The 103,056-nt window shown below is 60.6% G+C and carries 105 protein-coding genes, 1 tRNA gene and 1 riboswitch; of the genes, 39 read left to right on the top strand and 67 right to left on the bottom strand.

Annotation, left to right across the window (positions count from 1 at the left end):
- Both ACESYO_RS07310 and ACESYO_RS07315 read left to right on the top strand, forming a co-directional pair.
- The coding region (locus ACESYO_RS07310) for a hypothetical protein (protein WP_373211230.1) at positions 1-224 on the top strand (224 nt) is incomplete at its 5' end.
- Positions 225-329: 105 nt separating this feature from the next.
- Positions 330-406, top strand: a tRNA-Arg gene (locus ACESYO_RS07315).
- A gap of 70 nt (positions 407-476) precedes the next feature.
- On the opposite strand, the gene ACESYO_RS07320 is transcribed toward ACESYO_RS07315, so the two are convergent.
- Complete coding sequence (locus ACESYO_RS07320) at positions 477-1,286, bottom strand: hypothetical protein (protein WP_373211232.1); 810 nt, start codon at positions 1,284-1,286, stop codon at positions 477-479.
- An 80-nt stretch (positions 1,287-1,366) separates the two neighbouring features.
- On the bottom strand, positions 1,367-1,963 hold the full coding sequence (locus tag ACESYO_RS07325) for a sugar O-acetyltransferase (RefSeq protein ID WP_283128992.1): 597 nt from the start codon (positions 1,961-1,963) through the stop codon (positions 1,367-1,369).
- 172 nt (positions 1,964-2,135) lie between these two features.
- Between ACESYO_RS07325 and ACESYO_RS07330 the strand changes: the two genes are divergently transcribed.
- From ACESYO_RS07330 to ACESYO_RS07355, 6 genes are all read left to right on the top strand, one after another.
- On the top strand, positions 2,136-2,483 hold the full coding sequence (locus ACESYO_RS07330) for a NusG domain II-containing protein (protein ID WP_058963536.1): 348 nt from the start codon (positions 2,136-2,138) through the stop codon (positions 2,481-2,483).
- Between the two features lie 174 nt (positions 2,484-2,657).
- Positions 2,658-4,427 carry a Na/Pi cotransporter family protein gene (locus ACESYO_RS07335; RefSeq protein WP_373209728.1) on the top strand — a complete coding sequence of 590 codons (1,770 nt, stop codon included), beginning with the start codon at positions 2,658-2,660 and terminating at the stop codon, positions 4,425-4,427.
- A gap of 203 nt (positions 4,428-4,630) precedes the next feature.
- Entirely contained in the window at positions 4,631-4,843 is a 213-nt protein-coding gene (locus tag ACESYO_RS07340) for a FeoA family protein (protein WP_058963534.1), read from the top strand.
- Between the two features lie 81 nt (positions 4,844-4,924).
- Positions 4,925-5,158, top strand: a complete 234-nt coding sequence (locus tag ACESYO_RS07345) for a FeoA family protein (protein WP_443983744.1) — start codon at positions 4,925-4,927, stop codon at positions 5,156-5,158.
- A 90-nt stretch (positions 5,159-5,248) separates the two neighbouring features.
- The gene (gene feoB / locus ACESYO_RS07350) at positions 5,249-7,435 is read left to right on the top strand and encodes a ferrous iron transport protein B (protein WP_373209727.1); all 2,187 of its coding nucleotides are present in this window, start codon (positions 5,249-5,251) and stop codon (positions 7,433-7,435) included.
- Positions 7,436-7,590: 155 nt separating this feature from the next.
- On the top strand, positions 7,591-7,974 hold the full coding sequence (locus ACESYO_RS07355) for a heavy-metal-associated domain-containing protein (RefSeq protein ID WP_283128988.1): 384 nt from the start codon (positions 7,591-7,593) through the stop codon (positions 7,972-7,974).
- Here ACESYO_RS07355 and ACESYO_RS07360 read toward each other — a convergent pair.
- The 6 genes from ACESYO_RS07360 to ACESYO_RS07385 all read right to left on the bottom strand — a co-directional run bounded on the left by ACESYO_RS07360 (position 7,956) and on the right by ACESYO_RS07385 (position 16,119).
- Positions 7,956-8,078: a hypothetical protein gene (locus ACESYO_RS07360; RefSeq protein WP_346672063.1), complete on the bottom strand. Its 123-nt coding sequence runs from the start codon at positions 8,076-8,078 to the stop codon at positions 7,956-7,958. The genes ACESYO_RS07355 and ACESYO_RS07360 overlap by 19 nt on opposite strands.
- A gap of 92 nt (positions 8,079-8,170) precedes the next feature.
- Positions 8,171-9,088 (bottom strand): SufB/SufD family protein, encoded by a 918-nt coding sequence (locus ACESYO_RS07365; RefSeq protein WP_373209726.1) that lies wholly within the window; start codon positions 9,086-9,088, stop codon positions 8,171-8,173.
- Positions 9,085-9,813 (bottom strand): ABC transporter ATP-binding protein, encoded by a 729-nt coding sequence (locus ACESYO_RS07370; RefSeq protein ID WP_058963529.1) that lies wholly within the window; start codon positions 9,811-9,813, stop codon positions 9,085-9,087. Before ACESYO_RS07370 ends, ACESYO_RS07365 begins: the two co-directional genes overlap by 4 nt.
- A 65-nt stretch (positions 9,814-9,878) precedes the next feature.
- Entirely contained in the window at positions 9,879-10,922 is a 1,044-nt protein-coding gene (locus tag ACESYO_RS07375) for a zinc dependent phospholipase C family protein (RefSeq protein WP_373209725.1), read from the bottom strand.
- A gap of 166 nt (positions 10,923-11,088) precedes the next feature.
- Complete coding sequence (gene mfd, locus ACESYO_RS07380; RefSeq protein ID WP_373209724.1) at positions 11,089-14,562, bottom strand: transcription-repair coupling factor; 3,474 nt, start codon at positions 14,560-14,562, stop codon at positions 11,089-11,091.
- 195 nt (positions 14,563-14,757) lie between these two features.
- Positions 14,758-16,119, bottom strand: coding sequence for an MFS transporter (locus tag ACESYO_RS07385; RefSeq protein ID WP_058963526.1), 1,362 nt, complete (start codon positions 16,117-16,119; stop codon positions 14,758-14,760).
- A gap of 234 nt (positions 16,120-16,353) precedes the next feature.
- Between ACESYO_RS07385 and ACESYO_RS07390 the strand changes: the two genes are divergently transcribed.
- The 4 genes from ACESYO_RS07390 to ACESYO_RS07405 are packed head-to-tail and all read left to right on the top strand — an operon-like array spanning position 16,354 to position 19,441.
- Positions 16,354-17,229, top strand: coding sequence for a VanW family protein (locus tag ACESYO_RS07390; RefSeq protein WP_373209723.1), 876 nt, complete (start codon positions 16,354-16,356; stop codon positions 17,227-17,229).
- The gene (locus ACESYO_RS07395; RefSeq protein WP_373209722.1) at positions 17,226-18,725 is read left to right on the top strand and encodes an AMP-binding protein; all 1,500 of its coding nucleotides are present in this window, start codon (positions 17,226-17,228) and stop codon (positions 18,723-18,725) included. Before ACESYO_RS07390 ends, ACESYO_RS07395 begins: the two co-directional genes overlap by 4 nt.
- A gap of 22 nt (positions 18,726-18,747) precedes the next feature.
- Positions 18,748-18,981: a hypothetical protein gene (locus ACESYO_RS07400; protein ID WP_346672057.1), complete on the top strand. Its 234-nt coding sequence runs from the start codon at positions 18,748-18,750 to the stop codon at positions 18,979-18,981.
- A gap of 34 nt (positions 18,982-19,015) precedes the next feature.
- On the top strand, positions 19,016-19,441 hold the full coding sequence (locus ACESYO_RS07405; protein ID WP_283128890.1) for a GtrA family protein: 426 nt from the start codon (positions 19,016-19,018) through the stop codon (positions 19,439-19,441).
- Between the two features lie 70 nt (positions 19,442-19,511).
- Here the strand turns inward: ACESYO_RS07405 and ACESYO_RS07410 are convergent, their stop codons facing one another.
- From ACESYO_RS07410 to ACESYO_RS07430, 5 genes are all read right to left on the bottom strand, one after another.
- Entirely contained in the window at positions 19,512-20,474 is a 963-nt protein-coding gene (locus tag ACESYO_RS07410) for a hypothetical protein (protein WP_373209721.1), read from the bottom strand.
- 14 nt (positions 20,475-20,488) lie between these two features.
- On the bottom strand, positions 20,489-21,058 hold the full coding sequence (locus tag ACESYO_RS07415; protein WP_058963520.1) for a hypothetical protein: 570 nt from the start codon (positions 21,056-21,058) through the stop codon (positions 20,489-20,491).
- Positions 21,059-21,089: 31 nt separating this feature from the next.
- Complete coding sequence (locus ACESYO_RS07420; protein ID WP_373209720.1) at positions 21,090-21,671, bottom strand: anti-sigma factor; 582 nt, start codon at positions 21,669-21,671, stop codon at positions 21,090-21,092.
- Entirely contained in the window at positions 21,668-22,189 is a 522-nt protein-coding gene (locus ACESYO_RS07425; RefSeq protein WP_373209719.1) for an RNA polymerase sigma factor, read from the bottom strand. The genes ACESYO_RS07420 and ACESYO_RS07425 overlap by 4 nt, the downstream gene beginning before the upstream one ends.
- A 163-nt stretch (positions 22,190-22,352) precedes the next feature.
- Positions 22,353-23,240, bottom strand: coding sequence for a DUF368 domain-containing protein (locus ACESYO_RS07430; protein ID WP_283128887.1), 888 nt, complete (start codon positions 23,238-23,240; stop codon positions 22,353-22,355).
- Positions 23,241-23,549: 309 nt separating this feature from the next.
- Here ACESYO_RS07430 and ACESYO_RS07435 point away from each other — a divergent pair, with 309 nt between their 5' ends.
- The 5 genes from ACESYO_RS07435 (at position 23,550) to ACESYO_RS07455 (ending at position 28,736) form a co-directional block, all read left to right on the top strand.
- The gene (locus ACESYO_RS07435) at positions 23,550-24,389 is read left to right on the top strand and encodes a cell division protein FtsQ (RefSeq protein WP_373209718.1); all 840 of its coding nucleotides are present in this window, start codon (positions 23,550-23,552) and stop codon (positions 24,387-24,389) included.
- Positions 24,390-24,391: 2 nt separating this feature from the next.
- Positions 24,392-26,089 (top strand): ABC transporter ATP-binding protein, encoded by a 1,698-nt coding sequence (locus ACESYO_RS07440; RefSeq protein ID WP_373209717.1) that lies wholly within the window; start codon positions 24,392-24,394, stop codon positions 26,087-26,089.
- Positions 26,090-26,092: 3 nt separating this feature from the next.
- Positions 26,093-26,920, top strand: a complete 828-nt coding sequence (locus tag ACESYO_RS07445; RefSeq protein ID WP_346672054.1) for an energy-coupling factor transporter transmembrane component T family protein — start codon at positions 26,093-26,095, stop codon at positions 26,918-26,920.
- 35 nt (positions 26,921-26,955) lie between these two features.
- The gene (locus tag ACESYO_RS07450; RefSeq protein ID WP_373209716.1) at positions 26,956-27,756 is read left to right on the top strand and encodes a PHP-associated domain-containing protein; all 801 of its coding nucleotides are present in this window, start codon (positions 26,956-26,958) and stop codon (positions 27,754-27,756) included.
- Positions 27,757-27,911: 155 nt separating this feature from the next.
- Positions 27,912-28,736: a MurR/RpiR family transcriptional regulator gene (locus ACESYO_RS07455; protein ID WP_373209715.1), complete on the top strand. Its 825-nt coding sequence runs from the start codon at positions 27,912-27,914 to the stop codon at positions 28,734-28,736.
- Between the two features lie 67 nt (positions 28,737-28,803).
- Here the strand turns inward: ACESYO_RS07455 and ACESYO_RS07460 are convergent, their stop codons facing one another.
- The 7 genes from ACESYO_RS07460 to ACESYO_RS07490 all read right to left on the bottom strand — a co-directional run bounded on the left by ACESYO_RS07460 (position 28,804) and on the right by ACESYO_RS07490 (position 33,317).
- Positions 28,804-29,559 carry an exodeoxyribonuclease III gene (locus ACESYO_RS07460; protein ID WP_373209714.1) on the bottom strand — a complete coding sequence of 252 codons (756 nt, stop codon included), beginning with the start codon at positions 29,557-29,559 and terminating at the stop codon, positions 28,804-28,806.
- 64 nt (positions 29,560-29,623) lie between these two features.
- Positions 29,624-30,196 (bottom strand): CPBP family intramembrane glutamic endopeptidase, encoded by a 573-nt coding sequence (locus tag ACESYO_RS07465; RefSeq protein WP_373211234.1) that lies wholly within the window; start codon positions 30,194-30,196, stop codon positions 29,624-29,626.
- Entirely contained in the window at positions 30,196-30,537 is a 342-nt protein-coding gene (locus ACESYO_RS07470; protein WP_373209712.1) for a hypothetical protein, read from the bottom strand. The genes ACESYO_RS07465 and ACESYO_RS07470 overlap by 1 nt, the downstream gene beginning before the upstream one ends.
- Positions 30,538-30,680: 143 nt before the next feature.
- Positions 30,681-31,361, bottom strand: a complete 681-nt coding sequence (locus ACESYO_RS07475; RefSeq protein ID WP_058963510.1) for a hypothetical protein — start codon at positions 31,359-31,361, stop codon at positions 30,681-30,683.
- A gap of 19 nt (positions 31,362-31,380) precedes the next feature.
- Complete coding sequence (locus tag ACESYO_RS07480) at positions 31,381-32,028, bottom strand: hypothetical protein (protein WP_373209711.1); 648 nt, start codon at positions 32,026-32,028, stop codon at positions 31,381-31,383.
- A complete protein-coding gene (locus ACESYO_RS07485; RefSeq protein WP_373209710.1) occupies positions 32,021-32,917 on the bottom strand; it encodes an ATP-binding cassette domain-containing protein in 897 nt (298 codons plus the stop codon). Before ACESYO_RS07485 ends, ACESYO_RS07480 begins: the two co-directional genes overlap by 8 nt.
- A gap of 25 nt (positions 32,918-32,942) precedes the next feature.
- A complete protein-coding gene (locus tag ACESYO_RS07490) occupies positions 32,943-33,317 on the bottom strand; it encodes a GntR family transcriptional regulator (protein WP_058963507.1) in 375 nt (124 codons plus the stop codon).
- A 167-nt stretch (positions 33,318-33,484) separates the two neighbouring features.
- On the opposite strand from ACESYO_RS07490, the gene mutY reads away from it, so the two are divergent.
- Entirely contained in the window at positions 33,485-34,537 is a 1,053-nt protein-coding gene (gene mutY / locus ACESYO_RS07495; RefSeq protein ID WP_283128879.1) for an A/G-specific adenine glycosylase, read from the top strand.
- Between the two features lie 129 nt (positions 34,538-34,666).
- The gene (locus tag ACESYO_RS07500; protein WP_283128880.1) at positions 34,667-34,879 is read left to right on the top strand and encodes a phosphatase; all 213 of its coding nucleotides are present in this window, start codon (positions 34,667-34,669) and stop codon (positions 34,877-34,879) included.
- Between the two features lie 68 nt (positions 34,880-34,947).
- Here the strand turns inward: ACESYO_RS07500 and ACESYO_RS07505 are convergent, their stop codons facing one another.
- Positions 34,948-35,967 (bottom strand): alpha-hydroxy-acid oxidizing protein, encoded by a 1,020-nt coding sequence (locus ACESYO_RS07505; RefSeq protein ID WP_373209709.1) that lies wholly within the window; start codon positions 35,965-35,967, stop codon positions 34,948-34,950.
- A gap of 174 nt (positions 35,968-36,141) precedes the next feature.
- Here ACESYO_RS07505 and ACESYO_RS07510 point away from each other — a divergent pair, with 174 nt between their 5' ends.
- From ACESYO_RS07510 to ACESYO_RS07520, 3 genes are read left to right on the top strand one after another with little or no spacing between them, the layout of a single operon-like run.
- Positions 36,142-37,395, top strand: coding sequence for a murein hydrolase activator EnvC family protein (locus ACESYO_RS07510; protein ID WP_373209708.1), 1,254 nt, complete (start codon positions 36,142-36,144; stop codon positions 37,393-37,395).
- A gap of 49 nt (positions 37,396-37,444) precedes the next feature.
- Positions 37,445-38,983 carry a M23 family metallopeptidase gene (locus ACESYO_RS07515; RefSeq protein WP_373209707.1) on the top strand — a complete coding sequence of 513 codons (1,539 nt, stop codon included), beginning with the start codon at positions 37,445-37,447 and terminating at the stop codon, positions 38,981-38,983.
- A 32-nt stretch (positions 38,984-39,015) separates the two neighbouring features.
- Positions 39,016-39,564: a biotin transporter BioY gene (locus ACESYO_RS07520; protein WP_373209706.1), complete on the top strand. Its 549-nt coding sequence runs from the start codon at positions 39,016-39,018 to the stop codon at positions 39,562-39,564.
- Between the two features lie 60 nt (positions 39,565-39,624).
- Here ACESYO_RS07520 and ACESYO_RS07525 read toward each other — a convergent pair whose 3' ends face one another.
- The 3 genes from ACESYO_RS07525 to ACESYO_RS07535 form a co-directional block, all read right to left on the bottom strand.
- Positions 39,625-41,640: an AAA family ATPase gene (locus tag ACESYO_RS07525; protein WP_373209705.1), complete on the bottom strand. Its 2,016-nt coding sequence runs from the start codon at positions 41,638-41,640 to the stop codon at positions 39,625-39,627.
- 122 nt (positions 41,641-41,762) lie between these two features.
- Positions 41,763-43,358: a peptide chain release factor 3 gene (locus ACESYO_RS07530; protein ID WP_346672186.1), complete on the bottom strand. Its 1,596-nt coding sequence runs from the start codon at positions 43,356-43,358 to the stop codon at positions 41,763-41,765.
- 145 nt (positions 43,359-43,503) lie between these two features.
- Entirely contained in the window at positions 43,504-44,367 is an 864-nt protein-coding gene (locus tag ACESYO_RS07535) for a GNAT family N-acetyltransferase (protein WP_373211236.1), read from the bottom strand.
- A gap of 237 nt (positions 44,368-44,604) precedes the next feature.
- Between ACESYO_RS07535 and ACESYO_RS07540 the strand changes: the two genes are divergently transcribed.
- Positions 44,605-45,930, top strand: a complete 1,326-nt coding sequence (locus tag ACESYO_RS07540; protein WP_283128421.1) for a S1C family serine protease — start codon at positions 44,605-44,607, stop codon at positions 45,928-45,930.
- Positions 45,931-46,142: 212 nt separating this feature from the next.
- A complete protein-coding gene (locus tag ACESYO_RS07545) occupies positions 46,143-47,054 on the top strand; it encodes a serine O-acetyltransferase (protein WP_058963497.1) in 912 nt (303 codons plus the stop codon).
- A gap of 58 nt (positions 47,055-47,112) precedes the next feature.
- Here ACESYO_RS07545 and ACESYO_RS07550 read toward each other — a convergent pair whose 3' ends face one another.
- On the bottom strand, positions 47,113-48,198 hold the full coding sequence (locus ACESYO_RS07550; protein WP_373209704.1) for a GGDEF domain-containing protein: 1,086 nt from the start codon (positions 48,196-48,198) through the stop codon (positions 47,113-47,115).
- Between the two features lie 215 nt (positions 48,199-48,413).
- Between ACESYO_RS07550 and tnpA the strand changes: the two genes are divergently transcribed.
- The gene (tnpA, locus tag ACESYO_RS07555) at positions 48,414-48,920 is read left to right on the top strand and encodes an IS200/IS605 family transposase (RefSeq protein ID WP_087181272.1); all 507 of its coding nucleotides are present in this window, start codon (positions 48,414-48,416) and stop codon (positions 48,918-48,920) included.
- A gap of 215 nt (positions 48,921-49,135) precedes the next feature.
- On the opposite strand, the gene ACESYO_RS07560 is transcribed toward tnpA, so the two are convergent.
- Positions 49,136-49,795, bottom strand: coding sequence for a metallophosphoesterase (locus ACESYO_RS07560; protein ID WP_242868324.1), 660 nt, complete (start codon positions 49,793-49,795; stop codon positions 49,136-49,138).
- A 221-nt stretch (positions 49,796-50,016) separates the two neighbouring features.
- Between ACESYO_RS07560 and ACESYO_RS07565 the strand changes: the two genes are divergently transcribed.
- The 3 genes from ACESYO_RS07565 to ACESYO_RS07575 all read left to right on the top strand — a co-directional run bounded on the left by ACESYO_RS07565 (position 50,017) and on the right by ACESYO_RS07575 (position 53,404).
- Positions 50,017-51,387, top strand: coding sequence for a D-alanyl-D-alanine carboxypeptidase family protein (locus tag ACESYO_RS07565; RefSeq protein ID WP_373209703.1), 1,371 nt, complete (start codon positions 50,017-50,019; stop codon positions 51,385-51,387).
- Positions 51,388-51,487: 100 nt separating this feature from the next.
- The gene (locus tag ACESYO_RS07570) at positions 51,488-52,954 is read left to right on the top strand and encodes a nicotinate phosphoribosyltransferase (RefSeq protein WP_317408249.1); all 1,467 of its coding nucleotides are present in this window, start codon (positions 51,488-51,490) and stop codon (positions 52,952-52,954) included.
- 57 nt (positions 52,955-53,011) lie between these two features.
- Complete coding sequence (locus ACESYO_RS07575; protein ID WP_373209702.1) at positions 53,012-53,404, top strand: putative ABC transporter permease; 393 nt, start codon at positions 53,012-53,014, stop codon at positions 53,402-53,404.
- Positions 53,405-53,499: 95 nt separating this feature from the next.
- On the opposite strand, the gene ACESYO_RS07580 is transcribed toward ACESYO_RS07575, so the two are convergent.
- The 9 genes from ACESYO_RS07580 to rpmG form a co-directional block, all read right to left on the bottom strand.
- Entirely contained in the window at positions 53,500-55,191 is a 1,692-nt protein-coding gene (locus ACESYO_RS07580) for an alpha-glucosidase (protein ID WP_373209701.1), read from the bottom strand.
- 106 nt (positions 55,192-55,297) lie between these two features.
- The gene (gene glmS, locus ACESYO_RS07585) at positions 55,298-57,118 is read right to left on the bottom strand and encodes a glutamine--fructose-6-phosphate transaminase (isomerizing) (RefSeq protein ID WP_346671783.1); all 1,821 of its coding nucleotides are present in this window, start codon (positions 57,116-57,118) and stop codon (positions 55,298-55,300) included.
- A gap of 241 nt (positions 57,119-57,359) precedes the next feature.
- The gene (rplL, locus tag ACESYO_RS07590; protein ID WP_058963490.1) at positions 57,360-57,734 is read right to left on the bottom strand and encodes a 50S ribosomal protein L7/L12; all 375 of its coding nucleotides are present in this window, start codon (positions 57,732-57,734) and stop codon (positions 57,360-57,362) included.
- A 90-nt stretch (positions 57,735-57,824) separates the two neighbouring features.
- Positions 57,825-58,337, bottom strand: a complete 513-nt coding sequence (rplJ, locus tag ACESYO_RS07595; protein ID WP_058963489.1) for a 50S ribosomal protein L10 — start codon at positions 58,335-58,337, stop codon at positions 57,825-57,827.
- A gap of 304 nt (positions 58,338-58,641) precedes the next feature.
- The gene (rplA, locus tag ACESYO_RS07600; RefSeq protein ID WP_087181889.1) at positions 58,642-59,337 is read right to left on the bottom strand and encodes a 50S ribosomal protein L1; all 696 of its coding nucleotides are present in this window, start codon (positions 59,335-59,337) and stop codon (positions 58,642-58,644) included.
- 61 nt (positions 59,338-59,398) lie between these two features.
- Positions 59,399-59,824, bottom strand: a complete 426-nt coding sequence (gene rplK, locus ACESYO_RS07605; RefSeq protein ID WP_058963487.1) for a 50S ribosomal protein L11 — start codon at positions 59,822-59,824, stop codon at positions 59,399-59,401.
- Positions 59,825-59,954: 130 nt separating this feature from the next.
- Positions 59,955-60,476 carry a transcription termination/antitermination protein NusG gene (gene nusG, locus ACESYO_RS07610; protein WP_276871797.1) on the bottom strand — a complete coding sequence of 174 codons (522 nt, stop codon included), beginning with the start codon at positions 60,474-60,476 and terminating at the stop codon, positions 59,955-59,957.
- Positions 60,477-60,513: 37 nt separating this feature from the next.
- Entirely contained in the window at positions 60,514-60,765 is a 252-nt protein-coding gene (gene secE, locus ACESYO_RS07615) for a preprotein translocase subunit SecE (RefSeq protein WP_276871798.1), read from the bottom strand.
- A 17-nt stretch (positions 60,766-60,782) separates the two neighbouring features.
- On the bottom strand, positions 60,783-60,932 hold the full coding sequence (gene rpmG, locus ACESYO_RS07620; RefSeq protein ID WP_058963484.1) for a 50S ribosomal protein L33: 150 nt from the start codon (positions 60,930-60,932) through the stop codon (positions 60,783-60,785).
- Between the two features lie 311 nt (positions 60,933-61,243).
- On the opposite strand from rpmG, the gene ACESYO_RS07625 reads away from it, so the two are divergent.
- The 6 genes from ACESYO_RS07625 to ACESYO_RS07650 all read left to right on the top strand — a co-directional run bounded on the left by ACESYO_RS07625 (position 61,244) and on the right by ACESYO_RS07650 (position 67,133).
- Entirely contained in the window at positions 61,244-62,323 is a 1,080-nt protein-coding gene (locus tag ACESYO_RS07625; RefSeq protein WP_373209700.1) for a D-alanine--D-alanine ligase family protein, read from the top strand.
- Complete coding sequence (murI, locus tag ACESYO_RS07630) at positions 62,316-63,128, top strand: glutamate racemase (protein WP_346672607.1); 813 nt, start codon at positions 62,316-62,318, stop codon at positions 63,126-63,128. Before ACESYO_RS07625 ends, murI begins: the two co-directional genes overlap by 8 nt.
- Positions 63,129-63,154: 26 nt before the next feature.
- On the top strand, positions 63,155-63,598 hold the full coding sequence (locus tag ACESYO_RS07635; RefSeq protein ID WP_058963481.1) for a DUF1934 domain-containing protein: 444 nt from the start codon (positions 63,155-63,157) through the stop codon (positions 63,596-63,598).
- Between the two features lie 56 nt (positions 63,599-63,654).
- On the top strand, positions 63,655-65,445 hold the full coding sequence (argS, locus tag ACESYO_RS07640) for an arginine--tRNA ligase (RefSeq protein WP_373209699.1): 1,791 nt from the start codon (positions 63,655-63,657) through the stop codon (positions 65,443-65,445).
- Positions 65,446-65,575: 130 nt separating this feature from the next.
- Positions 65,576-65,983, top strand: a complete 408-nt coding sequence (locus ACESYO_RS07645; protein ID WP_283128411.1) for a hypothetical protein — start codon at positions 65,576-65,578, stop codon at positions 65,981-65,983.
- A 196-nt stretch (positions 65,984-66,179) separates the two neighbouring features.
- Entirely contained in the window at positions 66,180-67,133 is a 954-nt protein-coding gene (locus tag ACESYO_RS07650; RefSeq protein ID WP_058963479.1) for an L-lactate dehydrogenase, read from the top strand.
- A 103-nt stretch (positions 67,134-67,236) separates the two neighbouring features.
- Here ACESYO_RS07650 and ACESYO_RS07655 read toward each other — a convergent pair whose 3' ends face one another.
- The 29 genes from ACESYO_RS07655 to ACESYO_RS07795 form a co-directional block, all read right to left on the bottom strand.
- Positions 67,237-68,415: a DEAD/DEAH box helicase gene (locus tag ACESYO_RS07655; RefSeq protein WP_373209698.1), complete on the bottom strand. Its 1,179-nt coding sequence runs from the start codon at positions 68,413-68,415 to the stop codon at positions 67,237-67,239.
- 134 nt (positions 68,416-68,549) lie between these two features.
- Entirely contained in the window at positions 68,550-69,371 is an 822-nt protein-coding gene (locus tag ACESYO_RS07660) for an MATE family efflux transporter (protein ID WP_373209697.1), read from the bottom strand.
- Positions 69,253-69,906, bottom strand: a complete 654-nt coding sequence (locus ACESYO_RS07665; RefSeq protein ID WP_197410499.1) for an MATE family efflux transporter — start codon at positions 69,904-69,906, stop codon at positions 69,253-69,255. The genes ACESYO_RS07660 and ACESYO_RS07665 overlap by 119 nt, the downstream gene beginning before the upstream one ends.
- Before the next feature lie 72 nt (positions 69,907-69,978).
- On the bottom strand, positions 69,979-70,425 hold the full coding sequence (locus tag ACESYO_RS07670) for a MarR family winged helix-turn-helix transcriptional regulator (RefSeq protein ID WP_058963477.1): 447 nt from the start codon (positions 70,423-70,425) through the stop codon (positions 69,979-69,981).
- A 143-nt stretch (positions 70,426-70,568) separates the two neighbouring features.
- Complete coding sequence (gene ftsH, locus ACESYO_RS07675; RefSeq protein WP_373209696.1) at positions 70,569-72,464, bottom strand: ATP-dependent zinc metalloprotease FtsH; 1,896 nt, start codon at positions 72,462-72,464, stop codon at positions 70,569-70,571.
- A gap of 105 nt (positions 72,465-72,569) precedes the next feature.
- Positions 72,570-73,055 (bottom strand): hypothetical protein, encoded by a 486-nt coding sequence (locus ACESYO_RS07680; RefSeq protein WP_373209695.1) that lies wholly within the window; start codon positions 73,053-73,055, stop codon positions 72,570-72,572.
- Positions 73,048-73,746 carry a hypothetical protein gene (locus ACESYO_RS07685; RefSeq protein ID WP_373209694.1) on the bottom strand — a complete coding sequence of 233 codons (699 nt, stop codon included), beginning with the start codon at positions 73,744-73,746 and terminating at the stop codon, positions 73,048-73,050. Before ACESYO_RS07685 ends, ACESYO_RS07680 begins: the two co-directional genes overlap by 8 nt.
- A 155-nt stretch (positions 73,747-73,901) precedes the next feature.
- Entirely contained in the window at positions 73,902-77,108 is a 3,207-nt protein-coding gene (carB, locus tag ACESYO_RS07690; RefSeq protein WP_058963473.1) for a carbamoyl-phosphate synthase large subunit, read from the bottom strand.
- Between the two features lie 3 nt (positions 77,109-77,111).
- Positions 77,112-78,203 carry a carbamoyl phosphate synthase small subunit gene (locus ACESYO_RS07695; RefSeq protein ID WP_317407966.1) on the bottom strand — a complete coding sequence of 364 codons (1,092 nt, stop codon included), beginning with the start codon at positions 78,201-78,203 and terminating at the stop codon, positions 77,112-77,114.
- 112 nt (positions 78,204-78,315) lie between these two features.
- Positions 78,316-78,909 carry an orotate phosphoribosyltransferase gene (gene pyrE / locus ACESYO_RS07700; protein ID WP_283129216.1) on the bottom strand — a complete coding sequence of 198 codons (594 nt, stop codon included), beginning with the start codon at positions 78,907-78,909 and terminating at the stop codon, positions 78,316-78,318.
- Positions 78,910-79,230: 321 nt separating this feature from the next.
- On the bottom strand, positions 79,231-80,142 hold the full coding sequence (locus tag ACESYO_RS07705) for a dihydroorotate dehydrogenase (protein ID WP_373209693.1): 912 nt from the start codon (positions 80,140-80,142) through the stop codon (positions 79,231-79,233).
- A complete protein-coding gene (locus tag ACESYO_RS07710; protein WP_373209692.1) occupies positions 80,139-80,906 on the bottom strand; it encodes a dihydroorotate dehydrogenase electron transfer subunit in 768 nt (255 codons plus the stop codon). The genes ACESYO_RS07705 and ACESYO_RS07710 overlap by 4 nt, the downstream gene beginning before the upstream one ends.
- A complete protein-coding gene (pyrF, locus tag ACESYO_RS07715; protein ID WP_373209691.1) occupies positions 80,887-81,753 on the bottom strand; it encodes an orotidine-5'-phosphate decarboxylase in 867 nt (288 codons plus the stop codon). The genes ACESYO_RS07710 and pyrF overlap by 20 nt, the downstream gene beginning before the upstream one ends.
- Before the next feature lie 121 nt (positions 81,754-81,874).
- Entirely contained in the window at positions 81,875-83,047 is a 1,173-nt protein-coding gene (locus ACESYO_RS07720; RefSeq protein WP_373209690.1) for a dihydroorotase, read from the bottom strand.
- A gap of 277 nt (positions 83,048-83,324) precedes the next feature.
- Positions 83,325-84,704, bottom strand: a complete 1,380-nt coding sequence (locus tag ACESYO_RS07725) for an MATE family efflux transporter (RefSeq protein ID WP_373209689.1) — start codon at positions 84,702-84,704, stop codon at positions 83,325-83,327.
- On the bottom strand, positions 84,697-85,143 hold the full coding sequence (locus tag ACESYO_RS07730; protein WP_082669527.1) for a MarR family winged helix-turn-helix transcriptional regulator: 447 nt from the start codon (positions 85,141-85,143) through the stop codon (positions 84,697-84,699). The genes ACESYO_RS07725 and ACESYO_RS07730 overlap by 8 nt, the downstream gene beginning before the upstream one ends.
- A gap of 139 nt (positions 85,144-85,282) precedes the next feature.
- Complete coding sequence (locus tag ACESYO_RS07735) at positions 85,283-86,464, bottom strand: MFS transporter (RefSeq protein ID WP_373209688.1); 1,182 nt, start codon at positions 86,462-86,464, stop codon at positions 85,283-85,285.
- A complete protein-coding gene (locus ACESYO_RS07740) occupies positions 86,451-87,476 on the bottom strand; it encodes an ROK family transcriptional regulator (RefSeq protein WP_373209687.1) in 1,026 nt (341 codons plus the stop codon). Before ACESYO_RS07740 ends, ACESYO_RS07735 begins: the two co-directional genes overlap by 14 nt.
- A 134-nt stretch (positions 87,477-87,610) precedes the next feature.
- Positions 87,611-88,861 (bottom strand): metallophosphoesterase, encoded by a 1,251-nt coding sequence (locus ACESYO_RS07745; protein WP_373209686.1) that lies wholly within the window; start codon positions 88,859-88,861, stop codon positions 87,611-87,613.
- A gap of 98 nt (positions 88,862-88,959) precedes the next feature.
- Entirely contained in the window at positions 88,960-89,367 is a 408-nt protein-coding gene (atpC, locus tag ACESYO_RS07750; RefSeq protein ID WP_373209730.1) for an ATP synthase F1 subunit epsilon, read from the bottom strand.
- Between the two features lie 2 nt (positions 89,368-89,369).
- Positions 89,370-90,767 carry a F0F1 ATP synthase subunit beta gene (atpD, locus tag ACESYO_RS07755; protein ID WP_373209685.1) on the bottom strand — a complete coding sequence of 466 codons (1,398 nt, stop codon included), beginning with the start codon at positions 90,765-90,767 and terminating at the stop codon, positions 89,370-89,372.
- A 33-nt stretch (positions 90,768-90,800) separates the two neighbouring features.
- Positions 90,801-91,652: an ATP synthase F1 subunit gamma gene (atpG, locus tag ACESYO_RS07760; protein ID WP_283128964.1), complete on the bottom strand. Its 852-nt coding sequence runs from the start codon at positions 91,650-91,652 to the stop codon at positions 90,801-90,803.
- 13 nt (positions 91,653-91,665) lie between these two features.
- Entirely contained in the window at positions 91,666-93,180 is a 1,515-nt protein-coding gene (atpA, locus tag ACESYO_RS07765) for a F0F1 ATP synthase subunit alpha (protein WP_373209684.1), read from the bottom strand.
- 16 nt (positions 93,181-93,196) lie between these two features.
- Complete coding sequence (gene atpH, locus ACESYO_RS07770; RefSeq protein WP_373209683.1) at positions 93,197-93,733, bottom strand: ATP synthase F1 subunit delta; 537 nt, start codon at positions 93,731-93,733, stop codon at positions 93,197-93,199.
- Entirely contained in the window at positions 93,730-94,236 is a 507-nt protein-coding gene (gene atpF / locus ACESYO_RS07775) for a F0F1 ATP synthase subunit B (RefSeq protein ID WP_242868316.1), read from the bottom strand. Before atpF ends, atpH begins: the two co-directional genes overlap by 4 nt.
- A 36-nt stretch (positions 94,237-94,272) precedes the next feature.
- On the bottom strand, positions 94,273-94,539 hold the full coding sequence (atpE, locus tag ACESYO_RS07780; RefSeq protein WP_058963458.1) for an ATP synthase F0 subunit C: 267 nt from the start codon (positions 94,537-94,539) through the stop codon (positions 94,273-94,275).
- A 125-nt stretch (positions 94,540-94,664) separates the two neighbouring features.
- Complete coding sequence (locus tag ACESYO_RS07785) at positions 94,665-95,429, bottom strand: F0F1 ATP synthase subunit A (protein WP_283128965.1); 765 nt, start codon at positions 95,427-95,429, stop codon at positions 94,665-94,667.
- Positions 95,426-95,860 (bottom strand): ATP synthase subunit I, encoded by a 435-nt coding sequence (locus ACESYO_RS07790; RefSeq protein WP_346671724.1) that lies wholly within the window; start codon positions 95,858-95,860, stop codon positions 95,426-95,428. Before ACESYO_RS07790 ends, ACESYO_RS07785 begins: the two co-directional genes overlap by 4 nt.
- A 21-nt stretch (positions 95,861-95,881) precedes the next feature.
- Positions 95,882-96,139, bottom strand: a complete 258-nt coding sequence (locus ACESYO_RS07795) for an AtpZ/AtpI family protein (RefSeq protein ID WP_373209682.1) — start codon at positions 96,137-96,139, stop codon at positions 95,882-95,884.
- Between the two features lie 238 nt (positions 96,140-96,377).
- On the opposite strand from ACESYO_RS07795, the gene ACESYO_RS07800 reads away from it, so the two are divergent.
- From ACESYO_RS07800 to ACESYO_RS07820, 5 genes are all read left to right on the top strand, one after another.
- Complete coding sequence (locus ACESYO_RS07800) at positions 96,378-97,325, top strand: glycosyltransferase family 2 protein (RefSeq protein WP_373209681.1); 948 nt, start codon at positions 96,378-96,380, stop codon at positions 97,323-97,325.
- Positions 97,326-97,378: 53 nt separating this feature from the next.
- Positions 97,379-97,572, top strand: a riboswitch (cobalamin riboswitch).
- 227 nt (positions 97,573-97,799) lie between these two features.
- On the top strand, positions 97,800-98,792 hold the full coding sequence (locus ACESYO_RS07805; protein WP_373209680.1) for an ABC transporter substrate-binding protein: 993 nt from the start codon (positions 97,800-97,802) through the stop codon (positions 98,790-98,792).
- On the top strand, positions 98,789-99,823 hold the full coding sequence (locus ACESYO_RS07810; protein ID WP_373209679.1) for a FecCD family ABC transporter permease: 1,035 nt from the start codon (positions 98,789-98,791) through the stop codon (positions 99,821-99,823). Before ACESYO_RS07805 ends, ACESYO_RS07810 begins: the two co-directional genes overlap by 4 nt.
- Positions 99,823-100,578 (top strand): ABC transporter ATP-binding protein, encoded by a 756-nt coding sequence (locus ACESYO_RS07815; protein WP_283128971.1) that lies wholly within the window; start codon positions 99,823-99,825, stop codon positions 100,576-100,578. The genes ACESYO_RS07810 and ACESYO_RS07815 overlap by 1 nt, the downstream gene beginning before the upstream one ends.
- 6 nt (positions 100,579-100,584) lie before the next feature.
- The gene (locus ACESYO_RS07820; RefSeq protein WP_373209678.1) at positions 100,585-101,103 is read left to right on the top strand and encodes an ATP:cob(I)alamin adenosyltransferase; all 519 of its coding nucleotides are present in this window, start codon (positions 100,585-100,587) and stop codon (positions 101,101-101,103) included.
- 74 nt (positions 101,104-101,177) lie between these two features.
- Here ACESYO_RS07820 and ACESYO_RS07825 read toward each other — a convergent pair whose 3' ends face one another.
- The 3 genes from ACESYO_RS07825 to ACESYO_RS07835 all read right to left on the bottom strand — a co-directional run.
- The gene (locus tag ACESYO_RS07825; RefSeq protein WP_276871886.1) at positions 101,178-101,861 is read right to left on the bottom strand and encodes a hypothetical protein; all 684 of its coding nucleotides are present in this window, start codon (positions 101,859-101,861) and stop codon (positions 101,178-101,180) included.
- A gap of 16 nt (positions 101,862-101,877) precedes the next feature.
- Positions 101,878-102,618 carry a DUF5058 family protein gene (locus tag ACESYO_RS07830; RefSeq protein ID WP_373209677.1) on the bottom strand — a complete coding sequence of 247 codons (741 nt, stop codon included), beginning with the start codon at positions 102,616-102,618 and terminating at the stop codon, positions 101,878-101,880.
- Positions 102,619-102,853: 235 nt separating this feature from the next.
- Positions 102,854-103,056 (bottom strand): hypothetical protein (locus ACESYO_RS07835; RefSeq protein ID WP_373209676.1); only part of this gene is annotated, 203 nt, incomplete at its 5' end.

Genomic DNA, 103,056 nt, shown 5'->3' on the forward strand with positions numbered 1-103,056 from the left:
ATCAAGTTCTTTTTGTCAAGCACTTTTTTGAAATATTTTTTATCAGCTTTTCAGCGGCTCGCTGTCTCTCGCGACAGTTTGATTATAATACCACACAAGGAAACACATGTCAACAGCTTTTTTCAATTTTATTTCTGTTTTTTGGGGGCAACGGCTTTTCCGCCCTTATATTTTCCACCCTTATAATTGTATTTATATATAAGGCGCGTCTTTTTTCGATATAACCCGTCAATTCCCAAATCCCCGCAAAAAACTTTTTATCTTTTTTGAGAAAAAGCCTTTTCAAAGTCTTTAAAATATGATAAGATAATTTCTGCACCAATTAATGTGCGCTCGTGGCGCAGCTGGATAGCGCGTTAGACTCCGACTCTAAAGGCCGTGGGTTCGAATCCCGCCGGGCGCACCAAAAGCCGCTGTATTTCCTTGGAAATACAGCGGCTTTTTATTTTCTCCTGACGGCCCGACTTCGATACAGGCTATATCTCCTGAATCCACTTATAAGTCACCCGTTCCTGCAAAAACATTCTCAATTCCTCCAAAGAACCACTGCACAGATCTTTCGTTTGCAGCACCACCGCTCTCTGCCCGCACACCGGTACCAGCAGCTCCTCGGTTTCCCCCACAAACAGGAATTCATCATAAACAAAGCACTGGGCTCCCGTTTCGGTGCCATCGCTCAAAACCATTCCTTCGTCGCTGAAGATCACCCGCATTCGCTCCATATCTGCAACCGTTCGACGTTGACGGATCAGCTCTCGTGCCTGACGGTCAAAAGCAGACTCCTTCCGGTGTGTCTGTTTTGCGGCCAAAGCCCAGAGCGCAACCGCAAGGCAAAGAATTCCCGGTATCAGTAACGCCTTCAAATGTGTGTACTCCAGAAACGCTCCCAGGCAAAGGAAAATGCCCATTGCCAGATTCAGCCCGCCCAACAGCTTCCGCTTTCTGCTCCGCATGGCAATGCACCCCAGGAAAAACCCCAACACGCTCAGCACAAGCGGTGCTGCCAGCTCTGATGGATCCATTACAGAGGGAACCATCAAAAACAGGCTCAGCCCCCATAACACTATTCCCCACATGCCTTCCCGCCGCCGACGCTTTTCCAGTATCTCGGGGTCCGCTTTGGGAATCCGATTCAGCCGATCCGTAAATTCCCACAACACCGGAAGCTTCTGGCGGGAGGAAAAATCCGCGCAATACCGCAGCACCCGGCTCAGCTGAGGGGCCAGTCGGTCATCGATTGTGGTAACTTCAAATACAAATTCGGGCTCCATTTCGCGTTCCTCCATCGGCAGCAGCCGGTATTTTGGCTCAGTATACCATGGTATCCTTTGCATTCCATGAAGGATTTTTAAATTTTCCCCAAAAATCAGAAAGCCATCTGCTCCGGCGGAATCCGATCTGCTTCGGTGACGGGGCGGATTACACGGCAGGGCACCCCTGCGGCCACCACGCCCGCCGGGATATCTCTGGTAACCACGCTCCCCGCCCCAATCACAGAACCTTTTCCGATGGTTACTCCGCCGCAAACCACCGCATTGGCTCCGATCCAAACATCTTCTTCCAGTGTAATCGGTCTGGATGTTCCGATTCCCTCGGCCCGCTGTTCCGGATCCAGAGCATGGCCGGCACAGGCCAGGCACACTCCGGGCGCAATGAATGCCCCGGCGCCGATGTGTACCGGAGATGTGTCCAGAATCACACAATTATAGTTGATCACCGCCAGACCATGCGTGTGAATATTGAATCCATAGTCGCAACGAAATGCCGGCTCAATAAAGGTGAGCGGGTGGCAGGTGCCCAGCAATTGCTTTAACAGTTCCGAACGGGTCTGCTGATCCGGTGCAGACTGGTTGTATTCCCAGCACAGCCGTCGGGCCTTTTCTTTCCATTCCCCCGGAATTGCCCGGTTCTGCCCCACATATCCCTGACTGCTTTTCAGGCAATCCATTATCCTGTTATCCATCTTTGCAATCCTTTCTGCTGCGTTTATTACGTTTTCTCTATCATATCACCCGCACGCGCTTTCGCCAAATTCACGTTTCAGACTTTTCGGCTCGTGCGTTTTTTGTTATACTGAGTATATCTGCCCATCCGGCAGGCCAATTTTAACAACTGACGAGAGGAGCTTTACTCCCATGCGTTCCAAAAAAATCTGGATCAACGTGATTTTCGCGGTGGTACTGCTGGCTGCCGCCGGTATCCTGTTCTGGATGAACAGCGGCCGCAGCACCGGCGGCGTGGCCGAACTCACCTACGGGGACGATAACACCGTAATGGAGATTCCCCTGAACAAGGACGCTCAATACGACATCGATACCGGCTATTACACCATCCATCTGAAGGTGGAGGACGGTCGGATCGCCTTTGTGGATTCCCCCTGCCCGGATCACAAGTGTGAAGGCTTCGGGTGGCTGAGCCGGGAGGATGACTGGGCCGCCTGCCTGCCTGCCCGTGCCACACTGATCGTACTAAGCGAAAGCTGAGTGCCCCCTCTTTGCCCGCGGGCAAAGGGGGGTATTTTTATAAAAACAGCTTTTTCCACCCTGTTTTTGTAAAATCAAGGTAGAATATTTCGCGCTTTTCAGACCGAAAACGGCAAAAAAATGGTATAATGATTCAGGTATGCACATATCACAAAATTCAGGAGACTGCATTTTATGACCATTTTTAATGTGATCAATCTGGCCGGCGGCATCGCGCTGTTTCTTTACGGCATGTCCATCATGGGCGCCGGCCTGGAAAAACTGGCTGGCGGCAAGCTGGAAGGTGTTCTGCAGCGGCTCACCCGTTCGGTGCCCCGGGCAGTGCTGCTGGGCGCGGTGATTACCGGCCTGATTCAGTCCTCGGCCGGCACAACCGTAATCTGCGTGGGTCTGGTGAACTCCGGCATCTTCACGCTGCCTCAGGCCATCGGCGTGATCATGGGTGCCAACATCGGCACCACCGTCACCGGCCAGCTGATTCGTCTCTCGGACATTTCCGGCGGCGGCTGGCTGCTCACCATGCTCAAGCCCAGCACCTTCAGCCCGCTGGTGGCCTTTGCGGGCGCAATTCTGTTCGTGTTCTTCAAGGCCCCCAAAAAGCGCAACATCGGCCAGATCATGATGGGCTTCGGCATCCTGTTTACCGGCATGTTCACCATGGAAGCCGCAGTGGCCCCCTTAAAGGACAGCCCCTTCTTTGTGCAGCTGTTTTCCAGCCTGCAGAACCCCATTCTGGGTGTGCTGGCAGGCGCGCTGGTCACCGTGGCCATTCAGTCCTCCTCGGCCAGCGTGGGCATTCTGCAGGCGCTGTCCACCACCGGCGCCATTACCTGGGGCAGCGCCATCCCCATCATCCTGGGCCAGAACATCGGCACCTGCTCCACCCCGCTGATCGCCTCCATCGGCGCATCCACCGGGGCCAAGCGCAGTGCCATCGTGCACCTTTATTTCAACGTAATCGGCACCACGGTCTTTCTGGTGGGCATTTATGGCCTGAAGGCCGTTGGCCTGTTCCCTTTCTGGGATCAGGTGATGAACAAGGGCGACATTGCCAACTTCCACACCCTGTTCAATGTGCTGGTTACCCTGATGTTCATGCCCTTCACCCGGGCACTGGCCTGGCTGGCGGAAAAAACCGTGCCCGAGCGTGCAGAGGATGCGCAGGATCTCTCGCTGCCCGTGCTGGACGAGCGTCTGTTCACCAGCCCCGCCGTAGCCCTGCAGCAGGCCCGGGCCGCAGTGGAAAAGATGGCCAGCCGTGCCTCCACCAACTTCTGCAAGGCATTTGGTCAGCTGGAGCATTACAACGATGAGGTAACCCAGAACATTCAGACCCGTGAAGATCTTCTGGACAAGATGGAGGTGTCCATCTCGGATTATCTGGTGAAGATCGGTGACCGGGAGCTGACCGAAAACGAAAACCGGCAGATCACCGAGCTGCTGAAGCTGATCGGTGAATACGAGCGCATCGGCGACTATTCCATCAACATTCTGGAATGTGCCCAGCGGGTGCAGGATCGGGAACTGCATTTTTCCTCCGCCGCAAAGCAGGAGCTGGAGCTGCTGTATCAGGCCGTAAAGGAAATCCTGCAGCTGACGGCCGGTGCCTTTTCCGGCGCGGATCTGGCCAAGGCCGAACAGGTGGAGCCCCTGGAAGAAACGGTGGATCAGATCTGCCTTGCCATGCGGGAGCGGCATATCCTGCGGCTGAAGTCCGGCCGGTGCGAACTGGAGGCCGGTATTGTGTTCCTGGATATTGTCACCAATGCGGAGCGTGTGTCCGACCACTGCTCCAACATTGCCGGCCGACTGGTGGGCAATGAGCTGGATGTGGACGCCCACGCCCGCAAGCAGGCACTGCACGCCGGCAGCAGCCCGGAATACAACCGTATTCTGGAAGATTACCGGCAGAAATATCTGGCTCTGCTGCCTCAGATGAGCTGAATTATTTGCACTTTCAACACGCAACCGCCCTTTGCTTTCGGCATGGGGCGGTTTTTGTTTTGCAGTCTTTTAAAATTTTTTACGACAATCTATTGACAAAGGTGTTAGTCAGTGCTAACCTTGTATTGCAGTTAGATGTTACTAACCATTGCAGCGATGCTGCGCCCGCACCCGGGCACAGCGCGCAAAAGAAAGGATGCGTTATGATGCCCATTTCCATGGCGGCGGTCGGTCAGTCCTATGTGATTCGGCGGCTCAGCGGTAATTCCGAGGTTCGGGCCCACCTGCGGGCTCTCGGCTTCCACGAAGGGGTCAGCGTTACGCTGGTCAACCAGCTGCAGGGCGATGTGATTGTCCATGTAAAAGATGCCCGCATCGCCATCAATCAGGAGCAGGCCCTGCATATCTATGTGTAAGCGGAGGCAGGCCCTGCGCCCGCTTTCCGTTGGCAACAGGCCGGTCGCCCCGGTGGCCGGAGCTTAGAGGAGGAGAAATTGATCATGACTTTACAGGATGCAAAAGTCGGCACCCGTGTGACCGTGCGCCGCATCAACGGCGAAGGCGCCTACAAGCGCCGCATCATGGACATGGGCATCACCAAAGGCAGCGAGATCCACATTCGCAAGGTGGCCCCCCTGGGCGACCCGGTGGAAATTACCGTACGCGGATATGAGCTGTCGCTGCGCAAGGCGGACGCCGCCTGCGTGGACGTGGAGCCGGTAACCGCATAAGCGGCACGGCTGTTTTTTTCGCCCATTGGTTAGTTTTGACTAATCATAGTTTGCTTGCGTAAACCAACACTGGAGGAGGAATTCACAGCTATGGCAATCACCATTGCACTGGCCGGCAACCCGAACTGTGGCAAAACCACCATGTTCAACGCGTTGACCGGCGCGAATCAATATGTGGGCAACTGGCCCGGCGTTACCGTGGAGAAAAAGACCGGCAAACTGAAAACCGGCAAAAAGGGCGAGGTGGTCGATGTGACCGACCTGCCCGGCGTTTACTCGCTTTCCCCCTACACACTGGAAGAGGTGGTTACCCGGGATTACATTCTGAATGACCGCCCGGACGCGATCATCGATCTGGTGGACGCCACCAACATCGAGCGCAACCTCTACCTGACCGGCCAGCTGATCGAGACCGGCATCCCGGTGGTGGTGGCGCTGAACATGAGCGACCTTGTGAAGAAAAACGGCATTCACATTGACGTGGCCGACCTCTCGCTGCGGCTGGGCTGCCCCATCGTGGAGACCAGCGCCTTAAAAGGCACCGGCCTGAAGGAAGTGGTGGCCGAGGCTGTAAAGCTGGCAAAAAGCCGCCAGATCAAGCGGCCCGGGGCTGTTTTTGAAAAGGCCATCGAGGAAAAGATCGCAGAGGTTTGCGCCAATCTGCCTGCAGGCGTTCCGGATCAGGAGCAGCGGTGGTACGCCATCAAGCTGCTGGAGCAGGATTCCAAGGTGCTGGAACAGCTGCATCTGGGCGAGGACAACGCCTACAAGCCCCTGTCTGATGCCATTGCCAAAGAATACGACGACGATGTGGAGGCGGTGATCACCGATCAGCGCTACCGCCACATTCAGGGTCTGGTGCACGCCACCGTGAAAAAGCCTGCCGGTCAGATGAGTCTTTCGGACCGAATCGACCGGGTGGTGACCAACCGGGTGCTGGGCCTGCCCATCTTCCTTGTGATCATGTGGGTGGTATACTACATTTCGGTGTCCACCGTGGGCACCTGGGTCACCGACTGGACCAACGACACCTTCGTGGGCGGCATCCAGGGCATGGTGGGCGATCTGCTGGCCAGCGCGGGCGTGAGCGATGTGCTCACCAGCCTGGTGGTGGACGGCATCATCGGCGGCGTGGGCGCCGTGCTGGGCTTTGCACCCCAGATGGCCATTCTGTTCCTTTTCCTCTCCATTCTGGAGGACTGCGGATACATGGTGCGCATCGCCTTTGTGATGGATCGGATCTTCCGCCACTTCGGCCTTTCCGGCAAGAGCTTCATTCCTCTGATGATCTCCTCCGGCTGCGGCGTGCCCGGCATCATGGCCTCCAAGACCATTGAGCAGGACAACGACCGCCGCCTGACCATTATGACCACCACCTTTGTTCCCTGCGGCGCGAAGCTGCCGGTCATCGCCCTGCTCAGCGCGGTGATGGCGGGTCAGGCCACCGGCAGCAAGCTGCTGGCGGCAAACCTGGGCCCCGTGATGTATGTGATCGGCATCGGCGCGGTGCTGGTGTCGGCCATCATGCTCAAAAAGACCAAACCCTTCTCCGGCAAGCCCGCCCCCTTTGTAATGGAGCTGCCCGCCTACCACATGCCCAGTGCCAAAACCGTGCTGATGCACGTGTGGGAACGGCTGCGGGGTTACCTGATTAAAGCCGGCACCATTCTGTTCCTGGCCTGCGTGGTCATGTGGTTCCTCTCCAGCTTTGGCTTTGAGAACGGCGCCTTCGGTCTGGTGGAGGATACCTCCGCTTCCCTGCTGGCTGTGGTAGGCAGCGCCATCGCGGTGCTGTTCGCCCCTCTGGGCTTCGGCCAGTGGCAGCCTGTGGCTTCCTCCATCTCCGGCTTCACCGCCAAGGAGGCCATCGTCTCCACCATGGGCGTGCTGGCCAACGTATCCGAGGATCTGGTGGAGGATACCGGCGCGGTAGCCGCCGCGGTGGGCACCTGGTTCCCCTGTGCAGCCGCCGGCTTCTCCTTCCTGGTATTCAACCTACTGAACAGCCCCTGCCTGGCGGCCATTGCCACCATGGCCAAGGAAATGCAGGACCGCAAGTGGTTCTGGTTCGCCATTCTCTATCAGAACATCTTCGCCTACGCGGTGGCGCTGATCGTGTATCAGCTGGGTGGTCTGGCCACCGGTCAGGTTGCCGTGAACCCCTGGACCTTCATCGCCTTCGCAGTGCTGGCGGTGATCCTGTTCCTGCTGTTCCGTCCGGATCCCTACAAGGCCAACCGGGTCTATGCAAGACGTTCGGTGGAGGCCGCTGCGTAAGCCATGGGTGAACCATCTGTTTCCATGTTCTATGTGCTGGCCGCGTTTCTGGCGCTTTACTTTGCGGCCATGGGCCTGTTCCGCCTGGCGGAATGGCTGAAAAAACGCTTCAAAAAATAAGCCGCACGCGCCGCGGCAGAAAGAGGGTTTCCATTATGACATTTGCAGATCTGATTGTAATCCTGATCGTTGCGGTGCTGCTGGTGCTGGCTGTTCTGGCCACAAAGAAACATTTTGGCGGCAAGGGCGGCTGCTGCGGCTGTTCCGGTGGCTGCGCCGGCTGTTCCGGCAGCTGCAGTGCATCTTCGGCTGCCGGCCATACGCCCACCCCGAAGGATGCAAAAACCTTTTCGGTTCAGGGCATGCAGTGTGACAACTGCCGTCGGGCGGTGGAGCAGGCACTGATTGCGGTGCCCGGTGTGACTATGGTAAACGTGGACCGGCAATCCGGCCGCGCTTCCGTAACCACCGACGGAACCGTTACCGACGCCCAGCTGGCCGGAGCAGTGAAGGCTGCCGGTTATTCCGCCGAACTGTAATTCGCTTTTTTCGCTGATCTCTTCCAATCTTCTTTTTCAAACACAGCAAAGCCGCCCGGGAAATTCATCCCGGGCGGCTTTGCTGTTTCGGATCTGTTTTCCACAACCGAAGCCCTCCCCTGTGGAAAACTCTGCCAGAACTTTCGGCAGCAAAAAATGCGCCGGGGCATCCCCCGGCGCATTTTGATCAAACAGATTATTTCAGGAAGCCCTGAATGATCTTTTCCTCAGCTTCCTCGCTGGTCAGGCCCAGCGTGCGCAGCTTCAGCAGCTGCTCGCCGGCAATCTTGCCGATGGCGGCCTCGTGGATCAGCTGAGCATCCACATGATTGGCCTCCAGACCGGGCTGAGCCAGCACCTTGCCGTTTTCCGCCAGAATGGCGTCACACTCGGAGTGGCCGGTGCAGGGGGCGTTGCCCTTGATGGTGGAGTAGAACTCCTGACGGGAATTGCCCCGGGCCACGCTGCGGCTCACCAGATCGCAGGCACCGCCCTCGCCCTCCATGCGCACCACAAAATCGGTGCGGGCAAACTCGTCGCCGTCGGTCATGATGCGCTCGCGCACCACCAGACGGGCGTCCTTCTGCAACACCGCGCGGGTCTTGCGGGTAGTGCTGGTCACGCCGCCCAGCTGCACGGTGTCCATTTCCAGGCTGGCGCCCTCGGCCAGCTCGATGTCGGTCACCGGATCAATACGCTTTTCGCCGGTGCCGTTGCCGGTGGCGATGTGCTTTTCCAGATACAGCACCCGTGCGTACTTCTCCAGAAAGAAGCGGTGGATGCCGTTGTGGCGGGCCTGCTCCTCGCCCTCGCTGTGCACGCCGCAGCCAGCCTGCACGATCACGTCGGCGCCCTCGCCGATGTAGAAGTCGTTGTAGACCAGATCGTCCACACCGGCATGAGTCACGCAGGCGGGGATGTACACGGTCTCACCCTTGGTGCCGGGCTTGACCCGGATCACGATGCCGGGCGCACCTTCCTTGTTCTCAATGGAGATATTCTCGGTGGACTGGCGGCCAGCACACTGGCTGTCCTCCCGGATGTTAAAGGCGCTCTTTCCGTCGATGGGGTTGGCGGAGATCAGGCGCAGCAGTTCGTCGGTGATCTGGTTCATACGATCGCACTCTCCTTTTCCAGCGGGCAGCGCACCGCGTGTTCATTGGCCAGCAGCTGAGGCAGAATCTCCTGCCGGGGGCCGTGCTGGCGCACCTTGCCGTCTGCAATGACGACAATCTCGTCCGCAATGGACAGAATCCGCTCCTGATGGCTGATCACCAGCAGGGTGCCGGTGCTCTTGGCACGCAGCTCCTCGAAGGTCTCCACCAGGCGGGCGAAGCTCCACAGGTCGATGCCGGCTTCCGGCTCGTCGAAGATGGACAGCTTTGCCTTGCGGGCCAGCACGCTGGCAATCTCGATGCGCTTGATCTCGCCACCGGACAGGCTGGCGTTCAGCTCGCGGTCGATGTATTCGCTGGCACACAGGCCAACCTTGCCCATCAGCGCGCACAGCTCACCCTCGTTCAGCTCCTTGCCGGCAGCCAGCTCCAGCATATCCCGCACGGTGAGCCCCTTGAAGCGCACCGGCTGCTGGAAGGCATAAGCCAGGCCCTTTTTGGCCCGCTGGGTCACGTCCATATCAGTGATGTCCTCGCCGTCAAAAATGATGCGGCCACCGCTCAGGGTCTCCACACCGGCGATCAGCTTGGCCAGACTGGTCTTGCCGCCGCCGTTGGGGCCGGTGACCACCACCAGCTTGCCCTCGCCCAGCTCCAGGTCGATGTCCTTGATGATGCTCTCGCCGCCCGGAATGCTCCAGGCCAGATGCTCCAGTTTCAGCATAGCATTCTTCCTCACTTTATTTTCAAACCTTCTGCCCGCACGCCGTGGCGGGCCGTACAATTTCATTAACCTACACTATTATCGTCCAGTTCACCGGAAATGTCAATATCCTCCCAGCGGGGCTGCTGCTGCTCGACCTCTGTCTCCACAGCCGGTTCGGCTTCCGGCTGCTCCGCGGGTGCTGGTTCCTGCTGCCGGGCCGGGGCGCTTCGCGCATCCTCCAGACCGGACAGATAACTGCGGGAGCCGATGACCTCCATGGCCCGTTCCAGCCGCAGCTTGCCCTGCCAGTAGCCCTGCGCCGCCAGCATATAGGCTGCACCGGTGCGCTCGGCCTGATCCAGCAGGCCGGCCAGGTCCGTCTGCTGCTCCTCGCCGGTGAAGGGATGCTCCCAGACCTCCGGCAGCGGCTTTTCGCCCTTGCGGGTGCCCGCAAGGCGGGCGGGGGTGATGTGGCCGGTGATGAAGCCCCGGCCGCCGAACAGCGGCTCCACCAGCCAGAACAGCGCGTATTTCACACGCAGCCGGCTCACGAAATGGCCCCGGAGCATCCGGGTGTGGGCGAAGCTGTCCTTCAATGCCTGCCGGCTCACGGTCAGCCCCAGCGCCGCCTGAATGCCGGCCTGCAAAAGCTCGACCGCGCCATCCAGCGCCTGCCCGTTCAGGGCGGGGGTATTGTCGTTCACCGGCACCGCGCTTTTTCCGGTATCCTTCTGATGGAGAAAGCTGTCCAGCGCGATCTCAAAATAGCCGTGGCCGCCGGGTCGGCCATAAGCCGCGCCCGGTTTGGTGATCATCACCACATAAGGGTGCAACGCGCAGTCCGCCGCGTAGTGGCACAAAAAGCCCAACGCATAGCTCTGCTGCTCCGGAGTCTTTGCGTTTTCCAGCAAAGACTGCAAAAACGCACCGGTGTTTTCGTCGTGCAGCCGGTCGCCGATTTTGGGCAGATCCTCGCCCCGGCGGGCGCTTTTGCGCCAGACCCGGTAGCAGAACAGCATGTCCGGCCCGTTTGCGCCGCAGTCGAAGGCCGCGCCGTCGGCGGGGGTGATGCCCGCCAGCCGCGCCGCCGCCCGGGCGGTTCGGATGTGAGTATAGCCTTCCGGCATGGAATTCAATCTTCCTTTCAGCCCCCGGCCTTTTCGGCAGGCAGAGGGCGGTAAAATCGCTGAAAAAAAGGGTATGCGAAAATGATTACGCATACCCTTTTATATTACACGATATTGGCCGATTTCTCAATTCTTTTTGCTTTTCGGGCGGCATTTGGGTGCAAATTTATGCCTTTTTCTCCTCGCCGTCCGTCTCCTGAACCGGCCCCAGGGCGCTGAGCGCCTGTTTGAGCAGCTCCAGCGGCTTTTCGCCGGGGGCCACCCGCACCGCCAGATAGGGCTTGGCACTGCTGTTCACGGTGATGCGCCCGGGCAGCGCAGCTACCGCCAGCTTCACCCGCTGGGCGTTCAGTGTGTCGGAATAAAGGATCAGCGCGTCCCGCTTCTGGCCGATCTCGTAGATGCCGGCCCGGGCGGCGCTCACCCGCACCAGCGAGATGTCCACCAGACCCGCCACACTGTCCGGCACGTCGCCGTAACGGTCGATCAGCTCGTCCAGCACATCCTGCGCGTCCTCTTCGGTCTCGATGGCCGCAATGCGCTTGTAGGCCTCGATGCGGCCCGCCGCCTCGGCAATGTAGCGCTCGGGAATGTAGGCATCCACCGTGATGTCGATCAGGCATTCGCTCTTGTCCGGCTGCAGCTCCTCGCCCTTGGCCATGGCGATGGCGTTGTTCAGGATCTTCACATACAGATCGTAGCCCACTGCTTCCATGTGGCCGTGCTGGCTCTGGCCCAGAAGGCTGCCCGCGCCCCGGATCTGCAAATCCCGCATGGCAATGCGGAAGCCGGAACCGAAGCTGGTGAACTCCCGGATGGCGGAAAGCCGCTTGGCCGCCACATCGGTGAGCACCCGGTCCCGCCGGAAGGTGAAGTAGGCGTAGGCCTTGCGGCCGGAACGGCCCACCCGGCCCCGGATCTGATACAGCTGGGCAAGGCCCATCTTGTCCGCGTCCTCAATGATGAGGGTGTTGCAGTTGCGCACGTCCACGCCGGTCTCGATCAGGGTGGTGCAGACCAGAATGTCGACCTCGCCGTCCAGCAGCTGCTGCCATACCTTGGACAGCTGCTCCTCGGTCATCTTGCCGTGGGCGGTGGCAATGCGGGCCCCGGGCACCATCTGGCCCACCATGCCGGCGCAGGCGTCGATGCTGTCCACCCGGTTGTGCAGGTAGTAGACCTGCCCGCCCCGGGCCAGCTCCTTTTTGATGGCCTCGGCCACAATGTTGGCGTCGTATTCCATCACATAGGTCTCGATGGGCTGGCGCTCCACCGGGGGTTCCTCAATGGTGCTCATATCCCGGATGCCGCTCATGGCCATGTTCAGGGTACGGGGAATGGGCGTGGCAGACAGGGTGAGCATATCCACCCCGATGAAGGCTTCCTTCAGCTTTTCCTTGTGCTTGACGCCGAACCGCTGCTCCTCGTCGATGATCACAAGGCCCAGGTCATTGAATTTCACGTCGTTGCTCAGCAGCCGGTGGGTGCCCACCACCACGTCCACGGTGCCCTCCTTCAGGCCCCGCAGCGTCTCCTTCTGCTGGGTGGGGGTACGGAACCGGCTGAGCAGCCCGGCCTTCACCGGGAAGGCCTCCATCCGGGCCAGCAGACCGTTGTAATGCTGCCAGGCCAGCAGAGTGGTGGGGGCCAGAATGGCGCACTGCTTGCCGCCCATGATGCACTTGAAGGCCGCCCGCAGGGCCACCTCGGTTTTGCCCACGCCCACGTCGCCGCAGAGCAGCCGATCCATAGGCCAGGGCTTTTCCATGTCCTTTTTGATCTCGGCGGCGGCAGTGAGCTGGTCGCCGGTCTCGTCGTACTCAAAGCGAGTCTCAAAGTCCCGCTGCCAGTCGCTGTCCTCCGGGAAGGCGAAGCCCTTGGCCTGTCGCCGCTTGGCATACAGCTCGATCAGCTCCTGAGCCATCTCGGCGGCGGCGGTCTTGACCCGGCGGCGGGTCTTGGCCCACTCGGTGCCGCCCAGCTTGGCCAGCTTCACCTTGTCGGAATCGCCGGGGGCGGTGTAGCGGCTGAGCAGGTCCAGCTGGGTGACCGGCACATACAGAGTGTCGCCCTTATCGTAGCTGATCTTCAGATAATCCTTCACCACACCCTGCACTTCCAGCCGCTGGATACCGGTATACATGCCGATGCCGTGGTTCTGGTGCACCACATAATCGCCGGGCTTGATGTCGGTCAGGCTGGAAAGGGCGTCCTTGTTTTTCTTTTTGGCGGGCTTTTTGCCGCTGTCGGCGCTGCCCGCCTTGCGGCTGGTGAAAAGGGCGTATTTGGCAAAGGGAAACTCCGCACCGCCGGTCAGGTGCCCCGGGCGCACCGCGACCACACCCGGCCCCGGCAGCACATCCTTTGCAGCGGTGGCGGCAAAGCCCTTGGCCGCCAGATCCTTTGCAAGCGCGGCGGCGGCGCGAGGCGTGCCCGCCAGCAGCTCCACCACATAGCCCTGCCTGGTCAGCGGCTCCAGATCCTCGGCCAGCGAGGCCACCTCGCCGCTGAAGGGCGGATGAGCATGGGCCGGGGCGTTCACGATGTCCTTCAGCTTTATCTCCGGCATGGTGCGGGCAAAATTCTCGCAGCACAGGCTGGGCATGCTGTCCACCGCATGCATCAGATCCGGCAGATCCTGATACAGCACATCCAGCCCGGGGCAGAGCAGCCCTTCCTCAAACAGGCCCTTCATCTCCTCGGTGCGGCGGAACTGGGTGGCCTTGTGAGCCTCCCGGATGGCGCTGGGCTCCTCCAGCACCAGAATCGCATTGTCGAAGTAATCCAGCAGGGTGGCGGGCTTGGGGTAGCGGATGCCCAGATACTTGTCCAGCGCCTCGGGCACAAGGCCCGCGTCCAGCTGGGCAAGATCCGCTTCCATGGCCTTTTCCATGGCGCTGGCCCGCCGGCCCTTCTGGGCGGCAAGGGCACTGCGCAGGGCGGCGGCAGTCTCGGCCGCATCGCCGAACAGCACCTCACGGGCGGGCGAGATGTACACCTTTTCCAGCGCGTCATCCCGCCGCTGGCTCAGAATATCGAAGCTGTTCAGGGTGTCGATCTCATCGCCCCAGAACTCCGCCCGGGCGGGGGCCCTGGAGTCCGGCGGGAACACGTCCACAATACCGCCCCGCACGCTGAACTGGCCGGGGCCCTCCACCTGGCTGCGCCGGTGGTAGCCCGCCGCCAGCAGCCGGGCGGCCAGCTCCTTCACCGGAATGGTCATGCCCGGCTTCAAGGTCAGGGTATTGGCACAGAACTCGGCCTTGGGTACGGTGTATTGCAGCAGGGCCTCGGCGGGCACGCACACCGCCCGCAGACGGCCACCCACCAGATCGCCCAGCACCGCAAGGCGCCGGTACTCGTATTCTCTGCCCGCACCCTCAATGGGCCGGAGCAGAAAGTCCCGGGGCGGGAACACGGCGGCGGGCAGGCCCAGCGCCTCCAGATCCTGGGCAAAACGGGTGGCCTCCGCCTCGCCGGGGGTCACCACCAGAAGGCTCTGGCCATTCTCTTCCGCCAGCTCCCGCAGAAGCCGGGCATGGGCCACCGGGGGCATGCCGAACAGGGCCGCCGCGCCGGGGGTCTGCAGCGCCGTTTGCAGGCGCTTGTATTCCGCTGTATGCTTGAAAATCTCGAACATGGAAGTTCCTTTCTGTGCTGTTTCGGGCAGCACCATTTGCCCCGATCCGCCCCGCCGGGGGGCATACAGACCGGGGATGCTGCGCGGGCAAGGCGCCCGATTTGAATCTCTATCTAGATTATAAAAGAAAACCGCCGCCGGGGCCAGTCGTTTTTTGCCCCGGGGCGGTTTTCTTTTTGTATTTTCTTTCCGGTTTTACTTTTTCCCGTTCAGGTAGCGGGGCAGCACGAAGAAATACAGCCCGCCGCCCACGAAGAAGATCAACAGCAGGCTCAAGATGCCCCAGGGTGCGGCCGCGGTGTCCACCTGAGCCAGCACATCGGCGCTGGCGGTGGCACGGGTCAGGCCCATCTTGTTCAGGGCCACGTTCGAAGCGATGGCGCTGCTCCAGCCCACCAGAGCCGGGCCCATGATGGCGCTGAACTTGCCGAAGATATCGTAGAAGCCGAAGAACTCGCCGCTGCGCTTTTTGTCCGGGATCATCTTGCCGAACATGCTGCGGCTCAGCGCCTGAATGCCGCCCTGGCTGGTGGCCACCATGATGGCCATCACCCAGAACTGCCAGACCTCCCGCAGGAAGAAGCCGAAGATGGTCACACCCACATACACGCAGATGCCCACGCCCACCATGGTGCGGGCGCCGAACTTCTCGCTGGCCTTGATGTACAGCAGGCAGAAGGGCAGGCCCAGCACCTGCACCAGCAGCAGCGCCAGCAGCATGCTGGTGGAATCCAGGCCCAGGGTATCGCCGTAGCTGGTGGACATGTGGATGATGGTGTTCACGCCGTCGATGTAGAAGAAGTAGGCGATCAGATACACGAACATGGCCTTGTGATGGAAGATCTCCTTCACGGTACCGGCCAGGCCCCGCAGTGCGTGGCCCACCGCGCCTTTGGTCTTTTCGTTGTAGCTCTTCTGCTCCACGTTTTTCAGCAGAGGGATGCTGAACACCAGCCACCACACGGCGGTCAGGCCGAAGGCAAAGGACAGGCAGAACAGCATCTTGTCGCTGCCCAGCACCAGATTCAGAATCAGGAAGGTCAGCAGCGGGATGGTGGAGCCGCCGATGTAACCCATGCCGTAGCCCATGGTGGACACCTTGTCCATCCGGTCCTCGGTGGTTACGTCATTCAAAAAGCTGTCGTAGTAAAGATTCGCACCGGCGAAGCCGATGGTGGACAGGATGTACAGCGCCAGCACTGCCATGCCCACCTTTTCCGCCATGCCCGGCTCCATGAAGTCCATCATGGGGGTGGCGGCCATCAGCGCGCAGGATACAACGCCCACCAGCATGAAGCCCACAAACAGCTTTTTGCGCATGCCCTTGAAGTCGCCGAACACACCCAGCACCGGGGCCAGCAGCGCCACGATGGCCATGGCCGCGCTAGTGGCGTAGCCCCAGGTGCTCATACCGGAGGCAGAGTCCGCCATGTAACCCGCAACCGTATTGTAGAAGATGGGCAGGATGGTGACCACGATCACCGAGTGGGCGCTGTTGGCCCAGTCGTACATCATCCAGCTCTTTTCTTCTTTTGTATATCCTTTGAGCAGTTTCATTCCTTCTCACCTTTCCACCGGGCCGAAAACAGCGCCGGCAACTGTTCAAATTTTTGAAATAATCCATGTTCAGTGTAGCACGGGCAGGCGCAAAGTACAACCAAAAAGCATTTTACAAATGCGTTTATTTTTTAACAACGCATTCCGGTCTGTTTGACATTACTGCCGGGATATTGTATCGTAAACTTATTCCTTTTCCCCGCAGAACCCGCACAGCAAGGAGGGCGAAGCGCCATGGCGCGGCGAAAACTGTTTTGTGAATACGGCCCGGTATGCTACTGGATCTCTCTGCGCAAGGAGCGGCTTTTGCGCCGTGTGCGAGATCTGGCGGGCCGCCAGCGGTTTGCCTCCACCCGCCAGACTGAGCCTCTGCCTGCTTTGGTGAAAGGCCACTGCTCGGTGATCCGCCGCCGGCTGGCCGGAGTGGATCCCCGGCTGCAGGAGGGCAAGGCCCGCAACCTGGAGCTGGCCGCCGCGCAGGTGAACGGGCTGATCATCGCCCCCGGCGAAACCTTCTCCTTCTGGCGCACGGTGGGCAACGCCACCCGCCGCAGGGGCTATCAGGAAGGGCTGACCATCTCCGGCGGGCAGCTGGGCCGGGGCATCGGGGGCGGGCTGTGCCAGCTGGCAAACCTGATCCACTGGCTGGTACTGAACAGCCCCCTCACCGTAACTGAGCTGCACCATCATTCCGATGCCCTTTTCCCGGACGAGCGGCGCACCGTGCCCTTCGGCACCGGAACCTCGGTGTTTTACAACAATGTGGATTACCGCTTTCGCAACGATAGCGATCAGCCGGTGCAGCTGCTGGTCTGGCTGCGGGAGGACGAGCTCTGCGGCGAGCTGCGCTGCCTGCGCCCCTTCCCCTGCCGCTACCGACTGGTGGAGGAAAACAGCCACTACGCCCGCCTGGACGACGGCTACTACCGGCTGAGCCAGGTCTACAAGCTCACCATTGACCGGGCCAGCGGCCGGACACTGCGCCGGGAGCTGATTCTGGACAATCACTCCCGGGTACTGTTCGACCCGGCCCTGATTCCGCCGGAAGAGCTGCGCAGGGAGGACGGCGGCCAATGGTGCCCTGACCCGCAAAAGGAGAATGCTGTGTGAACAATCGGATTTGTTTGAATGATCTTGTGGAACGCTGTGCCAAAAGCCCCCATCTGCCCGCCTACGAAAGCGGCGGATGGGGGCTTAGCTACGGCCAGCTGCTCACCCGTGCCCGGGTTCTGGCCGCGGCGCTGGAGCAGCTCTGGCCGGGCGAAGGCCCCATCCTGCTTTACGGCCACAAGCAGCCCGCCCTGCCGGTGGGCATGCTGGCCTGCCTGCTGGCGGGCCGGGCATACGTTCCCTGCGACGAGGGCTGGCCTGCCGCCCGGGTGGAAACCGTGTTCCGCCAGGCGGGGGCCGCCGCCCTGCTGTTTGCCGACGAAGCCCCCGCTCCCTGGCCGGAAGAGCTGCCGACCGCGCCCCTCTGGCCCATGTGCGAGCCGGGCATTATTGAGCCACTGGCTGCGCCCCGCCCCTGCAGCCCGGAACAGACCGCCTACATTCTGTTTTCCTCCGGCAGCACCGGCCATCCCAAGGGAATTCCGGTGCCCCGGCGGGCGCTGGCGAACTTTGCCCGCTGGATCACCGCCCGGCCCGCGCTGACCCTCGCCCCCGGCGAGACGGTGGTAGGGCAGGCAGGCTTTTCCTTCGATCTCTCACTGGCAGATCTGACCCTTGCCTTCTGCGGGCAGGGACGGCTGGTGAGCCTTTCCCGTGAAGAACTGGCCGACCCGGCGTTGCTGTTCCGGCAGCTTTCGGCCAGCGGCGCGGCGGTGCTGGTGTGCACCCCCACCTTTCTGGAGCTGTGCCTGTGCGACAAAAGCTTCTCCCCGGCGCTGATGCCGAAGCTGCGGGCGGTGTTCTGCTGCGGCGAGGTGCTGCCGCGGCCTGCGGCGGAGAAATTCCTGTCCCGTTTCCCCGGCGCAGCCCTGCTGAACGCCTACGGCCCCACCGAGGCCGCCTGCGCGGTGTGTGCGGTGAACGCGGCCGACGCGCTGGCCACCTTTGCCGACGGCCCTCTTCCGGTGGGTCTTGTGGAGCAGTCTGCGGTGGAAATCGCAGCGCTTGGCCCAAAGGGAGAACTCCTTGCCGAAGGGGAGCCCGGCGAGCTGGCCCTGCGGGGCGAGAGCGTGTTTTCCGGCTACCTGCCCGGCAGCGGCGACGCCCGGTTTTCCGGCGGCTGGTACCGCACCGGCGACAGCGGCTTTGTGAAGGGCGGCCATGTGTGGTGCACCGGTCGGCTGGACGACCAGCTGAAATACTGCGGCTGGCGCATCGAGCCCGGCGAGGTGGAAGCCGCACTACACGCTCTGCCCGGTGTGGAGCGGGCGGCGGTGCTGCCCCAGCGCTCACCGGACGGCCGGGTGCGTCGGCTCTGCGCCTTTTTGCAGGCAGCCCAAAGCGCCCGCCTGCCGGAAGAGGAAGTTCGCCGTCTGCTGGCTCAGCGCCTGCCCGCCTACATGCTGCCCGGCCGGCTGTTCTGGCTGGACGAGCTGCCGGTGACCGAAAACGGCAAGTGCGACCGGGCGCAGCTGGCCCGGGAATTTCTGCTGTGATCGCCGAAAGGAGACATTTTCAATGCAACTGACCGACGACATGATCCTGAGCCTGATCGCCAACGCCTGCGGCACGCCCCGGGCGCTGGAGGAAGGTGTGGATCTGATCGAAAGCGGGCTGATGGATTCTCTTGCCCGCATCACCCTGTTCGAGGGGCTGGAGGATCTGGGTGTGGAGCTCTCCCCCACACAGCTTGCCCCCGATGCACTGCGCAGCGCCCCCGCCATTCTGGCCGCGGTGCACGCGGCGCTGTAGCCCCACTGTTTTTGTCTGAATGGAGTAAGGTTTCATGTGTTCTTCCAATTCTGAGCCCCCGGCCGCAAAACGCGGCTGGCGAACCTTTGTGCCCTTTGCTGCCTCCTCGCTGGTTTCCTCCGGGGTGGATCTTGGGGCGTTCTGGCTGCTGTGCTGCGCATTGCGGCCCTATCTGCCGGAGGCAGTCTACATCACCGCCGCCACCATTGTGGCACGGGTGCTTTCCAGCCTGATGAACTATCTGATCAACTATTTCTTCGTCTTTCAGAGCCGTGCGGCGCACCAGCGCAGCGCCACGCTCTATACCATTCTCACCATTCTGAAAACGCTGGCCAGCGCATTTTTCGTCTCGCTGCTGGTGGGCCTTGTTCCCGGTCTTCCCGAGCTGGGCGCCAAGATTCCGGTGGATGTGGCTCTCTTCGTGATCAATTATCTTGTGCAGAACGCCTTTGTCTACTGATATTCAAAAAAGCCCCGCAGAGTATGCGTCATTACGCAGCTCTGCGGGGCTTTTGCGTATTGAATTTTTCTCAGCCGTTCTCCATGGCGGTCACTTCCGCGCTGGTCTCACCGGCTTGTTCCATGGTGATCTCTGTGGAATCAGCTTCCGGCTGAGGCTCCTGCAGGTCGGTATTCTCCTGTTCGGCCAGATGCTCCGTCAGCTCATCCTCATCCCACCAGGTGTAACTGTCGTCCTCCCAGTAGCGCACCATGTGGGTCACCTGAACCGCCAGCTCCTGAGCACTGGCGTTCATCTGGAATGGGCCGCCGATCTGCAGCTCCCACTGATCGTCGCCATTCTCCGAATGGAAGTCCACCTGATCCACGCCCAGCTCCCGCAGGGCGGGCAGCATCTGCGCGCAGGCCTCGGCAAAGGCATTTTCATCCGCATAGATTCCGGCCAGTGTCAGATTCACCCGCACCAGATCCTCGGTTTTCAGATCCGCCAGCGTCATTTCCCTGTCGAACTCCATCCGGTTCAGGTCCACATAGCTGTAACCATCCAGCACGATTCCGTCAGGCAGCTTCTCATTCAGCTGCTCCTCCAGCTCCTGCTCCAGCCGCCGCTCAGTGTACTCCCGATCCGGCCCGTAATAGCGCAGCAGAATGGGCAGGGTGGCCGCGCCCATGCTGGCGCAGATGAGCACAAAGCAGACAAACATGCTCAGCAGATCGTATTTCAGCTGGGCGTCACCCTTACGGGCATTGGCCCACAGTACCTCTACACCCAGAGCCACCAGCACCAGCGGAGCCAGCTTTGCCACGGTGAACAGCGGGAAATCCGGCAGAATCATGCTTGCGGCAATGCAGCCGCCGGTAAGGATCAGCGCAATGCCCAGCGTGAAAAAGCCCACCCGGCGCACCTTCGGCCGCTCCTGGTGCATCTTCTGCGCCCGCCGGGGCTGCGGTGCGCCCTGCGGCCGGTCTGCCTGCATTTCCGGCTGTGCGGTTTCTTCCATGGGGTTCATCGGTTCAAAATCGGTATTGTTCATTGCCTGTTCCTCCCTCATTCACCCTTGTATTCGGTGAAATCGTCCTCCAGATCCTGCGGCAGCTCGCCGCCCTTTTTCGGTCCGGAGCCCCGGATCAGCCGAACGCCCGCATACACAAAGATCACCGACACCGCCAGCGTGGGCAGATTGTTGATGAGGGAACGCACCGCGTTCACCACCGGGTTGTCGTAACCGAAGATGTCGGCCAGATCCCACACCCAGGGATAGATGAAGTTGGAGTAAAGGCCCCAGACGCCCAGCAGCACCAGGCCCCAGCCCACCAGATTGTGGCGCTGCATGGCCAGCCGGGCAAGGCCTTTCAGTTCGTCCAGATTGAACTGGTACTCGTCCGGCGGGCAGATGCCCATCTTCAGCTGGCTGCGCAGATTCAGCGAATCGAAGAAGCTGTACATATACACCACGGCGGCGAACACCGCGATGGGGCCGAACAGCCCCGCTCCCAAAGCGATGAGCAGCACAAAGGCGGTCACCTGAGAAAGGCCCCGTTTCATGTATCCCTGATACATCTGACCCGCGCCCGGGATAAAGGAAAAGCAGAAGGTCAAAAATCCATTTTTGATCATATTGTCGCACGCTCCCATTCAGTCGTTTTGATCAGTTGTCCTGCCGGTTGATCAGCTGGCTCAGCCACTGGCCCAGCCCGCCGTTCTCTGTATCGTCCGGCTCATCCGGCCCGGCTTCTTCCGGATCATCCAGCTGGTGCACGTTTGCCGGCCGGTGCTCCGGGCCAAGGCCGTTGTCTGGCCGGGCCGGTTCGCCCCCGTCGGCCACACCGATGCGCTCCAGCAATTGGCCCAGCGGGCCAGGCTCCTGCTCCTGTGCGGTCTGCTCCAGCGCGGGAGGCTGGATGGCCAGCGCCTCCATGGCTCCGCCAAACACACCGCTGTACCACAGGCCCGCAGTGATCACCACCGCGGCGGCCGCCGCTGCATACCGGTTCCAGGCGCTCTTCACGGCCCGGCGGCGCAGCCTGCGCATCACCGGCAGAGTTACGTCCTGCTCCGGCTCCTCCAGCACATCCCCGGTAAGCAGAGCGGTATATCGCGTCAGGCACTCGTCGCAGAAGCTCAGATGCTCCGCGGCTTCCAGCCGCTGCAATTCATCCAGCGTACCGTCGATGAGGGCCTGCAGTCCCTCGTCGCTCAGATGGCCGTTTTGTAAAAACAGTTCCGTCATTGCGCCTGTCTCCTTTCTGTGATCTGCTGCTGCAGCAGGCGTTTTGCCCGATACAGCTGGGTATGTACCGTTTTGGGCGGGCGGCGCAGAGCGCGGGCGATCTCTTCCACGCTGCGCTCCTGCAGAAAATACATCACCGACACCTGGTAATAGGGCTCCCGCAGGTCCTTTACCATCTGGCGGATCGCCTGGGCCTCGGCCTCGCTCACCGTCAGATCCTCCGGCCCGGGGGGTGCCGCGCCCACCGCCGCCGTTTCCGGCATGGCCTCGTCGCCGGGGGTCATCACCCGCCGGTTCCAGGCGCTCTTCAAATGGTCGCGGGCTTTGTTGGTCGCGATACGGGCCAGCCAGGGCCTGTAATGTTCGGGCGGGCAGTCATCCATGTGAGAAAAGGCTGCAACAAATGTATCCTGGGTCAGGTCCTCCGCCAGCTGATGATCCCGTACCAGCTGGTAGCACACGGTATAGACCAGCTTTTGATACTGCTCCACCAGTGCGCTGAACTGTGCATTGGTCACTCGGCTGAACGCCCCCTTCCCTTACTTGTTTGCCCCTTCGCCGAATACAACGAACCTGGAAGGAGGTTTTCTTCACAAATTGAAAGATTTTTTTGCCTTGGGCAATCCCGCACAAAAAAACGAGCAGGCGGCGCGCCGCTTGCTCGTTTTTTCAAAGGATGAATCAGGCCTCTTCCTTGCTGCCCATCAGCCAGGTGACCCAGGCGCCCAGGGCCGCCAGCACCAGGCCAACCACCAGCTCCACCACCGAGAAGCCGCTCAGAGCGTCGGCAGAATAGAGGATGGCAAAGGGAGAGGAGACGATCAGGCCGATGATGGCCGCGAAAGTCTGGCTGGGGAATCGCTGGAACAGATACTCAATCACCTTGGCGATCAGGAAGATGCCCAGCACAACACCCACACCGAAGGGGGCCAGCAGCAGGCAGTTGTTGATCACGCCGCCGATGTCCATGTCCTTGAGCATGGTTACGGTGCCAGTGACCAGCGCCAGAATGGTGCTGTAATAGCCCAGCACCATCAGCACCATGCTGCCGGACACACCGGGAATTACCATGGTGGCGCTGGCGATCAGGCCCAGCAGGAACAGCACCACAATGGTGCCGGGGTTCAGGGTCAGGGTCTTGACCGCACCCTCGGAGCCCTGCAGCAGAGGCAGGCCCACGCCGATGGCCAGCAGCACCAGGAAGCTGATCACTTCGCCCGCACCGATGCGGCCGCCGGGCTTTTTGGCCACGTTGCGGGTCAGGTTCATCCACAGGATGGGCAGGCCGCCCAGAATCAGGCCCACAAAGGTCAGGCAGGTAGCCAGCACATGGGCCTCCAGCAGGTACTCCAGCAAAAAGCCGAAGCCCACAATGCCGATGCCCATGCCGATGCCCAGAGGGATCAGCAGCTTCATGCTCTCCTTAAAATGCTTGAACAGGCCGGTCACCGCGCTGATCAGCTTGTCGTAGATGCCCATGGACACCGCCATGGTGCCGCCGGACACGCCGGGAATGATGTTTGCGATACCGATCACGATACCGCGCAGGATATCCAGTAAAGCTTTCATAATAAACCGCGTTTCCTTTCTTTTGGATCAGAGGTTTCTCTCGTTCTCATTCAGACCCCTTGCTTTGGGCCTGACCTTTTTACTATACCGTATCCCGCTGCTGCATGCAACCCAAAAACAGCGTTTTCCCTTCTCCTTCCCACCGTTTTGTGGGCAAATGCCCGCAATTTTGTCCAGAAAGAAAATTAACTTGCATTTAACATTTATTTGCAGGAAAAACTTACATTTTCTCTGGTACACTGATGATGCACCCGAAATGCCGGGTGCGGACTGCTTTGAGAACGAGAAGAAAACGGGAGGAATCCATTCATGAACGCATCGCAAAAAACGACTGCCACCCAGTCGCAGAAACTGATGATTTTTGTTTTGACCATGTCGCTCTACGGCCTGGCCACCCTGTTTACCGAGCTGATCCCCAAGTTCCAGATCGGTCTGGTGGAATTCTCGGTGGAATATTTTCTGTTCATCCCCCTCACCCTGGCCATGCTGTTCGACCCGCTGAGCGCGGCGCTGGGCGCTTCCACCGGTGAGCTGGTATTCAGTGAGATCATGCTGGGCCAGTTCGGCGGCCTGGGCGAGCTGGAGAAGTTCATCACCGTTGCCATCGGCGTTTACATCGCCGGCCGTCTGGTGAAGGATCCCCGCAACAAGCTGGCGGTGGGCGCGGCCGCCTTTGCGGGCACCGGCCTGCAGCTGTTCATGGGCGCTGTGGTGGACGTGCTGAAGGTGCAGTTCGCCGTGGAGGATTTTGAGGCCGTGGCCGGCCTGCCCGAAAGCGTATTTGCCACCGAGGGCTTCGCCTTCCTGAACGATTTCCTGTTCAGCGGCATTCTGTTCTGCATGCTGCCCACTCTGTATCTGGTTCCCCGCCTGTACGGCAAGATCGAGCCCCTGCTGGGCATGGCTCCCCGCACTGCGGGCGCAGAAGGCGGCGTAAACCTTCGGGTCGCGGGCATCTGCGTGCTGGGCTTCGTGGTGGCTGTTCTGGCTGAGCTGGCCGCCACCGCCGGCATGGCCCTGATCGACTGGGAGGCCAGCTGGGCTGAAAGCGGCACCGCAATGGCCGCCGGCATGGTGGTTGCCGCCGCGCTGGCTGTGATTGTGCTGGTTGCCCTGAAGAAAAACAGCGAAAGGAACGTGGCTGGCTGATCATGAACGCAGTGGAGATCCAACACCTGACCTACACCTACCCCGGGGCGGAAAAGCCCACCCTGAACAACCTTTCCCTCACTGTGGAGCAGGGCGACTTTCTGGCCATTGTGGGCAACAACGGCTGCGGCAAAAGCACCCTGTGCAAGGTGCTCAACGGCCTGATCCCCCATTTCATCACCGGCCGGTTTGAAGGCCTTGTCACCGTGGACGGGCAGGACACCCTGAGTGCCGATGTGGGTGAGCTTGCCCGGAAGGTGGGCTATGTTTATCAGGATTTCGAAAACCAGATCGTTCGCCCCACCGTGTTGGACGACGCCTCCTATTCCTGCCTGAACTACGCCTTCCCCGATTACAAGGATCGGGGAAGGCGCGCTCTGGCCCAGTGCGGGCTGGAGGGGCGCGAGGAGGAATATGTGTGGCAGCTGTCCGGCGGGCAGACCCATCTGCTGGCGCTGGCGGGCGCGGTGTCGCTGCAGCCGGGCATCCTGATTCTGGATGAGCCCATCGCCCAGCTGGATCCCATGCACGCCGACCGCATTTATGAGGTGCTGAGGGATCTGAACCAGAACCACGGCAAGACCATCATCGTGATTGAGCATCACACCGAATACATTGCCGATTACTGCAAAAACGTTCTGCTGTTGAAGGACGGTCAGGTGCAGTGGAAGCTGCCCACCGAAAAGGCCCTTCAGCGGGTGGATGAGCTGGAACACTGCAACATCTTTCCGCCGCAGGTAACCCAGGCGGGCCGACTGCTGCAAAAGCGGGGTCTGCTGGCAGAGGACGCGCCCCTGCCCACCACCGTGGACACCGGAGTCGACTGTTTTTCCGCCTTGCCCTTCCGGCTGCCCGCTCCAGCACCCGCATCTGTGGTGCCGGATGCTCCGCAGGCCGTGGAGTTTGAGAACATCCAGCTGCGTTACCGCTCGGTGAAGGGCGAAGCCCGCACCATTTTTGACGGGCTGAATCTGACCATCCGCCAGGGCGAGCGGGTGGCGCTGATCGGCTCCAACGGAGCGGGCAAGTCCACCCTGATGAAGCTGATGGTGGGCCTGCTGCGCCCCGCCGAGGGCCAGGTAAGCCTGCTGGGCCAGCCGGTGGGCGACCGCCGGGCCGAGGAGCTGGGGCGTTTGATCTCACTGATCTACCAGAACCCGGAGGAAATGTTCATCAAGGACTCCATCCGGGCCGACATCGCCTATGCCATGCAGGTGCGGGGCGTGCCGGACTGGCAGACCCGCTGTGAGGAGCTGCTGGCCCGGTTCCGGCTCACCGAGCTTGCCGACCGGGACGGACGGCTGCTCTCCGGCGGCCAGATGCGCCGGGCCAGCCTTGCCATCGGCGTGGCGCTGAACCCGGCCATTCTGCTGCTGGACGAACCCACCGCCAATCTGGACATCGCCACCCGCCGGGAGATTCTGGGCGTGCTGGAGGAGATGAAGGACGTGATCCACACGGCGGTCATCGCCACCCACGACATGCAGCTGGTCTGCCAGTGGGCGGATCGAATCATCGTGTTGTATCAAGGCCAGGTGATTGCCGACGGCCCCCGGGACGAAATCTTTGCCCGGCAGGACGTGATCGACCGGGTGGGCATCCGCCCGCCGGAAATCTTCGCCATGGCCCGCCGGCTGGACCCTGCCGCCCGCTGCTACACCGTGAACGACTTTGTGAACGCCTTCGAGGAGGCCGAATAAACCATGCTGAACAAACTTTCGGAAAATATCCTGGACAAATTCTCCATGGATTTTCTGCGCAATCAGGTGCTGAAAAACGCCTACGGAAACGACGATACCCCCATCGCCGCACTGGACCCCCGGGTTCTGCTGGTGTGGTACCTGTTTTTTGGTCTGGTGCCCTGGTTTGTGAACGATCTGCCCTTTCTGCTGGGCTGCTTTGTGCTGGTGACCATCACCACCCTGCTGGCGAAGGTGGCCGGGCTGGTGCTGTTCCTGTTCGGTCTGGGCGTTTTCTCCCAGACCGGTTACCTGTTTCTGGTCACGCTGCTGTTCGGCGGCAACGCCTCCGCCGTGGCCCCGCTGCTGGTGCTCACCCTGAAGGTGGCCACCATCTCGCTGGCATCCATCACGGTGTTTTCCGGCCTGGACCCGGACCGGCTGAGCAACGGCCTGATGTGGTTCGGCTGCCCCGAGCGGCTCAGCTTTTCCATCTCCTACGCCTACCGGATGCTGCCCATGCTCATGGAGGAATTCCAGAACGTGCTGCTCTCGTTCCGGCTGCGGGGCAACCCGCCCGCCCACGAGACCATCTGGGGTAAAATCCGGTATCTTGCCTACCAGATCAAGGTGGTGATCTGGGCCTTCTACCCGCTGATGCTCAATACCGCCAAGCGCTCCCGCACCACGGTGGAGGCGCTGGAGCTGCGGGGCTATCGCTACGCCGCCGTAAACAAAGAGGTGAAAAAGATCAAGCTTTCCACCCTTCAAATCCGCTACGACGACTGGCTGTTTCTGGCGATTTCCGCTTTGTGGGTCTGCCTCACGGTATTTGTCTCCACCCTGCTGTGAGCATTCGATCCGCCGTTTGAAAAAAGGAAGTGTTTTTGTTGCTGTTTGATTTCCACACCCACGGCAAGCTGGCCAAAAAGCTGCCGTTTTCCACCGCCTACACCGACTGGCTGTTCGGTGAGGCCCGCCGGGCCGGGCTGGACGGCCTGTGCCTGACCGAGCATTTCAACACCCTGCAATTTGAGGATCTGTATGGTTATCTGGCTTCGGTGAGCCAGCGCACCGGCGACTGCCTTGTGCTGGAAAACGGCCTGCGGGTCTTTCCCGGCATGGAAACCGACGTGGCCGAGTGCGGCCATATTCTGAGCATCGGGCCCATGGAGACCATTCTGGAGCTGAATCGCCGCCTTGCCCCCCACAAGGAGCGGGGGCACTTCCCTCCTCTGGCCCAACTGCTGGATCTGTTTGAGGAATACCCGGTGCTGGTGGGCTGCGGCCATCCCTACCGGGCGCCGGGCCATGTGCCGGAGCAGCCTATGGAGCAGCTGCGCCGCTTTGCATTTCTGGACATGAACGGCAAGGACATGGCCATGGACCCGGAACGCACCCGTGCGCTGACCACCCAGCTGGGCAAAGCACTGGGTATTCCGGTGGTCTCCGGCAGCGATACCCATCAGGCAGTACAGTACGGCTGCATCGCCACCCGCTTTGAGCGGGAGTTCACCACCGTGGAGCAGCTGCGTCAGGAAATGAACGCCGGCCGCTACTCCATCGAGCTCAGCGAACAGGCCCCCTTCCTGGTGCGCACTGCCGGTCTGCTCAAGCGTTCGCTCAAGGAGATTCACGCGCTGGGCGGCGACTATGTGGAGGTTCTCACCAGCCAGGCTCCCGTATAAAAAAGCCCTCTTCCCCCGTGCCGGGTTTTCACGCCCGGTGCGGGGCTTTTTTACACGCCTTTTCTGGACAGGCCCCGCCCGCCGGGGGTATAATGCAACCAGCGGCCCCTTTCGCCGCATTTTTCTGTATATCAATCGAACGGGGATTCAATGCCATGGAACTGCGCCTTCCCATTCCGCCGGAACAGCTTACCCGGGCGGAACGCTCCATTCTGGATTTCATCAACACCAATACCGACGCCTTTCTGTTTCTGTCCATCGGGCAGCTGGCGGAACGGCTGGGCCTTTCCGAGGCCACCCTTTCCCGCTTTGCCCGCCATGTGGGCTGCCGGGATTTCAAAGCCCTGAAAACGCTGGTTCTGGAACAGGCTGCCGCCGGGCCGGCGGTAAAGCTGGCCGCCACCCTGCAGCGGTCCGGCCGCTTTTCGCCCCGGGACTGGCTGGCCAGCCAGCAGGCCTGTCTGGAAACCACCGCCGCCCAGCTGGACGAAGCGGAATTTGACCGGGCGGTGGCCGCCCTTGCCGGTGCAGGCCGGATCTACATCCACGGCAAAAACGCCTCGGCCAGTCTTGCCCGGCTGCTGCACTTCCGGCTGCGCCGTCTGGGGCTGGACGCCCGGCTGCTGCCCACCTCCGGCTCCGAGCTGCTGGAGGGTCTGGCAGGTGCGAAAAAAGGCGATGTGGCGGTGCTGTTCAGCTTTTCCAAACTCAGCCGGGAGGGCCGCATCCTGCTGGAGCAGGGGCGCGCCGCAGGCTACACCACCCTGGCCTTTGTGAGCCGCACCTGCCTGCCGCCGGATCAGGCGGCGGACATCAATCTGTTCGCCTATCGGGGGCCGGAAAAGGAATACCACTCCATGGCCGCCCCCGCCGCACTGGTGGACGGGTTGCTGGTGGCCCTGACCCAGGAACTGGGCCCCCGCGGCGCAGCCGCGCTGGAACGGCTGCAAAAGCTGAAAAAGCAGTATTATCCCGGATAACAGAAAACACCCGGCGGGAAGCAGGCAGGCTCCGCGCCGGGTGTTTTTGTTTTGTGAATTTGAAGGATCACAGATCAAGGATCAGGCCCACCGGGCAGTGGTCGCTGCCCTCGATGTCCGCATAGATCAGGCTGTCCTTCACCTTGTCCATCAGCCGGTTGGACACAATGAAATAGTCAATGCGCCACCCCGCGTTATTCTTGCGGGCGTTGAAGCGGTAGCTCCACCAGCTGTACGCGCCGGTTTTGTCCGGATAGAGAGCGCGGAAGCTGTCCGAAAAGCCGCTGGCCAGAAGGTTGGTCATCTTTTCCCGCTCCTGATCGGAAAAGCCCGCGTTGCCCCGGTTGGACTTGGGGTTCTTCAGGTCGATCTCGTTGTGGGCCACATTCAGATCGCCGCAGTAGATCACCGGCTTTTCCCTGTCCAGCTCCATCAGGTAGGCGCGCAGATCGTCCTCCCACTGCATCCGGTAGTCGATGCGGGCCAGCCCCTCCTGGGCGTTGGGGGTGTAAACGTTCACCAGATAAAACTCCGGGTATTCCAGCGTGATGGCCCGGCCCTCGTGGCTGTGCTCCTCCGGCCCGATGCCGTAGCGCACACTCAGCGGCGGCTGCTTGCAGTAGCAGGCGGTGCCGGAATAGCCCTTTTTCTTGGCACTGTAAAAATACTCGGTGTAGCCCTCCGGCTCAAATTCCGCCTGCCCGGGCTGGCACTTGGTCTCCTGCAGGCAGAAGATGTCCGCATCCAGCGCGGCAAAACTCTCGGCAAAGCCCTTTTTCAGCACCGCCCGCAGGCCGTTCACGTTCCAGCTGATGAATTTCATCGCAAGCCCTCCAAAACAGTAACTTTTCCTGATTATACCGAATTTTCCTGCAGTGTGCAAGGGGTCAGGTTCCGCCAAACAGATTGATCACGCACATGGCCACAAAGGCCACAATCCACAGCAGCATGCCCGGGTTGAGCAGCGCCGCCCGCACCGGGTGCTGGGGCAGGCCGGTTGCCGGGCGCACGAACATCCGGCGGCGGAAGTCCCAGAACTGCACAAAGCCCCAGCCCGCCAGCGCCAGAATTCCCGCTCCCAGCAGGGTGTTGATCACCGCGCCCTCGCCCACACCGGTGAGCACACAGCTGCTGAAGAAATTGATGAACAGATGGATCAGCATGCCGTAGAATACGCTGCCGGTGCGGCAGACCAGATACCCCAGCCAGCAGCCCAGCACAAAGGCATAGAAGAACTGCTCCAGATTGCCGTGGAAGCTGCCGAAGAAAAAGGCGGAAAGCAGGACGTAGGGCAACTGACCGAACCGGATCAGCTTGCGGTACAGATACCCCCGGAACACCAGCTCCTCGCCCACCGCCGGCACCAGACTGACCAGAATCAGCGCAGCCCAGGGCGACATCTCTTCCACCGTGCTGTTCAGGCTGTTTCCCTGCAGGCCGGTCAGGGTGCGCAGCAGCATCAGGGCCAATTGGTAACCAGGCTGGCCGCCATACATCCGGCATAGCCCACCGCCGCCGCCCGGGCAAAGGTGAAGGGGCTTAGCGCCCGCTTGGGCCGCAGCGGCATTGCTTCGTTGTTTGGCAGAAAATGGCCCACGGCCAGCAGCACCGGCAGCCCCAGACCATAAATACTTATATCATTCAGGAGCATCAGCAGATCGGTGGTCACCCGGTTCGTGGTCCACACCGCCGCCATGGTCATCAGGCTGCACCCGATCAGGCTGACCAGCGTCATGCCGGTGAATCCCAGCCCCAGCAGACCCACCGCTACGGCAAATTCGTTATGTTTTTTCTGCGGCATGTAACCGCCTCCTTTGCTGCGGAGCTGCTTTTTCCCTGCGCTCCACTTGGAATAACCCCAGTGTACCATACCATCCGCCCAAACGCCAGAGCGGGATGCACCAAAATCCGGTGCATCCCGCTCTTTTCATCAATTTTTCCTGTTTACAGCTCCCGCACCGTCCAGCGCAGCAGCCGCCGCACCGACCATGCCGTCCAGCCCAGCAGCAGCACCGCCGCAAGGGCCAGCACCGCCCACAGAGCGGCCGGGCTGGTTTTATACAATTTGATCAGCGAATTGGGCGAAAAGCAGATCAGCAACCACAATACCCAGACGATCCAGAAGCCTCTGGAGCCAAGGGTATTCACCGTGGCCGCCACGCACATGCCCAGCAGCACCGGAGCAAGCAGGATCAGCAGCCAGACCGGCACGGGCAGCATCGCCAGACCGTCCATGTCCAGCACAATGCCCCGGGGCGCATAGGCCAGCCGGTAGATCAGATGGCTCACTCCGTCCAGCACAAAAAGCAGCACAGCGCTTGCCAGCGCACCGCCCAGATGCCAGCCGGCGCAGCGCAGCACCTGCTGGCGGCGGGCTCCGCCCAGGGCCACCCCCAGCGTGAACGCCCGGTTCAACCGCTGAAAACCGGTGAACGCGCTTACAAAAGCCAGCAGGATCAGGCAGATCATGGCGGAAAAAATCACCGTGGTTTTTTCGCCGGTCACCGCCAGCGCCACCGCCGTGACGGTCTCGATCAGCAGCCAGAACACGGCCACCGCAGCCAGCTGCCAGTCCAGCCCGCTGCCGTAGAGCAGCCACTGGTTTTTCCATCGGTCCTTCTTCATTGTGTGTCCGCTCCTTTCCTCACAGCAGATTCACCTGAGCGGTGCGGCACTGGCGATACAGCCCGAAGCTGGCCACCCCGCCCACCGCAAGGCTCACGCCGCAGATAACCCACAGGATGGTATCCATACCGAAGAACGAGAAAATTATATGGGCAACCATGGCAGCCATGTATCCCAGATACAGCACGATCACCAGCCCCCAGCCGAAAATCCGCCAGCCGGTTTTCTGCACCAGCGACAGCCAGCTGCCCATGGCCCCCATGGCCCACAGCAGCAGAAACAGCGCCAGCCCGGAAAGTCCCCGTGCCGGCAGAGTCAGCGAAAGCCCGGTTTCCTCCGGCGTAAAAACCGACGCGCCCCAGTCCAGCAACGCCTGCATGGGCAGGCAGACCAGTGCCTGCGCCGCAATGGCCAGCTCCATGGTGCTCCAAAGACTTTTGCGCACCGCGCCCATGGCGAGACCGATGTTCACCAGACTGCGCACCAGCGAGGAACTGAGGATCGGGCTTATGATAAAGAACATCATGATGCCGCCCCGGAGATAGTTGGCGAACAGGGATTCCGGCCCGAAGAGCGCCGTGCTCACCAGGCAGAACACCACAAACCCGAAAAGCACGCCCAATCCAGTGGCGGAGTACCGCCAGAAGGCTTTGATGTTGTTAACCATCCTGCACCTCCCCGTGGCCGCACAGGGCCACAAACACCTTTTGCAGGTTCAGCGGGGTCACATCCACATCCCGGCCGCTTACCGCCTGTGCCAGCTCATTTTCGCCGCAGCGCACCGTCACCGCCTTGTGGCGGCCCATCCGCTCGGTGGAGAGCACCGTCAGGCCCTGCGCGGCAGCATCCACTTCATCCTCCCGGCCGCTGATCAGGTGGAACTGGGCCACCAGCTCCTCGGTGGGAGCCTTTTCCACAATGCGGCCTTCGTCCAGAATGATGACCTCCTCAAACACGGCGGCTGCTTCTTCAATAATATGGGTGGATACCACAAAGGTGCGCCCGGTCTCGGCGTAGTCCTCCAGCAGCAGCTTGTAGAACAGCTCCCGGGCCACCACATCCAGACCGGCCACCGGCTCATCCAGCAGGGTGATCGGTGCCCGGCTGGCCAGCGCCACCACGATGGTGACCATGCTCAGCATACCCTTGGACAGCTTGTTGATCCGCTTGTTCTCCTCCAGCCCGAACCGCTGCGCCAGCCGATGGGCGTAGGCGTCATCCCAGTTTTTGTAGTAGATCGAGGCAATGCGGAAATAATCCTTCACCTTCAAACCCGCGGCCACGCTGTTCGGCGCGCCGGAAAACTCCCGGGAAAAGCACAGCTGCTGCAGCGCCGCCGGGTTTTCCCACACGGGCTGGCCGCCGCAGGTGATCTGGCCGCCGTCCGCCGCCAGCTGGGCGGTGAGCAGGGCCAGCAGAGTGGTCTTGCCTGCGCCGTTGCGGCCAATCAGACCGTAGATGCGGCCCGGCTCAATGGTCAGCTCCAGATTTTTCAGCACTTCCTTGGTTCCAAAACGCTTATTCAGGCCCACGGCCTTCAATGCCATCTGTTCCATACTCGCTTTCCTCCCCGGCCCTTCTTTACTGGGCCTCGCTGTAAGCCCGGCGGATCATGCCGGCCAGTTCCTCCTCGCCCAGGCCCAGGCTTTTCGCCTCTCTGGCCAGGGCGGTCACATACTGCTGGTAAAAGGCGGCCCGGCGCTTTTTTTGCACCAGCGCCACCGCTCCATCGGCCACAAACATGCCGATGCCCCGTTTTTTATACAGCACTCCGTCGTCCACCAGCAGGTTGATGCCCTTGGCCGCCGTGGCCGGGTTGATGCTGTACTGCCGTGCCAGCTCGTTGGTGCTGGGCACCTGCTCGCCCTCCTGATAGATGCCCCGCAGGATGCTGTCCTCCAGCATTTTTGCAATCTGCAGATAGATGGAACTTTGATCATTCAGGGTTCCATTCACAGCCTCGGCCTCCTTTCCGCCTTCTTGTTCATTGGTTCATTACTTGTGTAACTAACTATATCACCTGTGGGATATTTTGTCAAGCGCGCCCGGCCTCAAAACAGTTTCGCAAACGGCACTCGGCGTGGTATACTACCCAGAGACCATCCAAAAGGAGAACAACGCCAATGCCCACCCTTTCCCCCATCGCGCCGGATCTGCTGGCCTGGTTTTCAAAGAACGCCCGCACCCTGCCCTTCCGGCAGGACCCCACCCCCTACCACATCTGGGTCAGCGAGATTATGCTGCAACAGACGCGGGTGGCCGCCGCGCTGGAATACTACGACCGCTGGATGAAGGCCCTGCCCACCATCCGGGATCTGGCGGAATGCGACGAGGAAAAGCTGCACAAGCTGTGGGAGGGCCTTGGGTATTACAGCCGGGTGCGCAACCTGCAAAAGGCCGCCCGCATTGTGTGCGAGGAGTACGGCGGCCAGCTGCCCGCCGACCACAAAAAGCTGCTGGCGCTGCCCGGCATCGGCGACTACACCGCCGGGGCCATCGGCTCCATTGCCTTCCATCTGCCGGTGCCCGCGGTGGACGGCAACGTGCTGCGGGTGTTCAGCCGCCTGTACAACGATGACCGGGACATCGCCGACCCAAAAACCAAAAAGGCCTACACCCAGTGGGTGATGGAGCACCAGCCGCCGGATGCTCCCGGCCCCTACAACGAAGCCCTGATGGAGCTGGGGGCACTGGTCTGCCTGCCCAACGGCGAGCCGCTGTGTGATCTCTGCCCGCTGGCTCATCTGTGCCGGGCCCGGCAGGCCGGCACCCAGAACACCCTGCCGGTGAAAAAGGCCGCCAAAGCCCGGCGAATCCAGCCGGTGACTGTACTGCTGGTGAAAAGCGAGGCGGGCTGGCTGCTCCAGCGCCGCCCGGACTCCGGCCTGCTGGCCGGGCTGTGGCAGCCGGCGCTGTTTGAAGAGTCCCTTCCCTGGGCCGAGGCTGCCGCCCGGCTGGAAGCTCTGGGCATTCCTGTGCGGCAGGGCAGCGCCCTCAAGCCCGCCAAGCACATTTTCAGCCACATCGAATGGCGCATGAACGGCTGGCAGGCCGAAGCCGATGCCTGCCCTCTGCCCCCGGGCTATGTGTGGGCAGACCGGGCGGCGCTGACGCAGCAGTACACCCTGCCCGGCGCCTTCAAGGCCTACCGGCCGCTGCTGGAGGAAACGGTCTGACCCGCCGATTTTCGGCCATGTTCACAAAATCGTATTGTATTCCAACGCCCGGCGGGATATAATAAACCTATATTCAACGAATTCCGGCCCGGGCCGTTTTGCCCGGCCATTATCAAGGAGGAATTGATTATGAAGCATTCTACCTTTGTTGCCGTTCTGCTGTTCCTTGCCAGCGCCGTGGGTGCGCTGACTGCTGCCTGGCTGTACATCCGCCGCCGGGAAAAGGAGCTGGACGAATACGAGCAGCTGCTGTTCAGCGAGGACTTTGACGACGAGCCCGCCAGCGCCGAAGCGGACGTGGACGCCGCCGACGAAGTTCAGGAGCCCGTGGACGAGGCCTGATTCAACCCAATTCACAAAAATGCCGCCGGGGAAATTCCCCGGCGGCATTTTTTCGTTTGTTTTCCGGCTTACTCCTGCCAGAGCAGTTCCGGTCCAATCTCGGCCAGGCTGTGCACACCGCACATGGCCATGGTATCCTGCAATTCGCTTTTCAGCTTGTTGGTGAGCAGCGCCACGCCCTCGGCCCCACCGCCGTATACGGCGGTCACATAGGGGCGGGCCAGCAGCACCGCATCCGCGCCCAGCGCCAGCGCCCGAAACACATCCAGCCCGCTGCGGATGCCGCCGTCCACCAGAACCATCATGCGGCCCTTCACCGCTTTTGCAATGGCGGGCAGCACCTGTGCCGTGGCGGGCACACCGTCCTGCACGCGGCCGCCGTGGTTGGAAACCACAATGCCCGCGGCCCCGGCTTCCAGCGCCTTCTCGGCGCCCTTTACCGTCATGATCCCCTTCAGAATAAAGGGCACGCCCGCGTAATCGATAATCTCCCGAAGCTCCTCCACAGTCTTGGGGCCGGCGGGCGGGTTCAGCCCCTTCAAAAAGGGCAGGCCGGCGGCGTCAATATCCATGGCGAACACCTTCGCGCCCGCGGCCTTGGCCTCATCCAGCTTGGCAAACAGGGTCTGGCAATCCCAGGGCTTTACGGTGGGCACGCCCCGGCCCCCGGCTGCGCCAATGGCAGCGGCAGCAACGCGGAACACCTCCGGGTCGGTGCCGTCACCGGTGAAAGCGGCAATGCCCGCTTCGGCGCAGGCGGGAACCAGAATCCGGTTGTATTCCTCGTCGGTGAACTTGTCGCCGTAGTGCAGCTTCACCGCACCCACCGGCGCAGCCAGCACCGGCAGCTCACAGGTCTGGCCGAAGAAGTCGAACCGGGTGTCCACAGGCTTATTGTCGCAGATGGTACCCATATTCACGCAGATCTTCTGCCAAGCCGCATAGTTGGCGGCGGCCACGGTGCCGGTGCCCTTCGCGCCGGGGCCGGGCATGGTTGCGCCGCAGGCCCTGCCGTTGCACACCGGGCACACCTTGCAGTAAGGGCCGCTGCAGGTGCGGGCAGCGGCGAGCATTTCCTGATAGGTCATGGTTTCATTCCTCCCTTTGCTGCTTTTGATTCTAGCCCCGCTGTGCACACTGTGTCAAGCGGTGCGTTCCCGGTATCATTTTTTACTGTGCATCGCCTGCAAATATGGTATAATGGTAAATATTATGGGGAGTTGTGCCCCATTTTACCGACTGCCTGAAAAGGAGGCCGCTGGATGAAACGATTGTTCCTGTGGCTGCTCATGGTCGTTCTGTTCACCGGGGCGATTGTTGGAGGCAGCCTCGCCTTTTTGTATTACCACATCACCGAAGAAGACCTGCCCGAAAAGGCCATCACCCTGGCCGGTCAGACGCTGGACGAACCGGTGGGCTACCAGTGGACGGTGCCCATTCTGGGTGGAATGGTCTGGCGGGAGCTGGATCTGAGCCCCGGCTCCGCCATCCAGACACTGGACGAGCCCATTACCACCGCCAGCGCCGAACTGGTACTGGCCGAGGGCATGACCGAAAGCGCCACCACCCTGCTGCTGCAAAGCAGCGAGGGCGAAACCCTGTTCGAGGGCGGAGCCGGCCAGTGGAAGGACTACACCTTCCCGCAGGATGGCGTGTACCTGCTCACCATCCGTGCCGGCTGTGAGGACACCGGCCAGCGCCCGGGCAAAGCCTACGGCTGGTATCAGTATCAGTGCCGCTTCACCGTAAGTGCCGCGGCCAGCGTCACCCTTTCCAGCGAATCGGTGCGCCAGGGCGACACGGCCGCCATCTATGTGGGTGGCCTTCTGGGTCAGCAGTCCGACCCGCCGGTGGCCGACACCGACCTGGGCCAGGTCTGGTTTGCACCGGTAAGCGGCGGCTGGATCGGCTACCTGGGCATCCCCTACAACGCCCCCGGCGGTGACCACACCATCACGGTGGAGGTGGGCGGCGAAGCCCTGACCGCCACCCTCACAGTGGGGGCCAGCCAGTACACCACCACGACCTTGAGCGGCGGCGACGCCACTGCCGAGGCCAATGCCCAGTTCCGGAATAAAATCTACGGCTTTTACACCCAGGGCACCAATGAAAAGCTGTGGACCGGGCGGTTCTCGCCTCCGGTGCAGGGCAACATATTCCAGCCCTACGGCGCATATCTTATTGCAGCCGACGGCTCCCGGGCGGGACAAGCCGCCAATCTTACCTATGTGACCACACCGGGCTACGAGGTCATCGCCCCGGCCCCCGGCAAGGTGCTGCTGGCCGAAAACCTGCTGCTCACCGGGAACACGCTGGTGATCGACCACGGCTGCGGTGTGAAGAGCTATCTGTATCACCTGCAGGATCTGAATGTTTCCGTGGGTTCCATTGTGGCGCAGGATCAGGTGATCGGTCACGCGGAAAACACCCTGATCTGGGAGGTCCGGGTGGGCAACAAGAGTGTGGACCCTGCCAAGCTGACGCAAACCACAGGCGGGCTGTTCTTCCAGCCCTGAATCCGCCGCGCACTGCGCGGCCCAAAACCTTTGATGTGAGGTGGAATCATTGAACAAAGACACAAAGCAGCCGGCGGACGGCGCTCTTCAGCCCGACGAACAGGAAACCGGCGAGCAGCAGACCGCCAATTCCCCTGCCGTGCAGGAGGAATCCTCCGCCCGGCCGGAAGGCACGGAAGCCGACGCAGGCGAAGCGGACGGTTCGGACGAGGACGAATACGAAGAAGAGCTGTATGAGGAGGAAGACTGGGAGGACGAGGACGAGGATGCCCCCCTCAGCCTTGGCGCACGCCTGTTCAGCGCCTCCACCTCCCTTTTGCGGTGGATCGTGCTGGTGGCGGTGCTGCTGGCTCTGATTCTGGGCGGCACCTTCTTCAGCATGTACCGGAGCGTGAGCCTGAATAGCCTGCCCCAGTATGATGTGAGCTGGGCGGGCCAGACGCTGGAAGCCGCCGGCTACGACTGGTCGGTTCCGGTGATGGGCTTTCTGCACCGGGATTTTTCCAAAAAGCCGGGCAGCAGCTGGCAGGATCTGGAGCCGGTGAGCGAGAGCCACCCGTCGCTGGAGCTGCCGGAATACACCACCGCCCTTCTGACCATTGAAAACGAGGCGGGTGAAACCCTGTTTGAGGGCGACACAACTGCCTACAACGAGTTTCATTTCAGCGAGAACGGCGCCTATTCCGTCACCCTCACGGTCACCTCGCCGGAAACCACCGGCGCCGCGCAGGGCTCCTACACCTATCAGTTCAACTTCCAGCTGGAGGCCCAGCCCCGGCTGGTGCTCTCTGCCACCGGCGTGGCCCAGGGCAGCGTGATCGGCGTTCGGCTGGAGGGCGTTCTGGGCGACATGGTTCCCTCGCTGACCACCGAGCTGGCCGAGCTTCCCTTCACCCTGTATCAGGGCGAGTGGGTGGCCTTTGTGCCGGTGGACTACAACCAGATGGCCGGCAGCTACGACATCAGCGCCACTGTGAACGGCCAGACCGTTACCGAAACCGTGCAGGTCTACGGGCGGCAGCGCCGTGAACTGGACACCTACACCATCGACGGCACCTCTGCCATTCCCTATGTGGGCGCACTGCCCAGCAACATGGATTTTCTGTGGGGGATCAATGACCCGGACATCTACTGGGACGGCCCCTTTATCCAGCCGGTGCAGGGCAAGATCCTGCGGGATTACGCGGTACTGGAATACACCGACCGTCTGGATCCCACCGATCCGCTGAACGCGGCCATCCCGCTGGATCAGATCGCGGCCTACAACGCCAACATCGCCCCCCGGCGCAGCATTAACGTGACGCTGGAGACCACCTCCGGCAGCGCTGTGGTAGCTCCCGCCGCCGGCCGGGTGGTTTACGCCCAGACCAATGGCAGCCTGGGCCGTGTGGTGGTGATCGAGCACGGCTGCGGTGTGAAGAGCCTGTTCTATCTGCTGGGCCGCCGGGATGTGGACGAGGGCGACTTCGTGACCCAGGGCCAGCAGATCGGCACCACCCAGGGCCATGTGATCTGCGAAATGCGCGTGGGCGATATTCCGGTGAATCCCTGGGATGCCTGGCGCGGAGCCGGCGGACTGTTCTTCTGATCCGCCAATTATGACCAAGGAGCCTGTATTTTATGACCAAGACGCAAACCCTTACCCGCACCGCCATGGGCGCAGTGATCATTGCGCTGTGCGCCTGGATCAGCATTCCGGCCGCAGTGCCTTTTACCCTGCAGACCTTCGGCATCTTTCTGGTGCTGGCAGTGCTGGGGGCCCGTCAGGGCAGTGTGGCAGTCATTGTTTACATCCTGCTGGGTCTTGTGGGCCTGCCGGTGTTTGCCGGATTTTCCGGCGGGCCGGGGGCGCTGCTGGGCCCCACCGGCGGCTACATTGTGGGCTTTGCCCTCATCGGCCCCGTCTGCCTGCCGGCAGACAGGCTGCCCCTGCCGGAGCTGGCCCGCTGTCTTGCAGGGAATCTGGCCGGACTTGCCGTCTGTTATGGCTTCGGCACCTTCTGGTTCATCCGGGTGTCGGCTATGAACGGCAGCGCATACAGCCTGCCGGCCGTGTTGGGCATGTGTGTGATTCCCTTCATCCTGCCGGACTGCATCAAGCTGGCGCTGGCCCTGACGGTGGGCCGGCGGCTGGCACGGGCGCTGCGGCCTGTGGGCACCACCTGCTGATCGGCTTTCACAAAACCAGAAGAAGGCCTGCTGCGAATGCAGCAGGCCTTCTTTTTTGTTTTATTCAATTTCGTCCAGCGCAAAATCCCCCAGCGTCAGCTCGTCCAGCGCGGCCTGGGACTCGGCAGCCAGCCGGCGGCTCTGGTTCAGAATCGCCCGCTCCAGCAGATTGCGGGCCATGCGGCCGTTGCCGTTTTCAGCGGCGTTCTCCGCCTGTGCCCGGGTGAAGTATTCTGTGATCGGTTCCCGGCAGCCCTCGGCCATCCGGTAACCCCTGCCCTTTGCACTCAGCTCCAGAATCCGCCACAGCTCCTCGCCGGTGTAATCCGGGAATTCAATCCGGTTGGGAAAGCGGGAAGCAAGGCCGCTGTTGGCGGTCAGAAACTGCTCCATCTCTCTGGAGTAGCCCGCAAGGATCACCACCAGATCATCCCGATGATCCTCCATGCCCTTCACCAGCGTGTCGATGGCCTCCAGCCCGAAGCTGTCGTCCTTTCCCCGGTAGAGAGAGTAGGCCTCGTCGATGAATAACACTCCCCCCAGCGCCGAGCGGATCACCTGATTGGTCAGCGGCGCAGTGTGGCCCACATAACGGCCCACCAGATCCGCCCGGCTCACCTCCACCAGCTGGCCGCCCCGCAGCGCGCCGATGGCCTTCAGATACTTGCCCACCAGCCGGGCAATGGTGGTCTTGCCGGTGCCCGGATTGCCTGCAAAGATCATGTGCATGGAAACCGACCCGGTTTTCATGCCTGCCTGGGCCCGGCGCTGATTGGCCTGCACACTGTCCTTCAGGCGCAGCACGTAGTCCTTCACCTCGGCAAGGCCCACAATGTTTTCCAGTTCCCGGTCCACCTCATCCAGCATGCCGGTGTATTCCTGCCGCAGCAGGCCCAGCAGATCCACCGGCTGACCGCCGGCCACCGCCGCCAGCACCCGGCCCTCCGGCGCGCTGAGGGCAACAGCCGCACCCGCCACCGGCTCCTCTTCCAGCTTGTATTCCGCCAGCGCCCTGAAGCACCGGTCAAAAAATTCCCCGATGGGCGCTGCCCCCCGGCCGGGGCTTGCCTGCCGCCGGGCCAGCGCCAGAAATTCTTCATTTGCCGTAACGGTCAGCTTCAACTGCCGGGCCGCGTGTTCGATCAGCTGCTCCAGCCCCCGGGCGGCGATTTCCTCCAGCTCCTCCTCGGTGAAGGGCCGGGTGGCGCACACGTCGCTCAGTGCGTTCACCACGCCCGCGCCCATCCGGTCCGCCATCTTCTCCGGCCCCTTCCCGCTCAGGAACACCAGATACTTGCCCCGGGGGCTCAGGGCGCTCACCGCGTCCGGCACCAGCGCGGTGCCCACGTCCACCAGCATGCCCTTCTGCACCGCGTAGCGGCTGTTCAGCGGGGCGCTGCCGGTCTGGGCCAGCGCCGCCAGCGTGTTCAGAAAGCCCGGATGGCATCGCTCATAGTCACAGAACACCAGCATCTGCCCCGGCCCGTTCAGCGCGGCGTACAGATCCTGCAAAAACAGCTTTTCCTGCCCGGGCCCCGGGTAAAGGCCCAGATCCATCCATGCGATCTGCGGCCCGCTGAGCAGCTTGCGGGCCGCCATTTCCCGGGCAATGGCCTTCAGCGCCGTGTGTTTTCCGGTGCCTGCCGGGCCATGCACCAGCAGCACCCCGCGGGCCGTTTCTCCCGTCGTACCCAGCACAAAGGGCCGCTTGAAAGCCCGCACCAGCTGTTTGAGAAATTCCGGCTGGCCCAGCACGCTTTTTCCCAGCACCTGCTCCAGTCCGTCAAAGGCGTCCGTCTGCACGGGGACGGGCACGGTGCGCCGGGCCGCCTGTGTCTCGGCCTCAGTGAGCAGCCCGTCCCGCTGCATGGTATGCTCCAGCTCGCCGCCCAGCCGGGTGATCTCCTGCGCCTGCCGGGCCAGCGCCTCATCCAGCGCCTTCTGGTTTTTCTGCAGCGCCTGCTGCGCGGTCTCTGCCGTTTTCTCGTTCCGGGCAGGCTTTGCCGTGCCTGCGCGCAGCCGTCCGCCGGGGCCGAACACCCCGTTCATCAGATCCTCCCAATCACTCGCTCCCATGCCTCGCGCCCTCCTTTTTGCCGTCTGGCGGCGTACTTTTCCCTTATTGTACCACAGACGGCAGCCATTTTGCGGCAAAAAAACAGGACATCCGGCCAGCGGCCGAATGCCCTGTTTGAAAATCACACGTTGCCGAACTCGCTGAGTTCCAGGCCCTCGTTGTGCTGTTGAGCCCAGTTGATGGCCCAGGGGGTGGTGAAGAGCAGCAGCTTGTTGCCCTTCAGGTCCTCGATGCGCTTGGTGTCGCTGGTCAGGTCCAGATCCTTCGGATCCAGATCCTCGTTCTCGATCCAGCGAATGTGCTCGAAGGGCAGCTTCTGCATGCGGATGTCCACATTGTACTCGTTCTTCAGCCGGTACTCCAGCACCTCGAACTGCAGAACGCCCACAACGCCCACGATCACTTCTTCCATGCCGCCGTTCAGCTCGCGGAAGATCTGGATGGCGCCCTCCTGGGCCACCTGCTCCATGCCCTTCACAAACTGCTTGCGCTTCATGGTGTCCACCTGGGTGATCCGGGCAAAATGCTCGGGCGCGAAGGTGGGGATGCCCGCATACTGGATCTTTTCCTTGCCGGTGCACAGGGTGTCGCCGATGGAGAAGATGCCCGGGTCAAACAGACCGATGATGTCGCCGGCGTAAGCCTCGTCCACAGTGGCCCGATCCTGGGCCATCAGCTGGGTGGACTGGGCCAGCTTGATCTTCTTGCCGCCCTGCACATGGGTGACCTCCATGCCGCGCTCGAATTTGCCCGAGCAGATGCGCATGAAGGCGATGCGGTCCCGGTGGGCCTTGTTCATGTTGGCCTGAATCTTGAAGATGAAGCCGGAGAAGGTATTCTGGGCGGGCTCGATCAGCTCGTCGCCGCTTTTGCGGGGCAGCGGGCTGGGAGACAGGCGCAAAAACTCCTTCAGGAAGGGCTCCACACCGAAGTTGGTCAGCGCGGAACCAAAGAATACCGGGCTCAGGCGGCCGGTCTGTACGGCGTCCATGTCGAAGTCGTAGCTGGCGCCGTCCAGCAGCTCGATGTCCTCCGCCAGCTTTTCATGCAGCGGGGCGGTGATCAGCTCGTCCAGGCTGGGATCGCCCAGCTCGGCCTCGATCTTGTCCAGAATCTTCACGCCGTTGGCCTTGCCGTCGCTCTGGAAGGCCAGAATGTGACGGCTTTCCCGGTCGAACACGCCCTTGAACTCCTTGCCGCAGCCGATGGGCCAGTTCATGGGATAGGTCTGGATGCCCAGAATGTTCTCGATCTCTTCCATCAGATCGAAGGGGTCCCGGGCTTCCCGGTCCATCTTGTTGATGAAGGTGAAAATGGGGATGTGCCGCAGGGTGCAGACCTTGAACAGCTTGATGGTCTGGGCCTCAACGCCCTTGGCGGCGTCGATGACCATGACCGCCGCGTCGGCAGCCATCAGGGTGCGGTAGGTATCCTCCGAGAAGTCCTGGTGACCGGGGGTATCCAGGATGTTGACGCATTTTCCGTCGTATTCAAACTGCAGCACCGAACTGGTAACCGAGATACCACGCTGTTTCTCGATCTCCATCCAGTCGCTGACCGCGTGGCGGGCGCTCTGCTTGCCCTTAACGCTGCCTGCCTGCTGGATCGCGCCGCCGTACAGCAGCAGCTTTTCGGTGAGGGTGGTCTTACCGGCGTCCGGGTGGCTGATGATTGCAAAGGTGCGCCGGCGTTGGATCTCTTGCCGTAAATCGGCCATAGATGCTTGTCCTCCTTATATTCTGGGGCGGCGCACACGCGCCGCGCGGGGTTTGGTCCTTAAAAACACAACACTCTATATATTATTACATTCAAAAGGGCTTTGGCAAGGGGAAAACCGCAAAAACAAAGGGTTTTCGGGCATTTCACCAGCCCTTTTTGCGCACAAGGCAGGGCAGCGGCGCGGTGGGGGCCCAGTTGGCGAACTCGCACACCAGCACCGTGTATTCCCGGATGGGCAGATTGCGGAAAAATTCCAGCAGGGCGGTTTTTTCCCCGTCGCCGTTGGGGCCGCCGCTGTACAGGCAGGCCGCCAGAATTCCGCCGGGGCGCAGTGCGTCCAGCGCAGCCTTCACCGCGGGCAGGCTGCTTTTGGGGGTGGTGAACAGGCTGTGGTCCGCCCCGGGCAGATAGCCAAAGTTGAACATCACGCAGTCCGCCGTGTTTGGCTCCACCAGCTTTGCCAGCTCCGCATGATCCGCCTGCACCGCCCGGCCGATACCGGAAAGCCCTGCCGCAGCCAGCCGGGCATTGGTGTTGTCCACCGCCTGCTGCTGCAGATCCAGCGCCAGCACCCGGCCCTCCGGGCCTGCCAGCCGGCACAGAAATTCGGTGTCGCCCCCGTTGCCGCAGGTGGCGTCCACAAAAAAGCCGCCGGGCAACAGATTCTGCCGCAGGAAATCATGGGTCAGACCCACGGCAGTGGGATCCGGCACCCGCCGTCTGCGCCAGAGATTTCCGGCGGGGGCAAAACCGAATTTTTCCGCCAGCGCCTTCTCTGCATCGCCGTTCGGCAGCTCCAGCAGATGCAGGCTTTCGCCGGCATATCCGCCGGTGGCTTTCAGCACCTGACGCAGAAGAAAACTGCCGTAACCGCGGCGCCGCCAGGCCGGATCCACCCACAGGGGCCCCAGCCGCCAGCCCTCGTTCTGACGAGTGCATCCGCATCGCCCCACAAGCAGCTTTTCCTTATATAACAGGAATTCTTCTCCCTCGCGTATCACCCGCACGCCATTGCCCTGCCTTTCCAAATATGATATTCTTATAGAATCAGCTTCCCGGCATAGTCCGATGCCCGGAACCATACCAATTATACATGGATTTCACATTTTTTTCACCCGGCCATAAAATGTTTTTCACGGCGGCCGGATAAACTATAACCAGAACGATAAGCAAGGGGCCGCAAGAGCGGCATTTCAATCGGACAGACGCCCCGGACCCCCTGTTCACCTGAAAGGATGATAAACATGGAAAACAAATGGGAATATGATTATTCCGGTACCTATCCGGGCAGCGGCGGCAGCAATCCCACCCCCGCTTCCTACACCCCCATCGGCCCCAGCGGCGAGCCCTCCATGGGCGCCGGCGCCAACTACACCGCCCCCGGCTACACAATGCCCGGTGGCCCCTCCGCCCCCATGGGCGGCGAGCCCCAGCCTCCCCGCATGAAAAAGCGGCACCCCCACCTGAAGAAAATCGGCGCAGGTGCGCTGGCTCTGGTGCTGGTTGCAGGCGTGAGCTTCGGCGGTGGCTACGCAGGCTTCTATCTGGCCGATAAGACCAGCAGCGCCCGCATCGTATATCAGAGCGCCAATCCCTCCGGCACCGCCACCAGCAGCACCGACGGCTCCACTTCTCTGGATCCGCTGGTGAGCGTGATCAACTCCATTACCCCCAGCGTGGTGGAGATCACCACCGAGCAGATGGTCACCACCAGCTACGGCTTCTGGGGTGGCCAGCAGATCGTTAGCGGCGCGGGCAGCGGCGTAATCTACACGGAGGACGGCTACATCATCACCAACAACCATGTGGTGGAGGGCGCCGAACAGATCACCGTAAAGCTGAACGACGGCACCACCTATAACGCCACTCTGGTGGGTGCGGATTCCCAGAGCGACATCGCAGTCATCAAGATCGATGCCACCGGCCTGACCCCGGCAGTTCTGGGCGATTCCGACACCATCGCCATCGGCGAAACCGCCATCGCGGTTGGCAACCCCAGCAACCTGGGTGTGACCTCCACCGACGGCATCATCAGCGCGCTGAACCGCAGCGTAACGGTGGAAGGCAACACCATGAATCTGATCCAGACCAGCGCTGCCATCAGCCCGGGTAACTCCGGCGGCGGTCTGTTCAACTCCAGAGGCGAGCTGATCGGTATTGTAAACGCAAAGAATGCCGATGAAAACGCCGAGGGTCTGGGCTTCGCCATTCCCATCAACACCGTGAAATCCGTTGCGCAGGATCTGATTGAAAACGGTTATGTGACCGGTCGTCCTGCTCTGGGCATCACCGTGGTAAGCATTACCGACGCACAGACCGCCATGCAGTACGGCGTTTCCACTCTGGGCGCCTATGTGCAGAGCGTGAGTGAGGGCAGCGGCGCTGCCAACGCCGGCATGAAGGTGGGCGACCGCATCGTGAGTGTGGGCACCAAGACCGTGACCACCGCCACTGATGTGACCAACGCCCTGCAGGATTATGCTGCCGGCGACACCGTTCAGGTGCAGGTAGACCGGGGCGGCGAGCTGATTACCCTGAATGTGGTTCTGGGCGAAAAGACCCAGGCCTGATCCCATCCCAAACCGATTCCGATTTTTCATATCGTTTCCTTTTTTCTGTTTTCACACAGGGGCCGGGGGGCGCACGAAAGTGCGCCCCCCGGTTCCTTTTTACCTGCTTTTCATTGACGTATCCCGCCCAAACAGGTATGATTAAACTATTCCCCCTCCGTCCGGCCGCCTGAGGCGGCAAAGGGCCGGTTCTCCGGCGAAAGGAGCCTTTTATGAACGAGATCAAACATCGGGCCATCCAGAAAACGGTGCAGGGCCTGAACGAAAATTACCAGAGTCACGAGCTGCTCACCCTCAAGCAGGGCATGGAGCTGCCCAACCGCAAGGCGGTGATCAACATCCTGCGGGATCTGAAGGAGATCATCTTCCCCGGCTATTACGGCCCCGGCAGCCGCCTGGGCGATTTTGGCGACCACTACGCCGGCTACCGGCTGGACCGGCTGTACGACGACCTGCGCGCGCTGCTGGCCACTGCTCTTCTGTATGAATGCGGCGAGGACGGCTGCCAGCTGCACACCGAGCCCCGGGCCGACGAGGTGTGCGCCGCGTTTTTTGAAAAGCTGCCCGCTTTGCAGCAGACCCTTCTGAAGGATGTGCAGGCCGGCTTTGAGGGCGATCCCGCCGCCAAAAGCCGGGAGGAAATCATCTTCTGCTACCCGGGCTTCTACGCCATCTACATCTACCGGGTGGCCCACGAGCTGTATCTGCAGAACGTGCCCTACATCCCCCGCATCATGACCGAATACGCCCACAGCAGCACCGGCATCGACATCAATCCCGGCGCACAGATCGGTGAATACTTCTTCATCGACCACGGCACCGGTGTGGTCATCGGCGAGACCACCGTGATCGGCAATCATGTGAAGCTGTATCAGGGGGTCACCCTGGGTGCGCTGTCCACCCGCGGGGGCCAGCAGCTGATGGGCGTGAAGCGCCATCCCACCGTGTGCGACAATGTGACCATTTACTCCGGCGCCTCGGTGCTGGGCGGCGAGACCGTGATCGGTGAGAACACCACCATCGGCGGCGGCACCTTCATCACCGAGTCTGTGCCCGCCAACAGCCGGGTGCTGGCAAAGCGCCCGGAGCAGACCATCAAATCCCCCACCGACGTGACCGACTGATCCGAAAACAGCAGCGCCGAGGCAAACCGTCTGGCTTGCCCCGGCGCTGTTTTCGTTTTTATTCCGTCTGCTCCTTCCACAGGCAGACGCTCCCCCGTTTTTCCTTTGCCCGGTAAAGGGCGCTGTCCGCGTTTTTGAGCAGCTGGGCAGGGGTCATGCCCGGGCGGTATTCCGCCACGCCGAAGCTGGCGCCCACCCGACAGGGCGAAAAATCCTCCATCTCCTCCAGACTGCGGCCAATCTGCTCGCATGCCTGCACGATGCGCCGCAGCTCCGGCGCATGGAACACCAGACAGAACTCATCGCCGCCGTAGCGGAAGGCAGCCTCCTCCCCGGCACGGCTGCGCAGAATCGCCGCCACCTTCTGCAGGCAGGCATCTCCCTTCAGGTGGCCCATGGTGTCGTTCAGCTGCTTGAAACCATCCAGATCCACCATCACCAGCACCCCCTGGCCGCCGGCACACAATTGGCCCAGCCGGTCGTTCAGCGCGGTGCGGTTGAGCAGGCCGGTCAGGCCATCCCGCCGGAGCCCCCACTCCTGCCGGGCCGCCTGCTGGATCCGCTGCCGCTCATAATAAATGGATGCCAGACACAGCAGATAGCACCCCAGCAGCATCACGATGCTCAACAGCCAGTTGATTCGATTTTCCGTATTTTCCAGCCGGTGACGCTGGGTGGAATCCCACACCACCAGCAGATCCACCACCGGTACCCCCAGCAGGCACACGCCGGCGGTGATGGAGGTGAGCCGATAATCCCCGTAGGAGGTGGTGAGCATAATGGCCACCACCGGCAGCAGAATCAGCGCCGGAAACAGACTGTGCACTTCATACAGCACCAGGCAGACGCCTGCCATACAAAGAGAAACCATGGTCTGCCGGGTCTGCCTGCTCAACCACCGGCTTTTCATCGCCAGCATTCCCACCAGTACCAGCACACAGTTGATGGTCACCGGCGTAATCAGATATTTGATGATATAGAGAACCGGTTCAGCGCTCACAAACCCTTCGATCCGGTTCAGGGCAAAGGCCATGATCAGCTCCAGCACGGCGGCTGCCAGCGTAAGCGCACCGGTCATATAGCAGTGCAGGCGCATCCAGCTTTCGTTCTGTGCATTTCCCGACCGATCATTTTTTCGGTGCATCCGCTTTCTCCTTTCGCCTGTTCCGTGTTGTTTTATTATAACAAAAAAGCCTCTTTCGGCACAAGCCGAAAGAGGTCTCCGGTTAACTAGAAAGCCACAAGCTATGCTTGTGGACGAGAAGAGCACGAGCGTTGAAACGGTAAAAAAGAACCTCCTTTTGCTACAATAGAAGCGGGTAACGCCAACCGCACAAAAGCAAAAGGAGGTTCATCCATATGGACGAAAAAAGTTTATCACATACGAGTTGGAATTGCAAATATCACATTGTGCTGGTGCCAAAGTATCGCAGAAAGGTGATTTACGGGAAATTAAGAAAAGATATTGGAAAAATCCTGAGGATGCTTTGTGATTACAAGCATGTGGAAATCATTGAGGGGCATGCAATGCCAGACCACATTCATATGCTCGTATCGATTCCGCCGAAATTGGCGGTAGCAGATTTTATGGGATACTTGAAAGGCAAGAGTACGTTGATGATTTTTGAGAGGCATGCGAATCTAAAGTACAAATATGGAAGGAGAGTGTTTTGGGCAAAAGGGTACTATGTAAATACGGTTGGAGGAAATGAGGCAAAGATCCGCAAGTACATCCAAGAACAGGAAATGCAAGATCAGATGAGCGATCAGCTGAGTTTCAGAGAATATGAAGACCCGTTCAAAAATATAGCAGATCTTGATGATGATTCACCGGAGATCCCGACCGACAGTAGAAGAAAGAAGTAAAAAAGCAACGCCAAATGCGGTTGGCGTTGCTCATTATGCACCTTTAGGTGCTGCTGGAATAATGGCCCTTATAGGGCCGTTCTGCAAACCCCACGTTCAACGTGGGGTTATGATTTTCTGCATCCTGCCCGTCCGCGCAAATTTCACAAGGCTTCCATGCGCTGCTGCCGCCCGGTTTGTCTTGCTGCGCACCGGGCCATACTTTCAAAGGCAGCTCAGTCCTCCAGCGGAATCACATCGCAGAATACCGCCTGGGTCTTGGTGCCCAGCTTACGGTCCTTGTGGTAGCGGCCGAACAGCCATTTTTTATACTGAGCCTTGTCCATGATCTGGCCGAAGAAGGTGTGCAGCCAGTTGGGCTGGCCCTGCATCAGCTGGGCGAATTCCAGAATTTTCAGGGGTGCGTCGTGGGTGAGGATATAATCCACCTGCCAGCCGGCGGCTTCCAGATTGTCCGCGCAGGTTTTCAGCTCTTCGCTGGTGGGCAGCTCGGCACGCCACCAGTTGATGCCCTCGTCCCGGTCCTCCTTGTCCCAGCTTTCGGCCCCGCCGAAGCACAGCAGCTTCTTGCCCTCGATCTCCAGAATGCTGCCCCGCTCGATGTAATACAGATTGCCGCCGATGTGCCGGGCCCGGCCGCCCATGTAGTCCACCTCGGGATATTCCTTCAGCAGGTCAAAATTCTCGTGGCAGCCATCGATGAACAAAAGCTGGTAGCGGCGCTTTTGCAGCCATTTCAGCTTTTTCTGTTCCGCCTTGTCGCCGCTCCACAAAAAGCCAAAATCCCCCAGCACGATCAGAGTATCCTGTTTTTTCAGCCGCTTTATCTCTTTTTCCGAAAAACGTTCCACCTCACCGTGGATATCGCCGGTCACATAAATCAAGCCTTACCGCCCACCTTTCACCAGAAAAACACTTTATAAACCCTGTAAAAAATGCTATAATACAAGGTAAATCACTGGGCATTCTGCCCGGGATCAAATCGCTTTTTTCGGGCATTCTGCCCGTTTGTCCCACCGCGTTCCCCCGCCTTCCGGCGCCGGGTTCGAGCGGTTTCGCACTAAACATTTTAACGCGTTTAAAAGGAAAAGTCCACATGAAAAAATTCACCGCGCTTTTGCTCGCTCTGGTTTTTATGGCGGCTGTTTTCGCTTTGCCCGCCGGGGCGGTGGGGTTTGAGCCCCCCTTCGAAATTTCCGGCAAGGCCGCCTACATCGTGAACACCGACACCAACATCATCGTATATGAAAAGAACAGCGAGGAATCGCTGCCCGCCGCCAGCACCACCAAGCTGATGACCGCCATTCTGGTGATGGAGCAGTATCAGGACCAGCTGGACACCGTGACCGGCGAGTCCTCCGCCTATATTCGGGACACCATCTACACCTTCGGTCTGGAGCACGGCGCCCTGGCCAATGCGGATATCCGACTGGGCGAGCCCCACACGCTGCGCAGCCTGCTGTACGCCTGCCTGGTGCCCAGCGCCGCCGATGCCGCCATGATCCTGGCCAGCACAGTGAGCGGCGGCAACATCGACAACTTCGTTTACATGATGAACAGCAAGGCCAAGGAGATCGGCTGCACCGGTACCACCTTTGTGGACCCGGTGGGCATGAGCATCGACAATGTGACCACCGCCCGGGATCTTTACCTGATCTTGCGCTATGCCATGAGCTTTGACGTGCTGCGGGAGATCATGGGCACCGTCAAGTGGGACATGGGCCAGGACTTCATGCCCAGCCGCTACTCTGCCTCCAACCCCTACAACCTCTACACCACCAATATGATGATCTACGAGGGGCCCGGCGCAGAATATTACCGCAAATATACCAAGGGCGGCAAAACCGGCTCGCTGGAGGACTGGCAGAATCTGGCCGCCTGGCACACCAGCCCGGACACCGGCGAGACCTACATCAGCGTAGTGCTGAACAGCCCGGTCTCCTGCGACCCCTACCCTTACCAGAAGGACCACCCCGCCTCCTACGAGACCGGCCTTTTGATGGACTGGGTGTTTGAGAATTTCGCCATCCAGCCTGCCATGAAAACCGGCGAACCGCTGGCAGAGGTAAAGGTGAGATATTCCACCGACGCCGATACCGTGATGCTCTTCCCCGCAGATGATATGATGACCATCCTGCCCAAGAACACCGATGAAAGCGTGACCCAGAAAACCTTCCAGCTGCCGGAATACGTCACCGCCCCGGTGAAAAAGGGCGATGTGATCGGCACCGTGACCCTTTCCCTTTCCGGCCAGACCATCGGCGTAGTGGAGCTCACCGCCGACCGGGATCTGGACCGCAACATGCTTCTGTTCACCCTGTCCAAAATCGGGGAGTTTTTCGGCGGGCTGTACTTCAAGGTACTGCTCTGTGTGAGCGCTGTGACCGTTGTTGCCTATGTGCTCCTCTATTACCGTTATCAGGCCACACGCAAGAGCAACCGCCGGCCCCGCCGCCCCTCGCTGTGACCGCGACCTGTTGTTTCCCGCGCCCTTCGGGTGCTGTGAAGAGCCCTGCCGCCCTTGCCGCGGCCTGGCCCAAATTCATTTGAGAGAGAGTTGGAGCTTTATGTTGGATGTGAAACGCAACCTGACCACCATCATGGACTTTTATGAGCTCACCATGGCCGCCGGGTACCTGGAGGAAGGCTACGAGGACAAAATCAGTGTGTTCGATATGTTCTTCCGCAAGATCCCTGACGGAGGCGGCTTTGCCATCATGGCCGGCCTGGACACCTTCATCGATGCGGTGGAAAACCTGAAATTCACCCAGGAAGACATCGACTACCTGCGTGGCACCGGGGTGTTCAACGAGCGCTTCCTGGACTATCTGAGCCACTTTAAGCTGCACTGCAACATCTGGGCCATTCCCGAAGGCACCCCCATCTTCCCCCGCGAGCCCATTGTAACCGTGGAGGGCCCCTCCATCGAGTGCCAGCTGCTGGAGACCCTGCTGCTGGTCACCATCAACCACCAGTGCCTGGTGGCCACCAAGGCCAACCGCATCGTGCGCAGCGCCCAGGGCCGCCCGGTGATGGAGTTCGGCGCCCGCCGGGCTCAGGGCTACGACGCCGCTGTTTACGGCGCCCGCGCCGCCTACATCGGCGGCTGCTCCTCCACCAGCTGTGTGATGGCTGCCCGTGATTTCGGCATCCCCGCCTCCGGTACCATGGCCCACAGCTGGGTGCAGATGTTCCCCAGCGAATACGAAGCCTTCAAAAAATATGCAGAGTTGTATCCCGATTCCTGTGTACTTCTCGTTGACACCTATAACGTGATGAAGAGCGGCGTGCCCAACGCCATCAAGGTGTTCGATGAGGTACTGAAGCCCCAGGGCAAGCGCCCGGTGGCCATCCGCATCGACTCCGGCGACATTGCCTATCTGTCCAAAAAGGCCCGCAAGATGCTGGACGCTGCCGGTTACGAGGACTGCGGCATCTGCGCCTCCAACAGCCTGGACGAATACATCGTGCGGGATCTGATTTTGCAGGAGGCCAAAATCGACAGCTTCGGCATTGGTGAGAACCTGATCACCGCCAAGAGCGATCCGGTGTTCGGCGGTGTGTACAAGCTGGCCGCGGTGAAGGACGGCGAGGACTACATCCCCAAGATCAAGGTAAGCGAGAGCACCGAAAAGCTGACCATTCCCCTGCTGAAAAAGGTGTGGCGCATCTACGACCACTACACCAAAAAGGCCATGGCGGACTATGTGACCGTTTATGACGAAGAGGTGGAGGTGGGCGACGGCCTGACCCTGTTCGATCCCTTCCAGACCTGGAAGGAGCGCACCTACACCAACTGCTCCGCGGTCTGCCTGACCACCCCCATCTACGAGAACGGCAAGCTGGTCTACGAGCGGCCCAACGTGACCCAGATTCGGGAACGCTGCACCGTGCAGCTGGAAAACCTGTGGGAGGAAATGCGCCGTTTTGAGTATCCCCACAAGTATTATGTGGACCTTTCTCAGAAGCTGTGGGACTGCCAGCACAAGCTGCTCACCGACCTGAGCAAGGTCACCGGAAAATCGGCGGACTGATTTTTCATAAATAAAACAGCATCACCCGGGGAACACTATTCCCCGGGTGATGTTTTTATGCTGCTAAACACAACGTTGTTCTTTGTGGGAGCCTTCGGCTACGGGCAGATTGAACTGCTCTACCGGGGCTATACCCACTGGACCATGCTGGCCGCAGGCGGGGTGATCCTGCTGGTGCTCCGCGGCCTGGACTGTGTCCTTCCCCGCCGGGTGCCGCTGCTGGCCCGCTGCGCTGTGGGCTCAGGCTGCACCACCGGCCTAGAGCTGGCCATGGGGCTTATCTGCAATCGGATGCTGGGCATGGGCATCTGGGATTACTCCGACCGGTGGGGCAACCTGTGGGGCCAGATCTGCCCCCGATTCAGCTTCTACTGGTTTCTGCTGTGCATTCCGGTCTTTGTCTGCTTCGCCTGTGCAGACCGGCTGCGCGCAGCCCTTCGTCCCGCCTGAGATTTCCCTGTCGCCCGCATATACAAAAAGCCTGCCGCCGTGGAGTTTTCCACGGCGGCAGGCTTTTTCTGTTGAAAATCCGTCTGTATTTTTCCTCAAGGCTCCATCTCCAGCACCACGGCCTGCCAGGGCTGAGCGGCAAACCGGTCGAAGCCCGGCTGCGGGCCGCCTTCCTGATTGTTGAGCAGTACCTGACGGATGATCCCCGGCAGCGCCAGACTGCGGGGCAGCTCACTCAGGTTGCAGACCACCAGCAGCGTTTTTCCGCCGCCGGTGCGCCGGTAGGCCATCAGGCCCTCCTCTTCCTCCAGCACCGGCTCACAGTCGCCCCACACCAGCGCTTCCTCCCACTGAGGGTCTTTGCGCAGGGCCAGCAGCTTTTTGTACCAGTTCAGTACCGAATCCGGCCGGGCCTGCTGCTCCTCGGCGTTGATGCGGGTGTAGTTGGGGTTCACACGAATCCAGGGCGTTCCGATGGTAAACCCGGCATTGGGGCCACCAGTCCACTGCACGGGCGTGCGGGCATTGTCCCGACTGTAATGGGCGCAGGCAGCCAGCGCCTTGGCTTCGCTCAGGCCCAGATCCAGGCAGGCGGCATACTCGCCATGGCTGCTCACATCGTCCATATCCCCGATGCTCTCAAACCGGGTGTTGGTCATGCCCAGCTCCTGCCCCTGATACAAAAACGGAATTCCCCGCAGCAGCACGCTGGCGGTGGCAAGGCAGGTCTTGGCCTGCTCATTTTCCTCCTCGCCTTGGGGCAGGTAATGGCTCACGCCCCGGGGCTCGTCGTGGTTTTCGATGATGTTGGCCAGAAAACCCACGCCCGCCGCCTGCCGCTGGGAGGCAAAGCAGGCATCCCGGTACTGGGTAGTGGTGGGCTGTTTTGCCCTTGCCCAGCCCTGCGCATCCTTCCCCAGGCAGGTGGGCGCGAAGTCGAACATGGTGGAGAAGTGCCCCTCCGGGCCGATGAACTCCGCCAGCCGGGCGGGGTCGGTGTCGAACACTTCACCCACCGTGAAGGCCTTGTGGGGCGCGAAGGTCTCCCGCTTCATCTCTTCCAGAAACGCCCCCAGCCCCTCGGCCACGCCGGGCTCGGTGAGCATCCTGCGGCAATCGGAAAGGCCGTCCGGCCGGTCTGCCGGATAATCCCGGAAGCCCAGATCCTTTTTGATGTTCACAATGGCGTCGATGCGGAAACCCGCCACGCCCTTGTCCAGCCACCAGTTGATCATGCTGTAAATTTCCCGACGCAGGGCCGGGTTCTCCCAGTTCAGATCCGGTTGCTTTTTGTGGAAGAGATGCAGATAGTACAGATTCGTCTGGCCGGGCACAAGGCTCCACACACTGCCGCCGAAGTATCCCCGCCAGTTGCAGGGCGGCTTGCCGTTTTTGCCCTTGCGGAAGTAGAAATACTGCCCGTATGGGCCCTCCGGGTCTGCCACAGCCCTCCGGAACCAGATGTGCTCATCCGAGCAGTGGTTCACCACCAGATCCATCACCAGTCGGATGTCCCGTTTTTTGGCTTCCTCCAGCAGATGGTCCATGTCCTCCATGGTACCGAAGCGCGGGTCGATGGCCTGATAATCCGAGATATCGTAGCCCTGATCCGCCAGCGGACTCTGGTACACCGGTGACAGCCAGATGATGTCCACACCCAGCTCCTTCAGATAATCCAGTTTCGCGGTGATGCCGGGCAGATCGCCCACCCCGTCGCCGTTGGAATCGTAAAAGCTTTTCGGCCAGATCTGATAGGCCGTCTTGTTGTGCCACCATTGCCGTTCCATGGTTTCTGCACGCTCCTTTTCTGGAATCGTTTTCAGGCCCATTATAAACAGCTGCCGCAGCCTTTGCAACCCCTTTGTCCGTTTCCGGTAAATTTCCGGGAACGTCTCATTCCACGGTCACGCTCTTGGCCAGGTTGCGGGGCTTATCCACGTCGCAGCCCCGCAGAACGCTCATATAATAGGCGAACAGCTGCAGCGGCACGATCATCAAAAGCGGCATGAACACGCTTTCCAGCCGGGGCAGGCGCACCACATAGTCCGCCGCACCCTCAGGCACCGTCGCTTCCTCCTTGCACAGCAGGATCACCCGTGCGCCCCGTGTTTTGACCTCTTTCACGTTGCTCAACGTTTTTTCAAACACATCGTCCTGAGTGGCCAGCGCAATCACCGGGGTACCCTCGGTAACCAGCGAAATGGTGCCGTGCTTCAGCTCACCGGCCGCGTAAGCCTCGCTGTGCACATAACTGATCTCCTTCAGCTTCAGGCTGCCCTCCAGCGACAGCGAATAGTCAAACCCCCGGCCCATGAAGAACAGGTCGCTGCTGTTCATGAACTGGCTGGCCAGATACTGGATCTGATCGCAGTTTTCCAGCAGCGGCTTCTGCAACGCGGGGGCTTTTTGCAGCTGCTCGGTCAGATAGCCCACCTCGTGCTCGTCCAGAGTACCCCGGGCCAGTGCCAGCCGCAGCGCCAGCAGATACATCACCGCCAGCTGCACACTGTATGCCTTGGTGCTGGCCACCGCGATCTCCGGCCCGGCGTGGGTGTAGATTGTCCAGTCTGCTGCGCGGGCGATGGAGGACCCCACCACGTTGACCACCGCCAGCGTTCTGGCGCCCTTTTCCTTCGCCAGCTTCAGGGCCGCCAGCGTATCCAGCGTTTCGCCGCTCTGGCTGATGATGACCACCAGATCCCCCGGATGAAGAATGGGGTCGCTGTAACGGAATTCACTGGCAATCTGGGTGAAGGCAGGCAGCCGGGCCATCTTTTCAATGGCGGTGCGACCCACCATACCCGCATGCATGGCGGTGCCGCAGCCCACGATGTGAATGCCGGTCAGCCCTTTCAGATATTCGTCGGTCAGGCCGCACTCGCTCAAATCCGGCAGGCCGCCCTTGATACGGGGACCGATGGTAGCCTGCAATGCCGCCTGCTGCTCGTAAATTTCCTTGAGCATGAAATGGGGATAGCCGCCCTTTTCCGCGGCCTCCATTTCCCACTGAGCTTCCATCCGGGGGCGCTCCACCGGCTGACCCAGCCGGTCAAACAGGCGGATGCTGTCCGGCTTCAGCTCCACCATATCGCCCTCCTCCAGCGCGATGTAGGTGCGGGTATGCCGCAGCAGAGCCGGAATGTCACTGGCCAGAAAGTTCTCTCCCTCGCCGCAGCCCACGATGAGCGGGCTGTCCTTCCGTGCGCCGTAGATCACACCCGGCCGGTCCCGGAACAGAATGGCAAGGCCATAGCTGCCCCGCACCTGAGCCAGCGTGCGGCGCATGGCATCCAGCGGGTCGCCCTGATAGTTGTGATCCATCAGCTTGACCAGCACCTCGCTGTCGGTCTCACTGCAGAATTCGTACCCTTTGCGGACCAGATATTCCCGCAGCTGGGCGTAGTTTTCGATGATGCCGTTGTGGACCAGACTTACCCGGGCTGCCGAGTGGGGGTGGCTGTTCACATCGCTGGGCGCACCATGGGTGGCCCAGCGGGTATGGCCGATGCCACAGCCGCTGTCCGGCAGGTGCAGCCCGGCCAGCTTTTCCTCCAGTGCACTCAGCCGACCCTGTGCCTTCGCCACCCGGATGCCATCCGGATAGCTCAACGCCACACCTGCCGAGTCATAGCCCCGGTATTCCAGTTTATGCAGCCCTTCCAGCAGAACGTCCAGACTGCCGGCCTTTCCCGAATATCCAACGATGCCGCACATGGCAATCGCCTCCCTATGCTGAAAATATAAATTTTGCGCACGTTTTTGCAAAACATGTGAATCAGTATAGCATACGCGCATCATATTTTCAATTTTATCCGCAAATTTTATATTTTCATACACAAGTTTTCGACGCAGTCGCCCGCCCCTTGGGCATTATCCCCGCAAAAAAGCAAAACAAAAGCCGCCGCCCAAAACGGGCGGCGGCCTTGCAGATGCTCAATCAGGCAAGAAGCAGAACTTACTTCAGCTCGATCTTGGCGCCGGCTTCTTCCAGCTTCTTCTTCATTTCCTCGGCGTCAGCCTTGGAAGCAGCTTCCTTCAGGGTCTTGGGAGCGTTGTCAACCAGCTCCTTGGCCTCCTTCAGGCCCAGACCGGTAGCTTCCTTAACAGCCTTGATAACGGCCATCTTGTTGGCGCCAACCTCAGCCAGCACAACGTCGAACTCGGTCTTCTCCTCAGCAGCGGGAGCAGCAGCGCCAGCAGCAGCGGGAGCAGCAGCAGCCACGGCGGAAACGCCGAACTCTTCGCAGTAGGTGTCGATCAGTTCCTTCAGCTCCAGAACGGTCAGCTCTTTAACAGCGTCAATGATTTTGGTGATTTTCTCAGAAGCCATTGTCATATACCTCCAATGTACTCAATTTTAAAATGATGTTCGTTCAGCGGCAGCGCTTATGCGCACCGCCCGGACGGGAAATTGCGTAACTTACGCAGCGGGCTCTTCCTCGCACTTGTCGGCGTAGGCCTGCATAGCAACGGCCAGACCGCTGAGGGTGCTGGTGAGAGCGCCAGCAAACATGGACAGCATGCCTTCGCGGTTGGGCAGCTTGGCGATGGCCTCAACCTCTTCCTTGGGCATAACAGCGCCTTCCATGTAGCCGATCTTTACGTTGTAAGCGCCCTTGGACGCCTCAGCGTACTTGCACAGGATGCGGGCAGCAGCCATGGGATCCTCGTGGGCGATGGCGATGGCGGTGGTGCCTTCCAGCACTTCGCTCATAGCCTCCAGCTCGGTATCCTTCAGGGCCAGACGCAGCATGGTGTTCTTCACAACCGCATACTCAACGCCAGCCTCACGCAGCTCCTTACGCAGCTTGGTATCATCGGCCACGTTGATGCCTTTGTAGTCAACGACCACACCGGCAACGGAAGCGGCGATCTTCTCCTTCAGAGCGGCAACATAAGCCTGCTTCTCGCTCAGAATTTTTGCACTGGGCATTTCGATTCACCTCGTTTCAAACCTTCGTAACTTCTACTTCGCACAAAAAGCCCCTTTCCCGGCTTGGCCAAGAAAGGGGCATAAACATACACAAGGCAAATTTACGCGGCTTCTCGGCAGGCGGGCGGGATGGCCTCTTATGCTCCTTATATCACATGAGCACCTGCTGTCTTAAAAACAGCATGAATAGTATACCGCAAAGCGCGCGGATTTGTCAAGTGATTTTTTGCGATTTTTCGCAAAAAAGCCGCCCCGCGGTTTGCGCGGGGCAGCGGTCTGCATCCTCGCAGCCGTCAGGCTGTGATTAGCCGCCGAACTTGGCGCCGTTCATCTTGATGCCAGGGCCCATGGTGGTAGCCACGGTGGCGCTCTTGATGTACTGGCCCTTCGCAGCAGCGGGCTTGGCCTTCACGATGGCGTCCATCACGGTGCGCAGGTTCTCGCCCAGCTTCTCAGCGCCGAAGCTGGCCTTGCCCACGGGCACATGGATGATGTTCTGCTTGTCCAGACGGTACTCGATCTTACCGGCCTTGGCTTCGGTAACAGCGCGGCCGATGTCGGGAGTAACGGTGCCGGCCTTGGGGTTGGGCATCAGACCACGGGGGCCCAGAACCTTACCCAGACGGCCAACCTGGCCCATCATGTCGGGAGTGGTAACCAGAACGTCGAAGTCAACAAAGCCTTCGTTCTGGATCTTGGCGATCAGGTCAGCGTCGCCAACCATCATCGCGCCGGCTTCCTCAGCGGCCTTGGCGGCATCGCCCTTGCAGATGGCGATAACGCGAACGTCGCGGCCGGTACCGTGAGGCAGCACAACAGCGCCGCGAACCTGCTGGTCAGCGTGGCGGCTGTCAACGCCCAGGCGGACGTGCAGCTCAACGGTCTCGTCAAACTTGGCCTTGGCGGTCTGGCAGCACAGAGCCAGAGCCTCGTCGGCCTCATACAGCTTAGAGCGGTCGATCAGCTTGGCGCTGTCGACATAGTGTTTACCATGTTTCATTACTTTTTCCTCCTGTGTGGTCTATCGGATTTAAGTTCCTCCCACGAATCCAGCGGGGTGATTACTCGGTTACGGTAACACCCATGCTGCGGCAGGTGCCGGCGATCATGCTGACAGCGCTTTCCAGGTTGGCAGCATTCAGGTCGGGCATCTTGGTCTTGGCGATCTCTTCCAGCTGAGCCTTGGTGATGGTGGCCACCTTGGTCTTGTTGGGAACGCCGGAACCGCTCTCGATGCCGCAGGCCTTCTTGATCAGCACAGGGGCCGGAGGAGTTTTGGTGATGAAGCTGAAGGAACGGTCAGCATACACGGTGATAACAACCGGGATGATGTAGCCCATGTCCTTCTGGGTACGCTCATTGAATTCCTTGGTGAACGCCATGATGTTCACGCCGTGCTGGCCCAGAGCGGGACCAACAGGGGGAGCCGGAGTCGCTTTGCCGGCGGGGATCTGCAGCTTAATATAGCCAGTTACTTTTTGCGCCATTTTAAATGCACCTCCAAAATTTGTGGTAAGCTAGCGGGCCGGGCTTATCCGGCCCTCCCACGGGCACCGGCAACCGCCAGCGCCCTATAAAAACCGCATATAGCGGCTCTTACCATAAGGGTTTTTGCTGTCACAGGGGTTTGACCTGATCCAGCTCCAGTTCTGCGGGCGTTTCGCGCCCGAACATCGAAACCTTCACGCGCACCTTGCGATGCTCCATGTCGATCTCTTCCACAAGACCCACGAAGCCCTCCAGAGGACCTGCGTTGATCTCCACATTGTCGCCCACTTCGTAGTCCACAGTGGGCTCGGTCACGGTCTCCACGCCCAGCTTGTCCACCTCTGCCTGAGACAGGGGCACCGGCTTGGACGAGGGGCCCACGAACCCGGTTACACCGCGGCAGTTGCGTACGATGTACCAGCTTTCGTCGGTCATGACCATCTTCACCAGCACATAACCGGGGAAGATTTTGCGCTCGACCATGCGCTCCTTGCCGTCCTTGATTTCGGGCTCCATCATAACCGGAACCTTCACTTCATGGATCAGATCCTGCAGGCGGCGGTTGGCCACGATGGTCTCAAGGTTCTGTGCCACTTTGTTTTCATAACCGGAATAGGTATGCACAACATACCACATTGCCTGTTCTGCCATACGTTTACTCCCTTCCGCTTTTCAGGATGCGGCCGCTTTACAGATTTGCAGCGGCCTGCAGCACCAGATGCATGACCTCGCCGAACAGCAGGTCAAGCAGCAGGATGACGATGGCGGAAATGATCATAACCACCAGCACCACGATGCTGTTGTTGATGATCTGGCTCTTGGAGGGCCAAACCACCTTTTTCAGTTCGCTCTTGGTGTCGCGGAAGAACTTCCCGATCCCTTTGAACCAATTTTTGACCTTAGCAAAAAAACCGGGCTTCTTGGCAGTATTTTCAGCCATGGATGTTCCCGCCTTTCTTACTTGGTCTCGCGATGGACAGTATGCTTCTTGCAGAAACGGCAATACTTCTTCATCTCGAGCCGGTCAGGGCTGTTCTTCTTGTTCTTCATGGTGTTGTAGTTGCGCTGTTTGCACTCAGTGCAGGCCAGGGTGATTTTCACTCTCATTTGTCTTCGGCACCTCCATTTAACGGTTTGTTTAGCCTCCCTCGTGCTTGCAGGCCGTACCCTGAAAAAAGGCACAAAAAAATAAGCCTGCAAAATGAGGTGTAATCATCATAGCACATCCCGCCGGGGCCGTCAATACCAAACCCACAGATTTTTTTCGGCCTGCCCGGCCGCCTTTTACCTTTTGCCCATAGCGGCCAAGGCATTTTTATGGTATTATTAGAGTACTTATGTGCAACCGCCTCTGGCCGGTTCAATGTTTGGAGTAAATTGCGTTTATTATTCCCTTTGAGAGAAAGGTCTTTGCAGCTATGAACAAACTCAATGTGGCGCTGCTCTTCGGCGGCGTTTCCAGTGAACACGAGGTGAGCCGCGTTTCGGCAAGCACCATTGCCCGGGCGCTCAAGCCCTCCTCCTATCATCTTTATACTGTGGGCATCACCAGGGACGGCCGGTGGCTGTACTACTCCGGCCCCATTGAAAAAATGGCGGACGGCAGCTGGGAGCAGGACCCCTCCTGCGTGCCCTGCATGATCAGCCCCGACCGCTCGGATCACGGCCTGGTGCTCTGCCGTCACGACGGCACCTGGGCGGTGCTGCCCATGGATGTGGTGATCCCCGCCCTGCACGGCAAGAACGGCGAGGACGGCACCGTTCAGGGCCTGCTGGAGCTGGCAGGCATTCCCTATGTGGGCTGCGGCGTACTGGCAAGCGCCGTCTGCATGGACAAAGCGGTGGCCAACACCCTGATGGATGCGGCAGACATCGACCGCTGCGCCTGGGACTGGGCCAGCCGGCACGACTGCGCGGATTTTGACGCGCTGGAGGCCCGCCTGGCCGAAAAGCTCCACTACCCCATCTTCGTGAAGCCCGCCAACGCGGGCAGCAGCGTGGGCATCAGCAAGGCCTCGAACAGGGCCGAGCTGGAAAAGGCCATTCAGGTGGCCCTGGCCGAGGACAACAAGGTGGTCTTTGAGCGCTTTGTGCAGGGCCAGGAGGTGGAATGCGCGGTAATCGGCAACCAGGTCTGCGTCTCCACCCGCCCCGGCGAGATTCTGGCCAGCGAAGCCTTCTACACCTACGAGGACAAATACGTGCTGGGCACCAGCCGCACCGTGATCCCCGCTCACCTGAGCGAGGAGGTGCTGGACCGGGTGAAGGCCCAGGCGGAAAAGGCCTACCGGGCTCTGGGCTGCGAGGGCCTTGCCCGGGTGGACTTTTTCGTGGAAAACGGCGACACCATCCTGCTCAACGAGATCAACACCCTGCCCGGTTTCACCTCCATCAGCATGTATCCCAAACTGATGGAAGATGCGGGCAAGCCCATCGATCAGCTGCTGGATGAGCTGATTGGCCTTGCGCTGGAGCGCGCGGGGGTACGCCATGGATAAGCGGCCCATCGGCGTGTTCGATTCCGGCATGGGCGGCCTGACGGCGGTACGTCAGCTGCAGGTCATGCTGCCCGGGGAGGACATCGTCTACTTCGGCGACACCGGCCGGGTGCCCTACGGTACCCGCAGCCCGGAGACCATTCGCCAGTACGCCGAGCAGGACATCCGCTTTTTGCTCAGCCAGGACGTGAAATTTCTTCTGGCCGCCTGTGGCACGGTGAGCAGCACCCTGCCCAAATCCTACACCGAGGCGCTTCCTGTGCCCTATGTGGGCGTGGTGGGTGCGGCGGTAGCCGCAGCAGCGGCCGCCACGAAAAACAGCCGCATCGGCGTGATTGCCACCCCGGCCAGCATCCGCAGCCGCAGCTACGAGACCCGCATCCGGGACATTCTGCCCGATGCCGAGATCTTCACCAGAAGCTGCCCCATGTTCGTGCCGCTGGTGGAAAACGGCTATGTGGGCCCGAACGACCCCATCACCACCGCCATTGCCCACGAGTATCTGGACGAAATCCGCGCCAAAGGGGTGGACACCCTGATTCTGGGCTGCACCCACTACCCGCTCATCGCCCACATCATTGCACAGGTGATGGGCCCCGATGTGACCCTGATCGATTCCGGCCGGGAGGCAGCCCTCAAAACCCGGGATATGCTGACCCGAATGAATCTGCTCAGTGATGCCGGGCAGGGCACCACCCGCTATTTCATGAGCGACTCCCCGGAGAGCTTCTCCTCAGCGGTCCGGCTGTTCATCGGCCCTCAGGGCGAGGGTACGGCCAGCCAGATCGCCATTGAGCAATACTGAACCCAAAAGGAGGTCCCCGCCATCCCATGAACGAGGATTTTCTCATCCGAATTGACGGCCGCATGGAGCAGGCCGGCGAGACCGATTCGGTGGAGCTGATGACCCGCGGCAGCTTTGTGCGCCGGGGCGGCAGCTTTTTCATCACCTACAAGGAAAGCGAAACCACCGGTTACGCCGGCTGCACCACCACTGTGAAGGTGGCTGAGGACGGCCGGAAGGTTGCCATGCTGCGCTTCGGCCCCGCCGCCAGCCAGCTGATCATTGAAAAAGGCACCCGCCATCTGTGCCACTACGAAACCGGCTACGGCTCCATGACGCTGGGCGTGGCCGCTGACGAGATTGAAAGTCAGCTCTCCGACGAGGGCGGCCAGGTGAAGTTCAGCTACACGCTGGATGCTGATCAGGATGTGGTCCTCAGCCGCAATCTGGTAACCATCACCGTGAAAAAAGCCGAGCGCACTCCCCTTTGATGTTCCCGGCGCGGCACGCGCCTGCAAAGTTTAAAAGGAAAGGAATACCGATCACTATGACCAATACGGAATACGAATCCATGATCGCTGAGATGAAGGAAACCTACAAGAACTACAACCCCCGCAAGGCTGCGCTGGACGAGGCCCGCGCCCTGCTTACCCAGGCCGCTCAGGCTGCCATGGCCGCCGGTGAGCTGCCCCAGACCGATCTGCCCGACTTCATCGTGGAGATCCCCGGCGACGTGAAGAACGGCGACGTGGCCAGCAACCTGGCCATGGCCGGCGCCCGGGTGTTCAAAAAGGCTCCCCGCCAGATTGCCGATGCCATTCTGGCCCATCTGCCCAGCCTGGAAAACAGCATCTTCTCCAAAGTTGAGGTGGCCGGCCCCGGCTTCATCAACCTGTTCCTGGCTCCGGGCTGGTTTTCCAGCGTGGTTTATGGTGCAACCCTGAACGAGCAGTACGGCCGCACCGATTTCGGTGAGGGCAAGAAGATCAACGTGGAATTCGTTTCCGCCAACCCCACCGGCCCCATGCACCTGGGCAACGCCCGCGGCGGCGCTCTGGGCGACTGCCTGGCCGCTGTGATGGACTGGGCCGGCTACGACGTGACCCGTGAGTTCTATGTGAACGACGCGGGTAACCAGATCCAGAAGTTCGGCAAGAGCCTGTCCGCCCGCTATCTGCAGCACTTCAAGGGCGAGGAGGCCGTGCCCTTCCCCGAGGACGGCTATCAGGGCGAGGACATCAAGGTTCTGGCCAGCGAATTCGCCGCCATCGAGGGCGACAAGTATGTGGACGCCGACGAGGAGACCCGCAAGCAGGCCCTGATCAACTACGGCCTGCCCAAGAACATCGCCGGTCTGGAGCGGGATCTGGCAAAGTACCGCATCACCTACGATGTGTGGTTCCGCGAGAGCACCCTGCACGACTCCGGCGCGGTGCAGGCCGTGATCGACAAGCTGCTGGCCACCGGCGCCTGCTACAAGGCCGAGGACGGCGCCATCATGTACAAGAGCGCTCAGTTCAGCGAGAAGTACGGCGCAGCCAACAAGCGCAAGGATGAGGACGAGGCCAAGGACGAGGTGCTGGTGCGCGCCAACGGCATTCCCACCTACTTCGCGGCGGACATCGCCTACCACTACAACAAGCTGGCCGTGCGCGGCTTCGACAAGGCCATCGACATCTGGGGCGCCGACCACCACGGCCATGTGGCCCGCATGAAGGGCGCCATGGACGCTGTGGGCCTGAACGGCGAGGATCTGGACGTGATCCTGATGCAGCTGGTCAAGCTGGTGAAGGACGGCCAGCAGGTGCGCATGAGCAAGCGGACCGGCAAGGCCATCACCCTGACCGACCTGCTGGACGAGGTGCCCATCGATTCCGCCCGCTTCTTCTTCAACCTGCGTGAGGCCGGCAGCCAGATGGACTTTGACCTGGATCTGGCCGTGAAGGAGGACAGCGACAACCCGGTATACTATGTGCAGTATGCCCACGCCCGCATCTGCTCCATCGTGAAGAAGCTGGCCAGCGAGGGCATCTCCTACGAAGGCCACACCGCCTGGGCCGGTTACCAGTTCACCGAGCCTGCCGAGCTGGAGCTGATCCGTGCCGTGAGCGCCTTCCCCGCCGAGATCGTGACCAGCGCCAAGAACTACGAGCCCGCCCGTATCACCCGCTATGTGATCGATCTGGCCGGCTCCTTCCACAAGTTCTACAACGCCTGCCGCATCAAGGACGCGGAGCCCGCTGCTCGTCAGGCCCGTCTGGCCCTGTGCCTGGCGGTCAAGCAGGTGATTGCCAACGTGCTGACCATGTTCAAGGTCACCGTACCCGAGAGCATGTAATCTGCAAAAACATAAAACGCCAAACGGCCCGTTCCCTCAAGGGGAGCGGGCCGTTTCTTTTCCGGGCACAGTGCGCGGCCGTATGCTATAATAAGGAAAAAGCGTTTTCTCTTGGAAAGGAAGTGTCTGTATGCTCTGGTGTTCTCACTGCCGGTGCAGCGCACCGGACGGCTCTCTGGTCTGCCCCCGGTGCGGAGGCTCTCTGGAGCCGATGCCCCGCGCGGAATGGAGCTTTTCCCTCAAGAACCGGCCCGGCCATCACACTCTGCAGGATCCGGTTCATCTGGCCAACCTGCCGGACTATGCGCTGGCCGGAATGCTGGCGGAAATTCTGGAGGACAACGGCATTCCCTGTCATATCCAGGAATCCGGCACACTGGGCAAGGCCTCCAGCACCTATCTGGGCACCTCCCTGCTGGGATACGACCTGTATGTGGAGCGCGACCGGCAGCAGGAAGCCGGGGAATGGATGAACGCCTTCCTGAATGCGCCCGACGAAACGGCTGATTCCGAAGATTCTGAATTTCCATCCTGTTAACCGGGGATTTCTGCCCCGGTCAGGACTTTGGCCAGTCTGCCAAAAATCTTTTTCCTGTTTTATGCAGATTGACAAAGCCCCCCTTCTGTTTCATAATAAAAGCCAGAGTGTCGCCCGGAACCTTCCGATGCGTGCTCTGGCTTTTTTCTGTGCCGCCACGGCACATCCCAATGAGATTGTTAGGAGGAATCCCCTTATGCGTATGAAAGAAGGCAAGCTGGTGCTGATCGGCGCCGGCATGGTGGGCAGCGCTACTCTGAACGCCATTCTGGCCCAGAGTGTGGTCAGCGAGATCGTGGTGATCGATGCCAACGAGGACAAGGCTCTGGGCGAGGTGCTGGACGCTCTGCACACCACATCCTTTGCCTACTCCACCAACACCACCATCCGGGTGGGCAGCTACGCTGACTGCGCGGATGCCTCCATCATCGTGATGACCGCCGGCCCCAGCATTCAGGCCGGCGACAACGACCGCCGGGTGCTGGCGGAGAAGAACATTGCCGTGATGGACGCGGTGATGGCCGAGATCACCCGCTACACCCGCAGCGCCATCCTGATCGTGGTCACCAACCCGGTGGATCTGGTCACCTACTTCGCCCAGACCAAATACAACTACCCGGCCGACAAGATCTTCGGCACCGGCACCCTGCTGGACACTGCCCGCATGCGTCAGCTCATCGCCGCCCAGTGCGACGTGGACTCCAAGAACGTGCACGGCTATCTGCTGGGTGAGCATGGCGAAAGCGCCTTCATCCCCTGGAGCATGGTAAACGTGGCCGGCATCCCGGTGGATGAGCTGCCCCGGGCCTTCGGCCTGAGCGCCGCGCTGGACAAGGAAAAAATTCTGGCGGACACCAAGGCCTCCGGCCTGCGGGTGCTGAAGCTGAAGGGCTTCACCTCCAGCGGCATTGCCCAGAGCGTGGCCCGGCTGGTTCGTGCCATTGTGCTGAACGAGCGCTGCGTACTGCCGGTAAGCTGCGTGCTGCAGGGCGAATACGATCTGGAGCAGGTGGCCATGAGTGTGCCCTGTGTGATCGGTGCGAACGGCCGTGAGCGGGTGCTGGAAGTGACCCTGCTGCCCGAGGAGCAGGATCAGCTGGCTGCCTGCTGCGAGAGCCTGCAGAAAATGCTGCTGCAGCTGGGCCTGTAATTTCTGCCACACAAACAAAAGCGCATCCCTGACGAGATGCGCTTTTCTTGTTATCAGATTCCAAAAAGCAGGCAGGTTTTCCACAAACTTCGCCCGGGACTGTTTAAAAGTAGCTGCGGATCTGGAACTTGTCCACCTTTTCCACCTTTTCCTCGATCAGGGCGGTGTGGTCCTCGTTCCAGTGCACCGGAATGGCCTCGTTGCGGGTCAGCCGCAGCAGCTCGTCCACCCGTTTCTGCTCCTCGGCAGTATACAGCAGGTAGGACACGCCCTCCCGCTTGGCGCGGCCGGTGCGGCCGATGCGGTGGGTGTAGTGCTCGTTGGCGCCCGGTACATCGTAGTTGATCACCGCATCCACGTCGTCCACGTCGATGCCGCGGGCGGCCACGTCGGTGGCCACCAGCACCGCGATGTTGCCCTCCCGGAAGCTGGCCATGATCTTGTTCCGGTCGCTCTGGGAAAGGTCGCCGTGCAGGCAGTCCACCACAAAGTTCAGCCGGGCCAGCTGGTTGGTCAGGATGGCGGTGGTGAACTTTGTGTTGCAGAATACCATCACCCGCTTGTACTCGCCGGAGATGATGATCTGGGCCAGATCCGCCAGCTTGTTGCGGCCGTTGGTGAGCAACTTATATTGGTGGATCTTGGGCTGGCTTTCCAGCACCGGCTGCACGCTGATCTCCTCCGCATCCCGCTGGTAGAGCCAGCCAATGTCCATCACCTCGCGGCTGATGGTGGCGCTGAACATGCACAGGCTCTTGCGTGCCTTCATGGAATCAATGATCCGGCGCACGTCCTTGTAGAAGCCCATGTTCAGCATCTCGTCCGCCTCGTCCAGCACGATGCTGGTCACACCGCTCACGTCGATGTTCTTGTGGTGCATGTGGTCCATCAGGCGGCCGGGGGTGGCCACCACGATCTGGCAGCCCTTCTTCAGCTTCTCGGCCTGACGCTGGATGTTGGCGCCGCCGTACACGCAGACGATGCGTACCTTGGGCAGGAAATGGGCCAGCTCGGTGAGCTCCTCGGCAATCTGCTGGGCCAGCTCACGGGTGGGGGCCAGAATCACCGCCTGGGGCTTGTTGCTCTCGGGATTGATGCGCTCGATGATGGGAATGCCGAAGGCGCAGGTTTTGCCGGTACCGGTGGGGGCCTTGGCGATTACGTCCTTGCCTGCCATCATCACCGGGATGGCCTTCTCCTGCACCTCGGTCATCTCGGTGAAGCCCATCCGCTCCACCGCCTGCAAAATTTCGGGGCTGCATTTCAGCTCGCTGTATAACATATTTTATTTTCTCCGTTTCGTATAGCCCCGCCCGGTCCCGTGCGCTGCTGCGCACATCCGGCCGCGGGGGTTTTCTTTTTTGTGCATACATGGTTATTATAGCATGCCCGGGCTTGAAACGGAATAGCTCGCCCTCAACCCTGTTCCGAATCGGTCGCGGGATGCTGCCTCCGCAGCGCCCGCACCAGCAGAAACAGCGCAATGACAATGGACAGATAATCCGCAGTGGTCTGGGTGAAATTAATGCCCTTCAGACCAAACACCTGCCCCAGCACAAACAGCAGCGGAATGAAAAACAGCCCCTGACGGAACAGCGAAAGCAGCGTGGCCGGAATCGGCCGATCCATGGCCTGCAGGCTGTTGATGGTCAGAAACAGCAGTCCCAGAATCGGCCCGGCCAGCGAAGTGGCAACCAGCATGTTGGCGCCGTATTCGATCACCTGGGCGTCGTCGATGAACACCCGGATCACCTGGGGGGCAAATCCGATGTAAATTCCGCTGAGCAGTGTGCCGCACACCAGCGTGAGTGCTCCGCTGAACCACAGAATGTCCCGGAATCGCTTTGCTGCCCCGGCCCCGTGGCAGTAGCCCAGCAACGGCTGAATGCCGTTGGTGATCCCCATGTGAACAAATACGATGAACATGTATACCTTGGTTACAATGCCCATGGCTGCCACCGCTGTGTCGCCATAGGGCACCAGCGCGTTGTTCAGCAACACGGTGGAAATGCTCATCAGGGCTGAATTGATTCCCGCCGGAATTCCGATGCTCACCACCCGCCGGGCGATCCGGCCACAGCCGGCCAGATACCGGGGATTCATGGAGAGCATTGCACTTTTACGGGTCAGATACCAGATATAATATACGCAACCGAACACATTGCCCAGCACCGTGGCAATGGCTGCACCGGCAGTGCCCATGTCCAGCGTCAGAATGAAGATGGGGGTCCAGCACAATGTTCACCACCGTACCGATCATGCCGCCCAGCATGGAGGCGTTGGCCGCACCCTCGCCCCGCACCACATGGCCGAAGGAATTGGCCAGCAGAATAAAGGGTGCGCCCACCGCAATATAAAACAGGTAATCCCGGGAAAATTCCCAGGTGTCCGGCGTGCTTCCCAGAATGCGCAAAAGCGGTTCCATGCCCAGCAGGATGGCTGCCGTAGCCAGTAGCCCCACAGCCAGCGAACTGTAAAAGCAGAAGGCCGAAGCCGCCCTGACCCGCTTTTCCTCCTTCTGCCCCAGCAAAATCGAGATGGTCGCACTGCCGCCAATGCCGATCAGATTGGCCACCGCCATGTACATCACAAACACCGCGTTGGTCAGCGAAACCGCCGCCACCTGGCAGGCATCGTGGGTCTGGCCCACAAAAAAGGTATCGGCCATATTGTAAATCACCAGCACCAGCGACGAAATCACCGTGGGGATGGCCATGCGCATCACCGCTTTTCGTACCGGCGTGCGCAGAAACAGTTCCTGATCACTTTTCATTTCTTTCCCTCTTCCCTCTTTTGTTTGGTAGCAAACAATTGGCGGGCAACTGCCCCTTTCAGGGCCGCCCGCTTACAGGTTGGCCTGCATGCGGGCCAGAAAACGGCGCAGCTGCTCCAGCTCCTCCGGGGAGAAGCCGTTCACCAGTTGTCGTTCCAGCTCCTGCCGGATGGCGGAATACCGCTGCTGCAGCTGACGGCCCGCAGGCTCCAGCTGCAGCGCCTTGCGCCGGCCATCCTGTGCGTCACTCACCCGCCGGATCAGGCCCTTCTCCTCCATCAGCGCCAGCATTTTGGAGGCAGTGGCCCGGTTGATGGCAAACTCCTCCTCCACATCCCGCTGGAACACCGGCTCACCCATCTGCTCCTGATGGAACAGAAAATCGGTGATCCACATGTTCTGCAAGGTACACTCCTTCATCTGCCGCCGGTCATACAGCGAATGGATGCGCCGCAGAATCTGGTTATCCAGCTTTTTGATCTGAAGGCTCACGTCCTGATTCTGAGGATTTTGCTGCACGATCCATTCCCCCTGTTTTTTGTTTGCTTGCAAACAAATTGTAGAGAGATGTGCCCGCCTTGTCAACGCTTTTGTTCCGCCTCACACAAAAAGGCACGGCGTTTTGTGGAAAAACGCCGTGCCGGGGATGCTTATTTGTATTCTCAGCCGGGCAGCTGCTGTTGTGCCGGGGCTGTGGGTTCAGGCTGCCGGTTCAGAATCTCCATGAATTCCTCGCCGGTGATGGTCTCCCGCTCCATCAGGAAAGCGGCCAGCTCGTGCAGCTTGTCCACGTTGTCCTTCAGGATTTCCATGGCCTTGGCGTGAGCAGATTTGATCAGCTCCAGCACCTCCTGGTCGATCTTCTCCGCAGTGCCCTCGCTGCAGGCCAGCGAAACATCGCCACCCAGATACTGGCTGTTCACGGTGGCCAGCGCCATCATGTCGAACTCCTTGCTCATGCCCAGACGGGTCACCATGTTCCGGGCCAGACGGGTGGCCTGCTCAATGTCGTTGGAAGCACCGCTGGTATAGCTGCCGAAGATCAGCTCCTCGGCGGCACGGCCGCCGGTAAAGGTGGCAATCTTGTTGAAGGCCTCCTCCCGGCTGAGCAGGTTGGTCTCCTCCTCGGGCACCTGCAGGGTGTAGCCCAGTGCGCCGGAGGTGCGGGGTACAATGGTGATCTTGGCCACCGGGGCGCTGTTGGTCTGCTTTGCAGCCACCAGCGCATGGCCGATCTCGTGGTAGGCCACAATTCGCTTTTCCTTGGGATTCAGCACCTTGTTCTTGCGCTGATAACCGGCGATTACCGTCTCCACCGCTTCCATCAGATCGCTCTGGTTCACGATGCGGCGATTCTGCTTTACCGCCCGCAGCGCGGCCTCGTTCACCATGTTGGCCAACTCGGCGCCGGACGCGCCGCTGGTGGCACGGGCAATGGCCATAAAGTCCACATTCTCGTCCACCATAACCTTTTTGGCGTGCACCTTCAGAATGGCGGCACGGCCTTCCAGATCCGGCAGCTCCACCGGGATGCGCCGGTCGAACCGGCCGGGACGCAGCAGGGCCTTGTCCAGGGTTTCCGGGCGGTTGGTGGCCGCCAGAATGATCACACCCTTGCTGCCGTCAAAACCGTCCATCTCGGTGAGCAGCTGGTTCAGGGTCTGCTCCCGTTCGTCGTTGCCGCCGCTGATGCCGGCAGCATTGTCACGGCTCTTGCCAATGGTATCGATCTCGTCGATGAACACGATGCAGGGGGCCTTCTCCGCGGCCTGCTTGAACAGGTCACGCACACGGGCTGCGCCCATGCCCACGAACATCTCCACAAATTCGGAACCGGCGATGCTGAAGAAGGGCACGCCCGCCTCACCGGCGACCGCCTTGGCCAGCAGGGTTTTACCGGTACCCGGAGGGCCCACCAGCAGCGCACCCTTGGGCAGGGTGGCGCCGATGCTGTTGTACTTGCTGGGGTTATGCAAAAAGTCCACGATCTCGGCCAGGGCTTCCTTGGCTTCGTCCTGCCCGGCCACGTCCGCGAAGGTCTTGCCGGTCTGGGCCTCCACATACACTTTCGCATTGGATTTGCCGAAGCTCATGGCGTTGGAACCACCCATCCGCTTCATCATAAAGCGCATGAGCAGCTGGCCCAGCAGCACCATGAACAGCACCGGCAGCACCACGCTGAACAACAGGTTCATGATGGGCGAGGTCTTGGTGGGGATCACGCCGCCGTACTCCACCTCGCCGCCTTCGGGATTTTTAGCCTCCAGCAGCCGTTCCACGCGGTCCGGGTCATTGACCCACGCGGTCTGATAGATCCGCTCCTTGCCGTTTTCATCCAGTGCCTGATAGGTGATGGTGCCATTGGACGCATCCTCCTGCACCACGCTCACCTTACCCTCTTCCAGATCGGTGACGAAGCGATTGTAGCTCACCTCGGTCACCGATCCGCGCATGATGTTGGGGAACACCAGCGCATTGAGCAAAAGCAGGATCACCACCGCGGCCACATAGTAATAAATCAGTGCCTTTTTGGGATTTTTGGGTCCTGTCGTTTTCATATTCACTCCGCCTTTTTCAAGTGGTATCGGTTCAATTCTACTATTCTAGGATACATTCCCGATATGAAGAATATATGAACGTTTCTAAAAGATTTCGCGCACAATTCAGGGCAGCTCCACTTCGCCCAGTTTCAGTGGCATTTCGCCGTAGGGATCCAGTGTGATCTGAACGGTTTTGCCCTTCATTTCCTCCGGGTCCACCTCCAGAATCAGCTCCACATCTCCGATGCAGCCCACCGGCACACAGGGCTCGGTTTCCATCGTTACATTTTCATCCCAGGGCTCCCACACATCCACCGCATAACGGTCGCCTTTTGCCGGAGCTACCCCCAGATTCCACCCGGCAATAAAGATGTCCTGATCGCTGTTGTTGGTGAGCACGAAGCGCAGGCGATAGTAGTTGTAGCCCTCCTCTGCCCCCTCGGGCTGCACCGGCTCGATTTCCACACCCTCCATGGATGCATACCAGCCGGGGGCCATGTTCAACGCACTCAGGTGCACCGCACCCCATACACCTACCCCCAGCACCGCCAGCACCAGGAGTCCGGCCAGCACCCAGAGACCCATTCCCTTTCTGGTATCCTCAATCATTGCCGGCCACCTCCTGCGCAAAGCTCACAGGCACGCCTGCCGCCTGCACGCTTTCGTTGTTGTAGTCCTCGTCCTTTTCCAGCCAGTGCATCCAGAAGGTGCCCTCGCTCACGGATTCCGGCACCAGAAAATATACCCAGCCTTCCTCCATGCCGCTCTCGCACAGCTCATAGCCGTCCAGTGCCCGCATGGCCCATTCCGGATGCTCCTGCTCCAGCCGATAGCCCCCCAGATTGGGATAATAGGTTCCGCCGCACTGCAGATAAAAGGCTCCGCTGCAGTCCCACACGGTATCGTTCACAGCGCCCATGCTCAACGCTACCCGGACGATTTTCTCATCCTGTGCCGCACCGGTGATTCGGCCCATGTCCTCGCCCTGACCGCTCACCTTCATGGCGCGCTGCAGCGGGCCGAAGGAAAAGCTCTCGTCCGCCGGATACACAGACTGCTCCGCGCTGGGCACATAAACCGCGTTATTGCGCTGCATCTGGGCGCTTTTGCCCCAGATAAAAACACCCTCCACCAGCAAAACCGCCAGCAGGATGGCGCAGATGACCAAGGGCACCAGCCTTGCCGATCCCCCGCCTGCCCGCTCCGGGGTTTCGCCGGAAAACTGATCCGGCTCCTGCCAGGGCTCTCGTTCCGGTGCCTGCGCGTTCCAGGCATCGGAATGTGGTGCGTTTCGCTTCATGGACCCCGCCTCCTCTTCCGGCACATGCCCCGCTGGGGCAGCCGGTTTTCGTTTTCTTTTATTATACCGGTTCGAACAGATTCTGTCAGCAAAATGCATAAAGAAAACGCCGCCGGCATTTAGCCGGCGGCGTTTGAAAAAGCGGAATTTTTCCCTTACAGGGTGGAGATGTCGATCAGCTCCACATCGTCCAGTGTGGCGCCACTGCGCAGGGTCTCCACCAGCACCTTGGCGGTGTCGATGGCGGTCAGGCAGGGCACGCTCAGCTCCACAGCCTTGCGGCGCATCTTCACGCTGTCCAGATCCGGGTCACGGCCATGGTCGGAGGTGGAGATCACATAGTCCACCAGACCGCTTTCCAGCAGGTCCAGAATGTTGGGATGCTCGTCGCTGATGCGGCGCACGGTGTTGCAGGCAATCATGTTGCTGTTCAGGGTCTTGGCGGTGCCGCTGGTGGCATAGAGCTTGTAGCCCATGTCCTTCAGCTGCCAGGCGGTGTCCAGAATCTCCAGCTTGTCCGCGTTCTTCACGGTGATCAGGCAGCAGCTGCCGCTGCGGGGCTTCTGGAACTTGTAGCCGGCGCCCACCAGACCCTTCAGCAGCGCGTCGCTGAAGTTGCGGGCGATGCCCAGCACCTCGCCGGTGCTCTTCATCTCGGGGCCCAGCTGGGTGTCCACGCCGTGCAGCTTCTCAAAGCTGAACACGGGAACCTTAACGGCCACATAGGGTGCATCGGGACGGATGCCGGTGCCCCAGCCCATATCCTTCAGCTTCTCACCCAGCATGCAGCGCACGGCCAGTTCCACCATGGGAACTCCGGTCACCTTGCTGATGTAGGGCACGGTACGGCTGGAACGGGGGTTCACCTCGATGACGTAAACCTGATTGTTGTACACCACATACTGGATGTTCACCAGACCCACAACCTTCAGCTCGCGGGCCAGACGGCCGGTGTATTCCACCAGCATCTGCTTGATACGGGCAGACAGGGTGCGGGGCGGGTAGACGCTGATGGAGTCGCCGGAATGGATGCCGGCACGCTCCACATGCTCCATCATACCGGGAATCAGGTAATCCTCGCCGTCACAGATGGCATCCACTTCACATTCGGTACCCATCAGGTACTTGTCCACCAGAACCGGGTTCTCCATATCGGTGTGCTCGGCGATGATGGCCATGTACTCGGTCACATCGTCGGGGCCGTAGGCGATGATCATGTTCTGGCCGCCCAGCACATAGCTGGGACGCAGCAGAACCGGGTAGCCCAGCTCGCTGCCGGCGGCCAGCGCCTGTTCGGTGGTGAACACGGTGTGTCCCTTCGGGCGGGGAATGCCGCAGCGCTCCAGCAGCTCGTCGAAGCGCTCACGGTCCTCGGCCTCGTCGATGGCGTCCGCCGGGGTACCCAGCAGCTTCACGCCCAGCTCGGTCAGGTGCTTGGTGAGCTTGATGGCGGTCTGGCCGCCGAACTGTACCACGCAGGCCCAGGGCTTCTCGGTCTCCAGAATGTTCTCCACACTCTCGGGATCCAGCGGGTCAAAGTACAGCCGGTCGCCGGTGTCGAAGTCGGTGGAAACCGTCTCGGGGTTGTTGTTGGCGATCACAGCCTCGTAGCCGTATTTTTTCAGGGTCCACACGCAGTGCACGCTGCAGTAGTCGAACTCGATGCCCTGACCGATGCGGATGGGGCCGGAACCGAATACCAGCACCTTCTTTTTGTCGGTGGGATGGTCGGCGATAAACTGGGCGGCCTCGTTCTCCTCGTCAAAGCTGGAGTAGAAGTAAGGCGTGCGGGCGGCGAACTCGGCGGCGCAGGTATCTACCATCTTGAAGCCGGCGCGCAGGCGGGCGGGCAGCTCGGTGCAGCCGCTGATGCGCTTGATGGCCTTGTCGGTGAAGCCCTGGCGCTTGGCCAGCTTGTACAGCTCCATGCTCATCTCACCGGCAGCCAGACGCTTCTCAGTGTCGGCCAGCTTGGCGAGCTTGGACAGGAACCAGTAGTCGATCTTGGTGGCGGCGTAAATTTCTTCAAAGCTGAAGCCGCGCTTGATGGCCTCGAACACCACAAAGCTGCGGTCGGAATCGCACACATGCAGCTTCTGATGAATCTCCTCGTCGGTGCACTCGGCCAGATGGGGCAGATCCATGGTGTCCAGACCCAGCTCGATGGAGCGAACCGCCTTCATCAGGGCTTCCTCGAAGCTCTGGCCGATGGCCATTACCTCACCGGTGGCCATCATCTGGGTACCCAGATCCTTCTTGGCGTAAACGAACTTGTCGAAGGGCCACTTGGGGAACTTGACCACGCAGTAGTCCAGCGCAGGCTCGAAGCAGGCGCAGGTCTGGCCGGTGATGTCGTTGGTAATCTCGTCCAGGCTGTAGCCGATGGCGATCTTGGTGGCCACCTTGGCGATGGGGTAACCGGTAGCCTTGGAGGCCAGCGCGGAGGAGCGGCTCACGCGGGGGTTTACCTCGATGACCGCATACTCAAAGCTGTCCGGCTTCAGGGCGAACTGGCAGTTGCAGCCGCCCTCGATGCCCAGCTCGGTGATGATGCGCAGCGCGGAGGAGCGCAGCATCTGGTATTCCTTATCGGACAAGGTCTGGCTGGGGGCCACAACGATGGAGTCACCGGTGTGCACGCCCACCGGGTCGAAGTTCTCCATGTTACATACGGTGATCACGTTGCCCTTGCCGTCGCGCATCACTTCGTACTCGATCTCTTTCCAGCCGGCGATGCACTTTTCAATCAGCACCTGATGGATGGGAGACAGACGCAGACCGTTGGTGCCGATCTCGCGCAGCTGGGCCTCGTCCTCACAGATACCGCCGCCGGTGCCGCCCATGGTGAAGGCGGGGCGCACGATCACGGGGTAGTCGATCTCTTTGGCGAAGGCCAGCGCGTCGTCCAGGTTTTCCACCACCTTGCTGGGGATGCAGGGCTCGCCCAGCTTCTCCATGGTGTCCTTGAACAGCTGCCGGTCCTCGGCCCGGTCGATGGTCTCGGGCTTGCAGCCCAGCAGGCGCACGCCCTCGGCCTCCAGGAAGCCTTCCCGGGCCAGAGTCATGGCCATGTTCAGGCCGGTCTGGCCGCCCAGGTTGGGCAGAATGGAGTCCGGCTTTTCCTTCTGGATGATGCGCTTGATGACCTCGGGGGTCATGGGCTCCACATACACCCGGTCAGCGATGTTGGGGTCGGTCATGATGGTGGCGGGGTTGGAGTTCACCAGCACCACCTCAATGCCTTCCGCCTTCAGCGCGCGGCAGGCCTGGGTGCCGGAGTAGTCGAACTCGGCCGCCTGGCCGATGATGATGGGGCCGGAGCCGATCACCAGAACTTTTTTAATGCTCGTATCCTTTGGCATGGCTCAGCAGCCTCCCTTCATCATGTCCACAAATTCATCAAACAGGTAGTCGGTATCCTTGGGGCCGCCGCAGGCTTCCGGGTGGAACTGCACGGTGAAGCAATCCATGTTGTTGTAGCGGATGCCTTCCACGGTGCCGTCATTGGCGTTCACATGGCTCACCTCGCCCAGAGCTTTGTCCAGGCTGTCGCCCACCACGGCGTAGCCGTGGTTCTGGCTGGTGATGTAGGTGCGGCCGTGGGCCAGGTCGGTGACCGGCTGGTTCACGCCGCGGTGACCGTACTTCAGCTTTTCGGTCTTGGCGCCCTGCGCCAGCGCCATCAGCTGGTGGCCCAGGCAGATGCCGAAGATGGGCAGGCCCATTTTGGCAATCTCTTTCAGGTTCTCGATGATCTCCACGTTTTCCGCCGGGTCGCCGGGGCCGTTGGAGAGCATGATGCCGTCCAGACCCATCTCCTTCAGCTGGCTGGCGGTGGTGGTGGCGGGCACAACGCTCACCTTGCAGTCCCGCTTGACCAGGCTGCGCTGGATGTTGTTCTTGCAGCCGAAGTCGAACAGGGCCACATGATACTTGCCACCCTCGTTGAGCACGGTAGTCTCGGTGCGGGTCACGTTGGCCACGGCCTCGGTCACGTTGTACTCCCGGATGGCCTTCATCAGGGCCTCGTCCGCCAGAGCTTCCTCAGCGGTGGCGTACTCGGTGGTGAGCGCGCCGTTCATAACGCCGCTCTCCCGCAGCAGGCGCACCAGGCTGCGGGTGTCGATGCCCGCCAGACCGATGATGTTCTGCTCCTTCAGGTACTGATCCAGAGTTTTTTTGCAGCGGAAATTGCTGGGCGCGTCGCACAGCTCCCGCACAATATAACCAAAGGCCCAGATGCGGCCGGACTCGGCGTCCTCGCCGTTGATGCCGTAGTTGCCCACCAGAGGATAGCTCTGGGTGATGATCTGACCGTAATAGCTGGGGTCGGTCAGGGTCTCTTCGTAGCCCACCATACCGGTGTTGAACACCACTTCACCCACGCGGGTGCCGGTGGCGCCGAACTGCTGGCCTTCCAGCACGGTTCCGTTGGCCAAAACCAAAAAAGTTTTCAAGGCTCTAATCCCTCGCTTTCAGCGTTGTTTCAAAACTGCGGCCTTTGCTCTGTTGCCGGGCAAAGGCCGGCCCGGCCGGGCGAAAAATGCCCGGTCGGGCTCAGAAAAATGATCACAGGGTCTGCTTTGCCTGCTCCTTCATCTTGCGGCTGCCCAGGTGCACCAGAGGCAGTTTGCCCTCCTTGCAGATGGGGCACTCCTCGGGCAGGTAGTTGGGCAGGTCCAGCTTGGCAGCGCTGGCCAGGATGGGAATGGGAGAGGGAGCGTCGGCCTTGGTGCGGTCCACCACGCAGACGATGCCCAGGCACTCGCCGCCGGCCTCTTCGATCACACGCTTGGTCTCCAGGCTGGAGATACCGGTGGTTACCACGTCCTCAGCGATGATGCACTTCTCGCCGGGCTTGATGGCGAAGCGCTTCAGGGTCATCACATTGTCCACACGCTCGGTGAAGATGGCGCGCTTGCCCAGCTGGCGGCCCAGCTCGTAGGCGTACACGATGCCGCCCATGGCAGGGCCGACGATCACATCCACGTCCAGATCCTTCAGCTTCTCGGCCACATTCGCCATCACCTTGGCGCACTGGTCGGGGTACTGCTGCAGGAAAGCCATCTGGCAGTAAGCGCTGGAATGGCGGCCGCTGCTCAGCAGGAAGTGGCCTTCCAGAAAGGCCTCGCACTCTTTCAAAATCTCGATGGTGTTGTTCATGATAACCTCTCCTCTACTCTATCTGAAAACAATTGATAACGGATCTGTCTTTGGCAGTTTTTATACCATCAGTTATAAATCGACTTTATTTTACGCAAACTCCCCGCCGCGTATCCGGATACGCAAGGGGTGATAACGCAAAAGCCGCCGGCCAGAAATTGGATGGATTTTGCGCGAAGCAGCGCCCGCCGTGTATCTGGATACACAAGGGGGCGATGAACGCAAAAGCCGCCGGTCAGAAATTGGATGGATTTTGCGCGAAGCAGCGCCCGCTGCGTATCTGGATACGCAAGGGTGCGATGAACGCAAAAGCCGCCAATTTTATACCCGGGCGCAGCCGCGGATCTCGTCCAGAGTCTCTACTCCATGTGCTTCCATCCATGCGGCGATCTCGTCGGTGATGGTCTCGCAGGCGCGGGGATTCATGAAGTTCGCGGTGCCCACCTGCACGGCGGTGGCGCCCGCCATGATGAACTCCAGCGCGTCGGCGCCGGTCAGGATGCCGCCCAGGCCGATCACCGGCACGTTCACCACGCCGCAGACCTGATAGACCATGCGCAGGGCGATGGGCTTGATGGCCGGGCCGGACAGGCCCGCAAAGATATTGTTGAATACCGGGCGGCGCTTTTCCAGATCAATGGCGCAGGCCTGGAAGGTGTTCACCAGGCTCAGCGCGTCCGCGCCGGCCTCCACGCAGGCAGCGGCCATCTGGCAGATGTCCTCGGCCTGAGGGCTCAGTTTCACGATCAGGGGCTTTTTGCAGACCGCACGCACACGGCTGACCACCTCTTTGGCGCTGTCGGCCTTGATGCCGTAGGCGATGCCGCCCTGCTTCACGTTGGGGCAGCTGATGTTCAGCTCCACAAAATCCACGCTGGTGGGGTTCAAGAGCTCGGCGCCCTTCTCGTAGTCCTCGATGCAGCCACCGCCCAGGTTGGCCCAGATGGTGGTGCCCAGAGTTTCCATCACCGGCAGCTCATGGTCGATGAAGTGCTGCACGCCGGGGTTCTGCAGGCCGATGGAGTTGATCAGGCCGCTGGGGGTCTCCAGCAGGCGCTCGCCCTGGTTGCCCGCCTTGGGGATCAGGGTGATGCCCTTGCCGCTGATGCCGCCCAGTTTTTTCAAATCCACCATACCGGCGTATTCCTCGCCGAAGCCGAAGGTGCCGGACGCACCCACCACCGGGCCGGCCATTTCCTTGCCCAGCAGGTTTACCTTCAGGGATACGCTCATGCGCCGAACACCTCCTTGGAGTCAAATACAGGGCCTTCCTTGCACACGCATCTGCCGCCGGTCTCGGTGTGGCAGGTGCAGCCCAGGCAGGCGCCGATGCCGCAGGCCATCTTGCGCTCCAGGCTCACGATGCAGCGGGTGCCCGCAGCGTCGCAGAGCTTTGCCACCGCCCGCATCATGGGTTCGGGGCCGCAGCAGAACACCAGATCGTACTCTTCGGGCTTGAGCAGCTGGGTCACAAAGCCGTGGAAACCGAAGCGGCCGCTGTCGGTGGCCAGCTGGACCTTGCCGCACACCTTGGTGAAGCGGTCCATGCCGTAGGGCTCATCCCGGAAGCCGCAGAAGTAGTCGGCCTTGGTGCCCGCTTCGCACAGCTCCTTCGCCAGCTGATACAGGGGGGCGGTGCCGATGCCGCCGCCCACTAGAGCGACCCGCTTGCCCGCAGCCTCGGCCACATTGAAGCCGTTGCCGGAGGGGCCAACCAGGCTCAGGGTATCGCCGGGAACGAGGGCAGCCAGCTTTTCGGTGCCCTTGCCCCGTACCTCATACAGAAATTCCACCACGGCCAGCTCGGGGTCGTAGGAATGCACGCTGATGGGGCGGCTGAGCACCGGGGCCACATCCGCGGGCCAGCAGCGCAGCATGAAAAACTGGCCGGCCTTGGGGGCCTTGTCCCGCTGAGGCCAGCTCACGGTCATCAGGCGGATGGTATCGGTCAGGCGCTGGTGATCCAGAACCTTTACATCACAGGCGATCGCAGGCATTCTTGATGGCCTCCTTCATGTTCACGCACTCGTTGTAGGCAGCCTGGGCGAATTCCACGCCGGGCTGCTTCTTGTAAGCCAGCAGGATACCACGGCTGGAGTTCACCACGCCGCCGTTGCCTGCGCTCAGGTACTGGGCGATGTCCTCGGCGGTGCCGCCCTGGGCGCCGTAGCCGGGGATCAGGAAGAAGCTGTCCTTATAGCGGGCGCGGATCTCGGCTGCTTCTTCGATGTGGGTGCCGCCGATGACCAGGCCCAGGCTGGAGTAGCCGTGCTCGCCCATGCAGCTCTTGCCCATCTCATTCAGCTTGTCGCCCACCATGTCGTACACGTGGCGGCCGTCGGCCAGCTTCTCGTACTCGAAGTCCTTGGCGCCGGGGTTGGAGGTGCGCACCAGCACGAACACGCCCTTGCCCTTCTCTTCCACAAACGGCATATAGGGCTTGATGGAATCCAGACCCATATAAGGGGCCAGAGTGATGAAGTCGGCCTCGAAGTCACCTGCGAAATGAGCCTTGGCGTACATCTCGGCGGTCTTGGCGATGTCGCCGCGCTTGATGTCGGCGATCACCGGCACGCCGGTGGCCTTCACGTAGTCCAGGGTCTTCTTGTAGGCGTTCAGGCCGTCCAGACCCAGGCTCTCGTAGTAAGCAATCTGCACCTTGAAGCAGCCTGCCACAGACTTGGTGGCGTCCACAATGGCCTGGTTGAAGCGCACGATGTTCTCACCGGCAGTGAGCTCAGCCTTGGCAAAGCCCTCCGGCAGATAGGAAAAATCGGTGTCCAGTCCCACGCACACCGGGCCGCGGGCAGCAACAGCTTCGTACAGTTTGTCCATGTTGGTCATTGTGAACCTCTCCTTTTCATCTTCTTCATCTTTGGTCCGGCAAAAGCCGGTTTTTGTTTGGTGTTCAAGTGCGAGGATTCTCTTCCTCTATTATAAAGGATGGCGGCGGTTTTCGCCAGATTCAGCGCCGGTAGGTTACGCGGCCGCCCCGGATGGTCAGATCCACCCGGCCATAGAGCGTCACTCCGTCGAAGGGGGTGTTGTGGCTCCTGGAGTGCATGGCGGAGGCATCCACCACATAGGGGGTGTCCAGCTCCACCAGGGTCAGGTCGGCATCCATGCCCACCTGAATGGCACCCTTGCCTGCAAGGCCCAGGATTGCCGCCGGGAAGCGGCTCATCAGCGCCTCCAGGTAGTACAGGTCCAGGCCCTGTTCCCGGCACAGTTTGGTGTAGCACACACCGAAGGCGGTCTCCAGCCCGATCATGCCCGCCGCGCCGTTTGCCTTGTCCTCGGCAGAGTGGGGAGCGTGGTCGGTGGCGATGGCGTCCACCACGCCGGTGCGGATGGCCTCCACCAGAGCCTCCACGTCCTCCGCCTGGCGGATGGGCGGATTCACCCGGTAGTCGGTATCCGCAAACCACAGGTGGTGGGGAGTCACCTCACAGGTGACCGGCACGCCCCGGCGCTTCGCGTCGCCGATGGCGGCCACGGCTTCCTTGGTGCTCACATGGCACATATGCAGCCGGGTACCGTAGTACTCGCTCAGGTGCAGGTTGCGCACGGTCTCGATGTTCTCGGCCAGACGGTAATCCCATTTGGAGATCTGCATATCCTCGGCGTGGCTCATGAGCACCAGATCCCGCTGGGCGCAGATGGCGAAGGCCTTGGCCATCACCTCATTGTTCTGCACGCCCTTGCCGTCCTCGGTGATGAAGCGCAGATCCTCAGGCAGGCTCTTCAGGTGATCCAGGGTCTGGCCATCGAAGTTTTCGGTGATGGACACCGTCTGGTTTGCCCCGCAGATGCCAAGGCGCTCGGCCTCGTCCATCACGGCATGGGCCTGAGCGGCGCTGGAGCACACGGGCCTGGTGTTGGGCATCAGGTTCACAAAGGTGTAACCGCCCGCAGCCGCGGCCGCGCTGCCGGTGGCGATATCCTCTTTATATTCAAATCCCGGGGTGCGCCAGTGGCAATGCAGGTCGATAAAACCGGGCATCAGGGTGCGGCCCGCGGCATCGATCACCTCTTCGCCATGGGCGGGCATATTCTGCATCAGGCCCGCGATCTTCCCGTCCCGAATCAACACGTCCACCTGGGTGCCATCGGATAATTTTGCATTTTTGATCAGCATCAGAGCGCCTCCTCTCAGCGAAAAAAGACTAAAAAAAATGACTCTTCCCAAAAAAGGAAAAGTCAAACAAAGACCCCTTGCACCAGCAAGAAGAATACCGAAGCCAGAACAAAAACAGACTGCTTGCAAATCATCTTGTTCATGGATCCGCCTCCTTGCCGTCGGGTCATTTTAAATCGTCTGATTTTATCACAGTTCGCCCTGCTTGTCAACCCGATCGACAAATTCTTCCCGGCAAAAAATCGGGGGGCCCCTTTGCGGGGCCGCCCGAACACTGTTATGCCTGTTTTTTCGGCTCGTTAATCTGCCGCAGTGCCTTGCGGAACTGGATGCTGAACAGAATCACCGTGAAGGTTACGGCCAGCACGTCCGCCACCGGCTCGGCCATATAGACCGCCATGGTCTTGTCCGCCGGGAAGAGCACAGGCATCAGATAAATCAATGGAATCAGCAGAACGAACTTGCGGGTCACCGCCACCGCAATGGAGGCCTTGGCGTAACCCAGAGAGGTGAAGGTCATCTGGCAGGCAATCTGCGCGCCGAACACCAGCAGCACCGCGCAGTAGCAGCGGATGGCCGGCGCCGCAAAGGCGATGAGCTGCTGATCCGAGGTGAAGATTCCGGCAAACGTATGGGGGAACAGCATCAGCGCGGCCCACAGCAGCACAGAATAGGTCAGGCTGGAGCGCAGCAGCAGAAAATAGGTTTTCTTCACCCGGTCCGCATTGCCCGCGCCGTAGTTGAAACTCACAATGGGCTGTGCGCCCTGACCAAGGCCCTGCAGCGGCAGCAGCGCAAACTGCATCAGGCTGGTGAGAATGGTCATGGCACCCACCGCCAGATCGCCGCCGTAAGCCCGCAGCGAGGTATTGAAGCAAACCGAGATCACGCTCTCGCTGGCCTGCATGATAAAGGTGGCCAGGCCCAGCGCCACACAGGGCAGAATCACCGCCGGGCGCAGAATCATGTTCCGGGGGCGGATCTTCCAGATGGTACGTTTGCCCATCAAAAAGCTCACCACCCATACGCAGGAGACCGCCTGGCTCAGCACGGTGGCCAGCGCAGCGCCCTGCACACCCATGGAAAAACCGAAGATGAAAATGGGGTCCAGCACGATGTTGCACACCGCGCCGATCAGCACCGACAGCATACCCGTTTTGGAAAAGCCCTGGGCAATGATGAAGGAGTTCATGCCCAGTGTCAGCTGCACGAACACAGTGCCCAGCGCGTAGATGTCCATGTAGGCGGTGGCATAGCCGATGGTGTTTTCGGTGGCACCGAAGGCCATCAGAATCGGCCGGTTAAACACCAGCAGCACCCCGGTGAGTACCGCGGACACGATCAGCAACAGGCAGAAGCAGTTGCCCAGCGCCTGCTCGGCAGCCTCGTTGTCACCCCGGCCCATGGCGATGGACGCCCGGGGCGCGCCGCCCGCGCCCGCCAGCATGGCGAAGGCGGAAACGATCATAATCACCGGCATGCACACGCCCATGCCGGTGAGAGCATAGGCTCCCTCGCCGGGAATGTGGCCGATGTAGATGCGATCCACCAGATTGTACAGCATGTTGATCAGCTGCGCCACCACCGCCGGGGCGGTCATCTTTACCAGCAGCCGGCCCACCGGCTGGGTGCCCAGCTGGCTTTTGTTGTCATTCATTGCGGTTTTCTCCCTTCCCTGCCAGATTGTTTACAATCCGCCCGTACAGGGCGGCAAAGCAGGCGGCATCTTCCGCGGAAAAATCCCGGAAGGCCTGCTCCCAGAAGGTCTGCTGGGCCGCCAGCAGCTCGGGCATCAGCCGGTCCGCTTCTTCGGTCAGGCTCAGATGCACCCGCCGCCGGTCCTCGGCATCCTGTCGGCGCGCCAGCATTCCCTTGCCCATCAGCACCTCCACTGCCTGTGACACATTGCTCTTGGGCAGCCCGCGCAGGGCCACAATATCCCGCGCGGTGTCCCGCCCCGGATTGTTGTGCAGAAAGACCAGAATGTCAAATTCCATCTGGGAGATACCCAGCCGGCGGCAGACCGCCCGGCGCTGGGTATCGTAAAAGCGGGTGATCACCCGCAGGCCGTTCACAAGCTCCATGTGGTTGTTCACAGCCCCTCGCCCCTTTCCATTTGTTTGTTAAGCGAATTGTTTGTTTTTATAACTATTTGCCATTATACTCTTTTTCTCAAACAAGTCAACACCCCCGGCAGCAGGGCAAAAGCCCGCTGCCGGGGGTGTTGGGAAACTATTATTCGGTTGCGGTGCGCAGCCGGCGGTAAAACAGCCACGCCGCCAGCGGGAACAGGGCCGCCGCGCCCAGCGCTACCCGCAATGCGGTCTGCTGGGAAGCGCCCAGCGCCAGCAGACCATCCGCTCCAAGGCCGGTGAGCCAGCCGCCCAGCGAAGCGCCCAGATCCCCACCGGCGCTGAGCAGTGCGAACATGGACGCCCCGGCCAGCGGCATTTTGCGGGAAGCCACCACCAGCGTGCCCGGCCACAGGCCCGCCACGAACAGGCCGGTGGCAGCGCAGGCCACCACCGCCACTGCGGGCAGAACGGCCGCCGTCAGATAGCACCCGGCTGCCAGCAGGGCGCTGGCACCCAGCACCCGGGGCAGATCCCACCGATCGCCCCAAAGGCCCAGCAGGGTGCGTCCGATTCCCATGAGCAGAGCAAAGCCGCACATGCCCGCCACGTCGCCGAACAGCTTGGGAATGCCCAGCCCCAGATCCAGAAACGAGGAGGCATACTGGGCCATGGTGACCTCTGCCGCCGCGCCGCAGAGAATGGCTCCCAGCGCCAGCCAGAATACCCGCTGCCGGGCAAGCCCCCGGATGGGCAGTGTTTCCTCCGGCGATTTGTGGTTCAGCGGCGCACGCCGGAACAGCGCCAGATCCGCAGCGGGCAGCAGCATCCACCCCAGCACGATAGCCTGCCAGGGTGCACCCAGTGCCAGTGCTGCCGTGGTGACAAGCACCACGCCCGCCTGCCCCCAGCAATACATGGAATGCAGCAGCGCCATGGCCCGTGTCTTTTCCTCACCGGGCAGTGCATCCACAATGGGGCTGAGCAGCAGCTCCAGCAGCCCACCCGCACCGGAAAAAATCACTGTGCCCACAAAAAAGCCTGCCAGCGGATACGCTGGGAACAGCAGCGGAGCGGCGGCAAACACCCCCAGCCCCACAAGGCTCAGAGCCCCGGCCGCCAGCACAAAGGGCCGAAACCCGCGCCGGTCCACCGCCTTGCTGAAGGCCACATCCGCCCCCACCTGGGTGACAAAATTGGTGAGCACCAGAAACCCCAATGCCCCGTAGCTCAGGCCATATTCCCGGAGCAGCACCGCGAACAGCACCGGCGTCAGGTTGATCAGCGCCGCCTGGGTTATGCTGCCCAGGTAACAGGCGTATACCGTGGTTTTATAACTCCGCATGGTTTCGCTCCTTTCCCTCCCACTCCCCGCCGGGGTACAGAAGGTCCATGGCCAACCGGGTCAGGCCGGTCAGATAATCCTGCCGGTATTCCCGGGAAATATGAATTCGGGGCGCCGCCTGCGCGGGCAAGTACTGCCTGCAGGCCTGTTCCAGCGCGTCGGCATTTTGCAAATAAGAAGTCTCGTAAACCACCAGCTCCTCCGGGTTCAGGAACACGCTGGCGCTCACCACCAGCCGGGCCAGATAGTCCACCGGGTCCACCCCGGTCAGTCCCCGCAGCGCCATTTGCTGCATGTTTTCCTGCCCGCTGCCGGGCAGATAGCCCACCTCACCCACCAGACCGGCAAAGCCGCTCAGCGGCCTGCCGTGCACCAGCACGCCGCAGCCGGGGCCGTTGTCCGAAAGATGCAGGCAGACCGCGCTCTCCCGCTGCAGCCATCCTCTGCGGGCCGCCATGCCGTAGACCGCCGCCCGCATGTTGTTTTCCACCCGCACGGGAAGCCCGCAGGCCTGCTCCAGCTCGGCGCACAGATCCCGCCCGGCCAGCTCGTCGTATCGGTCGATGTACAGCACCTTTCCCTCGGCCACACCACCGGGAACGCCCACCGCCAAAGCCGCCAGCGCCGGATAGGCCCGGCGCTGCCGCTCCACCACCGCCAGAATGGTGGGGACATAGCCGCCCTCCTCCGGGCCGCAGCTGCCGGAGCACACCGGATGCCCCAGCGCGTCCGCCACCGCCCAGCAGACGGCTCCGTCCTCAAAAAAGAGGGTGAGCGCATAGGCGCTGGCCTCGTTGAACCGGTACCGCATGGGCCGCCGGCCGCCGGCTCCCGTTTCCAGCCCGGCCTCCAGCACCATGCCCCGCTCCATCAGCTCATCCACCAGCTTGCCTGCCGTGGGAAAACTGAGGCCGCAGCGTTCCGCCAGCTCCTGCCTGGTCACCACACAGCCCTGTCGCAGCACCTGGAGCACCTGCCGTTCGTTTGCGCTTTTTACTGCCCGGGTAAACACGGGGCAATCCCCCTCTCCACTTTTTAAAACAGTTTTAAAATATAGTTAAATAATAATCTGTTCCGCTTTTTCTGTCAAGGGGAAACGTCATTTGCGCAGGAAAGCCCCGGCAAATGGCCGGGGCTTTCCTCTTTTCAGTATTCTATGGTGGCCCGGTTGTGGTTCACTGCCGGTTCCCGGCGCATGCTCTCCACATAATCTTTGTAAAAAGCGCCGGACTGCTGCCACACATCAAACATCGGGTCCTCCCGGTCATAAAGATCCGGTCTGCCCTGGAAGTAATCCAGATTTATCTGGGCAAAAAAATCCGCCATTTCCTCGGCGTTCTCCTCCTTTTGCAGCCAGCCGATCACCTTGCTCCGATTCACCTGGCAGAAAAAGTCTGCCGAATAGGTGGAAAAGTCCAGCAGGTTTTCGTCGGTGCTCTCCTGCTTTTCGGCCCAGCCGGAAACATCCACCGGCACCGTCTGATAGTCCATCCGGTGGGGCCGCAGCGTCAGCCGGGCGTATTGATTAGGCGATACCGCCAGCGAGCCGGTGGCAGCCTCGAAAAAGCCGCTCTCGCTTTTGGCGGTGTGCTGCATGTGGATGTGGCCGCTCAGGTTGCAGATCACATCATACTCCTCATACAGAGCCAGCAGCTCCTCGGCGCCGCCCATCACAAAGCCCGCGCTGATCGATTCGCTGTGGGCCAGCAGATTCTGATGGCTCACGGCCAGCACACGGGCCCCTGCCTGCCGGGCTTCCTCCAGCTGGTTCTTTACCCAGTCCAGCGTCTCAGGTTTCAGCACGCCCTCGTTGCCAATCGTATTCACATCCACCATCAGCACCCGCAGTTCATCGCTCAACGGGAACACATAGCTTCGGGATGCCTCATCCCGGGAACTGGCTCCATTGTAGCCAAATTCCGCGTACACCTCATCGAACTGGGCGGGCTTCAGGTTTTCCACCGGTTCGTAGGTCTTGCCGGTGAAGCGCACCGCATACCCGTTGTTCAGGTCATGGTTGCCCGGCAGCACCAATACTGGAATGCCGCAGTCGGTGATGCTCCGCAGCTTTTGCGCCAGATCCAGATGGCTCTGCTTTTCCCCGTTCAGGGTCAGATCCCCCGAAAGGATCAGCGCCGCAGGCTTCTCCCGGATGACCTGTTCCACAAAGGCGTCGGTCAGCTCGTCGATGTAGGCCAGCGCCTTGCCGTCGCCGTTCAGAATGGTCTTTTCAAAGCAGGCGCCGTGGTCGTTCAGAGAAGGCGAAAGATAATGGATGTCCGTCGCCACCAGAATCTTTGTCGGGCGGTTCTGATATCCGAGCACTCCGGCCACCACCAGCACCAGCAAAAGCGCCGCCACGGCCAGTAAGACACGCCGTTTTTCCGCCTGTTTCATTTCTCATTCCTCCCTTTGGGGGCACCCCTCGCCCCCGTTTCGGACATAAAAATGCAGGCCCCGCCAAAAGGCAGGGCCTGCCGCAAATACCGGTTTTGTTATACCAGATTCGCCACATGGGTGCGCACCAGCGCCCGCTTCAGGCGGGCCTGTGCCAGCTCCAGTTCACGGGCATCGGCGCCCTGCCGGCCCAGAACGGTCTCCGCCCGCTGGCGGGAGGCCTCGGCCCGGGCCTTGTCGATGTCCTCCGCCCACTCGAAGGTGGTGGCCACCAGCCGCACCTGACCGGCGCGCACGGTGAGCATACCGCCGATGCAGGCGCCCCGGCGAACAGTGCCGTCCTCCAGGGTCACCCGGGCTTCACCCATGCCCAGCGCCGTGATGTAATCACAGTGACGGGGCAGGATGCAAACATCCCCGGCGATGGTGCGGCAGAGCACCCGGGCAGCCGGGCCGTCGTAGACCTGGCCGTCCGGCGTGACGATCTGCAGATGGAAGGTGTTCATACTCATTCACCCTGCTTTGCCTTGGCGACCACCTCGTCGATGGTGCCCGCGAACAGAAAAGCGGACTCGGGCAGGTCGTCGTGTTTGCCCTCCAGGATCTCCTTGAAGCCCCGGATGGTCTCCTTCAGCGGAACATACTTGCCCTCCATGCCGGTGAACTGCTCGGCAACTGTGAAGGGCTGGCTGAGGAAGCGCTGGATCTTACGGGCCCGGTTTACGGTCACCTTATCCTCCTCGCTCAGCTCATCCATACCCATGATGGCGATGATGTCCTGCAATTCCTTGTAGCGCTGCAGCACCTGCTGCACACCGCGGGCCACCTCGTAGTGCTCGATGCCCACCACATCCGGCGAAAGGATGCGGCTGGTGGAATCCAGCGGGTCCACCGCCGGGTAGATGCCCAGCGAGGAGATGGCACGGCTCAGAACGGTGGTGGCGTCCAGATGGGCAAAGGTGGTGGCGGGGGCCGGGTCGGTCAGGTCGTCGGCCGGCACGTAAACCGCCTGCACCGAGGTGATGGACCCGTTCTTGGTGGAGGTAATGCGCTCCTGCAGGGCGCCCATCTCGGTGGCCAGGGTGGGCTGGTAGCCCACGGCGCTGGGCATACGGCCCAGCAGAGCCGACACCTCGCTGCCCGCCTGGGTGAAGCGGAAAATGTTGTCGATGAAGAGCAGCACGTCCTGATGCTCCCGGTCACGGAAGTACTCGGCCATGGTCAGGCCGCTCAGGCCCACCCGCATACGGGCTCCCGGGGGCTCGTTCATCTGGCCGTAGACGAGGGCGGTTTTGTTGATAACGCCGCTCTCCTTCATCTCGTTATACAGATCGTTGCCCTCGCGGGTACGCTCGCCCACGCCGGTGAACACCGACAGGCCGCCGTGCTGCTTGGCAACGTTGTTGATCAGCTCCATGATGAGCACGGTCTTGCCCACGCCGGCGCCGCCGAACAGGCCGATCTTACCGCCCTTGGCGTAGGGGCAGATCAGGTCCACAACCTTGATGCCGGTCTCCAGAATCTCGGTGGTGTTCTGCTGCTCTTCATAGCTGGGGGGATCGCGGTGGATGGGCCAGCGTTCCTTGGCCGGGGGTACGGGCAGATCGTCCACCGGCTCGCCCAGCAGATTGAAGATGCGGCCCAGGCATTCCTCGCCCACGGGCACGGTGATGGGGCCGCCGGTGTCCACGGCCTTGGTGCCGCGCACCAGACCGTCGGTGCTGCTCATGGCGATGCAGCGGGCCACGTTGTCACCGATCAGCTGTGCCACCTCGGCCACCAGCTTGTGATCGCCCTCGCCCACCTCGATCGCGTTGAGCAGATCCGGCAGCTCGCCGTCTGCAAATTTGATATCCAGCACCGGGCCGATGACCTGGGCCACGATGCCTTCGTGGTTATTCGGCATGGATCTATCTCCTTTACTGGCGGGAAAAGGCCGTCAGGCCTCGGCGCCCGCCACGATCTCTGTGATTTCCTGGGTAATGGCCGCCTGCCGTGCCCGGTTGTAATGCAGGCTCAGCGAGTCGATCATCTCACCCGCGTTCTTGGTGGCCGCGTCCATGGCGCTGCGCCGCGCGCCCAGCTCACTGGCCACGGATTCGCACAGCGCACCGTAGATCAGCCCGGCCAGATATTCCGGCACAATGGCGTCGTACACCTCTTCGCTGGACGGCTCGTAGAGGGTCAGGCCGCGGGGCCCGGCGCCCGGTTCCGGCCGGGAAACATCCAGCGGCAGCAGGCACAGGGTGGCCGGCTGCTGGCTCAGCATGGACACAAAATTGGTGTAGGCCAGGCGGATCTCATCGTACTCGCCGGCCAGAAAGCCTTTGGCCAGCAACTGGGCCATGGAAAAGCAGTCGCTCACGGTCACGTCCGCCGCCTCGGCGTACTGCTCGGTGATGCGCTCAACGCCCCGGCGCTGGTAGTGTTCCAGCGCCTTTTTGCCCACCGGCAGCACGCAGATCTCCTTGCCCTCGGCCTCGGCCGCCACCGCCTTCAGAATGTTGGCGTTGTAGCCGCCTGCAAGGCCGCGGTCGCCCGCGATCACCACATAGCAGGTCTTTTTCACCGGCCGCCGGGCGATGTAGGGCGAGGAAAGCTCCGCATTGGAAGCCGCAATGTCGGACAGGGCCGCATGCAGCACCTCAAAGTAGGGGCGGCTTTTCTCCACCCGTTCCTTTGCCCGGCGCAGCTTGGAGGAGGCCACCAGCTCCATGGCCTTGGTGATCTGCATGGTGCTTTCCACGCTCTTGATGCGCAGCTTGATGTCCTTCATGGACGCACCTGCCATTGGGATCTCCTCCTTACTTGGTCTTTAAAAACTCCGTGGTATACTCTGCCAGAGCGGCTGCCAGCGCGGTCTCGGTCTCCTTTTCCAGCTTGCCGCTGGTGCGGATGGTCTCCAGCACATCGGGAGCATGGCCGTCCATGTAGGCGTACAGGCCGTGCTCGTATTCCTTCACGTCCTCCACGGCCACGTCCTTGAGCAGGTCGTGGGTCACGGCGTACAGGATGCACACCTGATGCTCCATGGAAATAGGGCTGTTGCGGTCCTGCTTGAGCACCTCCACGATGCGTTCGCCCTGGGCCAGACGTGCCTTGGTGTCCGCATCCAGATCGCTGCCGAACTGGGCGAAGCTCTGCAGCTCACGGTACTGGCTGTACAGCAGCTTCAGGGAACCGGCCACCTTCTTCATGGCCTTGGTCTGGGCGTTGCCGCCCACGCGGCTCACCGAGATGCCCGGGTTTACCGCCGGCATGACGCCGGAGTGGAACAGCTCGGTCTCCAGGAAGATCTGGCCGTCGGTGATGGAGATCACGTTGGTGGGGATGTAGGCGGAAACGTCGCCCGCCTGAGTCTCGATGATGGGCAGAGCGGTCAGGCTGCCGCCGCCGTATTCCGGTGCAAGGCGGGCCGCACGCTCCAAAAGACGGCTGTGCAGATAGAACACGTCGCCGGGGTAGGCCTCGCGTCCGGGCGGGCGGCGGATCAGCAGGCTCAGCGCACGGTAAGCCACCGCGTGCTTGGACAGATCGTCATAGATCACCAGCACGTCCTTGCCCTGGGCCATGAAGTATTCGCCCATGGCGCAGCCGGAATAGGGCGCGATGTACTGCAGCGGCGAAAGCTCGCTGGCCGTGGCGGACACCACGATGGTGTAGTCCATGGCGCCGTTCTCGGTGAGGGTGTTCACCAGCTGGGCCACGGTGCTCTGCTTCTGGCCGATGGCCACATAGATGCAGATCACATCCTTGCCCTTCTGGTTGATGATGGTATCGGTGGCAATCACCGTTTTACCGGTCTGCCGGTCGCCGATGATCAGCTCGCGCTGGCCACGGCCGATGGGAATCATGGAGTCGATGGCCTTAATGCCGGTCTGCAGGGGCACCGATACGCTCTTGCGCTGGATGATGCCCGGCGCAGGAGACTCGATGGGCCGGTACTCCTTTGCGTCGATGGGGCCCTTGCCGTCAATGGGATGGCCCAGCGCGTTCACCACGCGGCCGATCATGGCCTCGCCCACCGGCACGCTTACCACCTTGCCGGTGCGCTTGACCACGCTGCCCTCCTTGATGCCCACATCGCTGCCCAACATAACGATGGACACCGAGTTCTCCTCCAGGTTCTGGGCCATGCCGTACTCGCCGTTGGAAAACTGCACCAGCTCGCCGCTCATGCACTCCTCCAGGCCGGTGGCCCGGGCGATGCCGTCGCCCACCAGGATCACGGTGCCGGTCTCGCTTTGCTGAATGGAGTTTTCATAGTGCTTGATCTGGGCCTTTATGATCTTGGAAATCTCTTCCGGTTTCAATTGCATCGTTTCACCTTCTTACTTATACCGTGGCGGCCAGGCTGCGGCGCAGCGCGTCCAGCCGGGCCTGCACCGTGCCGTCGAACTCGGCGCCGCCCATTTCCAGGCGAACGCCGCCCAGGCAGGCCGGATCCACCTTCACTGCAAGCTGCACCGTTTTGCCGGTGAGTTTGTTCAGCTTTTCGGTCAGGGCCGTTTTCTGGGCCTCGCTCAGCGGCACCGCCGCCACCGCCGTCGCCTCCAGAATGCCGTGGGCCGCGTTGTAGCGGGCCCGGTATTCCTTGCGGCAGTCACGCAGGGCACGGATCTGGCCCCGCTCGGTCAAAATCTTCAAAAAATTCAACAGATACGGCTGAATGCGCCCGCGCAGCGCCTCGTCCAGCGCCTGGCAGCGCTGGGCCTTGGGCACGCTGGGCAGCGCCAGCAGCTTTTCGTAGTCCGGCCAGGCGGCAAACAGCTGCTCCACCTGCTCCAGCTCCTCCAGCATCTGGGCCTCCAGGTCTTCCTCGGCAGCCAGCTCATACAGCGCGCCGCCGTATATCTTGCCGATCTTGGTCATGAGGCGTCTCCTACCTTCTCGATGAATTCATCGATCAGCTGCTGATGATCCTTCTCCTGGATCTCCCGCTCCACCACCTTGCTGGCGATGGCCATGGCCATGCCGCCGATCTCGTCCTTCACCTCGTTCAGCGCCTTCTTGCGCTGCTGCTCAATCTCCTCGCCCGCCTTGCGCTTGATCTCGGCTGCCTGCGCACGGGCGGCGTTCAGGGTCTCCTCGCTGTTGCGGGCGGCGGTCTGGCTGGCCTGATTCAGCAGCCGGGCTGCCTCTTCCTTGGCGCCCGCCAGGCTCTTTTCATACTCCGCCTGCATCGCCTCGGCCTGTTCCTTGGCCTGCTTGGCGTCGGCAATCAGGGCATCGGCCCTGCGCTGGCGCTCGTTCAAAATCTTCTGTACGGGCTTGAACAGGAAATGCTTGACCAGCAGGGTGAGGATCAGCAGGTTGCCCAGCATGAAGATCATGTGCCAGGGCGTCAGCGTCACCAGGTCTTTAAACTGTTGCAATGGTCATTCCCCTTTCTGGCTGGCTTGTGGGCCAAATCAGCCCAGCATACCAGTGAACATGCCGGGCGCCACGAAGATCAGCAGCAGGCCGGTCACGAAGCCGTAAATACCGGTGGTCTCGGCAATGGCACAGCCCAGCAGCATGGTGCTGGTCACATCGCCCTTGCACTCGGGCTGGCGGCCGATGGCGGAGCAGGCCTGGCCAACCGCGTAACCTTCGCCGATACCGGGGCCGATACCTGCGATCAGGGCAAGACCTGCACCGATAGCACAACCGGCCAATACAATAGCTTTGTCCAACATAATAGTGTCCTCCTAAAAAATGTTCAAGATATAAACTACCTGGGATTATTTTTTACTCCGACTGCTGCTTGCGTGCGGCGGAGCGCTTCGATCGCAGCCTGAGGCCGCAATGGAATTCAATGGAATCATTCGTCGGTCTGGGCTGCATTCGCGATGTACAGCATGGTCAGCATACAGAAGATGAATGCCTGCATCAGGCTGCTGAACAGGTCAAAATAAACCGACAGGATAGCCGGGATGCCCAGCTGGAACAGCGGAATCAGGCTGAGGATCTCGCCCAGCGCGCCGGGCAGCAGCCCGAACACCGCCTGGCTCAGCACCGCCAGCGCCGCGTAGACCAGCGTGCTGATGACGCCGCCGGACATGATGTTGCCGAAGTGACGGAAGGCCATCGAGATGGGGGTGGCCAGCTCGCTGATGATGTTGAAGGGGGTGAACACCGGGATGGGTGTGGTAAAACCCTTCAGATAGCCGCCCACACCATTGGTGCGGATCTTGGTGTAGGTGATCATCACAAACACCAGAAGCGCCCAGGACAGCTCGGTGGACAGATCACTGGTTGCGGGATACAGCCCCACCAGGCTGGACAGGCTGCACAGCGCGGAATAGCTGAACAGTGCCCCGATAAAGGGGGCAAAACAGGCGTATTTTTCGCCCATGTTGCCGTTCACGAAATTCTGGCAGGTGGTCACCAGCAGTTCGGCCACCGCCTGCTTTTTGCTGATGTTTTCCACCGTAAGCCCACGGCCAAGCCACCAGCACAGGACCCCGATCAGAACCAGAATGATCCAGGCGTCCACCAGGCTTGCCGTGATCTGCAGCTTGCCCAGCAGCGGAACTGACCAGCTGGATTCCCAGTAGATCTGCGGGCCGTTGATCGAAACGTTCATTCCTCTGCGTTCCCTCCTTCAGTTGCGGGCGCGGTTCCGCCCGATTCCTTGTGATACATTCCGGTCGCCTGCATCACCGCAATGGTGAGGCGTGGCATCAGCAGCGGCACAAGCGCCGCGATCCAGTTAAAAAACGGCACAGCCAGCGCCACGATCAGCCACACAACCATCAGCAGCATGCGCATGTTGTAGGAAAACTGCATCCATTTGCGGGCGCGATCCTCCGGCTCACCGTTGGCGATCTTCTGCACGGTCAGCCCCAGCAGGAAAAAGTTTGCCACAGCCAGTGCGCCGCCCAGAATGCCGCTCACTGCTACGCCGGCATCAAAACGCCCCAGCACGGCAAACACCACCAGCATAATCGCCACGCCCAGCGCGGTGCCCAGGGCAATGTGCCCGGTTTCTTTCTTTACAGCAGGTGCTATCTTCATGGAATATCCTCTCTTTTTCGTTCAGGAATGCCGATTGAACGCCGGCGGCGCTTTTTTATGGGCAGCCTTGCGCTGCATCAGGCAATAAAAACCCCATGCACTGGCAACCGAACCGCCAAATCCCAGAACCAGTGCCGGCAGCATGATCCAGGCAGGCATGTCCATACGGGTCCAGAGCCACCAGGCCGCACCGGCACATAAAAAAGGAGGCGCTGCCAGTGAAATTCCCAATTGAGTCAGCCAGGCAAGATCCTGCATAATCTTCATCCAGCTTTTCACCGCGCCGCTCCTTTCGCCGGTCCTTTATTGCAAATCCGGCACACAATCGTATAACATAGTATACCAAAAAGCTCGCACAAGAACAATCGTTTTTTGCTTTCTTCTATAAAATGTTTCATCCAACTTGCATGTTTTTTCATGCAGGTTTTGCAGGGTTTGTTCTTTTGTTCGCGGTGTGCTATAATAGAAAACACCCGTGCCTCAGCAAACGGGTTTTCTCGAGAAAGGCGGTAGTCGCATGCTTGTCTCCATCATCGTTCCCTGCTATAACGAGCAGGAATCTCTGCCGCTGTTTTACAGGGAGATCACCCGGGTAGCCGGGGAAATGAAGGAAAGCCACAACGCGGATTTTGAGTTCATTTTTGTGGACGACGGCTCCAAAGACAATACCCTGGCCATTGCCCGTGAGCTTCACAAGCAGGATAAGCGGGTGCGCTACATCAGCTTTTCCCGCAACTTCGGCAAGGAGGCGGGCATTCTGGCCGGCCTGCAGGCCGCAAAGGGCGATTATGTGGCCATGATGGACGCGGATCTTCAGGATCCGCCGACCCTGCTGCCCCAAATGCTGGACGCCCTTCTGCTTGAGGATTACGACTGCGCCGCCACCCGGCGCACCAACCGCAAGGGCGAGCCGCCCATCCGCAGCTTTTTCGCCCGGATGTTCTACAAACTCATCAACAAGATGAGCGACGCGGACATTGTGGACGGCGCACGGGACTACCGGCTGATGCGCCGCAGAATGGTGGACGCCATCCTCTCCATGCCGGAATATAACCGGTTCTCCAAGGGCATCTTCGGCTGGGTGGGCTTCAAGACCAAATGGCTCGAGTATGTGAACGTGGAACGGGTGGCCGGCGAAACCAAGTGGAATTTCTGGAAGCTGTTTCTTTATTCGCTGGAAGGCATCATCGGCTTTTCCACCGCCCCGCTGGCCATTGCCAGCCTGATGGGCATGTTCTTCTGCCTGCTGGCCTTTATCATGATCATTGTGATCATCGTGCGCACCCTTCTGTTCGGCGATCCCACCAGCGGATGGCCCAGCATGGTGTGTATCATCTTTCTGTGCAGCGGCGTGCAGCTGTTCTGCATGGGTGTTCTGGGCCAGTATCTGGCAAAAACCTATCTGGAAACCAAGCACCGCCCGGTGTACATCACCCGGGAAACCGAAGAGGATCTGGATGACTGACTTTTTGTTTGCCAGCCGCCGGGCCTGATCTGTTTGCTTTTCTGACTTTCTTATATAAAAACCGAACGGCAGGTGTTCAGCCTGTCTGAATGAAAAGGGAAACGGGTAATCAATCCCGTGCGGGACCGCCGCCGTGTGGGCCAGCGCCCCGGCCATCTGCCACTGTTCCAATGGGAATGGGAAGGCCGGTCGGGTGCGCGCTTTAACGCCCACGAGCCGGAAGACCTGCCTGCCGTTCGCATCCGCACCAGTAAACTTCTTTCTGGCGCGGAACCCCGCTTCGTGGACGGACCAAACACGCGGCAGGGCGGCAGTCTGGCCTGGGGGCAGTGCGCCTCACGGGGTCTTTTCTGTCGTGCCTGTTTTGCCGCAGCTGCGCCGCTCCGCCTTGCCGGGGCGGCGCTTCTTTGTTCTTTGCGGCAATCCGGCCGCATGGAAATACATCCCCCATAAACCATTTCAGGAGGAACATTTATGAAACGTATTCTTTCCGCACTTGTCGCCGCGGCTCTGGCTTTCAGCATGGCTGCCTGCTCCGCACCGGCTGCCAGCACATCCGCGTCGGTTTCTTCCACCGCCGCATCTTCCGCTTCGACAGGCGCTTCCAGCGAAACCGCTGCGGTGGCCAAGCCCACCGAGGATCGCAGCGGCGCTGCCATTACCCTGCCGGACAATGTGGAGACTGTGATCTCCATGGCTCCCTCCATCACCCAAACCCTGATGGATCTGGGCTGCACCGATCAGATCATTGCTCTGGACGCCAACAGTGCCAAGATGGAAAATGCCCCTCAGGGCCTGCCCGTTTTTGACATGATGACCCCGGATGCCGAGCAGATGGCCACCCTGGTTCCGGATGTGATCTTTGTGTCCTCCATCAGCTCCTCCGGCGGCGAGGATCCCTTCCAGCCTCTGCAGGAGCTGGGCGCCACCGTGGTCTGCATCCCCACCAGCTCCTCCATTGAGGACATTTACGAGGACGTGACCTTCCTGGGCCAGGTCATGGGAAAAACCGAGCGCGCTGACGAAATCAACCAGAACTTGAAGGCCGAGATCGACCGGATTGCCGCACTGGGCGCCTCCATCCCCGAGGATCAGCGCAAAACCGTTTACTTTGAGATTTCCGCTGCTCCCTCTGCCTACAGCACCGGCTCCGGCACCTACATGGACGAGATGATCAGCCTGATCGGCGCCAATAACATGATGGCCGACAAGGCCGAGGGCTGGACCAGTGTGGACAGTGAAGTAGTCGTGAGCGGCAACCCGGACGTGATTCTCACCAATGTGGACTACATCGAAGATCCCGTGGGCGAAATCAAAAGCCGTGAAGGCTGGGAAGCTGTGACCGCCGTAAAGAACGGCGACGTATACCAGATTGACAAGCAGTCCTCCTCTCTGCCCAACGAGAACATCGTGAGCGCTCTGGAAGAGATGGGCAAGGCCGTTTATCCGGAGGTATTCGGCGAATGAGCCGTTTTTCCCGCCCGGGGCGGTTCGGCCTGTTGTGCCTGGCCGCGCTGGCTGCGGTGATTCTGGGCATCGGTGTGGGCAGCGTGCCCATCTCCCCTGTTGAAATTCTGCAGGTTCTCGCCAACAAACTGTGGGGCGCCGCACTGCCGGACCAGATGAATCCGGTGATCCCGGGGCTTGTGTGGAGCATCCGCCTGCCCCGGGTGCTGCTGGCTTTCTGTGTGGGCGCTTCGCTGGCGGTAAGCGGCGCGGTGATGCAGTCTCTTCTGCAAAACCCGCTGGCTTCCTCCTACGGTCTCGGCGTCTCCTCCGGTGCAGGACTGGGCGCGGCGGTCCTCATCGTCACCGGCGTGGCCGACAGCGCTGCCGGAACCTTTCTGCTGCCGGCGGTCTGCCTGTGCTGCGGTCTGGCTACCATGGGCGGCGCGCTGGCCATCTCCACCCGGCTGGACCGGAATCTTTCCAACAACACCATCATTCTCATCGGCATGGTGCTGTCGCTTTTTCTCAATGCCATCATGACCACCCTCTCCACCGCCAACCCGGACTACACCCAGCGCATCACCCTGTGGCAGCTGGGCAGCCTTTCCATGAAAACCTGGAAACAGTTGGGTCCGGTGGCGCTGGCAGCGCTGGTGTGCATTCTGGCCTTCTGGCGGTTGGCTTCGGAACTGGATCTGCTCAGCTTCGGGGAAGAACAGGCCTCCGCCATGGGGCTGGAGCGCAAACGGGTCAAGTGGATTCTGGTTCTGCTGGTGGCACTACTCACCGGCACCGCTGTTGCCTTTGTGGGCGTAATCGGCTTTGTGGATCTGGTTGCTCCCCACATTGTGCGGCGGATCTTCGGGCCCTCTCACCGGATGCTGATCCCGGCCTGTGCCATATTCGGCGGAGGTTTTTTGTCCCTGTGCGATCTGGCCGCCCGGACTCTGGCCTCTCCCTCCGAGATTCCCATCGGATCCATTACGGCCCTGATCGGCGCACCCTTTTTTCTGTATATCTTTTTCTCCAGCCGAAAGGAGGCCCGCTGATGCTGCACGCCGAACACATCACCTGTGGCTATGGGGGCAAGCCTGTGGTACGGGATCTTTCCTTTTCGGCCCATCGCGGCCAGATTCTCTGCATTCTGGGCGCAAATGGCTGCGGCAAGACCACTCTGCTGCGTGCGGTGGCCGGTCTGCTGCCCAGTACCGGAAGCATCCGTGCAGCAGGGCTGGATCTGCGCACTGCGCCCCGCCGCCAGGTGGCGCAGACGGTTGCTTTTCTCAGTCAGATATCCAATCTGTATTTTTCTTATACAGTATATCAGACTGTAGAAATGGGACGGTATGCGCACCGCTCTTCCGGCTTTTTGGGCGGCGCTTCTGCCGGTGACGGCGAGATGGTGCGCGCCTGCCTGGAGCAGACCGGCCTCTGGGAGATGCGGAATCAGCCCATCACCGCCCTGTCCGGCGGTCAGCTGCAGCGGGTTTTTCTGGCCCGGGTATTTGCCCAGGACCCGAAAATCATCCTGCTGGACGAACCTACCAATCATCTGGATCTGAAATATCAGATTGAACTGATGGAACAGCTCCGCCGCTGGGTTTCCCAGGGCGAGCGCTGTGTGGTGGGTGTACTCCATGATGTGAATCTGGCCCTGAACTATGCCGACCAGTTGCTTCTCATGCAGGATGGTCAGGCCCTCTGCCAGACTGCCGCTGACAATCTGAATCCCGCTCTGCTGGATCAGATTTACGACCTGGATGTGCGTGGCTATATGCGCCGTGCGCTCCAGCGATGGGAGTGAACTGCAATGGAACTGTATCACAGCCCCTGGGAGGCCTACCCTTTTCTGAGCGACGAACCGGAGGATCTGCGCTGTGACTTTGAGCTGCTGACTGACGGAATCGCCAGCCAGACCGGCCTGCTGCGGGCACAGGTAACGGATGAAGCCCTGAAGGCCGAACTGTTACAGGTATGCGAACTGGTGTACCATGCCAATCCTACGCTGCGTACCCGCTTCACCGTCAGCCCCGATGAAATTTGCTGGCTATCCGCCGCCTGTGAGAGACTGCGCGGGCAAAGCGAAGGGCGCTGCTCCCGCTTTGTGCTGCCCCAGGGTTGCCCGGCCGCCTGTACCGCTCATATCCTGCGGGTACAGTGCAAGGAACTGGTGCGTCTGCTCTACCGCCACGCTCATCAGGGGCATCCGGTGGAGCCTTTGCTGCTGGATTTTGCAAATCTGTTGTCCGGCTATTTCTTCCTGCTGGCTCTGGTGCTGAACGCACAGGCCGGGCAGGAGGAGGTGGAGTTTGTCAGCCGGAACTACTAAACCATCTCCCCATTCTGTTTCATACAGGAAAAGCCGAAGAGCATGTGTCAAGCATGCTCTTCGGCTTTTTCCATTCAGTTTAATTTCCCATGTTTAAACAGCCAGTATGCAATGCCAATGGCCATTGCGCCGGACAGCAAAATCAGGAAGGAAACACTTCCAATCAGCCCCGGAGCCGCCACAAAGAGAATGCACATGAACACCAGCGGAATGATGGCAATGTTCATATTGCGATAGAAATACTTGAAGGCCAGTGCACCGAACAACGCCGGAATTACATTGTTGAAGGCCGGCTGCAGAGCCGGCGCCTCCAGCACCGGTGTAAGCGGTACCAGGCACAGCACACCGATGGCCAGCACCAGCGTGGTTACCAGACTGCTTGCAGCCACCGACAAAGTGGAGATCACATCGTTTTCCGGCGTGCCCACCTCGGTGCCGCAGATTTCGCGGGCATTCACCGCACAGGGAACCTTCAGGTTCAGCACGTTGCCGGTAATGAAGGTCAGGTAGCTGGCGCCGGAACCCAGCAGCGGAGAATAGACGAGAAATTCCACCACACCACTGGTCCAGTAGATGATGGCAACCTGGAAAAAGCCCATGCCGAAGGCAGCCCAGTCCGGGCCTGCTCCCAGAACCCATCCCATGGCCAGAGGAGCCGCCAGCATCAGCAGGATACCCACACTCAGTCCGACCCGACCAATCACATGGATACCATTCTCATAGCGCTCATAAAAGGCGCTGCGTTCGGTTTCATTCATCGCCCCATTCCCTCCTTCACACAATGCCGCCCAACAGCACAGCTGTGGCCATTCCAACCAGCATACTGCCCGCCATGGAGAAGTTGTCCAGCCAGGTCACCTTTTTCACCTTGGCGAAATACTCAAACACTGCCATGGCAGCGGCGCTTACCAGCGCCACAATCAGCGGCATGAAGTTATTCAGGCGCACGCCCTCGCCCAGATAGGAACCAATATAAGCGCTTACCAGACCCACAAACATGGCGGTGAACATGTAATCACCAAAGCTCTTCTGGCCCTTCTCCTTTTTGGCAGTAGCCTTTTTGACCCGCTTCATATACCGTTTCAGGCAGAAGATGCACAGCAGGCAGCCGGAGAGGATACCTGCAGTCATCACAAGACCGATGGTCACAAATACCGGAGCTGTCAACTCCTGGCTCCCCAGACCACCGCTCATGCCTGCGGCGCGGGCAGCGATGTCTGCAACGTTACCCTCATAGTGCAGTGCACCCACCACCGAGAGCCGCATCCAGGGCAGCGGAATGCCAAGGCTGCCACTCAGCGCAATAACACCCAGAAGAATCGAAATACTGGGCAGCAGCGTAAAGGTAACGCTGGAAGTAATGGCCCGGCGCATCTTGACCCGATCCATTCCCAAAGCCACCCCCGCACGGTAGCTTTTTACCATAAACACTACACTGAGCCCCAGAATAAACAGGACAACCACACCCACAATCGCAAACATGGGCAGGCTGTTCAGTTGTTCCAACAACGACATATTGCTTCCTCCTATCACACAGTTGTGTACTGCTTTATCATAACATATTTTTAAATTCCGCGCATCTGCCACTTCTGCTTTAAAGCCGATCTTTCCCTGCAACTCTTTTCCACAGAAAAGTTCTTCCCTTGTGGAAAATCCAGCCGGTGAGATCGAAAATGCGTTCCCTTTCTTTTCAACAAGAAGCCTCCATACTCGTGGAAAACAACCCTTCATCTTCAAAAGAAAAGCCCGGTCAGAGACCGGGTTTTATTCGTTCTGCTCTGCTTGGCCGGATAAACAAAAAAAGCCCAGCAAAATAGCTGAACTCTTTGAATAAAATGCAGTTCATCCTGCCGGGGCGTTCGTTTTCCCCCGGCAGCGGGGCCCCCGCAAAAGTTTGCCTTGCAAAGTTTTGTGGGGAAAAGGAGGAATGACGAAATGGTATGAGAAAAGCCC

The sequence above is a fragment of the Allofournierella massiliensis genome, from assembly GCF_964241245.1.
Classification (GTDB): domain Bacteria; phylum Bacillota; class Clostridia; order Oscillospirales; family Ruminococcaceae; genus Allofournierella; species Allofournierella massiliensis.

Excerpts from the sequence above, each read along its gene's own strand:
- glmS (WP_346671783.1), bottom strand. The coding sequence starts at position 57,118 with ATGTGCGGCATCGTTGGATATTCGGGAAAGGCCGGCAGTCTGGACGTT.
- ACESYO_RS07810 (WP_373209679.1), top strand. The coding sequence starts at position 98,789 with ATGAGCCGTTTTTCCCGCCCGGGGCGGTTCGGCCTGTTGTGCCTGGCC.
- ACESYO_RS07540 (WP_283128421.1), top strand. The coding sequence starts at position 44,605 with ATGGAAAACAAATGGGAATATGATTATTCCGGTACCTATCCGGGCAGC.
- ACESYO_RS07465 (WP_373211234.1), bottom strand. The coding sequence starts at position 30,196 with ATGCTGCTGCGCACCCTGACCGGCCTGCAGGGAAACAGCCTGAACAGC.
- ACESYO_RS07570 (WP_317408249.1), top strand. The coding sequence starts at position 51,488 with ATGTTGGATGTGAAACGCAACCTGACCACCATCATGGACTTTTATGAG.
- ftsH (WP_373209696.1), bottom strand. The coding sequence starts at position 72,464 with ATGAAAACGACAGGACCCAAAAATCCCAAAAAGGCACTGATTTATTAC.
- ACESYO_RS07745 (WP_373209686.1), bottom strand. The coding sequence starts at position 88,861 with ATGAAACAGGCGGAAAAACGGCGTGTCTTACTGGCCGTGGCGGCGCTT.
- feoB (WP_373209727.1), top strand. The coding sequence starts at position 5,249 with ATGGCAATCACCATTGCACTGGCCGGCAACCCGAACTGTGGCAAAACC.
- ACESYO_RS07520 (WP_373209706.1), top strand. The coding sequence starts at position 39,016 with ATGACCAAGACGCAAACCCTTACCCGCACCGCCATGGGCGCAGTGATC.
- ACESYO_RS07650 (WP_058963479.1), top strand. The coding sequence starts at position 66,180 with ATGCGTATGAAAGAAGGCAAGCTGGTGCTGATCGGCGCCGGCATGGTG.
- ACESYO_RS07485 (WP_373209710.1), bottom strand. The coding sequence starts at position 32,917 with ATGGAACAGATGGCATTGAAGGCCGTGGGCCTGAATAAGCGTTTTGGA.
- ACESYO_RS07645 (WP_283128411.1), top strand. The coding sequence starts at position 65,576 with ATGCTCTGGTGTTCTCACTGCCGGTGCAGCGCACCGGACGGCTCTCTG.
- murI (WP_346672607.1), top strand. The coding sequence starts at position 62,316 with ATGGATAAGCGGCCCATCGGCGTGTTCGATTCCGGCATGGGCGGCCTG.
- ACESYO_RS07340 (WP_058963534.1), top strand. The coding sequence starts at position 4,631 with ATGATGCCCATTTCCATGGCGGCGGTCGGTCAGTCCTATGTGATTCGG.
- ACESYO_RS07665 (WP_197410499.1), bottom strand. The coding sequence starts at position 69,906 with ATGAAAAGTGATCAGGAACTGTTTCTGCGCACGCCGGTACGAAAAGCG.
- ACESYO_RS07355 (WP_283128988.1), top strand. The coding sequence starts at position 7,591 with ATGACATTTGCAGATCTGATTGTAATCCTGATCGTTGCGGTGCTGCTG.
- ACESYO_RS07370 (WP_058963529.1), bottom strand. The coding sequence starts at position 9,813 with ATGCTGAAACTGGAGCATCTGGCCTGGAGCATTCCGGGCGGCGAGAGC.
- mfd (WP_373209724.1), bottom strand. The coding sequence starts at position 14,562 with ATGTTCGAGATTTTCAAGCATACAGCGGAATACAAGCGCCTGCAAACG.
- rplL (WP_058963490.1), bottom strand. The coding sequence starts at position 57,734 with ATGGCTTCTGAGAAAATCACCAAAATCATTGACGCTGTTAAAGAGCTG.
- ACESYO_RS07455 (WP_373209715.1), top strand. The coding sequence starts at position 27,912 with ATGGAACTGCGCCTTCCCATTCCGCCGGAACAGCTTACCCGGGCGGAA.
- atpD (WP_373209685.1), bottom strand. The coding sequence starts at position 90,767 with ATGCCGAATAACCACGAAGGCATCGTGGCCCAGGTCATCGGCCCGGTG.
- secE (WP_276871798.1), bottom strand. The coding sequence starts at position 60,765 with ATGGCTGAAAATACTGCCAAGAAGCCCGGTTTTTTTGCTAAGGTCAAA.
- ACESYO_RS07735 (WP_373209688.1), bottom strand. The coding sequence starts at position 86,464 with ATGCGGAGTTATAAAACCACGGTATACGCCTGTTACCTGGGCAGCATA.
- tnpA (WP_087181272.1), top strand. The coding sequence starts at position 48,414 with ATGGACGAAAAAAGTTTATCACATACGAGTTGGAATTGCAAATATCAC.
- ACESYO_RS07550 (WP_373209704.1), bottom strand. The coding sequence starts at position 48,198 with ATGCACCGAAAAAATGATCGGTCGGGAAATGCACAGAACGAAAGCTGG.
- ACESYO_RS07720 (WP_373209690.1), bottom strand. The coding sequence starts at position 83,047 with ATGCTGATCAAAAATGCAAAATTATCCGATGGCACCCAGGTGGACGTG.
- ACESYO_RS07815 (WP_283128971.1), top strand. The coding sequence starts at position 99,823 with ATGCTGCACGCCGAACACATCACCTGTGGCTATGGGGGCAAGCCTGTG.
- rplA (WP_087181889.1), bottom strand. The coding sequence starts at position 59,337 with ATGAAACATGGTAAACACTATGTCGACAGCGCCAAGCTGATCGACCGC.
- ACESYO_RS07385 (WP_058963526.1), bottom strand. The coding sequence starts at position 16,119 with ATGAAACTGCTCAAAGGATATACAAAAGAAGAAAAGAGCTGGATGATG.
- ACESYO_RS07460 (WP_373209714.1), bottom strand. The coding sequence starts at position 29,559 with ATGAAATTCATCAGCTGGAACGTGAACGGCCTGCGGGCGGTGCTGAAA.
- pyrE (WP_283129216.1), bottom strand. The coding sequence starts at position 78,909 with ATGAACAACACCATCGAGATTTTGAAAGAGTGCGAGGCCTTTCTGGAA.
- ACESYO_RS07390 (WP_373209723.1), top strand. The coding sequence starts at position 16,354 with ATGGCGCGGCGAAAACTGTTTTGTGAATACGGCCCGGTATGCTACTGG.
- mutY (WP_283128879.1), top strand. The coding sequence starts at position 33,485 with ATGCCCACCCTTTCCCCCATCGCGCCGGATCTGCTGGCCTGGTTTTCA.
- argS (WP_373209699.1), top strand. The coding sequence starts at position 63,655 with ATGACCAATACGGAATACGAATCCATGATCGCTGAGATGAAGGAAACC.
- pyrF (WP_373209691.1), bottom strand. The coding sequence starts at position 81,753 with ATGACCAACATGGACAAACTGTACGAAGCTGTTGCTGCCCGCGGCCCG.
- ACESYO_RS07785 (WP_283128965.1), bottom strand. The coding sequence starts at position 95,429 with ATGAACGTTTCGATCAACGGCCCGCAGATCTACTGGGAATCCAGCTGG.
- ACESYO_RS07505 (WP_373209709.1), bottom strand. The coding sequence starts at position 35,967 with ATGACCTATCAGGAAATGCTCGCCGCTGCCCGCACCTGCAGCGGCCCT.
- ACESYO_RS07335 (WP_373209728.1), top strand. The coding sequence starts at position 2,658 with ATGACCATTTTTAATGTGATCAATCTGGCCGGCGGCATCGCGCTGTTT.
- atpA (WP_373209684.1), bottom strand. The coding sequence starts at position 93,180 with ATGCAATTGAAACCGGAAGAGATTTCCAAGATCATAAAGGCCCAGATC.
- ACESYO_RS07400 (WP_346672057.1), top strand. The coding sequence starts at position 18,748 with ATGCAACTGACCGACGACATGATCCTGAGCCTGATCGCCAACGCCTGC.
- ACESYO_RS07440 (WP_373209717.1), top strand. The coding sequence starts at position 24,392 with ATGAACGCAGTGGAGATCCAACACCTGACCTACACCTACCCCGGGGCG.
- ACESYO_RS07330 (WP_058963536.1), top strand. The coding sequence starts at position 2,136 with ATGCGTTCCAAAAAAATCTGGATCAACGTGATTTTCGCGGTGGTACTG.
- ACESYO_RS07820 (WP_373209678.1), top strand. The coding sequence starts at position 100,585 with ATGGAACTGTATCACAGCCCCTGGGAGGCCTACCCTTTTCTGAGCGAC.
- ACESYO_RS07725 (WP_373209689.1), bottom strand. The coding sequence starts at position 84,704 with ATGAATGACAACAAAAGCCAGCTGGGCACCCAGCCGGTGGGCCGGCTG.
- ACESYO_RS07580 (WP_373209701.1), bottom strand. The coding sequence starts at position 55,191 with ATGGAACGGCAATGGTGGCACAACAAGACGGCCTATCAGATCTGGCCG.
- ACESYO_RS07480 (WP_373209711.1), bottom strand. The coding sequence starts at position 32,028 with ATGGTTAACAACATCAAAGCCTTCTGGCGGTACTCCGCCACTGGATTG.
- ACESYO_RS07415 (WP_058963520.1), bottom strand. The coding sequence starts at position 21,058 with ATGATCAAAAATGGATTTTTGACCTTCTGCTTTTCCTTTATCCCGGGC.
- ACESYO_RS07435 (WP_373209718.1), top strand. The coding sequence starts at position 23,550 with ATGAACGCATCGCAAAAAACGACTGCCACCCAGTCGCAGAAACTGATG.
- ACESYO_RS07365 (WP_373209726.1), bottom strand. The coding sequence starts at position 9,088 with ATGAACCAGATCACCGACGAACTGCTGCGCCTGATCTCCGCCAACCCC.
- ACESYO_RS07705 (WP_373209693.1), bottom strand. The coding sequence starts at position 80,142 with ATGAGCGTATCCCTGAAGGTAAACCTGCTGGGCAAGGAAATGGCCGGC.
- ACESYO_RS07680 (WP_373209695.1), bottom strand. The coding sequence starts at position 73,055 with ATGATTGAGGATACCAGAAAGGGAATGGGTCTCTGGGTGCTGGCCGGA.
- ACESYO_RS07320 (WP_373211232.1), bottom strand. The coding sequence starts at position 1,286 with ATGGAGGAACGCGAAATGGAGCCCGAATTTGTATTTGAAGTTACCACA.
- rplK (WP_058963487.1), bottom strand. The coding sequence starts at position 59,824 with ATGGCGCAAAAAGTAACTGGCTATATTAAGCTGCAGATCCCCGCCGGC.
- ACESYO_RS07635 (WP_058963481.1), top strand. The coding sequence starts at position 63,155 with ATGAACGAGGATTTTCTCATCCGAATTGACGGCCGCATGGAGCAGGCC.
- nusG (WP_276871797.1), bottom strand. The coding sequence starts at position 60,476 with ATGGCAGAACAGGCAATGTGGTATGTTGTGCATACCTATTCCGGTTAT.
- ACESYO_RS07430 (WP_283128887.1), bottom strand. The coding sequence starts at position 23,240 with ATGAAAGCTTTACTGGATATCCTGCGCGGTATCGTGATCGGTATCGCA.
- atpG (WP_283128964.1), bottom strand. The coding sequence starts at position 91,652 with ATGGCAGGTGCGTCCATGAAGGACATCAAGCTGCGCATCAAGAGCGTG.
- carB (WP_058963473.1), bottom strand. The coding sequence starts at position 77,108 with ATGCCAAAGGATACGAGCATTAAAAAAGTTCTGGTGATCGGCTCCGGC.
- ACESYO_RS07575 (WP_373209702.1), top strand. The coding sequence starts at position 53,012 with ATGCTGCTAAACACAACGTTGTTCTTTGTGGGAGCCTTCGGCTACGGG.
- ACESYO_RS07475 (WP_058963510.1), bottom strand. The coding sequence starts at position 31,361 with ATGAAGAAGGACCGATGGAAAAACCAGTGGCTGCTCTACGGCAGCGGG.
- ACESYO_RS07790 (WP_346671724.1), bottom strand. The coding sequence starts at position 95,860 with ATGAAGATAGCACCTGCTGTAAAGAAAGAAACCGGGCACATTGCCCTG.
- ACESYO_RS07500 (WP_283128880.1), top strand. The coding sequence starts at position 34,667 with ATGAAGCATTCTACCTTTGTTGCCGTTCTGCTGTTCCTTGCCAGCGCC.
- ACESYO_RS07565 (WP_373209703.1), top strand. The coding sequence starts at position 50,017 with ATGAAAAAATTCACCGCGCTTTTGCTCGCTCTGGTTTTTATGGCGGCT.
- ACESYO_RS07420 (WP_373209720.1), bottom strand. The coding sequence starts at position 21,671 with ATGACGGAACTGTTTTTACAAAACGGCCATCTGAGCGACGAGGGACTG.
- ACESYO_RS07830 (WP_373209677.1), bottom strand. The coding sequence starts at position 102,618 with ATGTCGTTGTTGGAACAACTGAACAGCCTGCCCATGTTTGCGATTGTG.
- atpC (WP_373209730.1), bottom strand. The coding sequence starts at position 89,367 with ATGAACACCTTCCATCTGCAGATCGTCACGCCGGACGGCCAGGTCTAC.
- ACESYO_RS07375 (WP_373209725.1), bottom strand. The coding sequence starts at position 10,922 with ATGCCGGAAGGCTATACTCACATCCGAACCGCCCGGGCGGCGGCGCGG.
- ACESYO_RS07530 (WP_346672186.1), bottom strand. The coding sequence starts at position 43,358 with ATGGCCGATTTACGGCAAGAGATCCAACGCCGGCGCACCTTTGCAATC.
- ACESYO_RS07545 (WP_058963497.1), top strand. The coding sequence starts at position 46,143 with ATGAACGAGATCAAACATCGGGCCATCCAGAAAACGGTGCAGGGCCTG.
- ACESYO_RS07510 (WP_373209708.1), top strand. The coding sequence starts at position 36,142 with ATGAAACGATTGTTCCTGTGGCTGCTCATGGTCGTTCTGTTCACCGGG.
- ACESYO_RS07325 (WP_283128992.1), bottom strand. The coding sequence starts at position 1,963 with ATGGATAACAGGATAATGGATTGCCTGAAAAGCAGTCAGGGATATGTG.
- ACESYO_RS07805 (WP_373209680.1), top strand. The coding sequence starts at position 97,800 with ATGAAACGTATTCTTTCCGCACTTGTCGCCGCGGCTCTGGCTTTCAGC.
- ACESYO_RS07710 (WP_373209692.1), bottom strand. The coding sequence starts at position 80,906 with ATGCCTGCGATCGCCTGTGATGTAAAGGTTCTGGATCACCAGCGCCTG.
- atpE (WP_058963458.1), bottom strand. The coding sequence starts at position 94,539 with ATGTTGGACAAAGCTATTGTATTGGCCGGTTGTGCTATCGGTGCAGGT.
- ACESYO_RS07445 (WP_346672054.1), top strand. The coding sequence starts at position 26,093 with ATGCTGAACAAACTTTCGGAAAATATCCTGGACAAATTCTCCATGGAT.
- rplJ (WP_058963489.1), bottom strand. The coding sequence starts at position 58,337 with ATGCCCAGTGCAAAAATTCTGAGCGAGAAGCAGGCTTATGTTGCCGCT.
- ACESYO_RS07410 (WP_373209721.1), bottom strand. The coding sequence starts at position 20,474 with ATGAACAATACCGATTTTGAACCGATGAACCCCATGGAAGAAACCGCA.
- ACESYO_RS07800 (WP_373209681.1), top strand. The coding sequence starts at position 96,378 with ATGCTTGTCTCCATCATCGTTCCCTGCTATAACGAGCAGGAATCTCTG.
- ACESYO_RS07405 (WP_283128890.1), top strand. The coding sequence starts at position 19,016 with ATGTGTTCTTCCAATTCTGAGCCCCCGGCCGCAAAACGCGGCTGGCGA.
- ACESYO_RS07525 (WP_373209705.1), bottom strand. The coding sequence starts at position 41,640 with ATGGGAGCGAGTGATTGGGAGGATCTGATGAACGGGGTGTTCGGCCCC.
- atpH (WP_373209683.1), bottom strand. The coding sequence starts at position 93,733 with ATGACCAAGATCGGCAAGATATACGGCGGCGCGCTGTATGAGCTGGCT.
- ACESYO_RS07825 (WP_276871886.1), bottom strand. The coding sequence starts at position 101,861 with ATGAATGAAACCGAACGCAGCGCCTTTTATGAGCGCTATGAGAATGGT.
- ACESYO_RS07655 (WP_373209698.1), bottom strand. The coding sequence starts at position 68,415 with ATGTTATACAGCGAGCTGAAATGCAGCCCCGAAATTTTGCAGGCGGTG.
- ACESYO_RS07470 (WP_373209712.1), bottom strand. The coding sequence starts at position 30,537 with ATGCCGCAGAAAAAACATAACGAATTTGCCGTAGCGGTGGGTCTGCTG.
- ACESYO_RS07625 (WP_373209700.1), top strand. The coding sequence starts at position 61,244 with ATGAACAAACTCAATGTGGCGCTGCTCTTCGGCGGCGTTTCCAGTGAA.
- rpmG (WP_058963484.1), bottom strand. The coding sequence starts at position 60,932 with ATGAGAGTGAAAATCACCCTGGCCTGCACTGAGTGCAAACAGCGCAAC.
- ACESYO_RS07685 (WP_373209694.1), bottom strand. The coding sequence starts at position 73,746 with ATGAAGCGAAACGCACCACATTCCGATGCCTGGAACGCGCAGGCACCG.